Genomic DNA, 113501 nt, shown 5'->3' on the forward strand with positions numbered 1-113501 from the left:
ACCGGGCCGGATTCGGCGAAGGCCGCGCCGTCGGCTACCGACAGCACCCGCCCGGTCTCGGTGAATTCCGCAGCAGTACTGGCGAATCCGGCAGGGAACGTCGAGCCCAGGGGAACGCTATCCCCATTGTCGGCACGGGTGCCGCCACCGGACGCCGCGGGCGCGGCCGGGCCGGAGGCCGCTGGTTCGCGCTGCGACGGTGCCTCGATGCGGTCCGCCGCGGTCGCGGCGCGTAATTCGTCGACAGGGTCCCAGATCGGCCCTCGTACATCGGAGGCGGCGAGCGCCACCACCGCAGCCAGGTCGATATGTGCGGCAACGAGATCCGTCATGGCGTCGACCGCCGCCTGTGCCGCCGAGCCGTGCTCGACAGCGGGGATGAGGCCGAGATGCCGTGAGGGGACTACCAATTCGGCCATACGGGGTAGTGCGCCGAGCACCGGCAGCCCGACTCGGGCGCAGGCGTCCCGCAATACCTGCTCGTGACGCTCACTGCCGACCCGGTTGAGAATCACTCCGCCGAGCCGGATTCCGGTGTCGAAGGTGGCGAAGCCGTGCAGGAGGGCGGCCAGGCTCTGGCTGTGGCCGCGCGCGTCCACCACCAGGATCACCGGAGCGGACAGCATGCCGGCGATCTGGGCGGTCGAACCCTCCGCGACGGGCGCGGTGTTGTTGTCGTCGATGCGGCCGTCGAACAACCCCATGACACCCTCGACGACAGCGAGGTCGCAGTCGCGGCTGCCGTACTGGTACAGCGGCACCACACGTTCCGCGCCCACCAGCACCGGATCGAGGTTGCGACCGGGCCGACCGGCCGCCAGCCCGTGATAGCCGGGATCGATGTAGTCCGGCCCAACCTTGAACGGCGCCACGCGATGCCCAGCCCGCCGCAGCGCACCGATCAGACCGGTCGCAACCGTCGTCTTACCGCTACCCGACGCGGGTGCGGCAATCACCACGGCGGGCGTGCTCACAGCTCGACCTCACAACTCCACCGGCGGGGTGCGCACGTGGCCGGACTCGCCGCGGCCACACCGAATGCACGCGGCGGCATCACCATTCGATGCCCCGCTGGCCCTTACGGCCCGCGTCCATGGGGTGTTTCACCTTGGTCATATCGGTGACCAGATCCGCCACATCGATCAGCGCCTGCGGGGCGTCGCGGCCGGTGATCACCACATGCTGGTTGCCGGGACGGTTGCGCAGGGTGTCCACTACCTCGTCGATATCGACCCAACCCCACTTCAGGGGGTAGGTGAATTCGTCGAGCACGTAGAAGCGGTGCTGTTCGGCGGCGAGGCGGCGGGCGATCTCCTGCCAGCCCGCGAGCGCGGCGGCGGCATGGTCCTCATCGGAGCCGGATTTGCGGGTCCACGACCAGCCCTCGCCCATTTTGTGCCATTCCACCGCGCCGCCCGCACCGGTCTCCTCGTGCAGGCTGCCGAGGGTGCGGAAGGCGGCTTCCTCGCCGACCTTCCATTTGGCGCTCTTCACGAATTGGAAGACGGCGATATCGAAGCCCTGATTCCACGCCCGCAACGCCATCCCGAACGCGGCGGTCGACTTCCCCTTACCGGTGCCGGTATGCACCGCGAGCACCGCCTGATTGCGCCGCTGCCGCGTCGTCAATCCGTCATCGGGAATGCTCTCCGGCAGCGGAACACCCTTGGGCATCGAAACAAGCTCCTCTCAGGCGCGACCTTCCCCTGGCCACTCGCCCCCAACGGTGCCATATGCACCGGAGGCCGCTGCCGCCGGGCGCGACCCATCCACTGGGTTCAGCGTCGTCGGAGTGCCAGGGCGCAGGACCGGACCGGAAAGCCCCTGGACCGGCAGTACGCGGTGCGGGCTGGATCAGTGGACGGCATGCACGATCGTCGACACCAGCCGCCCGAGCCCACCGGCGACAAGCCGGAAGAGCCCGGGCCCAGCGACCTCGACCATGCCCACCACGGCCTCACCCGCGAGATCGGTACCGATACCGGCCGACTTGTCCCGACGCTGCGATTTCCGGTTCCGACGGCGAAAGATCCCCATACCTACTCGACGTACAGATTGAAGAATTGGTTCCCGCTGCAGACACCCCGACTCGAAGCCATGTATCCGACACGCCATTGCTCGCTGAAGATCTCATACCTATTCGACGGCAATTCGAAGGGGTCCGGGAGCATTGATATCCGGATCCGAGAAAATTATTGCAGCTCAGCAGCTTTCGTGAAGTACCGTCGTAGATCACGACAGGTGTGTGCAATAGCTGATGTAGGGGTCGGACGCCCTACTGGATGGCCGGTCTGCGGGCTATGCCCCTGCGGCGCGTGCGGCACGTCGGGACAGAGCGGCGAAGGCCGCACGCAATGAGTCCGGGCCGATGACTTCGATCTCGGTGTCGAAACGCGCCAGCGTCGCGGCGAGTGCGGCCCAGGACCAGGAACCGGTCAGCAGTCTGGTTCGGGCGGGGCCGAGTTCCTTGACGATTCCGTCGCCGACGAACGGGGCCACCCGCGCGACGGGGAGGTCGAGGACCACCTCACCGCGACAGGGCCAACTGTTCGCACCGTCGGAGCCTTTGAACCGGGCGGACACGAAGGCGGCGACGTCGCCGCCCGGCACCTGCCGGGGCGTGAAGCGCGGCCCGTTGGGGACGCGCAGCGTCATCCGATCGGCACGATAAATCCGCCAATCCCGCCGCTCGCGATCCCATCCGATCAGGAACCAGCGTCCACCCCGGACCACGAGGTGGTGCGGCTGCACCCGCCGCGCCGGCCGCAATCCGGGATCCTGCGGCCCCGACGCCGACCGGTAGTCGAAGCGCACCTCTTCAGCGGACCGGACGGCGGCACTCAACGCGAGCAGAACGGCGGTGTCGACCTGCGGATCGGCGCCGCGCCCGGCCGATTCGACCGCGGTCACGTCGAGGGCATCGACGCGCTGCCGCAGGCGGGACGGCAGGACCTGCCGCACGGTGGCCAAAGCGCGGGCGGCGGACTCTTCGATACCCGCTCCCGTCCCGACCGCGATCCGCAAGGCCACCGCGAGTGCGACCGCCTGTTCGTCATCGAACAGCAGCGGCGGCAGTTCGCTGCCCGCCTCGAGCCGATAACCACCCGTGGGTCCCTTGATCGCCTGGACGGGGTAACCGAGCTCGCGCAGCCGATCGACATCGCGGCGAACCGTGCGTTCACTCACAGCCAACCGCTGGGCGAGCAGCATTCCCGGCCAGTCACGGCGGACCTGCAGCAACGACAGCAGCGAGAGCAGGCGGCGGGAGGTCACCGTCGAAGACGCGGTCGGCATGCGAACCAGGCTGCCATAAATAGCGGACGTTCCCTGACCGGTACTGCTGACAGGGTGGCCTTGTCGCCGGAACCTCCGGCGGCGAAATCACTTCCGAAGGGACCCGATCACCATGTCGGTAAACGCTGTCGTCCACTTGAACTTCCGCGGTCAGGCCCGTGCGGCCCTGGAGTTCTACCAGTCGGTATTCGGCGGGCAGACCACCATCGCCACCTACGGCGATTTCGGGATGCCCGCCGAGTCGCCCGACGCCACCAAGGTGGTGTTCGGCGAGGTCATCGCCGATAACGGCTTCCGGGTCATGGCCTACGACGTGCCAGGTACGCACGCACCGGTCGCCTCGGGCGCGCCCACCACCCGCCGCGAGAACGGCACCACCCACACCACGGAACCATTCTTCTTCTCCGTCCGCGGCGAGACTGTCGAGGAGGTCGGCACGCTGTGGGAACGCCTCGCGGACGGGGCGAGCGTCATCGAGGAATTCGGCCCGGCGCAGTGGGCGCCCGGGTTCGGGATGCTGCGTGATCGCTTCGGCGTCACCTGGATCCTCGACGTCGCGGCCGCGTACGCCCGGGGATGAGACGCTATTCCCGCAGGCGGCGGATCCGTCATAGGCCAGGCAGGGGCACCTCAGGCGACGCGCACACCGGCGCGGACGATGCCCGCCACCGAATCACCGGTGAGCTCGCCCAGCTGTAGATACCCCGCCCGCAGGTCGCGGGCGAGCTCCCTGGCGAGGCCGAGGCGGATCATGCCGCGTTCGCAGTCGACGACCATGGCGGTGACGCCGTCGCCCGCGAGGAGGCGGGCGGCGGTGCGGGCGCGGGGGACGGGGTCGGTGCCGCCGGTGGCTCGGCCGTCGGTGAGCAGGACGACGAGGGGGCGGCGCTGGGGGTCGCGGACTCGTTCGCGGGCCAGGACTTCGCGGGCTTTCAGGAGTCCCCGGGCCAGCGGTGTCTTGCCGCCGGTGCGGATTCCGGCGAGGCGGCGGACGGCGATATCGACCGAGGAGGTGGGCGGGAGGACGAGTTCGGCGTCCTGGCCTCGGACGGTAATGACGGCGACCTTGTCGCGACGCTGGTAGGCGTCGCGGAGCAGGGCGACCACCGCGCCGGTGACGGCGGAGAGGCGGTCGCGGGCGGCCATGGAACCGGAGGCGTCGACCACGAAGACGACCAGATTGCCTTCGCGGCCTTCGCGATACGCGCCACGCAGGTCGTCGGACAGCAACTCCAAGGGGCCGGAGAGCCGACCACGCGAGCGCTGGTGCGGGATCGCGGCGAAGATGGTGCCGAGTAGGTGTAGGCCGCCGGTGGTTTCGGGAGTGGCGCGGACGACGCGGCCGTGCCGGGTGCGGGCGCGGGAGCGGCGTCCGGGTGCGCCCTCGCCGATACCGGGGACTTCCCAGCGCGGGGGCTTGGTCACCGACTGCGCGGGCAGGCTGGCGCTACCCTCGCGCGCGGCGGAACCACCGGGCGAGTTCGGTTCGCTACCAGGCGCATTCGCGTTTTCAGGCGCGGGTTCGTCGGAATCCTGATGCGGCGAATCGAAGCTCGGTGGGTCCACTTCAGGCGAATCCGGCCCGCCGCCAGGGGTATCCGGGCCGTCGGGCTGCCCGTCGGTGGATTCGTTCAGCGGTCCCGCAGTGTCATCGTGCGGGACCGCGTCGCTTTTCCCGAATTGTCACCACCGGCGTCGTCGAATTCCATTGTGTCGTCATCGGATTCGGGCCGGTCCGCCTGTTCGCCCGCCTGCCGCATGGCCTCGTCGAGCTGGTCCTCGCTGATTCCGGGCTCATCGAACGGATCGCGCCGTCGCCGATGCGGTAGCGCGAGTTCCGCGGCGATCCGCACATCGTCCTCGGTGACGACCCGGCTCCCCCGCCAGGCCGCATGCGCGGTCGCGGTGCGCGCCACCACCAGATCGGCGCGCATGCCGTCCACATCGAAAGACGCGCACAGCGCGGCGATTCGGCGCAATTCCACATTGTCGAGGGCGATATCGGCGAGCCGGTCGCGCGCCGCGAGAATCCGGTCGGCCACCTCGCGATCGTCCCCGGCGTACCGCGCCGCGAATCCCGCCGGATCCGCCTCGTAGTCCAGCCGTCGCCGCACGACGGCCATGCGCACATCCACATTCCGCGAGGCGACCACGTCGACGGTGAGCCCGAACCGGTCGAGCAGCTGCGGCCGCAGCTCCCCCTCCTCCGGGTTCATGGTCCCCACCAGTACGAACCGCGCCGGATGCGAATGCGACACCCCATCGCGCTCGATATGCACCCGCCCCATGGCCGCCGCGTCCAACAGCACGTCGACCAGATGGTCGTGCAGCAGATTCACTTCATCGACGTACAGCACCCCGTGATGCGCGGCGGCGAGGAGCCCCGGCCGAAACGCCTGCTCCCCATCGCGCAGCACCCGCTCCAAATCCAGCGACCCGACCACCCGGTCCTCGGTCGCCCCCACCGGCAACTCCACCAACCGCGCGGGCCGGGCCCCGCTCTCATCCACAATCGGCGGCAGCAACTGCGCCAGCGCCCGCACCACCGTCGACTTGGCGGTCCCCTTCTCCCCGCGCACCAGCACCCCACCGATACTCGGATGCACCGCACAGAGAATCAAGGCGAGCTGCAACCGTTCCTGCCCCACCACAGCGGAAAACGGGAACCCAGCCTCTTCCGCAACGGACGACCCGCCCACAAGGACGGATTCAGGATGCGCGGCCACACGGGAAACAGACACAACCCAACTCTATGCGCGCCACCCACGTCCCTCTCGCCGACCCCGGCCCGCCCGAGATTCAGCCACACCTCGCACCCACCCGAACCGGTCGGGGTGTGGCCGCCCCAACCGTCACCGAGCCTCGCCACCGCCGAATGCGAAACCGCGTCGACCAGGACCCGGTGGCGGGGTCGTTTCGCACAGTGCCGCCCCGAGTTCATGGTGATCGATCGACCAGGACGGATACGCTGCCGGTCGTGGGGAATGAGAATCCGGGTGCCGGACTCGCGTACTGGAACCCGTTGCCAGCTGCGCTCGAAGTCGAGTCGCAGTGGCGACGGAAGATCGTGCGCGAGCTGTCCATTGGCTCCGGCAGCTGGGCGGACAAGAGTTGGGCCACCGTGCCGGGGCCGTTCTATACCGGGATGACGGACACCTGTCTGACCGGCCCTGCCAACGCACGACACCTGGTCATGATGGGCCCCGACTACGGCGAGATCATCTACCGGCAGCCGACGACGCCTACCGACGTGCGCGACATGATGAACGCCGCGGCGGAGGATCCTTTCGGTGGCTACGCCTGCGACGGGGACGACCGCTGGACGCCCGAGACCGTCCGCGCCTGGTGGGCCGACCGCGCCCGAGTCCAGGAGTGGCTCGACCGCGAGCTCGCCACTCATACGCAGCCGCACCTCCGCCCCGAATATGACCCGCTGGACGAGCTTCCCGCACTGCTCGGCTATTCCGCAGACCTGCGTGGTCCACTCGAGCAGTACCTGCGCGGCTACCTGTTCTGGCTGCAGGAACGCCGTGAACCCCGCGACGGTGAACCGCTTCCCGCGCTCTGAGGCTTGCGGAAGCCCGGGGCCGCCTCACAGGTGCTGAACGCGGCGCCCGGATCGCAGCGGGTGCGCCGCCGACAGAACGCGTGCCCCGTGCACCAGGGCGCGAAACACGTAGCCCCGCACCCTTATCGGACGCGGGGCCAGGTGAAGTTCCGGTGCGAACGGACCGGATCAGCCGCGGCGCATCGGGATATGCGGGATACCGTCTTCGATGTACTCCGCGCCGTCGGGCTTGAAGCCGTGCTTGGTGTACATATCGACCAGGTAGGTCTGGGCGTTGAGACGCACTGTGGCCGAACCTGCTTCGGCCAGGGCCGCCTGCAGGACGCGGGTGGTGTAGCCGTGGCCCCGCGCCGGAACCGAAGTGCACAGGCGGCCGACGCGGAAGGACTTCACACCGTCGTTGTGCTCCTCGAGCAGGCGGAGGGTGCAGATGACCTCGCCCTCGTCATCGAGCCAGAAATGGCGGGTTTCCGGGAGCAGGTCGAGACCGTCGAGTTCCGGGTACGCGCATTTCTGTTCGACGACGAACACTTCGACCCGAAGTTTCAACAGCTTGTACAGGGTCTCGGTGTCCAGATCCTGGGCCCACGACCGTTTCAGAGCAACCGTTGACATCATCGAGTCTTGCTATCACACCAGAGCGTGCGATGCGACCCCACTGGCGGTCGGCGTGTTCGATTCGAGACGTAGCGCCTTATTGGACCAGTCCCACACCTCGCGGTACAGCGCCTGATTCTCCGACAGCCGGCTGCCGAGCGACGGCACCATTTCCTTGAGTTTCGGCTCCCACGAACCGAATTCGCCGGGGAAGCACTTCTTCATGACGTCCATCATGGCGCTCACACAGGTCGACGCACCCGGCGAAGCGCCGAGCAGACCGGCAATGGTGCCGTCCTCGGCCGCGACGACCGCGGTGCCGAGTTCGAGCACACCGCCCGCGCCCTTGCGGCGAATCACCTGCACGCGCTGACCGGCGATGATCAGATCCCAGTCCTTGCCGTCGGCGCGCGGGATGAACTCGTCCATGGCATCGACCCGACCGGCCTGCGACTTGGCCAGCTCGGAGACCAGGTACTTGACCAGACCCATCTCGGTCACACCCACACCGAGCATGGAGAACAGGTTGTTCGGCTTCACCGACTTGAACAGGTCGGTGTACTTGCCGTCCTTGAGGAACTTCGGCGTCCAGCCCGCGTACGGGCCGAACAGCAGCCCACGATCACCGTTGATGACGCGAGTGTCCAAGTGCGGCACCGACATCGGCGGCGCGCCGACCGAGGCCTGGCCGTACACCTTGGCCTCGTGCTGGGCGATCAGATCGGGGTTGGTGCAGCGCAGGAACAGGCCGCTCACCGGGAAACCACCGAAGCCGGCGATCTCCTTGATGCCCGCCTTCTGCAGTAGCGGCAGCGCCCCGCCACCCGCGCCGACGAAGACGAACTTGGCATTGATGACGCGGGTCTGACGGGTGCGGGTATTGCGCACCTTCACCAGCCAGGAGCCATCCGACTGCTTGGTCAGATTGCGGACCTCGTGCCCGAAGGCGATATCCGCACCGCTGGCACCCAGGTAGGCGAGCAGTTCCTTGGTGAGCTCACCGAAGTCGATATCGGTGCCGTAGTCGGTCCAGTTCAGCGCGACCGGCTCGGAGAAGTCGCGGCCCTTGGCCATGAGCGGCAGCCGCGTGCTGAACTCGGCGGCGTCGTCGATGAACTCCATACCCTCGAACAGCGGATGCTTCGCGAGCGCCGCGTGGCGCTTGCGCAGGTACTCCACGCCGTCCGCACCGTGGGTGAAGCTCACGTGCGGAATCGGGTTGATGAAGTTCGACGGCTCGGCGAGGATGCCGGATTCCACGGCGTACGACCAGAACTGGCGCGACACCTGGAAGCGCTCGTTGATATCGACGGCCTTGGTGATCTCCACGGAACCGTCGGCATTGCGCGGCGTGTAGTTCAGCTCGCACAGGGCTGAGTGGCCGGTACCCGCGTTGTTCCACGGGTCGGAGCTCTCGGCGGCGGCGGCATCGAGGCGCTCGAAGACAGTGATGGACCAGTCCGGCTGCACCTGGCGAAGCAGTGCGCCCAGGGTGGCACTCATAATGCCTGCACCGATGAGTACTACATCGGTTTTCTCAATCTTCGCAGCGTTCGGCACGGGTAGATCGACTTCCTTGTCAGTCCTGCGGCAACCTAGCGGCGCTTAGGTTACCGGTCGTTCACCTAAATTCGATTGTGCCCCTCCACACGCTCAGATCCCGAAACGGATACGCCGAATGTGAGCGATGCCTCGCGGGTGGACACCACGGGGGCGACGGATAGATTGGAGACGTGAGCTCCGATACGACCTCCGCCACCGCTACCTCCCCGAACTCCGATACCGGGTCCGGCTGGCAGCCGGATGTGCTGGGCATGGGTTACGAGCGGCTGACCATTCCGCTCGGCGCCGATCCGGATGGCCAGGGCGATGTCGAGGCGGTGCTGGTGCGGCATTCGCCCGACGAGGCGCCGACCGCGACCCATGCTGTGCTGTATGTCCACGGGTTTACCGACTACTTCTTCCAGAAACATCTGGCCGAGCACCTGGCCGGGCGCGGCTATCGCTTCTTCGCCCTCGACCTGCGTAAATGCGGGCGCGCGCTGCAGCCCGGGCAGACCGCGCACTATGTCAGCGAGCTGGCGCTCTACGACGCCGAGTTGAATCGGGCCCTGCGGGTCATTCGCGAGCAGACCGGCCTGCCGGTGCTGATCATGGCGCATTCGACCGGTGGGCTGATCACCTCGCTGTGGCTGAATCGGCTGAACCGCAACGGTGGCGTGCGTGCGCAGGGCATTACCGGATTGATGCTCAACAGCCCCTGGTTCGACCTGCAGGGACCCGCCTACTACCGGTCGGTCGGTACGGCGATCCTGCACGGTCTGGGCCGCGTCCGCGCCATGACGAAGATTCCGCTGCCCGAGTTCAGCACCTACGGAGACAGCCTGCACCACACCGTCTCCGGTGAATGGGATTACGACCTGGACTGGAAACCGTTGACCGGCTTCCCTGTTCACGCGGGGTGGCTGCGCGCCATCCGGCGTGGCCACGCCCGACTGCACCAGGGCCTCGATATCGGTGTCCCGGCGCTGATCCTGCGGTCGAAGGTGACCAAGTTCATGCGCAAGTACGGTCCGGCCGCCGATATCTCCGATGTGGTCCTCGATGTGCGCCAGATTCAGCGCTGGTCGGGCTGCCTGGGCACGCGCACCAATATCGTGCCGATCGAGGGCGCGCGCCACGACGTCTTCCTGTCCGCCGAGCGGCCTCGCGAGGAAGCCCTCGCGGAGCTCGATTCGTGGCTGGAGTGGCTGGCCAATTCACCAGAAGCTGGTGCGTAGCACGATCTCGGTGGCCAATTCGTGGTCGGCCTCGGCCGCCACATCGGCGACATCGACGGTGACCAGGCGGAATTCGCCGTAGACGTGGCGGCCGGAGGCCTCGGCGATCGGCCGGGGCAGCTCCTTGGTGGCCAGCAGGGTGGTGGGTATCTCCACCGCCGGGCAGGTCGGGTCGACGGCCGAACCGGTCGAGCCCGCGACGGCGGGATGGCCGCGACCGGCCACGACCAGGCTCATGAACCTACCGAATCCGCGCGCGGACAGCTGCCAGGCGAGATCCGCGCCGGTACCGCAGCCCACCAGGTTGGTGTAGGGCACCTGCAAGCTGTCGAGAATGCCGAGGACCGCCGCGGTGTCGAGTCCGTCCACCGATTCGACGGCAATGGTGCGCAGATCCGAATTGTGCAGTCGACCGCTCACACGGTCGTAGATATCGGCCGGGTCGCCCGCATTGGGCAGCAGCAGCACGCTGTGCCGGGATTGCGGTCCCCCGACTCGCACCGTCCACGTGGTGTCACCAACCGTGACCTGCCGAGTTTCCATGTGAATTGACGGTACACGCCGCTGGAAAGCCGCGACCGTGTGTCGCTGTGATTTTGCACCGAGATCAGCGGGTTGTTCGCAGCACCGGCAGGTCAGCCGGTGCGCCCGTGGTGATCAGGCTCTCCAAGGTGGCGAAGTCGAGATGCTTCTCCATGACATCGGCGAGCAGATCCAGTTGCGCGGAACGTACGCCTGCGACCGAAACATCTTCGGCGACAACGAAGTCCGACCGTCCCGCGTGAGTGGCGACCTCGCGCAGCCAGGTGCGGCGGAAAGCGTCGTTCTCCAGTACGCCGTGCAGATGGGTGCCCCAGATCGAGCCGCGCACACTGCCTTCCGGTGCGCCGTCGAGGTACAGCCATGGGGCGTCGGAGCTGTGGCGTACGCGACCATGATGAATCTCATAGCCGTCTACAGGGAGAGCGCTGGCGCCGCCCCGGCCACTGGAGCGGCGCAGCACCTTCGGGTTGTCGAATTCGATGTCGAGATCGAGAAGGCCCAGGCCCTCGACGATGCCCGCCGATGATTCGACGCGGTCGGTGATGGTGCGGGCGAGCATCTGATAGCCGCCGCAGATACCGAGAATCGGACCGGCGGTCCGCGCGCGAGCAGCCAGAGCGTCGGCAATTCCGGTGCGGCGCAACCACTCCAGGTCGCTGACGGTGGCTTTACTGCCGGGCAGTATGACCAGATCGGCTCCGGCCAGGCGGGCGGGATCATCAACCCAGCGCACGGAGACGCCCGGTTCGCAGGCCACGGCTTCGACATCGGTCGAGTTGGAGATGCGCGGCAGGCGGATGGCCGCGACCGTGAGCCATTCCCGACCGCGCGGCGGGAGCGAGCGGCCGACCGGGGCATCCGCGACGGTGCTCAGCGAATCCTCGGCGTCGATCCAGAGATCCTCGGCGAAGGGGATCACGCCGAGGGTGGGACGGCCGGTGAGTTCGGTCAGCTGGTCGATTCCGGGGCGCAGCAGGTCCACATCGCCACGGAACTTATTGATGATGTAGCCCGAGATGAGTTGCTGGTCTTCGGGTTCCAGAATGGCGACGGTGCCGAAGAGGTGGGCGAGTACGCCGCCGCGGTCGATATCGCCGACCAGCAGTACCGGCAGGTCGGCCGCGCGCGCCAGGCCCATATTCGCCAGATCGGTCGCGCGCAGGTTGATCTCGGCGGGCGAACCCGCGCCCTCACAGATCACCACATCGAATTCCGCACGCAGCGAGGCCAATTCATCGGCGACCACCTGCCGCAGATGTTGCCGATGCTGGAAATAGTCCTTCGCGCCGACGGTATCGACGGCGTGGCCGCGCACCACCAGCTGCGAGCGCCGGTCACTGCCCGGCTTGAGCAGCACCGGATTGAACCGCACGCTCGGCTCCAGCCCGCACGCCCGCGCCTGCAGGGCCTGTGCCCGGCCGATCTCCCCGCCATCGAGGGTTACGACCGAGTTATTGGACATGTTCTGCGCCTTGAAGGGCGCGACTTTCACACCCTGCCGGGCGAGCATGCGGCAAAGGCCAGCCACCACAACGCTTTTGCCGGCATCGGAGGTGGTGCCAGCGACGAGCAGTGCACCTTTCACGCCGCAATCCGCTCAGGACCCCGGCGCGCGCCGTCACACTCTTCGTCCCGGCGTGGGGCATCCCCCCCGTCATCCCGGCGTGCGCCGTCACCCTCGCCATCCCAGCGTGGGGCATCCCCCTCGCCATCCCGGCGTGTTGTTGGCCGGGATCCACATCCGCAGGCACCGGTACCCAGGGGAATGGATTCCGGCCAAAAGCACGCCGGAGTGACGGGGGCGGCGACGGGTGTAGTGACGGGGGCGGGTCGAATGACAGACGGGATGGCACCTACACCGCCCGCGGTTACGTGCGGAGCGCGGGCGGCTACGCGGGCACCGCTCACGGCAGGGTGAGGATCTCGGCCCCGTCCTCGTTGACCACGAGGGTGTGCTCGAACTGCGCGGTCCACTTGCGGTCCTTGGTGACCACGGTCCAGCCGTCGTCCCAGATCTCGTAGTCGATTCCGCCCAGATTGATCATGGGCTCGATGGTGAAGGTCATGCCGACCTCGATCTCGGCCTCGACGGCGGGCTGGTCGTAATGCAGGATCACCAAGCCGCTGTGGAAGGTGGGGCCGACGCCGTGGCCGGTGAAGTCGCGCACCACGCCGTAGCCGAAGCGATTGGCGTAGGCCTCGATGACGCGGCCGATCACATTGAGCGCGCGGCCCGGTCGCACCGCCTTGATGGCGCGCATGGTGGCCTCTTCGGTGCGCTCGACCAGCAGTCGCACCTCCTCGTCCACATCTCCGGCGAGGAAGGTGGCATTGGTATCGCCGTGTACGCCGTGGATGAAGGCGGTGACATCGATATTGACGATGTCGCCGTCCTCGATCACGGTCGAGTCCGGAATGCCGTGGCAGATGACCTCATTGAGCGAGGTGCAGCAGGACTTGGGAAAACCCTTGTAGCCCAGCGTCGATGGGTACGCACCGTGATCGAGCATGTACTCGTGGGCGATGGCGTCGAGCCGGTCGGTGGTAACGCCCGGGGCGACGGCCTTGCCCGCCTCCGCCAGGGCCTGCGCCGCGATCTTGCTGGCGATGCGCATCTTGTCGATGGTTTCCGGCGTCTGCACCCAGGGCTCGTTGCCCTCCTTGGCGGTCTTCTTCCAGACGTACTCCGGCCGCTCGATGGATTTCGGCACCTCGCGAATGGACGATTGGATGCCGGGAACGAGAGGTTTGCGGGTGCGCACTGACATGGATCAAGACTATCTGCCCGCAATGCGAGGTCCGCACCCGGAATACTTCCGGACCACGGTCCGTTTAGCCTTTTAGTTGACATGGGAACTACTGGAGAGGCGTGAGCCGTGGAACTGGGACTGACGACATTCGCCGAAATGATCGCCGTCGGGGATGCGCCCGCACCGAGCGCCGGCCAGCGGCTGTGCGAGGTGGTCGAGGAGGCCGTCGCCACCGAGCGGGCGGGTCTGGACGTGTACGGCGTCGGCGAACACCACCGCTCCGATTTCGCCGCCTCCTCCCCCGCCATGGTGCTGTCGGCCATTGCCGCGCGCACCGAGCGGATTCAATTGACCAGCGCGGTCACCGTGCTGAGCTCCGCAGACCCGGTCCGCACCTACCAGGACTTCGCGACCCTGGACCTGATCTCGAACGGTCGCGCCGAATTGATGGCCGGGCGCGGGTCGTTCATCGAATCCTTCCCGCTCTTCGGCTACGACCTCGCCGATTACGACGAACTGTTCACCGAGAAGTTGGCGCTGCTGCTGAAGATTCGCGAGGAGGGTCCGGTGAGCTGGTCCGGCCGGTTCCGCGCCCCGCTGACCGACGCCGTCATCTATCCGCGCACCGAACGCCCCCTACCGGTCTGGATCGCTGTCGGCGGTACTCCCGAATCCGTAGCCCGCGCCGGACTGCTCGGCCTGCCCCTGGCCATCGCCATCATCGGCGGCCAGCCCGCCCGCTTCAAGCCGCTGGTGGACCTCTACCACCGCGCCCTCGAAGAAGGCGGCCACGAGCAGCAGCCCGTCGCGGTCCACGCGCACGGCTATATCGCCGACACCGATTCCCAAGCGGTGAACGACTTCTACGCTCCCTACGCCGTGGCCATGAGCAATATCGGCCGCGAACGCGGCTGGGGCCCCATGACCCGCGAGCAATTCGACAGCCTGCGCTCGCAGAGCGGTTCACTCTTCGTCGGCACCCCCGACTATGTGGCCGAGAAGATCGCGAATGTCCGCGACACCCTCGGCTTGGACCGCTTCATGCTGCACACCAGCGTCGGCACCCTGCCGCACGAGAAGGTGCTGCGCAATATCGAACTGCTGGGCGAGAAGGTCGCTCCGCAGGTGCGGTGAATCGCGTTGCCGCGCCGGGATTCCCGTCACCGCGAGTGATCGCCCGGTCCGCAGCACCGTTGCGGATGACCTGTCGTCAGGCCTGCCGGGCTATGACTGCGGCGGATCCGCTTCCTTGCGCACGGTTACCGGAGACCCCGCGGCCGTCGGTTTCGCCTCTGCACTCGCCCGCTCATTCGCGAGCGCGCCGACCAGTTGTCGAGTGGCGTCCGCGCGCACCTGATCCTGCATGGCGCGGTCGTGAATACCGTCGACCAGATTGGTGATCAATGCGAAACGGGCGGTGGCGTCGTCGCGCACCGTCGCGGCGTCGCCCGGCGCGTGCCGGGTTGCCGACACCCGGCGGCCGACGAGCAGCGCTACCGCGCCGAGCGTGCCCCCGGCCAACCCGGTGAAGATCACTTCCGTTTGTGCCTCTTCGGCGAAGACGCCGAGCAGCACCGCGGCGGCGAAGACGACGGCCGCCAATCCGGCCAGGAGTTGGGAGACCAGGGCGGTGCGGCGCGAATCGCCATTCGCGACCCGACCTTTCGTTCGCAGTCCCGGCGACGAAAGTACGGCTCCGACAACGGGAACCGCCATCGCGGCAATGACCGCCAGCTCCACGTGAGGTGGATTCGCGGCAGCCGGTAGGGCGAGGACTACAAAACTCATGGCACAACCCTTCGATCAGACAGCGCCGCATGCAGCGTATGCGACGGGGCGCGGCGGGAAGCGGCATTCGGATGCGGGACCGCGGGCCCAACTGTGGGATGTGGTCGTGCCGGAGCCGCGCAGGTGCCTGCTGCGCAGTTGCCATCAGGTGCGACGCGGCCCCGCGGCCGCGTCGCACGCTCGCATCGAGAGACTCGCGGGCCGTCCGTGTGGTCAGCGCACCTGGACCGTGGTGGGTAGCGCGGCGAATCCGCGGTTGTTGGAGGAGTGGATGCGGTGAGCCCCGTCGGTGTCGATGTCGTAATCGGATACCGCCGTGACTATTTCGCGCAAGGCCACCCGCAGCTCCAACAGTGCCAGGTTCGAGCCGAGGCAGCGGTGGCGGCCACTGCCGAAGACCAGTGAGGCGCTGGTGTCGCGGTCCAAATCGAAGGTATCCGGATCGGCGAATACCTCCGGATCTCGGTTCGCCGAACCTGTGATCAGCAGAATCCGCTCTCCGGCAGGGATTTTCACGCCGTGCAGCTCGACCGGTTCGGTGCTGGTGCGCAGCGCGGTCTGGGTGGACGGGTCGTAGCGCATGGCCTCGGCGATCCAGTCGTCGATTCGGCCGTCGAAGGCCCGCTGTCGCTGTTCTGGGTGCTGCCAGGCCGCGTACCAGGCGTTGCCGAAGGTCAGCATGCTGGTCTCGATACCGGCGCCGATCAGCAGGATCAAAACGCCGACGATCTCCTCCGGCGTGAGCCGGTCGTCCCCCTCGGCCGCGTCGAGCAGCCCGGAGAGCAGATCGTCGGCGCGGACCCGGCTCCGCTCGATGGTCAGCTCGGTGTAGTAGCCGACGAGCTCCCCGATGGCCTGCATGGCCTCGGGCCGCAAATCGGCGGATTCGGAATCGGTGTACATGATTTCCATACCGAGTTTGCGGACCATATCGCGGTCAGCGGTGGGGACGCCGACCAGTTCGGAAATCACCTCGGTGGGGAACGGGCCCGCGAAATCGGCCATCAGGTCGAAACTTCCGCGTTCCAGCAACGGTTGCAGCAGCCCGTGGGCAATGGTGCGCAGCCGCGGAGCCAGGCCCTGCACGCGATGTGCCGTGAAGGCCTGCGCGACCAGACCGCGGACCCGGGTGTGCTTGGGCGGATCCATGGCGACGAAGGAGAAGAACCGCTCCGCCTGCGGCCCCCAGAACGCGGGCTCCATGCGTAACCCGTTCGCACTGGAGAAACGCTGTGAATCCCGCAGCACCGCCTGTACATCCGCATGACGCGACAGTGCCCAGAAGTCGTCGGTGTCGTTGCGGAAGACCGGTGCCTCGGTGCGCAACCTGGCGTAATACGGGTAGGGGTCCTCATGGACAGCGAAATCGTATGGGCTGTATTGCAACTGCATGGAGAAGCCTTCCCCGGACGGTGCGACTCACCATCGCGACCGGTGTAGAACAAGAACCGACATGCTGACCGTAGTCGAAAGGAATTGAGGCATTGATGAACTCGGAATCATCTGCCCAGATCGACGTCACCAAGCCGCATCCAGCGCGCCGTTACGACTACTGGCTAGGGGGCAGCGTCAACTACGAGGCGGATAGGGCCTCCGCGGATGCGGTGGCCGAAGCCTTTCCGACGATTCACCTGGCCGCGCTGGAGAACCGCAGCTTCCTGCGGCGGGTGGTGACCTACCTGGCCGCCGAGGCCGGGATCAGCCAGTTCCTCGATATCGGCGCCGGTCTGCCCACCGCGGGCAATGTGCATGAAATCGCCCAGGACATCACTCCGGCCGCACGGATCGTCTACGTCGACAACGATCCAATCGTGCTGGCTCACGCCCGCACCTTGCTCGACAGCTCCGCCCAGGGCGCCACCGCCTATCTCGACGCCGATGTCCGAGACCCCGAGCGCATCCTCACCCACCCGAACCTGCTTGCCACCCTGGATCTTTCCAAGCCGGTAGCCCTCATGCTCGTCGCCATCGTGCACTTCCTCACCGACGACGATCACCCCCACGACCTGGTCCGGCGGTTGTGCGATGCCTTGCCGCCCGGCAGCTACCTGGTGATGTCGCACGGCACCGACGACTACCTCGACATAGAGGATCGCGCGGAAACCAGCGCCGCCAACCAACGCAGCGGCGTTCCCTTCCAGCTTCGCTCCACCGCCGAATTCTCCCGCTTCTTCACCGGATTCGACCTCGTCGCCCCCGGAATCACCTCGGTGACCACCTGGCGCCCCGAAGGTTGGCGCCCGCATCCGCGCAAGGAGGCTGTCTCCATGCTGGGCGGCGTCGGCCGGATAGGAACCCGAGCTGTCGGATGAGTAGCACCACGGGGGCCGTTGGCGACCTCCGCACAGCTCGCGGCACTCCGAGGTTCGGCTATTCGCGCAGATTCGCCTCGAACGCGATGCGATCACCTCGGTACAGCGAGCGAACGCGTTCGATGGGTACGCCGTCGGGGTCGGCGCTGCGGCGGTGGAGCAGCAACATCGGTAGGGCCGTGGTGCATTCGAGCAGGGTTGCCTCGCGCGGGGAGGCGAGGACGGTTTCGATGCGTTCGATGGCCGCGGCGTAGACGACGCCGGTGGCTCGGACCGCCGCGTAGAGCGAGGTGGCGGGGTCATAGCTGTGGCGGAGGTCGGCGAAACGCTCCAGGGGGAGATAGGTGGTTTCGAGGCCGATGCGTTCGCCGTCGGCGAGCAGGACCCGTTCCAGGTGCATGACGGGGGTGCCGATCTCCAGGCCGAGGTCGCGGGCGGTGTCCTCGTCGGCGGGAATATCGGTCCAGTCGACGAGAACGCGGCCGGGGGTGCGACCGAAGCTGATCGCGCCTTCGGTATAGGAGCGCAGCGAGAGGGGTTGGACCATTTTGGGGCGGGAGACCACGGTGCCGCGCCCCTTGCGTCGAACTCGGCCCTCCACCAGGAGGTCTCGCAAGGCTTGGCGGACTGTTTCGCGGGCTACGCCGAAGCGAATGGCTAGATCGCGCTCCGAGGGAACCGGATCGCCCTCATTGAGGTCGGCGAGGATGGTGTCGATCTGCGTGCGCACCCGGTAGGCCTTGGGGAGTCGTGCACCGCCGTCCGGAAGTGTTGCCGGAGATGGGGGTTCACCGCGTGCGCGGGCCCGGGTCGAGCGGGCACCCGCCCCCGCCGCGTCGGTTGTCTCCATGATTCGAGAGTACACACGATTGGTCTATACCAATTGTTAACCCAGCGTTTGCGTACGAAACACTCATAGGTCTAGACCATTGGCCACCATGTGGGCATGCGATTGGTCATTATCGGCGGCGGGATCCTCGGGACCGCCCACGCCCTGGCCGCTATCGGGCGCGGCCATGCGGTGATTCACCTGGAACGCGAGGTCGAGGCGCGCGGTGCGACGGTCCGGAATTTCGGGCTGGTGTGGGTTTCGGGGCGCAGTGCCAATGAACTGGACATCACGCTGCGGTCGCGCCGACTGTGGGAGGAGATCGGCGGGAAGGTGCCCGGCGTCGGGTTCCGGGCCGCCGGGTCGCTCACCCTGGTGCGCACCGATCACGAACTCGCGGTGGCCGAGGCCGCCGTCCGGAACGCCTCCGAAGAGCGCGGGTTCGAGCTGCTCGACGCCGATCGGGTACGCGCGCTCAATCCGGCGCTGCGCGGCAAATTCCTCGGCGGACTGCACTGCTCGCGCGATGCCGCCGTGGAGTCACGACAGGCGCTCCCCGCGCTGCGCCGCTATATGGAGGCCACCGGTCGCTACCAGTTCTTCGCCGGAACCGAAGCGCGCACCATCGCCGGATCCACCGTGGTCGACGACCGCGGCCGCAGCCACGAGGGCGACCTCGTCCTGGTCTGCCCGGGCGCGGCCCACACCGGCCTCACCCGAGAACTGGTGGGCGACATCGGAGTTCGCAAGGTTCGCCTGCAAATGATGCAGACCGCACCGCTCGGCGAGGATCTCACCACCGCCATCGCCGACGGCGACAGCTTCCGCTACTACCCGGGCTTCGCGGGCCCGGAGCTCGATCGCCTCAATAGTGAACAGGCGCAATCGTTTGTCGCCGCACAGCACAAAATGCAGATGCTGTGTGTGCAGCGCCTGCACGGCGGCCTCACCATCGGCGACACCCACGAATACACCGAACCGTTCAACTTCGACGTGGACGAGGCGCCGTACGAGTACCTCACCGGCGTGGTGGAAGAACTGCTCGGCCGCAAACTCCCACAGGTGGTGCGGCGCTGGGCGGGCGTCTACAGCCAGTCCATCGACCCCGGCACCATCGTCACCCGCGCGCGAGCCGACGACCACGTCTGGGTGATCACCGGCCCCGGCGGCCGCGGTATGACCCTCGGCCCTGCCATCGGCGAAGAAACCGCCGACCTTCTGAATCTGTAAGGGAATCCCCATGTCCGATAAACAGATCGACCTCGCCGTCCTCGATATGGCGGGTACCACCGTGGCCGACGGCGGCCTGGTGCTGCGCGCTTTCGAAGCGGCCGCCACCGCCGCCGGAATCCCCGCCGAGGGCCTGGAGCGCGAGGCCGCCCGGCAGTACGTGGTCGACACCATGGGCCAGTCCAAGATTGTCGTCTTTCGCGCCCTGCTCGGCGACGAGGACAGGGCCCAGCACGCCAACCGCGCCTTCGAGGCCGCCTACGACGAGTTCGCCGCCACCGCCGCGGCCCCGATTCCCGGTGCGGCCGAGGCGATTACGGCCCTGCGCGCGGCGGGTATCAAGGTGGCGCTCACCACCGGTTTCAGCCGCGGCACCCAGGACAAGCTGCTGAAGGCGCTGGGTTGGGAGGATCTCGCCGATCTCACCCTGGCCCCGTCGGATGCCGGACGTGGGCGGCCCTACCCGGACATGGTGCTCACCGCACTGCTGCGGCTGGATATCGACGCCGTGGATCGTGTTGCGGTACTGGGCGATACGGCCAGCGATATCGCGACCGGCCTCGCCGCCGGGGCGCGCATCGTCGCGGGCACCCTGACCGGCGCGCACGACGAGGACCAGCTGCGCGCGGCCGGTGCCACCCACGTGGTGGCGTCGGTCACCGAATTCGCGCGAATCCTGTTGGCCGAACGCTCCGAAACCATCGAGCGCGCCTGAGACCCCGCCGTCGCGCCGCTCTGAGGGGGGCGCGCGGCGGCGGCCCCTTCCCATCCCTTCGATTCCTCTGTCCCGCGAACCGAAAGTTGCAGTCACCGTGCGTAAATCGAATACCCGCCTCGCACGCACCATCGCCCGTACGGCGCTCATTCTCACCTCCGCCACCGCCGTCGCCTTCAGCCTCACCGCGTGCGGCGGCACCGGCACCGATTCCGCCGACGGCAAGACGGTGACCGTCTATTCCGCCGATGGAGTCGGCGCCTGGTACAAGACCCAGTTCGAGAAGTTCAAGGAGCAGACCGGCATCGCGGTCAACCTGGTGGAAGCCGGTTCCGGCGAGGTCGTCAACCGGGTAGACAAGGAACAGTCCAACCCGCAGGCCGACGTCCTGGTCACCCTGCCGCCGTTCATGCAGAAGGCCGACAAGTCCGGTCTGCTCGAGCCCAGCGGGATCGATACCAGCGCTGTCGCCGCATCCGATAAGGATCCGAACGGCAAGTACGTCATGATGGCGGGCAATTACCTGTGCTTCATCGCCAATCCGTCGGTCAAGGTCGCGGGCACCACCTGGGACGATCTGCTGCGGCCGGAGTACAAGGGCAAGATCCAGTACTCCACCCCCGGCCAGGCCGGTGACGGCACCGCCGTCCTGATCCTGCTGCAGCAGCTCTACGGCAAGCAGGGCGCACTCGACTACCTGGCCAAGCTCCAGGAGAACAATGTCGGGCCGTCGTCCTCCACCGGCAAGCTGCAGGCCAAGGTGGACAAGGGTGAGCTGCTGATCGCCAATGGCGACATTCAGATGAATATGGCCAATATCAAGGAGACGGGCTCCAAGTTCACCGTCTTCTTCCCCGCGAACGCCGAGGGTAAGTCCAGCACCGTGCCGGTGCCGTACCTGATGGGCCTGGCCAAGGGCGCGCCGCACCAGGAAGCCGGTAAGCAGCTGATGGAGTTCCTGCTGTCCGCCGAGGCACAGCAGTCGCTGCCGGATTCCTTCGCTGTTCCGGCGCGCACGGAACTGCGCGGCGTCACCGCCACCGCCAGCGGCGGCATCAACCCGGCGATGCTCCTGCAGAACGTCGAGGTGCTGTACCCGGATTGGTCGGCGGTGCTCGAGGAACTCGACGCCGACCTTGCCGCCTACCAGCAGGCGACCGGCCAGTAGTAGTCCGCTCGACATCCGAGGAGCGCAATCATGACCAACGCGTTGACGACATCGACCGAGGCGGCCAGTACCGCCGTCGAACCGGCGATCGTGTTCGACAGAGTCGGTGTCACCTACGGTCGCGGCCGTAAAACCACTGTCGCACTGGCCGATTTCAACCTGCGCGTCGCCGCGGGGGAAACGGTTGCGCTGCTCGGGCCCAGCGGCTCCGGTAAGTCCACCGCGCTCAAGGCCCTGGCCGGATTCGTCCGGCCGACCATGGGCGTGGTGCGACTGTCGGGCCGCGACGTCACCAACCTGTCCCCCGCCAAGCGCGGCATCGGGGTGGTGGTGCAGTCCTACGCGCTGTTCCCGCATATGCGGGTGCGTGACAATGTGGCCTTCGGATTGAAGTCACATCACGTGCCGCGCAATGAGATCGCTGATCGCGTCACCGAGGCACTCGAAATGGTCGGTATGGCGGCCTACGCCGAGCGGCTGCCTCGCGAGCTGTCCGGCGGACAGCAGCAGCGGGTGGCGATCGCGCGAGCGCTGGCCATCCGCCCCAGGGTGCTGCTGCTCGACGAGCCTCTGGCAGCGCTGGACGCGCAGTTGCGGCAGTCCATGCTCGGCGAGCTACAGCAGCTGCGAAAAGCCCTGCCGGACACCGCCATGCTGTATGTCACCCATGACCAGGCCGAAGCGCTCGCACTCGCCGACCGGATCGCCGTGATGCGGGATGCCCGGCTGGTCGATATCGATACCGCCCGCAATCTCTGGCAGCGGCCGTCGACCGATTTCACCGCCGCCTTCATCGGCGGCGCGAACCTGCTGCCCTGCATCGTGAATCGGGTATCGGGTACGGCGGCGCTGGTCAGTGTCGGCGAGCACACGCTACGAGCGGAAGCGCCCGCACCCGGCGTGGGTCGTCCGGACTGGGTCGCGAATGCCGAAGCGCAACTGTGTGTTCGGCCGCATACCGTGGGCGTCTGCGCGCTGACCGAACGAGATGCCCTGCGCGGCACCGTGACCTCCGTCGTCTGGCGGGGTGCGTCAACCCGGCTGCACCTCGAGGTCGCCGGACTGCCGGGCGAAATCATCGCCGATGTGCCCGGTCACACGGAAATGGCGGTCGGCTCGTTCGTGGGTGTGCGCTTCCCCGATCCGGCCGGTGTACTCATTCCGCCGGGTATCGGAACCGAGTCCGCCGCAGCAGAATCCGAGGTCCGCGCATGAGCAGCTCGCCACTACCCAGACGTGCGCCCCGCAGAGGTGACGCGGGTGAGGTAGGCGACGAAGACCTCGTCTCACCGACCGAAGAACTATTGGGCCTACGATCACGAAGTCACCCCACTGCCTCCGTCATTCCGGCGTGTTCTTGGCCGGAATCCACACCCCACGGTAGTGGATCCCGGCCACAAGAATGCCGGGGGAACGGGGAGAATGCCGACACCACACCGTCGTACCGGAATGGTGGTGACAGTGGCGACGCCGTCCCTTCGTACTCGGTAGCCGCCCGCAGAACCGCCGGACCGGAGCCCTTCTCCGAACTCGGCGCTGCCCTCGGAGCCACCCGGAACCGGGGGCGGTCGTGACCGCGCTACTCGAATCCCCCTCGGCCCCTTCCGCCCCACGGTCCAATGAGCCTGCCCGCTCGTGGAAGCCGATTCTGTGGACCCTGCCGCCCGTCCTGATGGTGTTGTTCATCGCCGTCTACCCGATCACCCGGGTACTGCTGGAGTCGACCAAGACCGCGCAGGGTCGCGGTACCGAGACCTGGACCTCGGTACTGAGCGAGCAGTCTTTCCGAAACGCGCTGTGGCGCACCATCTCCATCGCGGTCAGCTCCACCCTCGGCTGTCTGGTGCTGGGCACCTTTCTCGCCATCGTGCTGGCCTTCGTACCGTTCCCGGGATCGGGGCTGGTGGGTCGGCTCATCGACACCGTGCTCACGTTGCCGTCGTTCCTGGTGACCCTGGCCTTCACCTTCCTCTACGGCACGGCGGGCGCGGTCAACGCGCTCATCGGTGAGATCACCGGCAGCGGGGAACCGGCGCTGAACTTCCTCACCACACCCACCGGCGTCATCCTCGCCGAGATCACCTTCTTCACCCCGTTCGTGGTGCGTCCGCTGCTCGCGGCCTTCGCACAACTGCCGCGCGAACAGCTCGATGTGGCCGCCAGCCTCGGTGGTTCGCCGTGGCGGGTATTGCGCCAGGTGGTCATGCCCGAGGCCTGGCCCGCGCTGGCCGCGGGCGGCAGCCTGGTACTGCTGTTGACGCTCAATGAATTCGGCATCGTGCTCTTCACCGGAGCCAAGGGCGTCATTACGCTGCCCGCCCTCATCTACACCCGCGGCATCGTCACCTTCGACCTGCCCGGCGCGGCAGTCCTGGCCACCGTGCAGGTCCTGCTGTCACTGACCCTGTACCTCGGCTACCGGCTGATCTTCGCCCGGCTCACCGGATCTCGGAAGGAGAGCTGACCATGCTGGTGTGGACCCGACGCGGCCGAGTCGCCGTCCTGGCTGTCTTCGCGCTGATTGTCACCGTGGTTTTCGTGGCTCCCATCGCCACCGTGCTGGCGGCCGGTCTCGCCGGCAGCTGGACCGGACCGCTGCCCTCGGACCTCGGCTTCGCCAATTTCGGCGAGGCACTCTCCGGTGAGCAGGCCGCCAGTCTCTCGGTGAGCCTGCAAACCGCGCTGCTCGCCGGAGCCCTCGCCCTCGTCCTCGGCACCTGGGCCGCACTCGCCGCCCGCGAAGCCCCCGAATGGGTCCGCCGCATGACCGACGCGGTCTTCCACGTCCCGGTAGCGGTCCCGTCGGTGGCCATCGGTCTCGGCGTACTCATCGCCTTCAACGAACGCCCGTTGCTCCTCGGCGGCACCAAATGGATTGTCATTCTGGCCCATACGGTGCTGGTGCTGGCCTACGCCTTCAGCGGCGTCTCCGCCGCCCTGGACCGCCTCGACCCCGGCTACCGGCAAGCCGCCGAATCCCTGGGCGCGGGCCCGATCCGCGTGCTCTGCCACATCACCCTGCCGCTCCTACTCCCCGCCCTCGGCGCCGCCGCGGGCCTGTCGGTCGCCCTCTCCATGGGTGAACTCGGCGCGACCATCATGGTCTACCCGGCCACCTGGAAAACCCTGCCGGTCAGCATTTTCGCCGCCACCGACCGCGGCGAGGTGTTCGATGCCGCCGCTAGTACAACCCTGCTGGTCTTGGTCACCCTGATCGCACTGGTCGTACTGGGACGGCTACGCGGTCGAGCGGCCCTGCGATGAGCCGCCACGAATTCCACGGTCGCCGGCCGCTTCTTCCACCTAGTCTGACTTCATGGGCGCCATGAGCATCTCCCTGCCGGATTCACTGAAGACCTTCGTCGAGCAGCGAGTCGCCGAGCGCGGATACGGCACCAGTAGTGAGTACGTTCGTGAGTTGATCCGTAGAGACCACGACCGGGTTGGCCTCCGGAATCTGATCGTGGAAGGGGCCACGTCACCCCCTGCGGCACCGGCGAACGACTCCTACTTCGACGACTTGCGCGAGCGCGTTCGCAGGCGGCAGGAAGAGTAGAACTGTCCTTTCAGCGTGTAGCCAGGGCTATCGTCGTACCGCACTAGCCTACAAAATAGACACCTCGTGCGTTAAAAAGGACCTTCTGAGCGTCTTTTTTGTCGTTAAGTATGGTATTTTTGATGCATGAGTAGCGCTTCAGATGCCCGCGTGAGGCTCGCCGAACTGGCCGAGTCGCAATGGGGCCTGCTCACTACCGCTCAGGCCGCCGCTATCGGGGTCGATACCAAGCAACTCCAGCGTCTCACCGACCAAGCCATGTTGTCCCGGCTCCGCTACGGCGTCTACCGGCTGGCCGGGGTTCCTGATTCGCCGACGGAGCCGATCCGGGCGGAATGGCTCGCGCTCGAGCCCGCCCGCACCGCCGGCGACCGGATCGGCGACAACGCGCCCCTCGGGGTTGTCTCGCACCGCTCCGCGGCCGACCTGCACGGCCTCGGCGACCTCGATGCCGACTACATCGAATTCACCGTGCCGACCCGACGCGGCACGCGCAACCCCGATGTCCGCTTCCATCGTGGCGTATTGACAGCAGTGGAGTGGATGCTGGTCGACGGGCTGCCCGTCACCACGCCCGTGCGCACTATCGCCGACCTTGCCGCCGCCCGCACCGATGGCGGACACCTGGCCTCGGTCGTCCGTGACGCCTTGCTGAACAACACCCCCGTCGACGAGATCGCCACCGCGCTGCGACCCTACGCCCACCGCTACGGCGCACCCGTCGACAACGGCTCAGCGCTGGTCACCCACTTCATCACCCAGGCCGGGGTGCCCGAGTCCTCCCTAGCGTTGACCGCGCCCTCCCTCGAACCCCTCCTCGCGGCGTCCCGTGCGACCAATCAGGCCCTCAACCAGCTCGTCCACGGCCAACGCAGCACTCGCTTCACCACATCGCTGACCTCGCTCCCCGCCACCGACGCCGCAGTGGCGGCGCTACGCAACCAACTCGCTGGCGCGGTCCCCACCGAGCAGGTGACCGAGGCCATTCGCCAGGCTTTGGCCCCGCTCGCCGATACTCCGCAATGGCGAGACGCGGTGGCGCGCATCCGCACCCAGATCCAGCAATCAGCGGATCCGCACCAATTCCCGAACGCCGCAGCGGCGCGCGAGTGGGCGAGAAAGCTACTACTCGAGGGCCTCACGGAGGCCCTGCTCGACACCGCGGTACAAACCCCAACGCCGGGCTAGCGCGCGCTGACCCCAGTCCCAGCTTCCGAGCGGCCCAATACTTCCCCGCAGCCGACCATGGAGGCTGATCAGTCGATCTCGTGGCGGTTGGCGACGCAGACAGCGACGATCCGGCCTACACGGTCGCGAACGTAAATATTGACCGGACACGGCGGGACTCGGTCGTGTTCCTCGGAGCCGAAATTGCCGCGCCGATCCGTGACGGGTCCATCGGCGGTTCCCTGCTGCACGTGCGGTCATGGAACCGCGACGACGGAACACCGGCAACAGCCCAACCGGTCGAGGAGGGGCGGGAGCGCTGCGCGTACACCACCCTCATTGTCGTACCGTCGGCGCTGCTGATGGTGTGCACCCCACGGCAATACGACAAGGAGCCGACGACCGTCGTCGGATACGTGTCCGAAACTGGCTGAGCGGCACCGTTCATCGGAGGGAACCACCCCGCCGATCCGCACCTCCGCCAAGGGCGTGCGAGTTCTCCCTGACCTCACCGTCAACTTGCGGACGCTAGTAGCCGCGTCAAGTGGCCTGGGCGCGATAAGTCCGCGAACCCACTCCGGTGCCGCCCTGCCCCAGGCCTTGCCTCACGATTCGCGGTGCCCCGTTCGCTTTCCAGGCGGGAAACAATCGCGGCAACAGTCCAGGCTTCGCCGCTGTGGTTGTCGGCGGCCGAGGCGAGGGCGGAAGCGAGGAAGGTCAAGGCAGCGCCGGTAGCTAGGCCGAGAAGGTAGAGCACCCAGGATGCGGTCATGGTGGCCTCCGGTCCTACTGCACCGGCGCGGTGTGGGTGCTGACGGCTGACTCGACGGGATTCACGAAATCGCCGTCGGCGTCGAGAGATTCGACGCCATCGAGGATGGAGTCGAGGATGTCCGCGCCGTCCAGAGTCGCGCGGAAGCAGCGCTTCCGGGCGCTGTCGACTACGGCGTACAGGACTGTGGCGTAGATGTGTGAGCGGGGCGCGGTCAGGCGCAGCCCTCGCTGTTCGGCGCTACGCAGGGCTGTGTCGATGGTTTCGATGACGTCCTGGAGGACATGGATCTCGATCTGCTGGAGGTCGTCTTCGTCGCTGGTGATCATGGATTCCGCTCCGAGGTATCCGAGTTCCGGTGATGCGTATGCGCCCGGCGGGTGCGTACACAGCGTGGGCCAGGGCTGTGCCCCGTGCGCGACGGAGCGTCAACCTGCGGAGATTCCTCCAAAACCCCTGAAGGCGTTGTGCAAAAACAGATATAATCGGCGCATTCTGCAACAAGCAGTGGCACCGAAGCGCAACCCGAGGGGGAGGTATGACCGGTGTCGACGATTGGGAGCACACGGGCAGCACCTTGCCGCGGCGTCAACTCGGGCGGTTCCTGAAGGAAGCGCGCGAGGGAGTCGGGCTCACCCTGGAACGCGCAGCGGCGCTTATGGAGTGGAACAAATCCACCCTCAGTCGTATGGAACGCGGACTCACCGAGAAGGTCAGAATCCGCGACGTACTAGCGCTTTGCGAGAATTACGGCCTCGATGAGGAGAAGTCCGCGGCAGCAAGAGAGTTGGCGGAACAGGCCCCAGGCCGTACCTGGTGGCGAAGCTACAGCGACGTGATCGCGGCCAAGTTCAACACCTATGTCGGGCTCGAGGCAGGCGCGAGTGAATTGGCGATCTTCCAACCGCTGATCGTTCCGGGACTGCTCCAAACCGCGGACTACGCCAGAACTCTGGATAGACAGTACTTTCGAGACGATTCGGATGAGGATCTGGAACGACGCGTCGCGCTCCGGATACAGCGTCAGCACCTCGTCGCGCGTCAGAGGCAGCCAGTTCGCCTATCGGTCGTGCTGCACGAGTCCGTGTTGCGGACCACCGTCGGCGGGCCACGCATCATGGCGGCACAGCTGCGACGCATCGCGGACCTGAGTACCCGTGACAATGTCGGAGTTCGAATCCTGCCTTTCCGTGCGGGATTCCCCACCGGGAGCGTGGTGTCGCAGTTCATCGTCATGACGTTCCCCAACGACGGCAAGATAAAGCCGGTAGAACCGACGATAGTGTTCGCGGAGAGCTTCGCTGGAGACGTCTACCTGGAAGAGCGGAATGATGTACACCGCTGTCAGCAGGCATTCCATACGCTTCTGGCCGCGACGCTGGATGACCGACCCAGCCGAGACCTGATGAGAGAGTTAGCAAGAGACTATGACAGTGAGCGATGACCTAACTGGCGCGCGCTGGTTCAAATCCAGTTACAGCTCCGCAGGAAGTGAATGCGTCGAGATCGCCTTCATACCCAGTGGAGTCGGTGTTCGCGACACTAAGAACCCGACCGGCCCAGCGCTGGTATTCACCCCAGGAGAGTGGGACGCGTTCTCAGCAGGTGTGAAGGACGGCGAATTCGACCGGCCCACAGGCTGATTCCCGCTCACCAGTCGTCAGGGGCGAGGATCCGCGACCTACCGCGGTGATAAAAGTCCTCATCGTCGTCCAGTTCCGGCGCTGCCACGACTGTCGGCAGTGATCGTTGGGGTGCGTCGCCGATCTGCTCGACGAGGTCGGTGAGACGGGGATCCGCCTCGACATCACGGATGAGGTGTTCCACCTCGGCCTGGGCTTGGGCGCGGGCACGGTTGATCAGATCGGCGATCAGCGGGCCGAGTTCGCTACCACCGGGGAAGCTGTACTCGTCGACACGCACGGAGGCAACACGGCCGTTGGCTTGGACATCGACGACCACACCCCGCTCTTGCAGGACAGCGTGACCGGAGTTCATGGCACCGGCAAGCCGACCCATCCTCGTACTCAATGGCTCGGGGGTACCCGGTTGGGGCGAATTCATATGACTCCTACCAAGTGCGGTTTCAGCCTAGGGACTGCTCGGGTCACCAACCGGGGTACGACGGGAGGGTCTCAGGTGGCGAATCCTCGATAATCCGTTCGGAGATCGTGGATGGAATACCGGGATAAACAGCATTCTCCCACGCGGCACATTTTCCATAAAGCTCGTCGAGATTTTCTTCGAACGGATCGTTGAAGGATGTCTCGAACTGAACCTGCCAGCCGGTGAACACGTCTTCTGTTGGCGCAGACCATTCACTCGTATCCGACAGCCCTCGAGGATTGCCGGTGGCGTCTGCCTCGAGAGTAAGGGAGGGCGCTAAAGGGGTTTCACTGAGTCGCTGGAGTGGGACGGGGAGACCTCCGCCAGGCTTGAGCAAGTGCCTGACGTATTTTCCATCGGATCCGGTGTCCGCAGTTCCGGACTGCTGCGCGCAGACATAGCCGCTCAACTGCTTGCCGTCATCGACGGTTGCCACGATGTGGTACCTGAATGTGCCCACAATCGGATCAACTAGGGCATAACGCATTTCACGCGTTTCGTCGTCATCGTCGGTACCCGGCGGAGAAATTATGTTTCGCGCCTGGGAAGTGAGCGCTGCTTTGAATCCCGGATACGCGGCTGACAACCCGAATTTATCGGTGATCAATATCGACTCGGTCGCAGCACGGATCAACGTAGCCTGCCACCCCTCGAGCTCGATGCCGGGCTCAGCCGACCACACGACGGTAGCCTGCCGAATCGGCTCCGGTACGACGTAGTGATCCGGCTCCGGGGGAGAGATAGTCGATGGTGAGTTATCGGTACCCGCACTGCATGCAGTGAGGAGGCCATTAACGTACGGCCAGGTGTTGACGTGGTCAACGCCTGTTCCGAGGCATTTTATCTGCCGATCAGGTGGGTGATCCAACCACCGGGGTGTGATTGTTGGCCAACTGCAGGCACCGCACGACGCCGCCGTCGCCGTCGCCGTTGCGTCTTCCGCAAATACATGCCCGGCACTTAAATTTAGATGAGGTTCAGCGCGAGGGCGATGGTGCCGAGTGTCGCCAGGATCGAGGTCGCGCCGACGTGCATTCCGATCGACAGCCGGATGTCCTTGTTCCGCCAAGCGAACCAGAAACCCGGGAACGTGAAGATCACCCGCGACACGAACCCCCACGGCGACCAGAAGTGGTACAGCGAGAACAAGACCGTGCTGAGCACCGGCGCCCAGCCGCCCAGGTGGGCGATTCGAGGCAGCAGGAAACCGCGGAAGTACAGCTCCTCGATGAGCGGGAGGGAGATTCCGGTCAGCGGCAGGCATATCACCATCGTGGTGAGTGTGATCGAGTGCGAGTATCCGTTGAGGTATGTGTTGTTGCCGCTGCCGCCTGGGTTCGCGTACGGGACCCAGGTGAAGAAGTTCTCGAAGAAGAAGGTGTTCACCGGTGTCGTCGCGAACCCCAGCACCACCATCCACACGATGAGCCCGATGACCATCGCCACCAGCTTTCCCCGCGGGACCGGTTTGTCGGTGTAGTGCAACACGCCGCGCAGCGAGAAGCGGCCGTTGTGCTGGCGGCCCAGCCACAGCAGCCCCAACTGGACCGGTACCAGAACCACGCACAGGGCGATCGCCCAGCCCGCGAAGGTCGGATAACCGATGGCCTCGACGAATGGTTCACCGATGAGCAGGTAGACGGCGACGATCAGGGCGCCGGGGACAAGATGCAATGCGACCGACAGCGGCAGGGAGTGGCGGCCGCCCAGCAGCCGGGCGACGATTCCGTTCGGTCGAGTGTCTTCACAGGCGCGCATGACAAGGGGTACCTCGAACTGTTCGTGAATGGGTGCGTGAAATGAATCGGAAAGTGCCCACCCAGCCGGGTAGAACTCGGCGGACAGAACATTGATGAGATTCTCGGCCAGGTTGCTGAAGTCACCATTCGCGTTCGTGACGATGGTCTGCCCGACCGTCTAGGGTGCCGAATCCCCAGGTCCAGCCGCTGAGCGGTGTCCGTGGGCAACTGCCGGGGCTGGTGCGGCTGGCCCGGGTTTGCTGCCGCTGGTGCTGGTGTGGGCGGAGCCGGGGTGTGTCAGGCGGTGGTGGCGTGCCGGATGATGATGTTGCCGTACGAGTTGTGTGCGTACACGTGCACGGTGTCCTCGTTTCCCTGTGGCCGGTCGACCGGTTGTATCAGGTTCTGCACGGTCCCGTACTGGGTGTTTGTTTCCACCCGTGCCGCGGTGCCCGCGCGGATACCTACCTCCAGCTCGCCCATGGATGTCTCGAGCCGGAGCTCGCCGCGCGAGGCTTCGCCGATGCGGATGTTGCCTTTGACGGTTTTCGCGGTCACCGAACCAAGCGGGCGCTCGACGGTGATGTCACCGGCCGATATCTCCAGGTCGCACTCGCCGAGTTCACCGGCACCCAGCAGCCGCCCCAGACTGGTGGTGGCTTTGAGCCGGGAGCCGGTGGGTACCTCGATGGTCACCTCGATCGACGGGTCGCCGGCGAACGGGGTGTAGGACCGCCAATCCCTCGGCGTTTTCACAGTCAGGGTGCCGGCGACGAAATCGATCCGGGTCTGCTCGGCAGCGCGCACGCTGTCCTTCTTCGATACATCCGCCGGCCGGACCTCGACGACGGTATCGGCACGGTCCGAGGCGATCACCGTGACGCCACCGGAAAGCACGTCGACGGTGATGGCGATCGGCTCCGGGGTCTGGAATGTGGGCATGGCTGTACTCCTTCAGTGGGAGAAATGGGATTCGGTGTGAATCGGGGCGGTGGGGTCAGCAGACCCAGCCGGTGAGCTGCTGGATCCCGATGCGAGCCCGGGCAGTTGGACGTTGGCGGAGATCTTCTCGGTCAGTTCGAGCTTGGTCCGGGGATATCGATGCCGGCGGAGCGGAGCTTGGTCTCGAACAGCACCGACAGCCGGGTCGCGGCCGGTGTCTGATCTGCGCCGTACTGGCGGATAAGCGTGTATCGGGTTGCGGCCTCGGTGCGGGCTTGCAGACCGGTCACGGTCTTCAGCAGTGCGGGGTTGGCGAGGAAGTGGTCGGCCGCCGCGGTGGCGAGTTCCTCGATGCGGGGGTCATCCGGTTCCCAGGCCGTGGCCTCCCCGACGCGCTTGTACAAGGCGACCAGCCGGGTGTCTTCAAGGGCGTGCTCGACATGGGTGAGGTAGTCGTCGAAGCTCTCCGGGACCAGTGCCCTGGCCAGCACCAGGCCCTCCCGGTAGGTCGCCACGTCGTCCGCGGTGAAGCCGAGGCCGGGTATCCGCTCCAGCAGTGCCACAGCACGGTCGGGCAGCAGCGCCCGGTCGCCGTCGGCGAGCCGGTACAGCGTGTCGCGCCGGGCGATAAGCTCCTCGATCCGTTCGGTGAGCTGCCGCTCGACGTCGGCGAGCGCGATGGTGAACAGTGCGGTGTCGGCGTCGAGCAGGGGCCCGATTTCGGCCAGCGGCACCCCGGCGGCGGCCAGGGTCCGGACCTGCACCAGCCGCAACAACTCGGCCGACCCGTACCGCCGGTAACCGGAGCTGTCGCGTTCCGGTTCCACTACCAGGCCGAGCTTGTGGTAATGCCGCACCGTCTTCACCGTGACGCCGACGAAGGCCGCCGCCTGCCCGATCGTGACACCGTTCATCATCTGCTCAGCCAACCTCGCGACCGAGAGCGGCGGCAAGCTCGCGAACCGCGCCGGCGACGGCGGGGGAGTCCTTGGCCAGGATCTTTTCGTGGTTGCTGGTGACCCTCGCGCTCACCGTCAGGTTCGGGTTCCGAACCAGCAGCGGCTCGATGGTCGTGCGCGCCTGGTCCATCTCACCACCCGCGTCGCCCGTGTGGTCGCCCGAGGCGACCACGTACCGGACCGGAACGGTCAGACCCTCGAGGATCGGGACGAGGGCGGCGTGCAGCATGTGGCCCTCGATGTTGATCTCGGCGTGCTGGTCGGCGGACATCCGCGCGGCCAGGCCCAGCGGGGCAATCAGCGGCAGCACGAACCGCGCCCGACGGAACAGTTTGCGGATCCGTTCGTGGCCGGCCGCGTCGGTCCAGCCCATCGGGAACGGGCCGTCGACCCCGACCACGCCCGCAACCCGGTCCGGGTTCCGGTCGCCCCAGTGCACCCCCAGCAGCGCACCGTAGGACCAGCCCACCAGAAGCGGCCGCTCCACCCCCCTGGCTTTCAGGACGGCGTCGAGATCCCGGACGGTGGCCTCGAAGGAGTAGTCCGCCGACCGCTTCGATTTGCCGCGGGCCCGCTCGTCGTAGCTGATGTGCCGGTAGCCGGGGCCAAGGTCGGCGATGACCTGCTTCCAGTGCTTCTGGCTGGCGTAGGAACCGTTCAGATAGACCACGGGGATACCTGTCCCGCCGGTGTCGGTGACGGCCAACGCGGTGTCTTCCACCGGCAGCATGCCGGTCCAGGCCGAGTTGTTCGAGTTGCTCGAGTGCGAAGAAGTAGTCATGCGATGAGCATGCACCTTGACCTCAGGTCAAGGTCAAGCGTACGAACTCCCACGGTTCGCTACCCAGACCACCCACCAAGCCACGACCCCAACCGGACAGTTCATTCCCTAGTACTCCAGCGGTAGATCGTGATCATGCTGCCGGGTCCAGTGGTGGTCGATTGCGGTGAGTGAGGGTGTGACACTGACCGGAATGGCAGCGGCCACAGTGTGATTCGGTTGAGTTTGTGAATGAAACAACTGAATCCATCTGCCCGACCTCGGTCAGTACTTCGGGCGGGATGTCGCCGTCCTTGCCGACCTGTTCTCCGAGCTCTTGGCCTTCGGTGCCGCCGACCTTGGCCTCGGCGGTCTCCGGCAGCTGCCCGAACCCCTCGGTAATGCCAGTGGCGACGACGTGCGCGGCCTCCCCGGCGGCGGCCAAAGCCAACCGCAGTGATGCCGCGTAGTCGTTGGCCTCCCTCTGCAACACCGCCATCCGAATCACCCCGTTGTTCTGATCGGACAGCGCGTCCGCCAACTGAGCCAGCGACAGTGTCACCCCACCGTGTTCACCCCACAGATAACCACTGGTGGTGATCGTCCGCACCAGCGTGGTGACGGCCTGTTGGGCGAAGCTCAACCCTTCCGTGCCGTTGGTGATCGCGGTCCCGGCCGCCGCGATCGCCCCGACGATCATGCCGCCGTCGTTACCGATGTCGGTGCCGCGCTCGCGCAGCGCGGTGCCGAACTTGCCGATCACGAAGTCCGCTGAGCTTCCAACATTGGTGGTGACGGTATCGACTTCGGTCTTGAACTTGGTTGCCTGCTGGGTCAGAAAGCTGCCCTGCGCCGCCAGTCCGCCGACATCCCAGGACAGCACCTGCGACACGGTCGGAATCGGAACCTCACTCATCGACCGCCGATCACCTGCGCGAACTTATCGGCGGACAGCTTCTCCGCCGTCGTCATGGTCGCCCGCCCGTTGTCGGTGCGTACAGCCAGCACCCGCACCCGTTCGGCGGTCGAATCCATCGCCGTATCGGCCTTCGTCACACCGGTCAGGTACGCCGAGTGGATCGCCGTCCCCGGAATCAACGTTGTCAACGTCAACAGTGTTTGAGCCATCATGTCGCTCGCGTGGATCCCCGCCAGTGTGTCCGCCGACGAGTTGAGCGAGGTGATCAACGACTGGGTGCGCTCCGGATCGAGAAAGATCTCTTCGCTCACCACTTACCCCCTGAAATCACGCGACACCGCTCACCGCCCGACACTGTGTACACGGAGTGAAATGCAGACGCTCCTGGCCGCGCGACACCGCCTGGACACTCTGCTAGCGACTCGGCGCATCCGAGCGATCGTGGTCGTGAAGTCATTTGACAGCCCCCTGCCGCAATTCGAAGTCCGACAGAACTTTACGACACGTGGCCGCGCGCCGCCGACGAGCCGGAGCCGCCACCGCACGGCGAGATGATCTCGGGCAGCATGGGGCGCATGAAAACAGCACGTTCGGCTATAGCTCTGTCCGCGTTGTGTCTCGCGGCGATCGTGGTGGGGGGCTGCTCGAAGAATGAGGCCACGCCGTCGGTCGCCTCGACGACAACGTCCTCCGCTACCGCGACCACCACCGCGTCGACCACGACACCCGTACCGGACGTGGCGCCAGTACACGTGGACGACCCACTGAACGTGACGTGCGCGCAGTTCACGAAGTTGGACAAGGGATCCCAGTTGACCGTGATTCTGGCGATCTTCGGCGACGATCCCGCGAAGAACAACGACCGAGTACGCCTGGCGAGCGCGTTGTGCATGTCGAGTTTCGTGCAGGACAAGACCGTCCAGGATGCCCTACCGCAACCGTGACCATGTTCGATCTGACGCGGGAGCGGGTAGGGCAGGCACGCGTGACGCCTGCCCTACCCGCGTACAGCCGCAGTTGGCCGACGCTGCCGGCCCTCAGTTTGTCCACGAGAGGCGATTCAGCTGGGTGGGTCGACGGCCACGGCCGCGCGAACCGCTTTGCCGTGCAGTGCGTCCGCCCCCTCGATCAGTCCATCGGCCACGAGGTATGCCTCCGCCATGCGGACTGCGGTTTCCCGCAGTCCGCCGAGCGTCGTGATGAGTGTTGACATCACCCTGAAAGCAGAGCTACTCCGTAAGTTTCGGATGTCCGGTACCGGCGTAGACGATCCACGCCGTGCGCTCTGTGTCATCGATGAGATACCAGATGCGGCCCCCGCTCGTCACCTCGTACTGCCAGCGTTCCAGTGCGTTTCCCTTCCATAGCGCCGATCCGAGCACTCCTTTGAGCCGGTGATGGCGATCCGGGTTCGTCACCGATCTGGGATCCGCACGGATCGCATCGAACGCTCTGCGTAAGTTGGCCGCGGCCTGTTTGGCGAGCTGCTCCCATCCAGCCACCGCTTCCGTTGTGGCGAAACGAATTTCGAACTCCGTACCTACCGATGGCGGCGCGGCGCGATCCCCTCGTTTCGGACTCACTCACCACCTCCGGGTTCGTCGGGTACCGGAACCGGACCCAGATCGCCTTCGGGTCCCCGGGTGAGCATCTCCAATAACGCGGGATCAGCGTGGATTTCAGCGGTGTGACGCCACTGCGTGAGCAGCGTCGCGAAGGGAGCCAGGTTCTCCAATGCGGCCGCACCCTGTGCCACCTCGACGAGTTCGCTGACGAACCGGTCGACATCGGTATCGGGCAGGAAGGTTACCCAGGGCAACGCGTCGGGCAGCACATCTCGCACCGCATCGCTTCCGAGTCGCCTGACCAACCCCGCGAGCATGCGCGAGGTGAAGTCGACAACCGCGCCCTCGGCATCGAGCTGCTCCACCCGCATGAGCGCCAAATCGCCCGCATCACGCCGACGAAGCCGCAGCGCGCGCACTCGATCGAGGCGTCCGGCAGTGACCCCGGGCTTGTGTAGGAGTTCACTGAAGGGGACCACATCGTAGGCTGCGCTCATAACATCCACACTACCTTGGATGTCAATCACGCTGACCATGACCGAACCGAGGCACTCTCGTACGCCCGGGGACGAACGCCGCATCGATCGAGCGGGCTGGAGGGACAGCCGATCCGAGGCGAACTTCACCACTGACGGGTGTGAGTCCCGGCCAAAGCAAGCCGGGATGACGAGTTTCGGGGACCTACGGGTCGAGGTCGGCCGCGGCCGCGCGAACCGCTGTACCGTGCAGCGCATCCGCTTCCTCGATCAGTCCCCCCGCCACGAGATACGCCTCCGCCATGCGGACTGCAGTTTCCCGCAGTCCGCGCAGCGTCGTGGTGAGTTCGGCGGCCTTCCCCTCGAATCCGCGCCGCAGTTGGCGCGCCGAATCGAAACCGCCGAAGCCGGTGAGGGATTGGAGTTCGGTGGAGCGGGCTAGCTGGGGGTCGAGGGCCGCCGCGAAGCGCAGGAAGGTTGCGGCGCACTTGCGGGCGAGGTCGCCGTCCATTCGGAAGGTGCCATCAGCGGCTTGTGTGTACAGCTGTTCGGCTGTTGGATCGCCCACGCTCACAATCGAACTCCATTCACGATCGGCCGGAGCCATTCGAAAACAAACAGAATGGTGAGTTGGTTTTACGAAATTGTCAGGCGGGCGTGCCGCGCCAGTCGACCACGCGGCACGCCGGGCGGGGCGCCCCGTTGCGCCCGCCGTCTATTGGCGGGCGACGTCTACGGTTCGAGCGAGCTACTGGTCGGATAGCGCAACTCGGTTGACGTCACCGCAGGCGACACAATGGCTCGGTGGCAATACATCAATTGTGTCAATGCATTTGAGTCATTGCTCCGGTAAACGGCGTCGGCCTCCGGCCACGTCGAATACGAGATCAGTGTAACCGTCCACGAGTTCGGCGAGGTGATACCAGTGTTTATGGGTATTGTCGCTGGCAGCGCCCTCGTGATCGATGACCTGGTTCGCTTCCACCCAACTCCGGGCCATGCGATCCACCACCGCTCCCAGACTCTCGGTGTGCAGGGCGGCGCCGTTGCGATGCTGCGGCAGTTCCTGTTCCACCCAATCATTGATATCGTCAACGAGTTCACCACGCCGACAGTCGATCTCGGTCATCAGCAGCGGATCGGCTCCGCGAGCGCGGCGTTCGTGCAGTTCCGCGAGCGCATGCGCGGACCGGAGCAGCACTCGGTCCTGGAAACGCCTGCCCTGGAAGGCACAGAGCAATTGCGGGGCAGTCGGCAGCACACCGGCTATCGACATGGTCATTGCTGCTCCCCTAACGTTCCCGACAAGATCTCTAATCGCACCAACATGATTGGTCTCCGGATTTCAGCTATAACCGGTCAGCGGATCGGCGTACTAGAAGTCGAACTAGAACTAGGCTAGCTGGATCATGCTCTTACAAATGCAAGAACGCAATACTGCGTTCTAACTAGTGCGCTAAGCGAAAGGGTTGTCATGGCAGGCAAGCGCACCGTGTTGACCGTTCGTTTGCGCAGACTCGCAGCCATGCTGCAGGAACTGCGCGAACACTCGGGCCTCAGCAAGGAAGAGGTCAGCGGTAAGACCGGAATCAACGTGACTACTCTCTACCGCATCGAGACCGCCCAGGCGCGTCCGCAACGCCGCACGCTGACAGCCATGTTGGATCTCTACGGCATCGGCGAGCCCCAGCGTTCAGACGCCTTGCAGCTGCTGACGGATGCGCTCAAACCCGGCATGGCGCGGCCCTTCGAGGCCGCCGTGGGCGAGGTGTACGGCGCGTACATCAACTTCGAAGCCGAAGCCCTCTCGGCCCGGTTCTTCCAGGCCAGCTACATTCCCGGACTGCTACAGACCGAGGCGTACGCCGACGCGATCATGCAGACGAATATGCCGAAGCTCTCCGACGATGTGCGCGGCCAACGCGTCCAGGCCCGGGTCGAGCGCGCCAAGGTGCTCACCAAGGAGGAGCCGCTCGAACTCTGGGTGGTGCTGGACGAGTGCGTGATCCGGCGCATGGTCGGTGGCCCGGCGGTAATGATCGAGCAGTTGCAGCGACTGCTGGACGAGGCCGACCGGCGCAATGTCATCCTGCAGCTGCTGCCCTTCGACGCGGGCGCCCACCCGGGCATGGCGGGTTCGTTCGTACTGCTGGACTTCCGCAATCCCATCGACCCGGAACTGGTGTACGTCGAAGGCATCGCCAGCGACGAGATCATCGAGGGACATAACGAGATTCGGCGCTACGGCGTCATGTTCGATCAGCTGCGCGCGGTGGCGCTGAGCCCGAGGAACTCCGAGGAAATGATCTTGCAAACCATTGCCGAGCTGCGGGCTTCCCTGACCTGAGCAATAACCCTGGGGTGCGCATACCCCCACCCTCGGAGAGGTGATCCCCCGCACTGAGGTTGCTGTCGGATCGAACCAGAAGCGACGACTCTGGGATACATCCCGAACAGCAACACAGATCACCACTTCCGAGGATGATACTCATGTGCAAGCCGATCGAATCGTCTGCCACTCTTGTCGCACTCCGGCCGAGCGCGGCAGAACCGCTTGCTGCTCAGAACGATCCTGCCGCCATTGCGACGGCCACCGCCGACTGCGAGCTGAGCTATGCCGAACTGGATCGCTGGTCGAACCGTATGGCGCGCATGCTGCTGCGGCTCGGGGCCCACCCCGGCGCCCGGGTCGCCATTGTGGGGACCCCGCAGCTCGAGGCTATGGTCGCCCGCTCGGCCATTGCCAAAACCGGCGCTACCCCGGCCCCGCTCGGTTCCACCGACACCATAGCGCGCGCCGATTTCGTAGTGACCACCAAGGAAGGCCGCGAGCGGTTGCCCCAGATCCTCCGGGCCGACACCGCCACTCGCTGGCTGGTACTGGACGAGCGTTCCACGCTGGTGCAGTACCTGACCGGCTCCGACGCGCCGATTACCGACGCGGAACGACAGACGGCGCGGATGGCGAGCTGACCCGCCGTCAATCTCCAGCACGCAGGACTGTTCATGCTTCCGAGCTCAACCGCCGCCCTGTCCCCCGCCGCCACCGGATCCGATGCCGCGTTTCCGCTCTCCTCCGCGCAACGCGGCATCTGGTTCGCCCAGCACCTCGCCGGGGACACCCCCGTCTCGATTGCCCAGTATGTCGAATTCGTCGGTGCGGTGGATATTCACCTGCTGGCGGAGGCGGCTCGGCAGGCCGGACGGGAGTTCGGCACCGGCTATCTGCGATTGATCGAGATCGACGACGTGCCGTATCAGGTCGTCGATACGGCACTCGACGATCCCATCGAGACGATCGACCTGCGCGCCGCACCCGATCCGGAGGCCGCGGCACACGACTGGATGCACGCCGAGTACACCGCGCCGCTGGATCCGCTGCGCGACCGGCTGTGCACGGTCGCCATGCTGCGCGTGAGCGAGGACCGCTGGTTCTGGTATTCGCGCTTCCACCACATCGCCCTCGACGGCGTGGGCGCGCTGACCATGCTCGGGCGCACCTCCGAGATCTACAATGCGGCCGTCAATGGTCGCGAGATTCCGGCGAGCAAGGCCGAGCATCTGCGCGGAATCGTGGAAGCCGATGCGGCATACCGTAATTCGGAACGGCTGCAGGCCGATCGGGAGTACTGGCGCGAACATCTCGCCGGAATGGCCGAACCCGTGCAGTTGGGCCGACACAGCGGTGCGGTGGACGCACATCCGCGGCTGCTGAGCCGGTCGCTGCCGGCAGAGACGGCCGCGCGGCTGGCCACGATGGCCACGCAACTGTCATCGAGTGCCGCGCCCCTGATCGTCGCCGCCTTCGCGGCCTTCCTGAACGCCATGACGGGTGCGCCGGAGATCGTCCTGAGCCTGCCGGTTTCGGGCCGCACCACCGCCGTCCTGCGCCGCTCCGGCGGCATGATGGCCAATGTGGTGCCGCTGCGCCTGCGGCAGACACCGACGCTGACCGTGGGTGATCTGGTGCGCGCCACCCAGGGTGAGCTCACGGCGGCGCTGCGACGGCAGCGCTACCGCCAAGAGGATATTGTCCGAGACCTGGGCTGGTCCATGGACGAGGTCGGCTCATTCGGGCCGACCGTGAATCTCATGCTGGTCGACAGCCGAATTCGACTCGGTGGCGTGACCGGTCGGCTCCATGTGCTGACCTCCGGGCTCATCGAGGATCTGTTCGTCAATGTCTATCCCGGCGTGGGCGGCGAGAGCACCCATATCGATTTCCAGGCCAATCCGAACCGTTACGGCGAGGAGGAATTGGCCGCACTGCACGAGCGATTCCTGCGGTTCCTGCACGCGTTCCTGGGCGCGGGGCCGCAGGGACGGCTGGCGGCGCTGGCCGTGCTGGCGGACGAGGAGCGGGATATCACTCCGGCGCGTGGCCGATCCGGAGCCCGGGTGCGCACCCTGCCCGAGATTCTCGATGCCGGAGCGGCGAAGAACCCCGCGGCCATGGCCATTCGCGGGCGTGGCACCGTCCTCAGCTATCGGGATACGGGTGACTACGTCCATCGGCTGGCCCGGGTGCTGATCGCCGCCGGCGCGGGGCCCGAACGCACCGTGGCGCTATCGATTCCCCGTTCGGTGGAGTCGGTACTCGCCATGTGCGCGGTGGCACGGACGGGTGCCGCGTTCGTACCCGTCGATCCGGATTACCCCACCGACCGCATCGAGCACATGATCACCGATAGCGGCGTGGTTGTCGGCGTCACCGTGGCCGCCGCGCGCCCGGCGCTGCCGGACCGGGTGCGGTGGCTGGTCCTCGACACCCCGGACACCGAGAACGCCCTCGACGCGAGCGATCCCGCTCCGATAACCGATGCGGACCGGCGCGCGCCGGTGCGCGCCGACCAGCTCGCGTATCTGATCTATACCTCCGGTTCCACCGGTCTGCCCAAGGGCGTCGGGGTGACCCACCGGGGGCTGTCGAATCTGGTGACCGGATCCGGGGCGGCCTTCGGGGTCGGTGTGGACGCGGTGATGGCACACGCGGTATCGCCGAGCTTCGATATCTCCGTGGAGGAACTCCTCGTGGCCTTCGGGGCGGGTGCGACCGTGGCCGTGGTGCCGCCCGCCGCCTACGCGGGCGAGGACCTGGCCAGAGTGCTGCGTTCACTCGAGGTCACGCACCTGAATGTGACTCCGGCGGTGGCCGGTTCACTCGATCCCCGCACCCTGCCCCGCTTGCGCACCGTGGTGGTCGGCGGTGAGGCCTGCCCGCCCGAACTGGCCGCACGCTGGGCCGGACGCTGCGTCCTGAACGGCTACGGCCCCACCGAGACCACCGTCACCGCAACTCTGAGTTCAGCACTCGTACCCGGTGATCCGATCGATATCGGCAGACCCGCGCGCGGGGTGACGGCTGTCGTCCTGGATCCGTGGCTGCGGCCGGTGCCGCACGGGGTCACCGGCGAGCTGTACCTCGGCGGGCCGGGCCTGGCGCGCGGCTACCACCAGCGCATCGGGCTCACCGCGGGACGTTTCGTGGCCAATCCGTTCGCTGCGGGCGAGCGCATGTACCGCACCGGCGATCTGGTGCGCTGGCGGCGCGGGAGGGGCGGAAAGCACCTGGAATACGTCGGGCGCGGCGACACCCAGGTGAAGGTGCGCGGGTTCCGGATCGAACTCGGCGAGGTGGATGCGGCGATATCGCGGCATCCCGGGGTCGAGATGGCGATCACCGTCGGCGCGACCACACCGGCCGGGGCAACCGCACTGGTGACCTATGTACTCGCGGCGACGGGTTCGGCCGTCGATCCGGAGGCAGTGAAAGCGACCGTCGCACAGCACCTTCCCGCCTACATGGTGCCATCGGCCGTGCTGGTTCTGGATACGCTGCCGCTCACTCCGGCGGGCAAGGTGGACCGACGGGCCCTGCCCACACCGGATTTCGGCACCCGCCTCCGCACCGGGCGGGCACCCGCCACCCCGCAGGAGAAGACGCTGGCGGCGGTCTTCGCCGATGTCCTGGGCCACGACGAGATCGGCGCGGACGACAACTTCTTCGCCCTCGGCGGCGACAGCATTGTCGCCATTCAATTGGTGGCCCGGGCCAAGACGGCCGGACTCGGACTGCGGGCGCGAGATGTGTTCGAGCACAAGACGGTCGCCGGGCTGGCCGCTGTGGCGACCGAGGTGACCGCACCGCAGGTGCGTGAACTGCCCGGTGGTGGCAGCGGTTCGGTGCCGCTCACCCCGATCGTGTACGACATGCTCGAACAGGGCGATACCTGGCCGCGCTTCGCGCAGGCCGTCCTCATCGATCTGCCCGCCGATATCGACCGGGCCGCGCTGGTGACGGCGGTGCAGGCGCTGCTGGATCGACATGACCTGTTGCGCAGCACGCTCGCTCGCCGCATCCCGAAGGCCGAAGCGGGTTCCGCGGCCCCGGCTCCCTCGACCGCCCCGGCTGACTCTGCCACCCCGGCCGCCGAGTGGGAGTGGCTGGTCAGCGCGCCCGGACTGGTGGAAGCGGCGGCGCTGATCGACACGGTCACCCTCGCGGCGGACGCCGACGGCGAGGCCGAATTGCAACGCGCCGCCGATCTGCTCGACCCTGCCGCCGGAATGGTGGCCCGATTCGTACTCATGGAACGCGAGGAGGCCGCACCACGGCTGTGGGTGGTCCTGCATCACCTGGTCGTGGACGGGGTTTCCTGGCGCATTCTCCTGCCGGACCTGGCGATCGCATGGTCGGGCGGCACCCTGCCGCAGGTCGGCACCTCCTTCCGGCGCTGGGCGCACGGGCAGGTGGAACAGGCCGCCGCACGGACGACAGAACTGCCGGTGTGGCAGCGCATGCTGGCCACGCCCGATCCGAACATCGGCATTCGCGACCTCGACCCGGACGTCGATACCGCGGAAACCATGGCGCGGGTGAGCACCAGCATCGACGCCGAGACAGCGTCCGCCGCACTGGAACTCATACCCGCACGCTTCCACTGCGGAGCCGACGACGCCCTGCTGGCCGCGCTCGCCCTGGCGACGGCGCACTGGCGCGGTCACAGCGAAGCCCGGTTCACCCTCGAGGGACACGGGCGCGAGGACAGCGTGCTGCCCGGCGCGGATCTCTCCCGCACCGTGGGGTGGTTCACCAGTGTGTATCCGGTGGCGCTCGACCTCACCGGAATCGATCTCGATGAGGCCATCGACGGCGGTCCGGCGGCCGGTGCGGTCTTGAAGGCGGTCAAGGAACAGCTGCGGGCCATTCCCGATAAGGGTGTGGGCTTCGGCATGCTGCGCTATCTGAATCCGGACACGGCCGCCGCACTGGCCGATGCCCCCACTCCGAAGGTGAGCTTCAACTACCTCGGACGTACCGGTGCTGGTACCGAAGGCCCCTGGCTGCCACGCCGTTTCGCCGCCACCCAGGACGACCGCGCACCCCTGGCGGCGGTCGTCGATATCAATGCCCTGCACACCGATACCGGACTCGAGGTGACGTGGGCCTACGCCTCGCGCATCCTCTCCGAGGTTCAGGTGCGGGAACTGGCGGGGCTGTGGGCGCGGGCATTGACCGCCCTGACCGCCCACGCCCGGCGGGACGGTTCCGGTGGGCACACCCCGTCGGATTTCGCGCTGGTGGCGGTGTCCGGGTCGCAGATCGAGGAGTGGGAGCGCGAATACCCCAAGCTCAGCGATGTGTGGCCGCTGTCCCCGCTGCAATACGGGCTGCTCTTCCACGCCCGCTACGACAGTGACACGGCCGACGGTTACACGGTCCAGACCAAGCTGTCCCTGGCCGGTCGGGTCGACGCCACCGTCTTGCGCACGTCCGCACAGGCACTACTGGACAGGCACGACGGGCTGCGCGCGGCCTTCACCGAAACATCCGACGGACCATGGCAATTGGTGCTCGGCGGCGCCGAGATCGCCTGGCACGAGGTCGATCTCACCCACTTCGCGAATACCGCCGAGCGGCAGCGGGAACTGGAACGCCTGATTGCCGTGGACGCGGGCACCCGCTTCGACCTCGCCCGGCCGCCACTGTTGCGCTTCAGCCTGATTCGCACCGGTACCGAGGCGTACACGCTGCTCATGACCAACCACCACCTCATCCTCGACGGCTGGTCCACACCCCTGCTGGTGCGGGAACTGCTCGCCGGATACCTCGCGGCCGTCACCGGACAGACCATCACCCTGCCGCCGGTGCACTCCTATCGCGAATTCCTGGCCTGGCTCGATGACCGCGACGACGCCGCCGCACTCGGCGCGTGGACCGAGGCCCTCGCCGGAGTGGACGGGCCGACCCGCGCCGTTCCCACCCTCGCGGATATCTCCTCCACCGAATCCGGCATGGTGACAAAGGATTTCAGCGCCGACGCGCTGTCGCGCCTGGAAACCACCGCGCGCGGCGCGGACGCGACGGTCAATACCGCCGTCCAAGCGGCGTGGGGGCTGCTGCTGTCCATGCTCACCGGCCGCACCGATGTGGTGTTCGGCGGCACCGTCTCCGGGCGACCGCCGCAACTGGGTGGGGTCGAGGAAATGATCGGCCTGTTCATCAATACCCTGCCGGTGCGGGTACGGCTCGACCCCGCCGAAAGGGTTGCCGGACTGCTGACCCGGATGCAGACCGAACAGACTCGGCTGCTGGATCATCAACATATCGGGCTGGCCGCCATCCATCAGGCCGTCGGGATGCCCGAATTATTCGACACCCTCACCGTTTTCGAGTCCTACCCACTCGACCGGGAAGCTCTCTCGCAGGCACTGGATATCGCGGGCATGCGCATTCTCGACGTCGCCGGTACGGACGCCACCCCATACCCGTTGAATCTCATGGTGATTCCGCAGCGCGGAGACGATGGCTCGGAATCGCTGTGCATCGCCGTGAAGTTCATGTCCGACCACCTGTCCGAGGCGGCGGCCCGGCAACTACTCGACCGCTTCGTACTCCTGTTGGAACAGCTGGCCGACTACCCGGACCGCCGGATCGCGCACGTGCAGCACTGCGACCCGACCGAACGGCGCGCACTGCTGCCGGTGCGCGGCGGCGACCCCGTACCCATGCGCACCCTGCCCGATATCCTCGCCGGAGGCGCGCGCATCGACCCGGACGCCATCGCGGTGAGCGCGGGGCATCTGACCATGACCTACCGGGATCTCGACGCCTGGTCCAACCGGTTCGCGCGGGTACTGCTGCGCCGGGGCGTCGGCCGGGAAGTGTTCGTGGTGCTGGCCCTGACCCGCTCGGTGGAATCGGTGGTGGCGGTGTGGGCGCTCGCCAAAACCGGCGCGGCCTTCCTGCCGCTGGACCCCAACTATCCGGTGGAGCGCATCGAACATATTCTCACCGATTCGCGCGCACCCATCGGCGTCACCGTCTGCGAGGTCGGTGACACCCTGCCCGGCACCATCGACTGGCTGCTGCTCGACGACCTCAACACCATTCGCCGGGTGATGACCGTCTCCGACGCGCCTATTACCGATGCCGAGCGCGGTGGACCCATCACGCTCGGACAGACCGCGTACCTGATCTACACCTCCGGCTCCACCGGCAAGCCCAAGGCGGTGCTGCTCAGCCACCGCGGGCTGGCGAATCTCGTTGCCACCCAGCAGCACTCACTCGATCTCGACGAGACCGCGAGCGCCCTGCAGGTGGCCTCCCCCAGCTTCGACGCCTCTGTCCACGAATTGCTCATGGCGCACGGCATGGGCGGCCGCCTGGTGCTGTCCCCACCGGACGTCTACGGCGGCAGCGCCCTGGAGGAACTGCTGCGTACCGAGCGGGTGACGCACGCCGTGATCACGCCCTCGGTACTGGCCACCATGAGCCCGCGCGATCTGCCCGACCTGCGGTGCCTGTCGGTGGCGGGCGAGGCCGTCGGATCCGAGGTAGTGGCGGCCTGGTCGGCGAACCGACGCATGGTGAACCTGTACGGCCCCACCGAATTCAGCATCTGGGCGACCGGGCCTGGGGAACTGCGCGCCGGGGAAATGATCACCATCGGCGCACCCGTGCTGGGAGCCGGAGCCATGGTGCTCGACACCTGGCTGCGCCCGGTCCCGCTCGGTATCACCGGCGAACTCTACCTGGCGGGACCGCAGCTGGCGCGCGGTTACTTCAATCGATTCGCACTGACCGCGGCCCGTTTCGTCGCCAATCCCTATGGTGCGCCAGGTGTTCGGATGTACCGCACCGGCGACATGGTGCGCTGGGTGGAGGTCAAGGGTGCCGACGGGGTGGCGCTGGAGCTGGAATACCTGGGGCGCAGTGACTTCCAGGTCAAGATTCGCGGTTTGCGGATCGAACTCGGTGAGATCGACGCGGTACTGGCCGCCGACGACCAGGTGGAATACGCGGCCACGGTGGGACTGCCGGGGCCTAGCGGCGAAACCGTACTCATCTCCTATGTGGTGAGCACGGCGGCGGTTCGGCACCACCTCGATACCGAGGACCTGCGCACGCGGGTGGCGGCGGCGCTGCCCGGCTATATGGTGCCCAGCTACCTCATCGAACTCGACGAGGTGCCGCTGACCCCCGTCGGCAAGCTGGATCGAAATGCACTGCCGGAACCGGATTTCAGTGTTCTGCAGCAGCGTTACCTCGCACCGCGCACCCCGGTGGAAGCCGCGGTGGCCGAGGTCTTCGCGGAGGTCCTCGGCTCCGATCGGGTCGGTATCGACCGATCCTTCTTCGAACTCGGCGGCAATTCGCTCAGCGCCACCAAGGTGGTGGCGCGGGTCAATGCTGCGCTCGGATCCACTGTCGCCCTGCGTGATCTGTTCGACGCGCCCACCGTGGCGCAGCTGTCCACCCGCATTGTCCCGGCCGACCGCACCACACCGGGGCGACCGGCGCCGGCACCGCGAATCCGGCCCGATCGGGTGCCCCTGTCACCGGCGCAACAGCGCATGTGGGTGCTCAATCGCCTCGACCCCGACTCGGCGGCCTACAACATCATCGCGCCGCTCCGGCTCACGGGCGCACTCGACGTGGACGCGCTGCGCGGGGCCGTGCGGGATGTGGTGACCCGGCACGAAACACTGCGCACCATCTACCCGGCCGACGCCGAGGGGCCGCGCCAGGTGGTAATGGGCGTCGATTCCACCGTGCCCGAGTTGCGGGTGATCGAGTCCGAAGACGGTGCGCCACTGCGTAGCCGAATGGCGGAGCTCGCCGGAACCGGTTTCGATCTCACCCGGGAATCACCCTTGCGGGTGGGGCTGTACCGAATCTCGGCGACCGCACATGTCGTGGTGCTCGTGGTCCACCACATCAGCGCGGACGGGGCATCCATGGCTCCGCTCGCCACCGATCTGATGGCGGCGTATCTGGCGCGCGCCTCCGGTACCGACTTCGCGCTATCGCCACTGCGAGTCCAGTACGCCGATTACGCCATCTGGCAGCGCGAACTGCTGGGCGACGAATCCGACCCGCACTCTCTTGCCGCCCAACAGATCAGCTTCTGGCGGGAACGACTCGCCGGGGTGCCCAACGTGCTCGAACTGCCCGCCGACCGGCCGCGCCCGGCGGTGCAGTCCATGCGCAGCGCCGATCTGCCGTTCGCACTCGACGCCGAAACCCATGCCGCACTCACGGCATTGGCGGCCGCGACCGACACCAGCCTGTTCATGGTCCTGCACGCCACCCTCGCGGTCCTGCTCGGGCGGCTGGCCGGAACCTCGGATGTGGTGATCGGCACCGCCGTCGCCGGGCGCGGCGACGAGGCCCTCGATGACATTGTCGGGATGTTCGTCAATACCCTGGCACTGCGCACGAATGTCGATCCCGGCAGCGTATTCCGCGAATTCCTCACCGACGTGCGTAGCACCGATCTCGATGCCTTCGCTCACGCGCAGGTGCCGTTCGAGCGCCTCGTCCAGGTACTCGAACCCGCCCGCTCCACCGCGCACTCACCGATTTTCCAGGTATCGCTGTCACTGCAGAACTTCACCGCACCGGTGCTGGAGTTCCCGAATCTGCGGGTAGAGGTCGAACCCGTCGACCGTGACGTCTCGCAGTTCGATCTCACCCTCGACCTGCGCGAACAGGTGTCGGGCAGCGCACCGGCCGGGGTCGACGGTGTGCTCACCTATGCCACCGACCTGTTCGACGAAGCCACCGCCGCGCGGCTGGCCACCCGCTGGCGACGCATCCTCGCCGCGATTGTCGCGGACCCCGATATCCGGCTCGCGGATATCGATCTGCTCGACGACACCGAACGAGCCGCGCTGGTACCGGTGCCCGGACCGCATTCCACCGCGACCATGACCCTGGCGGAGGTTTTCGCGGCCACTGCCGCCGCGTACCCCGATCGCCCGGCCACTATCGTCGACGGCCGGACCCGTACCTACGCCGAACTCGATGCCGATTCGGACCTGCTCGCCGACCGGCTCGCCGAGCGCGGAATCGGCCCGGAAAGAATTGTCGCCCTGGCGCTCTCCCGTGGCGTGGAGCTGCTCACCGCCATCTGGGCGGTGGCAAAAACCGGCGCGGCCTTCCTGCCGATAGACCCCCGCCATCCCCTCGACCGCATCGAACATATGCTGGCCGACTCCGGCGCGGCCCTCGGCCTCACCACCACCGAGCAGCGACCGCTGCTGCCCGACGCCACCACCTGGCTGCTGCTGGATACCCCGGTGGACTGGTCCGCCGATGGCGGTGGGCGGGTGTGGTCCGCGCATCCGGACCATCCGGCCTGGCTCATCTACACCTCCGGATCGACCGGCACCCCCAAGGGCGTCTCGGTATCCCACCGCGGCATCGCCGACCTGGTCGCGGCCCAGCGGGAATTGCTCGGCCTGGATGAGGACGCGCGGGTTCTTCAGGTCGCCTCACCGAGTTTCGACGCCTCCGCCTTCGAGGCACTGATGGCCTTCGGATTCGGTGCGGCCGCCGTGGTGGCGCCGCCGGAGACCTTCGGCGGGGCGGCGCTCACCGATCTCATAGCGGGGCAGCAGGTCACCCACCTGGTCATCACACCGTCGGCGCTGGCCACCATGGATCCGGCGGCGGTATCGAGCGTACGGGTACTGGCGGTCGCGGGTGAGGCCATCAGCGCGGAACTGGTCGAACGCTGGTCACCCGGACGCACGCTGATCAACCTGTACGGACCGACCGAATTCACCATCTGGGCAACGGCTTCCGAACCGCTGCGGGCCGATGCCCCGGTCACCATCGGCGGCCCGATCCGCGGAGCCGGCGCACTGGTCCTCGACGAGCGGCTGCGGCCGGTTCCGAGGGGCGTCGCCGGAGAACTGTATCTGGCGGGGCGGGCGCTGGCTCGGGGCTATCACGCGCGCCCCGCGCTCACCGCCGCGCGGTTCGTGGCCGATCCCTATGGCGCGCCCGGAGATCGGCTGTATCGCACCGGGGATCTGGTGCGCTGGGTCGGGGCGCTCGCCGACCCGCGCCTGGAGTATTTGGGCCGCACCGACTTCCAGGTGAAGGTCCGCGGTCAGCGCATCGAACTCGGTGAGATAGACGCCGTACTCGGGCGGGCCGACGACGTCGAATTCGCGGTGACACTGGGTGTTCCAGGGCCCGGCGGAGCCACCGCGCTCGCCGCGTATATTCTGCCGACGCCCGGCGTCGATTTCGACCTGGCGGCGCTGCGCGCCCATGCGGCCGACTCGCTGCCGGGCTATATGGTGCCGTCCGCCTTTGTCCTGCTCGACCGGGTCCCGCTCAATGCCGTCGGCAAACTCGATCGAAAGGCACTGCCGGAACCGGTATTCCAGGCCGATACCGAATACCGCGCCCCCGGCACTCCCAGCGAGGCGGCCCTCGCCGAGATCGTCGCCGAACTGCTCGGCCGCGACCGGGTGGGTGTCCACGATTCCTTCTTCGCGCTCGGCGGCGACAGCATTCTGGCCATTCAATTGGTATCGCGTGCCCGGCTGCGCGGACTGGAACTGTCCCCACTGCAGGTCTTCGAACATCGCACCGTCGCCGCCCTGGCCGCGCTGGCCGATGCCGCCGAGGAAGCGATCGTGCTGGAGGAGCTGCCCGGTGGCGGTGTCGGCGATATGCCGCTCCCCCCGATCGTGCGGTGGATGACTCAGCGCGGCGGCGACTTCCGCCGCTTCGCGCAAACCGCCGTGCTGGAGCTGCCGAGCGGCATTACCCGCGAACAACTCGTCGCCACCGTCGCCGCCGTCGTGGACCGCCACGACATGCTGCGGGCGCGACTGATCCCGGAGGACGGCGACTGGCGGTTGCTGACGGGCGAGCCCGGCACCGTCGAGGTGGACGCGCTCGTGCACCGCATCGAATTCAGCGCCGATGCCGATACCGTCGAACTGCGCGAATACGCGGTCACCGAGGTCGATTCGGCGCTCGACCGCCTCGATCCGGCACGCGGTATCGGACTGCAACTGGTCTGGTTCGATCCCGTCGGTCCGGGCTCCCGAGCCGGACGCCTCATCGTGGTGGCCCACCATCTCGTCATCGACGGCGTCTCCTGGCGCATTCTGATTCCGGATCTGATGGCCGCCTGGGCACAGGTCTCGGCCGGTGCGACGCCCGTGCTGTCCGAGCCGGGTACCTCCATGCGTCGGTGGGCGCACGCGCTCACCGCGGAAGCCCATCGCGATGGGCGGGTCGCCGAACTCGACTACTGGCGCGATATCGCCGACACCCCCGACCCACCCATCGGTACCCGTGAACTCGATCCGGCCGTGGATCGCGTCGCGGCTACGAGAATGGTCGATATCGAAGTGCCGGAAGCGGTTACCACCGCTCTGCTGACCACACTGCCCGCCCTGTTCGATGGCGGTATCGAGGATGCTCTCCTCGCCGCGCTCGGACTCGCCGTCCTGCGCTGGCGGCCGACCACGGAACCCGCCGTACTCATTCGGATGGAGGGACACGGACGCCAGCAGGAGATCGTGCCGGGTGCGGATCTGTCTCGCACCGTCGGCTGGTTCACCAGCGTGTACCCGATCCGACTCGGTCTGCCCGAGATCGATATCGACGACGCCCTCGGTGGCGGTGCCGCCATGGGTTCGGCCATTCGTACGGTCAAGCACCAGTTGCTCGCGGTACCCGATAAGGGCATGGGCTTCGGCATGCTGCGTTACCTCAATCCCGAGACAGCACACCAACTCCCGGCGCGGATCCCCGGCCGCATCGGCTTCAACTATCTCGGCCGCTACGCCGCCGCGGATATTCCCGCCGGATTGGAAGGGATCGGCTGGCTGCCCACCGACGAATTCGGCGACCTGCACGCCACCGAACACCCCGATGTGCCGGTTACCGCCGAGCTCGAAATCAATGCGGTGGTCATGGGCGACCGCATGCGGGCGAGCTTCTCCTATCCCGAAACCCTCCTCGACACCGACGCGGTGACCACCTTGGCGCGGCTGTGGACCGACGCACTCACGGCAGCGGCGGCATTCGCCGACACCCCGGCGGCCCACGAAGCCGCCGACGCGGAGACCCGCCATCTCGCCGAACTGGCGGCAATCACCGAATCGGCTGCCGCCCAGTCTGATTCGACACCAGGTCTCGGGTTGGACATTGTCCTTCCCATCCGGCCCGACGGCACCGAATCCGCCCTGTTCTGCATCCACCCGTCCTCCGGCATTGCCTGGACCTACCTCGGCCTCGCCGACGCCCTGAAATCCGGCCGCCCCATCTACGGCCTGCAAGCCCCCGATCTGTCCGGCGGAGCCGCTGCCCGCAGTATCGACGAGTTCGCCGGGCGCTATGTCCACGAAATCCGTCGCCTGCAACCCGAGGGTCCGTACCACCTCCTCGGCTGGTCCTTCGGCGGTTTGATCGCCCACGCCGTCGCCACCCGCCTCGAAGCCGCAGGAGCCGAACTCGGCGTGCTCGCCCTACTCGATGCCGATACTGCCGATATCGACGGCGACAGTATCGAGAAGCTCAGTGCCGGAACCTTTATCGCCACCTTCGGCCACGCCTTCGGGATGACCGACATCCCGGCCGACAGCACCGCACAGGAGGCAGCCGACCTCATTCGCGAGCGGATGGGCGGCGTATCGCTCGTGGACGCGGGCACCCTGCAGCGCATGGCGGACTCCTACAACTCCGCCGCCCGTACCCGCACCGGTTACCGGCGCCCCGTATTCCACGGCGACGCACTGTATTTCAATGCCACCGTGGACTCCTCGGAGATCTTCGGTCCCGACGGCTGGCGACCCTACATCACCGGAGATATCACCACCCACGATATCGATGTCACCCATGACGAACTGACCGCACCACACGCGTTGGCGGCCATCGCCCGCGTCCTCGACCACCATTTGGGAGGCAGGCCATGAGTATCGACGGCGATACGATCGGCGGCGGTGTCGTCGTCGACGGCGTCGAGAAATCCTTCGGCGCGGTGAAAGCGTTGCGCGGCATCGACTTCAAGGCCGCACCCGGAGAAGTACTCGGCATCCTCGGGCCCAATGGCGCGGGTAAGACGACGACCGTGAATATTCTGTCCACCCTCATCGCCCCCGACGCCGGCCGGGCCACGGTCGCCGGACACGATGTGGTCGCCGACGCGGCGGCGGTGCGGCGGTCCATCATGCTCACCGGACAGTTCGCGGCGCTCGATGATGCCCTGACCGGCTACGAGAACCTGGTCATGTTCGGGCGGCTCATGGGTTTGCGCAAACGCGCCGCCCGCGCCCGCGCGGCCGAACTCCTCGACGAATTCGACCTCGACGCCGCCGCCAAACGCCGGGTCGGCACCTATTCCGGCGGTATGCGCCGCCGCATCGATATCGCCTGCGGACTCGTCGTGCGGCCCGAGGTGGTCTTCCTCGACGAACCCACCACCGGCCTGGATCCCCGTAGCCGCCAAGGGGTGTGGGATCTCGTCGGCGGCTTCCGCAAACACGGCATCACCACCCTGCTCACCACCCAGTATCTGGAGGAGGCCGACGCCCTCTGTGATCGCATTATTGTCATCGACCACGGCGTCGTCATAGCCGACGGCACCGCCGATCAACTCAAATCCCGTACCGGCGGCAGCTATTGCGAAATCGTGCCACTACGCCTCGAGGACCTCCCCGCCATCGTCAATGCCCTCGGCTCACTGGTACCCGACGCCAATCGCCTGGCGCTGACCGGTGATTCGGACCGCCTCGCCATTCCGGCGCCCGACGGCGCGAAATCCCTCGCCGAGGCGCTGCGCCGACTCGATACCGCCGGAATAGAACTCGTCGATATCGCGCTGCGCCGTCCGTCCCTCGACGACGTATTCCTCAATCTCACCGGACATCTCGCCGATGGGCAGGACCCGTCGTGACCGCCGCCGTCTGGTTGACCAATATCCGCGCCACGCCCTCCACCGTGCAGCAGTGGTGGGTGCTGAGTGTCCGGCTCATCGTGCCCGCCATCAAGAGCGGCGACATCCTCAATATGGTGTTCGCACCGATTGTGTTCACCGCCAGCTTCTACATTCCGCTCAATCGCATAATGACGTTCGCCGGCACGGGATTCAGTAGCTACGCCCAATTCATGGCACCCATCGTCATGTTGCAGGCGGCCTCGTTCGCGGCCATCTCCGCCGCCTTCCGCGCCGCCACCGACGCGGTATCCGGACTCGATAAACGCTTCGACGCCATGCCGATGAATCCCCTGGTACCCACCGCAGCACGGATGTCCGGCAATATCTTCCGGCTGCTCGTCGCCCTGACCGCCGCGCTGATCGCCACCCATGCCATCGGCTTCCGATTCCGTCTCGACGCCCTGCACACCCTCGGCTTCATCGCGCTCGCCCTGCTCATCGGCATTGCCTTCTGCCTCGGGGCCGACGTCATCGGTTCCATGTCGAAGAGTCCCGAAGCCACCACCCAGCTGCTGGTACTGCCGCCGCTCATTCTCGGCATGCTCTCCACCGGATTGGCACCGGCCGGCCAATTCCCGCAGTGGGTACAGGGTTTCGTCCGCAATCAACCGGTCTCACAATTCGCGTACGGGCTGCGCGCCCTCGCCGGGGATACCCGGGGCAATGCCGGCGCGGTCACCTGGTCGGTCATGACGCCACCGCTGCTGTGGATCGTGGCCATTATCGCGGTGTCGATCCTGCTGACCATACGTATCAACCGGAGGAAGGGCTGACATGAGCATCTCCATGCCCGAGCCCACGGTCGTCCGCGAATCCGAGACCTCACCGATCGCCCTGGTGCGCCACACCTGGATTCAGGTGCAGCGGCTGCTGCTGCGCTGGGTACGCGATCCGGTCACGCTGCTGGAAACCCTGATCATCCCGTGCCTGCTGCTGCTCATGCTCGATATCGTGGTGGGCAGCCCCATCCAGAAGTTCACCGGCAGCGACGCCCTCTACGGCTCGGTACCGATGGTGGCACTGGTGGGCGCACTCTCGGGCTGTATCGCCAGCGGGGTCATGCTGGGCCGCGAACGCGCCGCGGGCCTGCTGGCGCGCTTCTGGGTGCTGCCCGTCCACCGGGGCTCCGGCCTGGCCGCCCGCATCATCGCCGAGGGCTGTCGCATCTTCGGCGGCACCGTGGTGATCATCGGCTTCGGCATGCTGCTCGGCTTCCGCTTCCAGCAGGGGCCGCTGGCCACCATCGTCTTCTTCCTGCTGCCGGTGCTGTTCGGGTTGTCCTTCGCCACCCTGGTCATCGCCGTCGCCGTCTTCACCGCCAGCTCCGGGCTGGTGGAGGCCATCACCATCGTCACGTCACTGCTCATGTTCTTCAGCACCGGATTCGTTCCCCTGCTCGCCTATCCGGAGTGGATCCAGCCCATCGTGCGCAACCAGCCCATGTCGGTGGCCGTCGACACCATGCGCGCCCTGTCGCAGGGCGGGCCACTGGCGCATCCGCTCACCCTCACCCTCATGTGGTCGCTCGGCGCCATCGTGGTCTTCGCCATCCCCGCCGCCATCGGCTACCGCCGCGCCAGCCGCCGCTGAACGCAGACGGAGACCGGCAAATACCCCAATCCAGACCCCTTACCCGAATAACTCCGGACCGGGCGCGTCGAGAGCGCTCCACGACCGCCCATGCGCACTATGCTGGCCGCCGTGCTCGACTCCCAGCCTGCCGCCGCGCCCCATCCCGATATCGCCCACCTCGCCCCACTCCTGGGCACCTGGCGCGGCAGTGGACACGGTGAGTATCCGACCATCCCGTCGTTCGACTATCTGGAGGAAGTGCACTTCGGTCATGTCGGCCGCCCCTTCCTCACCTACCGGCAGCGCACCCGCGCCGCCGACGGCAGTCGCCCCATGCACGCCGAAACCGGCTACCTGCGCCCCAATGGCCCCGACCGCATCGAATTGATCCTGGCCCACCCGACCGGTATCACCGAGATCTGCGAGGGCAGCCTGGTCGCCGACGGCGCGGCCCTGCGCATCGAACTCGACTCCACCACCATCGGTCGCAGCAGCAGCGCCAAATCGGTGACCGCGCTGGGTCGCTCGATCGCGCTGTCGGGTGACACCCTCGACTACACCCTGCGGATGGCCGCGGTCGATCAGCCCCTGCAGCACCATCTGGCGGCAACCCTGCGTCGCGAGAACTGAACGCGACGTTTCGGACAGAAGAATTCTCGAACTTTTCGAAAACCGACTTTTACGTATGTGACCTGCATCACCGCGTCGCGAGGGGTGTGCAGGGGCGCACTCCTGGGTTGTGCGGTGAATCAGCGCGCTCTAACGTTTGTTTCGGCGGCAAACAGTCAGCCAAGTCTCATAGCAGTTCCGGTTTACCGAAACAGACCGTTCGGGTCCCCACACTCGCTCCACATAGGGAGTTGGTTATGCAGCGTTCGGCCCTTCTGCTGGTTGCCACGGCCGGGATAATCCTGGCCGGTACCGGAGCCACCGAACTTCTCGGTGATGAATCCGGCCCACCCCCCGCCATGCGGAACCTCTCCCAACAGCAGCAACACTATGTGATCCAATCCGACAGCGGCGCGCTCCAGCCCGCCGCGTGCGTGAAGCTCGCCTCCGGCCGCTACGGCATTCAGACATCGGACCGTGGGATCCTGCCGACCTCGGGTACCCGCCGCTGACCCTCGCGGACGTCAGTAACCCGCAGGAAGCGCGGTCAGCATTTCCCTGGTGACCGCCACCGCATTGTCCGAACTACCGGCCTTCACGAGCAGGGTGGCGAACGCCATATCCCCGCGATAGCCGATGAACCACGAGTGCGAACCACCCTCCACCTCGGCCTCGCCCGTCTTGCCGTAGACCTCGCCCATATCGGCGATCCGTTCCGCGGTACCTCCCAGCACCACCTTGCGCATCATCATGCGCAGACCGTCGATCACCTCGGAGTCGGCGGCCGGGCGCTGCCCGTCGACGGTGGTGTTGTGACCGGAGATCAGATACGGCACGGGGGCCGCGCCGTTCGCGATGGTCGCCGCGACCAAGGCCATACCGAACGGACTGACCACCACCTTGCCCTGACCGATACCGTCCTCCGCGCGCTGCACCGCCGTCTTGGACTCCGGGACCTGGCCCGACACCGTGGGCAGTCCGGCCACCGTGTAATCCGGGCCGATACCCAGCTGCGCCGCGGCCAGATGCAGGGCGTCGGAGGGCAATTGGCTGGAGATCTTGGCGAAGGCGGTATTGCAGGAACGCTCATAGGCGGTGGCCAGGGGGACATCGCCGACGGTGAAGAGGTTGTAGTTGGGAATGGTGCGCTCACCAATGGTGATTCGGCTCGGGCAGGGCACCACGGTATCCGGGGTGGCGATACCCGCGTTCATGGCGGCGGCGGCGGTGATCGTTTTGAAGGTCGAGCCGGGCGGATACAGACCGGAGGTGGCCACCGGGCCGTCCCGGTCGGCCGCCCTGTTCTGCGCCACCGCCAGGATCGCACCGGTGGACGGTTGCAGCACCACCGTCATGGCCTGCTCGGGGCGCGCGTCCACCGCGCGCTGGGCGGCATTCTGCACGTGGCGGTCCAGACTCAGCGAAAACGACGGGGCCGGTTCCGGTTCCACCTCGTGCAGTACCGCGATATCGGCGCCATTGGAGTTCTGAGTGACCACCCGCCACCCGGCGCGACCGTCCACCTCGTCGATAATGGTCTTGCGCACCTGAGTGAGCAGATCGGGCGCGAAATCGCGGTCGGTGGACACCATGTCCCACTCGCTCGACACCGTGACACCGGGCAGGCCCAGCAAATCGCCGCCGACCTGGTTGTACTCCCATTCGGTGAGGATCTCGACCGGATACGCGCCGCCGTCGGCCTTGCGGGCGGCGGCCAGCAGCGCCGTGCCGGTGAGCTTCGGGGTGATCGGATTCAGCGCGGTGGCAATCGCATTCGCGACATAGGTCGGGTCGGCGGCCTTGGCGACGGTGAACACCACGCGGTGCACGGTGCCGGGCACCAGCACATCGCTGCCGGAGCGTTCGTTGACGCGGGCGCGCGGGGCGGGGGTGGCGCGCAGTTCGAGGGTCTGGGTATCACCGAGGCGCGGATGGATATCGGACGCGGTCCAGCGCACCGTCCAACGGCCCTCGCTGCGACCCATCTGCAACTGGCCCCGGTAGGTCCAGACGCGCTCCTTCGGCAATCGCCAGGAGTAGGTGTAGTCGACGGTAGCGGTATCGCCGGTGACCCGGGTATCGCCGGAACGCACGTCGAGACCCTCGGCCTGGAGCTGCTGCCAGGCGGAAGTCAGTGCGGTGCTTGCCCTCTCGGGCAGGTTGGTGATATTGGCGGCGGCTTCCAGGTCACGGCCGGCGAACGCGTCGAAGAAGGCCTCGGCGACGAGCGCGGGGCGCTGCGGGCCCGAGGAGCAGCCGACTGCGGCAATCGTGACCGCGGCGGCGAAAAGCAAGGTCAGTATGCGCGTTGACATCGGGACCGATGCTAGGGGCAACTTCCCGCAAACCAGCGGGGACACACTGCACCGGAACGGATTTCGGTGCTACATCGCGACTAATCGACCAAAACTGTCGCGAATGTTGCGATTTGCCGGAATCCGACCTTCGCGTAGGCGCGACGCGCGACATCGTTATAGGAATTCACGTACAGGCTCGCGGTCCGTCCCGACGCCACCACAGCATTCGCCACCGCCGCCGTACCCGCCGTGCCCAATCCCGCGCTACGCCGTTCCGGATGTACCCATACGCCCTGGATCTGGCCGGTGCGCCGGGACAGCGAACCCACCTCGGCCTTGTACACGACCACGCCCTCGTCGAAACGTGCCCAGGCGCGGCCGGATTCGATGAGCGCGGACACGCGACGACGGTAGCTGCGGCCACCGTCACCCGCGCGCGGGTCGACGCCGATCTCCTCGGTGAACATGGCGATGGCGGCGGCCAGGTAGGGCTCCAGCTCCTCCGGACGCACCCGGCGCACCCGCAGATCGGGTGCGGCGGCGGCGGCGGTGCGTTCGAGCGCCAACAGCGGTTGTTCGGGACGCAATTCGCGCGCCGGACCCCAGTGGTCGGCGAGCAGTTCCCACAGCGGTAGCGCGAGTTCGCGGCGACCCACCACCGATGAGCACACCCGCGGACCCCGGGCGGCGCGTTGGGCGAACGCCCGCAGATCATCATGGGTACCGCGCAACGGCACCAGATTCGCGCCGGAGAAACACAATGACGCGTCCGGGCCGCCACGGCTCCACAGTTCCCCGTAGCTGCCGCGTCCGTCCAGACCGTATTCCTGGAGGCGGGCGGCCACCATGCAGCTCGCCACCGGATCGGTGTCGAGCACGCGCAATACCTGCGTCAGATCGCGGTTCGCGAGTTGACGTGCGCCAGAAATCTTGGTCCGACGGGTCGGCTCCAGCACAGTCCGCACGTTCACAGCCTGCCACGACTTCTGAAAATGTGCCGGGCGTATGCGGAAAGGCGCAGTGTCCACCCGGATTCACTCGGAGCGGACCCGGGTACACACCGTCGCTGCGCGAACGTGCTCAGCTGACGTTTACCACCGGCTCGCCCGCACCGGCCTGTTCGCCCATCTCCTCGGCCAAGCGCATGGCCTCCTCGATGAGGGTTTCGACGATGAGGTGCTCGGGAACGGTCTTGATGACCTCACCCTTGACGAAGATCTGGCCCTTGCCATTACCGGAGGCCACACCCAGATCGGCCTCGCGGGCCTCACCCGGACCATTGACGACACAGCCCATGACGGCGACGCGCAGCGGCACCTCCATACCCTCGAGTCCGGCGCTGACGGCGTCGGCGAGCGTGTAGACGTCCACCTGGGCGCGGCCACACGAGGGGCAGGAAACGATTTCGAGCTTGCGGGGGCGCAGGTTCAGCGACTGCAGGATCTGGTTGCCGACCTTCACCTCCTCCACCGGGGGCGCGGACAACGAGACCCGGATGGTGTCGCCGATGCCCGCCGATAGCAGAGCGCCGAAGGCGGTCGCGGATTTGATGGTGCCCTGGAAGGCCGGTCCGGCCTCGGTGACGCCGAGATGCAGCGGGTAGTCACAGGCGGCGGCGAGCTGGCGGTAGGCCTCCACCATGATCACCGGGTCATTGTGCTTGACCGAGATCTTGATATCGCCGAAGCCGTGCTCCTCGAACAGGCTCGCCTCCCACAGGGCCGACTCGACGAGGGCCTCGGGGGTGGCCTTGCCGTACTTGGCCATCATGCGCTTATCGAGCGAACCGGCGTTCACACCGATGCGGATGGGGATACCGGCGGCACCGGCGGCCTTGGCGACTTCGCCGACGCGGCCGTCGAACTCCTTGATATTGCCGGGATTCACGCGCACCGCGGCACAGCCCGCGTCGATGGCGGCGAAGATATAGCGGGGCTGGAAGTGGATATCGGCGATAACCGGGATCGGCGACTTCTTGGCGATGGTGGCCAGGGCGTCGGCGTCTTCCTGTCGCGGACACGCCACGCGCACGATGTCGCAGCCGGATGCGGTGAGTTCCGCGATCTGCTGCAACGTGGCGTTGACGTCGTGGGTTTTGGTGGTGGTCATGGACTGCACCGAGACGGGGGAATCGCTTCCGACCCCAACCTTGCCCACCATCAGTTGGCGGGTCTTGCGCCGGGGTGCGAGGACGGCCGCCGGTGCGGGCGGCATCCCCAATGCGATGGCACTGCTCACGATCGCCTGCCTACTTTCGTCTTGTCCTCACCCGTTCCGGTCTCGAGTCTATCGACGCTCGAGTACCGACCGCTCTGTGACAGCGGCGACAAGGCTACGCCGCCTGGTCACCGCCCGGTGAATCGAGTGAGCCGAATCGAGTGAGCCCTACGATTGGTATTCGTTTCAGAGGCCGGGAAGGTATAGGGGCAAGAAGTTGAAGGTTGGAATTCCTGATTCGTGGCCGAGTACCCCGGAGCAGGCCATTGCCCTCCAGGACCGCCTCCGCCCGCTGGTCCGCACGGAAAATCCCGCCCCGCCCCGGTTCCGTACGGTGGCGGGCCTCGACTCCGCCTATGACGACGACGGCAATGTCGCGGCGGTGGTGGTCGTCCTCGATGCCACCACCCTCGAAACAGTCGGTACCGCCACCGCCCGCGGCACCACCGACTTTCCGTATGTCCCCGGCCTACTGGCCTTCCGGGAGCTGCCCACCACCCTGCGGGCCCTCGAATCCCTCACCACCACACCGGATCTGCTGATCTGCGACAGTCAGGGCCTGGCCCACCCGCGCCGCTTCGGCTTCGCGTGCCATGTGGGCCTGCTCACCGATATCCCCACCTTCGGTGTGGCGAAGAACGCCTGGGGCGATTACGCCGAACCCGGCCGGGAACGCGGCTCGTCCAGCGAGATCACTATCGACGGCGAGCCGGTGGGCCGCGCCCTGCGCACCCGCACCGACGTCAAACCGGTCTTCGTCTCCGTGGGGCACCGGATCGACCTGGAAACCGCGTGCGCGCAGGTCCTGTCGCTGACCCCGGAATTTCGGCAGCCGGAAACCACGCGCCGCGCCGACCGGCTGTGCCGTGACCTGCTGCGCGAGAATTCGGCTAGGGGAACAGATTGACCGGGTTGACGATATCGGCGGCGAGGGTCAGCAGCATGTACGCGCCGCCGACGACCACCACCACGTAGGTGGCGGGCATGAGTTTCAGGTAGTCGACCGGGGCTCCGTCGGGCAGGCCCTTGCGGTTGCGGAAGAGGTTGCGCAGTTTCTCGTAGATGACCACGGCGATGTGGCCGCCGTCGAGTGGGAGCAGGGGCAGCAGGTTGAAGATGCCCAGGAAGAAGTTCAGGCTGGCCAGGACCAGGATGAACAGACCCCAGAGGCCGCGTTCCGCGGTTTCGCCGCCGATGCGGCTGGCGCCGTAGACGGAGACGGGGGTTTCGGGGTCGCGTTCACCGTCCCCCCATACGGCATCCCAGAGGGCCGAGACCTTGGCGGGCATTTGCGCCAGGGATTCGACGGTGCGGACGCCCAGCTCGCCGGTGAAGGAGGCCGCCGCCGGGAGGGCGGCGGGGAAGCTGTATTCGACCGGCGGGCCCGAACTGTCCTGGCCGACACCGATTTTGGCGACCGTCTTGGGCTGGCCGCCCTTTTCCGGGTAGACCGTCGTCAGTTCCGGGGTGATGGGGACCGTCAGGGTCTCGCCGTCCCGCTCGACCGTGTAGGTGAACGGGCCGGTCTGCTTTTCGGTCTCTTCCTTGAATTCGACCCAGCTGTCGACGGGAGTGCCGTTGACGGCGGTCACCAGGTCGCCGCGTTGCAGCCCGGCGCGCTGGGCGGGGCCGTCACCGGTGCAGTCCTGATATGTCTTATCGGGGTTCTCGGTGCGCACGCAGCTCATCGACCCCAGCTGCGTCTCCGGCGGCTGCGTCAGATGCGGCAGTCCCCAACCGACCGCGAGGATCACAATGAGGATGTAGCCGAGCAGGAAGTTCATCGCGATGCCGCCGGACATGACGAACAGACGCTTCCAGGTGGCCTGCCGGTACATGGCCCGGTCCAGATCCTCCGGCGCGATCTCGTCGAGGGCGGTCATACCCGCGATATCGCAGAAACCGCCCAGTGGCAGCGCTTTCAGACCGTATTCGGTCTCGCCGCGGCGAAACGAGAACACACTCGGGCCGAAACCCACGAAGTACCGGCGCACCTTCATCCCGGTGGCCTGCGCGGCCCACATATGGCCGCATTCGTGCAGCGCGACCGACAAGGTGATGCCGAGGGCGAACAGCGCGAACCCGATCGCGTAAACCATGCTGGTTTCGAACCCTCCTAGCTAGCCGCGCACGAATGTGCGGGCGCACTCACGCGCCCACGTATCCGCCGCGAGCACCTCGTCCAAAGTACTGGGTTCCCCGGCCCACCGGTCGGCGGACTCCACCACCCGGGCCACCGTGCGCACGATGTCCGGGAAACGAATCACGCCGTCGAGGAATGCCTGTACGGCGACTTCATTGGCGGCGTTGTAGACCGCCGTCACACATCCACCCGTCGTACCCGCCTGGCGCGCCAGTTCGACGGCCGGGAACACCGTATTGTCCACGGGCTCGAACGTCCACGTCGAGGCGGTCGAGAAATCGCAGGCCGCCGCCGCGCCCGGCACCCGATCCGGCCAACCCAGCGCGAGCGCGATGGGCAGCTTCATATCGGGTGGACTGGCCTGGGCGAGAGTCGAGCCGTCGGTGAAGGTGACCATGGAATGCACAATGGACTGCGGATGCACGGTCACGTCGATGCGGTCGTAGGGGATGCCGAAGAGCAGATGCGTCTCGATGAGCTCCAGGCCCTTGTTCACCAGGCTGGCCGAGTTGAGGGTGTTCATCGGTCCCATGGACCAGGTCGGATGGGTCTTGGCCGCATCGGGATTCACCGATTCGAGCATGTCGGCGGTCCAGCCGCGGAACGGACCCCCGGAGGCGGTGAGCACCAGCCGATCCACCTCCTCGGCACGGCCGCCGCGCAAGCACTGCGCGAGCGCGGAATGCTCCGAATCCACCGGCACGATCTGGCCGGGCGCGGCGGCGCGAGTCACCAGGGAGCCGCCCGCGACGAGAGATTCCTTATTGGCCAGCGCCAGTCGCCGCCCGGATTCGAGGGTGGCGAGGGTCGGCTCCAGCCCGAGCGAGCCGACCAGTGCGTTGAGCACCACATCGGCGTCGGTGCGCCGCACCAGCTCGGTCGCGGCATGCGGACCGGCAAGCGCCACACCGAGTTTCGCGGCCGCCGCCGCATCGGCAACGGCCACATTGCGGGTACCGGTCTCGGCGATCTGGCGGGCCAGCAGTTCGGTATTGCCGCCGCGCGCGGCCAGACCAACCACTTCGAAACGATCGGGGTTGGCCGCGATGACCTCGAGGGCCTGGGTGCCAATGGAACCGGTGCTGCCCAGCAGCAGAACTTTCACAACGTCGGACACGCGCCCATTGTCTCCTGACTCGATTTCCCATACCCCACGCCGCCACCCTGCTGGCTACGACGACCGGTCGTATGCCACCATATTGACCAGCAATCGTATCGAGCCATGAAGGAGCGAAAGTGGCCACGGAACTGGAACCCGCCCACAGCGCCGGGGTCGTCACCAAGGTCGATCCGGCCGAGGTTCCTTCCGCCGCTTGGGGTTGGAGCGGCGAGTCGAAGCGCACCTTCCGCATTGCCGGTTGGTTCGTCGTCGTCGCCCTGCTGGCGATGATCATCGGCAATCACAGCGGCAAGATCGAGGACATCTACCTGGTGGGATTCGCCGCGCTGCTCGCGGGCATCCTGGTGCGCGATTCGGTGCTGGCGCGTAAGCCGCGCTAGTTTCTCGAGCATAGCGAAGCGGGCCGGATCACCACTGGTGATCCGGCCCGCTTCGCTGTGCAGAGCCCGAGAGTGGTTGAGCCTGAGAATTACTGGTTCTCGGGGGCGTTGATGCGGTTGTGGAAACCGATGGCCACGATGATCGCGGCGGGCACACCGGTCAGCACCAGACCAGCGGCGGCACCCAGCGGGATACCGATGGCCGCGCCGGCGAGGCAGCCGGCGATACCGGTCGCGCCGCCCAGGTCCAGCACCGGAATGCCCAGCACCAGGCCGCCGATGCCGCCGATGGCGCAACCCGCGCCGCCGCCGACGATGGTGCCGACCAGGGTGCCGATGGCGGTGATGATGCCGAACTGAGTGGCGGCCGCCGAAACGGCGTCATCGAAGGCTTCCTGCTTCACGACCGGCTTGACGGCGATCGGACGCGCGTCGGCCGGGTTCTTGCTCGGGGTCAGGGTGGCACGCAGCCCGTCGACGGCCGCGTTGATCGGGTACTCGACGTCATTGAGCGAGTAGCTCAGCGGGAACGCGGTCACGATATTGCCGAGGTCGTCGCGCACCGCGAACTGACCGTTGTCGGTGGTCAACGAGCCGGCGGTGGTCTCCAGCACGATGGACTCACCCTCGAGGTGGGTGTTCCAGCCAATGCTGGGGGCGACCTGGTTGACGCCCTGGTTGATGCCGTCGATCAGGGACGGGATCACGCCCGGAGCGGGGGCCGGAGCCGGCTGCGCGTAAGAGGTGCCGGTGGCGATTCCGAGAGCCGCGATGACCAGAGCCGAGGTGGCGGCGATTTTCTTGAGCTTCATATGCGTGCGTCGCTTTCGAACAACGGTGCGCGCTACCAACTTCTGGAGCACGGGGCCTCGGTGAGCACCCATGGTCAAGTGTCCAGAAGATTGTTGCTGAGATGTAACTTAGAAAGCCATAAGCGTTAGGAAAGTATCAAGAAGAACAGACTTCAGGTACGAAACGCTTTGAGATGGACAGGCTTTCAGTCCCTACGGGGACGACTATGATCCGCACCACAAATAATCCGAAACTGGACATTTGCGGCGTGGCTCACAGGATATAAATGCAGCTAGCGGCCTCGGCGACGCGGGTTCTTCTGCCCCGAGGCACGGCTTCGCCCACCCGTGTCGCGCTTGCCGACACCGGTTCGGGCACCACCGCGCTCAGGCTTCTTCACCTTGGACTTTTTCGGCTGCTCAACGGTTGCCGCACGTCCGGAGGGTGAACGGGAGCTGCGCTCGGTCCGCCCGCGCACGATTCCGACGAACTCCTCGGTGATATCGGAGGTCGAGTCCACCGGCCAAGCCAGGGCCACCTCGGTCTCGGGCATATCGGTCACCGTCCGGTAGACGGTGTCCTTGCGGTGATGCAGCCGGGCTATGGAATGCGGCACGATGGCCACCCCGACATTGGCGGCCACCAGTTCGATGGCGTCGACCGCGCCATCCAGATCCGAGGTGTCCTGAATCCGCTCATCGGCCAGCTCCGCGGTACTCACCTGGTCGAAGACCGAGATGGGGTGATCCTTCGGGACCACGACGACCGGCACCTCGCGATAGAGCGGAATGGCGTGCATCCCGTCACGGTTGATGGGTAAGCGGACGAAGCACATATCGACGCGTCCATCGCGCAGCGCGGCGTCCTGCTCCCCCTGCGCGACGCCGACCAGTTCCAGTGGCCGCTCGGGAAACCGCTCCCGCCACTTGCGTTCCCACTTGGTCGGGGTGACGCCGGGGACGAACCCGACCCGCAGCACGGGAGCGTCGGATGGCGCGTGGTCACTCATTCCCGAAAGCGTATTGCACCGCCGGGAAAGCTCGGGCAACCCGGCCCGATAGGCTTACTCGGTGAGCCCGGACCAGAAATCGCAGACCATGAAGCCGCTGACAGCGGCCACCAAGCTCGGCATCTACCTCCCCGCGACCCCGGAGGAGTTCCGCAGCAACCCGATTTCACGCGCTCAGCTCGAGGAACTCCGCACCAATCCCCCGCAGTGGCTGATCGACCTGCGCAGCACCGGCCCGTTCCCACGCGATATCACCGCCAAGAAGCTCGGCATCACCAATAGCGGCCTGTCCCGCGCCGAGATCTCCGACGCGCTCACCGCCGCCGAAATCGCCGAACTGATCGCCGACCCGCCGGAGTGGCTCATCCGCGAACGCAAGAACGCCGCCGATGTCCGCGCCGAAGAGGCCCGGGTCAAGGCGCAGCGCGAGGAACGGCGCCTCGCCTCCAACCGCCCGGCCAAGAATCGTTTCTGACTGCCTCCCAGCGCGCGTTTTCGGCCACGGCATGATGTGCTGAGCCGGATACAGTAGGCGCCGTCCGCGGCGCGACCGCGGTGAGGAGACAACGATGTCGGACCTGACGCACGCCGAAAAGACCGCGCGATGACCTCGCAGCAGTCCGTATTCATCAGCGGGGCCGCCGCCGGAATCGGCCGGGCCATCGCCGAACGCTTCGCGGCGGGCGGCTGGCTGGTGGGCCGATACGATATCGACGAGGCCGCGGTGCGGGCCGCCGGATCCGGTCCCGCCGGGCGGCTGGATGTCACCGACCCCGCGTCATGGACCCGGTCCCTGACCGAATTCCACAATGCCGCAGGACGATTGGACGTTCTGGTCAACAATGCGGGCATCCTGACCTCCGGTTCCTTCACCGGCATCCCCCTGGCCCGACACCACCAGATCATCGACGTGAACGTCAACGGCCTACTGAGCGGCTGCCATCTGGCCTTCGATCACCTGAGGAACACCCCCGGCGCCCAGGTGATCAACCTCTGCTCCGCCTCGGCGTTCTACGGCCAACCCGGTCTGGTGTCCTACGCCGCCAGCAAGTCGGCGGTAGCCAGCATCACCGAGGGGCTGGACCTGGAATGGCGGACCCACGGCATAACCGTTCGCGATATCCAGCCGTCCTTCGTCTCCACCGCCATGGCCCGAGCCGCCGGCGAGGCAGGAGCTTTGGCCCGCCTCGGCGTGCACCTCACCCCGGAGGACATCGCCGAGGCGGTCTGGCGCACCGCCCACCGCCGACCCGGCAGAGTTCACATTCCCGTCGGCCCGCACGCCCGCATTCTGGGTCCGGCCACCCGACTGGCCCCCGCCCGCCTGGCACGAGCCGCCGCGGCGTTCATCGCCAGGGCCTGACGCCGCACCCCTTCAGCGGCCGAGCGGCGCCGGACAGGGTCAGCCGCCCGGCGGGCCGAGATACTGGCCGGGATGTTGCTGCGGGTACGCGCCGGGGTACTGGGGGTAGCCACCAGGGTACTGCGGGTAGCTGGGTGCGGGCTTGAAGTACGCGCCCGATCGCCCATTCCAGAGCAGGACTACGGCACCGAGGCCGACCGCCCACACCAGGAAGTTGATGGCGGTGGTGATTGCCGTGTCCCCGGCTCCGGGTAGGAAGAGAGCGACCACGGCGAACAGCATGGAGACCGTGTACAGGCCGAAGAAGACGGTGGCGGTGATTCGCGCCCAATTCTTGCCGGCCCGGTTGGCAAAGGCCATCCACAGCCACAGTCCGACCGAGATCAAGGTGACCACGACCCCGCCTGCGAACGAGGCGGTAATGATGGTGTCGAGCTGGTCGTCGGTCAAGGCACCGTCGGAGGTCCGCAGTGTGTCTTCTCGCACTGTCGCCAGCTGTGTCAAGCCGAACAGCAGGCCGAGGACGGTGAGCACCGCACCGGCCAGCATCAGGTAGAAGGCATTCATCACCGGTGGCGGTGGCGCCGACGGGACGGGTGCGGGCGCACCCGAATAGGGCTGCGGCGCACCGGGATACGGCTGGTACGTACCCTGGTGGATGGCCGGGTCCTGGTACTGCGGCGGCGACGCCTGGTACGGCGACTGATATTGCGGCTGCTGGTACGGCGACTGGTACTGCGGCGGCGGCTGGTACGGCTGCGGCGGCTGGTACGGCTGCGGCGACGGCTCGTACTGCGACGGCTCGTACGGCTGCGGTGGTTGCTGCTGCTGCGACTCGTACGCCTGCGGCGGTTGCTGCTGCTGCGGCTGGTACGGCGACTGCGACTGCGGCGGTTCGTTGGTCATGGCGCTCCCCCTCGACGTTGATCTCGGTGGAGCATATCGGCCGGGCACAGGTCGGCGTGCGGGAGCAATCTTCCGGCATCTAGTATGCAAGTTGTGTCCAAGACGTATTCGAGCGCTGAGCGGGCCTACCTGGAAGTCAAAGAGCGCATTCTGGGCGGGGTGCTGCCGGGCGGTGAGCTGGTCAGTGAGAACGAGATCGCGGGCGAACTCGGAATGTCGCGGACACCGGTGCGGGAGGCGTTCCTGCGGCTCGAGACCGAGGGGTGGATGCGGCTGTATCCGAAGCGCGGCGCACTGGTGGTACCCGTACCACCGAACGAGGCCGAGGATGTGGCGCATGCGCGGTATGTGGTGGAGACAGCCGCGGTGCGGGCGCTGGCGGTGAGTGATCGAGCCGGGCTCATGGCGGAGCTACGCGCTTCACTGCAGCGGCAGCGAGCGCTCGCCGAGGTACCGGATTTCGATGAATTCGCCGTGGTGGACGCCGATTTCCATCGTGCGTACGTGGTGGCGGCGGGGAATCCATTGCTGACGGGTTTCTACGACTCACTGCGTGAGCGGCAGCGGCGGATGAACAGTGCGGCGCTGCGGCACGGTGGAATCGATACCGGCCGGATTATCGAACAGCACCAGCGACTGGCGGATCTGATCGAGGCCGGGGACCCGGACCGCTTCGCGAGCGGGCTGGCAGCTCATCTGACCCAGGTGCACGGTGTCGCCCTGCGGGGTCTGTGATGGCCACACTGACAACCGTCGAACACCACCCGGCACGCACGTCCACCCGCGCCTGGTGGTCCGTCGCGGCCACCATATTCGCGATCGCCTGGGGCGGAAACGAGTTCACGCCGCTGCTGGTGATGTACAAACAGGACGGACTACCGCTCACCACGGTGGATCTTCTGCTGTTCGAGTACGTCTTGGGCATCGTGCCCGCACTCCTGATCGGCGGCCCGCTGTCGGACCGCTACGGCCGCCGCCCGCTCATGCGCCCCGCTCCCCTGGTCGCCGCGGCCGGATCGCTGCTGCTGGCCTTCGGATCCGATTCCGTGCCAATGCTTTCCGCGGGCCGGGTATTGAGCGGTGTAGCCCTCGGACTGGCCATGGCCGTCGGCAGCAGCTGGCTCAAGGAACTCTCACAGCCACCGTTCGCATCCGAAACCGCCGCGGGCACCGGGGCGCGCCGGTCGGCGATGAGCCTGACCGGTGGATTCGCGGTGGGAGCCGGTGTCGCTGGCGTGCTGGCGCAATGGGCTCCGCTGCCGGAAACGCTGACCTATCTGATCAATGCGGCGCTCTGTGTCGCCGCGGCGGCCTGGCTGGCACGCATCCCGGAAACCGCGGCACCCCAGCCGAATCCGACACGCCTGGTGGACGACCTGAAGGTTCCGGCCGCCGGGCATCGGCGTTTCCGCTTCATCGCGCTACCCATCGCCCTGTGGCTGTTCACTTCCTCCGCAACGGCATACGCCATCATGCCCACCCTCATGATGCCCCGCGTACACAGCGCGCCCATCGCGTTCTCGGCCCTGATCACGGTGATCATGCTGGGTTGCGGCTTCGCCATCCAATCGGTCGCCCGTCGGATCGACCGGCCCGGCACCATTCGCGGCGCGGTCCTCGCCCTGGTCCTGATCGCCTGCGGAATGGGTTCGGCCGCACTGAATTCCAGCATCCTCACGCTGTGGGCGACGATCGCCACCGCGGTCCTGCTCGGTGCGGGCTTCGGCATCGGCATGGTCGCCGGGCTCCAGGAAATCGAACGGATCGCCCGCCCCGGCGATCTCGCGGGTCTGACCGCTGTCTTCTACTCGGTTTCCTATCTGGGTTTCGGTGTCCCCGCCCTGATGGCCACCCTGCACATTGCCGGAATCGGCTATCCGGCAATGTTCACCGTCGCGGCGCTGCTGGCGGCGAGCAGCCTGGCTCTGCTCGCGCACGGTCGCCGCGGCTGACACCTCCGAACTCGTCAGTCGGACGCGACCAATGCGACGGCACGACGCGCGATGGCACCGCCGAGCTCCGCGGTTGTGGCGGTACCACCGAGGTCCGGTGTGCGGATCTGCCCGTCGCGCAGGACATCGCACACCGCACGATCCACCGCGGTAGCCGCGGCATGCTCACCGAGATGATCGAGTAGCATGGCTCCGGCGAGGATCTGTGCGACCGGATTGGCGATACCCTGTCCGGCGATATCGGGGGCGCTGCCGTGCACCGCCTCGAACATCGACGGCACCGTGCGGTCGGGGTTGATATTGCCGGAGGGGGCGAGGCCGAGCCCGCCGGTCACGGCCGCGGCGAGGTCGGACAGGATGTCGCCGAACAGATTCGACCCGACGATCACATCCAGCCGATCGGGGTGCAGCACGATTTCGGCGGCCAGCGCGTCCACATGCATCTCCCGGGTGGACACCTGCGGATATTCCTTGGCAATGCGCTCGAATACGCTGTCCCAATACGGCATCGAGTGCAGCAGCCCATTCGATTTGGTGGCCGAGCACAGGCGGCCGCCGCGTTCGGCGGCGCGTTCGAAGGCGTACCGAATGATGCGTTCACAGCCCACCCGCGTGAATACCGACTCCTGCAGGACGAATTCGTCCGGACGGCCGGGGTTGTGCATTCCGCCTATGGCGGAATACTCACCCTCCGAATTCTCTCGCACGATCAGGATGTCCAGATCCTCGGCGGTGCGGTCGCGCAGCGCCGATTCGGTGCCGGGCAGCAGCCGGACCGGACGCAGGTTCACGTACTGGCCGAAGGCCCGACGCAGCGGAATGAGCAACCCCCACAACGACACATGGTCGGGGACGCCCGGAAATCCGACCGCGCCGAGCAGGATCGCATCGCATCCGGCCAGCTGTTCGGGAGCGTCGGCGGGCATCATCGCGCCGGTGCGCAGGTAGTTCTCGCACGACCAGTCGAATTCTGTCCATTCGATCCCGGGCACCACCGCATCGAGCACTGCGACCGCCTCGGCGGTCACATCGACGCCGATACCGTCGCCGGGAATCGTCGCGATTCGGTAGGTCTGTTTCACAGTCGCACTCCGATGTACTTGGTTTCCAGGAACTCGTCGATACCGGTGCTGCCGCCTTCGCGACCCAGCCCGGATTCCTTCACACCGCCGAACGGTGCGGCGGGATTGGACACCACACCCTGATTCAGTCCCACCATGCCGGTTTCCAGCGCCTCGCACACCCGTAATCCGCGCCGCAGATTCTCGGTGAAGACGTAGCCCACCAATCCGAACGGCGTGTCATTGGCCCGCACGACGACCTCGGCCTCGGTATCGAAGGTGCCGATTGCCGCGACCGGTCCGAAGATTTCGGTGTGGCACATCTCCGCGTCGTCGGGCACACCGGTGAGCACGGTCGCGGGATAGAAGTTCCCCGGGCCGTCCACCGCCGTGCCGCCGGTGCGCACGGTGGCACCCCGGCGAACAGCATCGGCGACCAGGCTCGTCACCTTCGCCACGGCGGCGGCGTCGATGAGCGGTCCGACGACCACGTCGGGCTCGGTGCCCCGGCCCATCGGCAGGGCCGCCATGCGGGCGGTGAACCGCGCGGCGAATTCGTCGGCGATACCGTGCTGCACGAGGATTCGGTTCGCGGCGGTGCAGGCCTGCCCGATATTGCGCATCTTCGCCGCGAGCGCGCCCTCGACGGCCTCATCGAGATCGGCGTCGTCGAACACGATGAACGGCGCATTGCCACCGAGCTCCATCGAGGTGCGCATGACGGTCCGCGCGCACTGTTCGAGCAGTTGTTTGCCGACCGCGGTGGAACCGGTGAACGACAGTTTGCGCGAGCGGCTGTCCAGAATGAGCGGCGTCATCACCGCGCCCGGTGCCGAGGTGGTGATCACATTCACGACCCCGGCGGGGACACCGACCCGATCCAGGATGTCGGCCAGCGCCAGCGTCGACAATGGCGTCTGCGCAGCGGGTTTCACCACACAGGTGCACCCGGCGGCCAGTGCCGGGCCGATCTTGCGGGTGGCCATGGCGAGGGGGAAGTTCCACGGTGTGATGAGCAGACTCGGGCCGACCGGCTGCCTGGTCACCAGAAAGCGTGATCCGCCCGCCGGTGCCGGTAGATACCCGCCGTCGAGGCGGACCGCCTCCTCGGCGAACCAGCGGAAGAACTCTGCCGCATAGGCGATCTCGCCACGCGCCTCGGCGAGCGGCTTACCCATTTCCAGGGTCATGACGAGCGCGAGGCGTTCGGTGTCGGCGAGCAGCGCCCGGTGGGCGTTCATGAGGATGTCGCCGCGCTGCCGCGGCGGTGTCCGCGCCCACTGCGCCTGTGCCCGGTCGGCCGCGGCCAGGGCATCGAGCCCGGCGGTGGGATCGGCGTCGGCCACTTCGCACAGCAGCTGTCCGGTCGACGGATCGGTGACCGCCAGCGTGTCGGCTGTGGTCCGCCACTGCCCGGCGATGAAAAGGCCGGTCGGCACGGTATCTATCGCGGCGCGTTCGGCTGCGGTCAGGATGGTCTCGGTGATCATGGCGCGGACTCCTTTTCGTCCTGGCACGGCCGCGGGCATTGCCGCGAGCCCAGCGACCATGTTATGCATATTGTCAACAATCCGACAATATGCGAATCTGCGCGGCGCGCACTCACGCGCCCGAGAGGCGGACCACCATGACCGAGTTGTCCCCCGTCCTCAAACAAGCCACCCCCGTGACCGTCGATCACGGCTCCGGCTGCTACCTCTACGGCACCGATGGCCGCCGCTACCTCGACTTCACCGCCGGGATCGGCGTCACCAGCACCGGCCACTGCCATCCACATGTGGTGGCGGCGGCCCAGGCCCAGGTCGCCAGCCTGATCCACGGCCAATACACCACCGTGATGCATCGGCCGATGCTCGAACTCATCGAACGGCTCGGCGCGGTCCTGCCCGAGGGCCTGGACACGCTGTTCTTCGCCAATTCCGGCAGCGAGGCGATCGAGGCCGCGCTGCGCCTGGCCCGCCAGGCCACCGGACGGCCGAATGTCATTGTCTTCCACGGCGGATTCCACGGCCGCACCGTCGCGGCGGCCACCATGACGACCTCGGGCACCCGATTCTCCGCCGGGTTCAGCCCGCTGATGTCCGGGGTCCACGTGGCACCGTTCCCCACCGCGTACCGGTACGGCTGGACCGAAGAGGAGGCCACCGCGTTCGCGCTGCGCGAGCTCGACTATCTCTTCGCCACCATCACCTCCCCCGCGGAGACCGCGGCGTTCGTGGTGGAGCCGATGCTGGGCGAGGGCGGCTATATTCCAGGCAACACCGGGTTCTTCCGCGGCCTGCGCGAACGTGCGGACCGGCACGGCATTCTGCTCATTGTCGATGAGATCCAGACCGGCTTCGGCCGCACCGGAAAGTTCTTCGGCCACCAGCACTTCGGATTCCGCCCCGATATCATCACCATTGCGAAAGGCCTGGCCAGCGGGTTCCCGCTGTCGGGCATCGCGGCGTCGCGCGAGCTCATGGCCCAGGCGTGGCCGGGATCGCAGGGCGGGACCTACGGCGGCAATGCCGTGGCCTGTGCCGCCGCGGTCGCCACCCTCGAGGTGATCGAATCGGAGGGGTTGGTGGACAACGCCGCCGCGCGCGGTGCGCGATTGCTCAGCGGCCTGCGCGACAGCGCCACCAAGCCCATCGGTGACGTACGCGGTCTCGGACTCCTCGCGGGTGCCGAGTTCACCACCGCGACAGGCGAACCCGATTCCGCGACCGCCGCCGCGGCGCAACGGCTCGCGGTCGAGAAGGGGCTGCTGCTGCTCACCTGCGGTGCGCATATGAATGTGGTGCGCATGATCCCGCCGCTGATTGTGACCGATACTCAGATCGACGATGCGCTCGCGATCTGGTCGGCGGTTCTCGCCGAACTGTGAACCAGGAAGGGCAGGACCGATGGCTCGCTACATCACCATCACGCTGACCAAGGCAGGCGTGACCTGCCGGGCCCGACTACTCGACGCGGAGGCCCCGCGAACATGTGACGCGGTGTGGGACGCGCTGCCGCAGGAGGGCGACGCGTTCCACGCCAAATACGCCCGCAATGAGGTGTACACGCTGGTGCCGCGCCTTGTCGCGGCCCCGCGCCGAGAGAATCCGACCGTCACCCCCATCCCCGGCGATGTCTGCCTCTTCGATTTCGAACCGTGGGAGATCGGCAATCCGGCCTACGGTTACGAACCCGGTTCGGCGGCGCACCACAACCAGGGGGCAACCGATCTGGCCCTCTTCTACGGCCGCAACAATCTGCTCATCAATGGCGATCTGGGCTGGGTGCCGGGCAATGTCTTCGCGACCATCGAAGACGGCCTGACCGACCTCGCCACCGCCTGCAACACCTTGTGGTTGCACGGCGTCCAGGGCGAGACCCTGGCGTTCGCCCGCGAGTAGGCCCGCGCCCGGTATCGCGCCCCCGCTCCGTCATTCCGGCGTGCGCCGCGACACCCTCCGTCATTCCGGCCAAAACATGCCGGGATGACGGAGCGCGCCGATAGCGCGCATGCGGACTCGGCCAGTCGGTGGCGAGCGGCTTCACGGCTTCGACCGCTGTCATCGCCGCCACGCCAACGACTCCGGACATACCGAGGTTGCCCGCGCGATGTCGGCGCCCCGTCATCCGGCAGGCTTCGCCGGCACGACAGGGCGGCGCGGCGACATCACGGCAGCAAACGCCGCAATCGGCCGTATCGGGCGGCAGCTACCCGGCCAGCACGTACTCGGCGTAGCGCGCGACGGCGAGCACCAGATCATCGGAGTGCCGCGGCCCGACGATCTGCAGGCCGACCGGCAGCCCGGCGCGGGTGGTGCCCACCGGAATACTGATCGCGGGCTGCTGGGTGAGGTTGAACGGGTAGGTGAACGGTGTCCACTGCGCCCAGCTGTCCAGGCCGCTGCCCGGCGGTACATCGTGGCCTGCCTCGAATGCGGTGATCGGCATCGTGGGGGTGATCAGAACGTCGTAGGTGGTGTGGAAGGCGCCCATCCGGATACCGAGCTGCGCGGCCACATCGCGAGCCTTCAGATAGTCGACGGCACCGACGGATTCACCCCGCTCCCAGACGGCACCCAGTCCAGGGTCCACCTGTTCGCGCGCGCCGTCCGGGAAGTTCGACAGCATGGTCGCCGCGCCGACGGCCCACAGCAGTTCGAACGCCTCGAGTGGATCGGTGAAGCCCGGATCGGCCGCGGTGACCCGCAATTCGGCCTCGGCCAACTGTCGCACCGCCGTTTCCACGATCTCGGCGACCTCCGGATCGACCTCGGCGTAGCCGAGGTTCGCCGAATAGGCGACGGTGAGTCCGCGCACCTCTCGCCCAAGCTGGCCACGGAAGGTCGTCAGCGTCGGCGGCAGCGCCGTCGGATCGCGCGGGTCGGGCAATGACAGGATATCCATCAACAGCGCCGCGTCCTCGACCGTCCGGGTCATCGGTCCCGCGTGCGCCAGTGGACCGAACGGGCTCGCCGGATACAGCGGGATCCTGCCGTGCGTCGGCTTGAAGCCCACAATGCCGCAGAAAGCCGCCGGAATGCGGATGCTGCCGCCGCCATCGGTGCCGACCGAGACCGGACCCATACCCGCTGCCACCGCGGCGGCGCTGCCACCGGACGAGCCGCCCGCCGTGGTCGCCGGATCGACCGGATTGCGGGTGATACCCGTCAGCGGGCTGTCGGTGACGGCCTTCCAGGCGATCTCGGGCGTTGTCGTCTTCCCGAGGAACACCATGCCGTCCTCGCGCAACCGCGCCGCGACCGGACTGTCCACCTGCCAGGGGCCAGCCGGATCGACCGATGTGGACCCGCGCCGCGTGGGCCAGCCCTCGGTCAGGAAGATGTCCTTGATCGAAATCGGGACACCGTCGAGTAGCCCACGGGTGTAGCCGGAATGCCAGCGTGACTCGGATTCCTTGGCCTGCACCAGCGCTCGATCGGGATCGACCAGGCAGAAGGCGTTCAGCGCACCGTCGCGGGCCGTAATGGCCGCGAGTACCGCTTCGGTCGCCTCGACCGGTGAGAGGGCGCCTGCGGTGTAGGCCGTAACCAGTTCGACGGCGGTCATAGCGGCCGGTTGTGTCGCACTGTTGATGTCGGGGTAGCTCATAGCTGGCTCTCCTTCAGCCGGGCACGTACCCCAGCTCCTTGTCGACCACATTGTTCAACGGCCGGCCGGCGATCCAATTGTCGAAGTTCTCGGTGAAAGCGGTGACGACCGCGGTTCGCCACCCGATGAAATCCCCGGAATTGTGTGGGGTGATACGTACGTTCGGCAGATCCCACAGTGGGTGCTCAGCCGGGAGCGGCTCCGGATTCACCACATCGAGTGCCGCTCCGGAGATCGATCCTGTCGTGAGCGCGGCGATAAGGTCGTCGGTCACAACGAGTTCCCCGCGGCCGACGTTGATAAACCTCGCGTGCGGCTTCATTGCGGCAAATGCTCTGGCGTCGAACATTTTCCGGGTCTGTGCCGTCAGCGGCGCGACGGCCACCACATAGTCGGCGGCGGGCAGTTCGGCATACAGATCCGCACCGACCGCGCCGAAATCCGGATCGGATGTCCGGGCGCGCCGACCCACCGCGCGCACCGTCATACCGGCCGCCCGCAGCAATCGCGCCACGCTGCGGCCGATCGGACCGGTCCCGACAATCAAGACGGAGGCCCCCGCGATCCGCTCAGATTCGCGATGATGCCACTCGTGTCGTTGCTGAAGTCGCAGCGATCCCGCCAGATCCTTGGCGAAACCGAGGATCTGCCCCAGTACGTATTCCGCTATGGCGGTGTCGAATACCCCGCGCGTATTGGTGACCACCACCTCGCTGGCCCGCAGTTCCGGAAACATTGCCGGATCCACTCCGGTCGAGCCCATATGTAGCCAGCGCAGCCGATCGGCCGCCGGCCAGGCGGCGGGTATCGCGCGGGTCAGGAAGTCATAGACGAACAGCGCATCGGCGCCGCGCAAGGCGTCTGCCAATCCGGCTGCTTCGGTATAGCGCACAGTGGCTCGACGTGCCACGGGGGCCATGAGATCCGCCCCCGGCACATTGTCACTGTGCAGGACGACAATATTGGGGCCCGCTTCCACGTTGACACACTAAGATCGCATCGTATGATTGTCAACAATCCGATCGTGTTCGGAGGTTTACCCGGCTGAGCGCGAGAGGGGCCGCTGTGGAACTCAGCTTTCCCGATATAGAAGGCCCCGTCGCACAGCGGGGTATCGGGGTTATCGCACCGTTCGACCTAGCGCTGGAACGAGAACTCTGGCGGTGGGCTCCGCTGGACGTCAGCCTGCACCTGGCCCGCACTCCCTATGAACCGGTCCCGGTGTCGCTGACAATGGCCGAACTGGTGTCCAATCCCGCGCACTTGACTGCGGCGACCCGCGACGTGCTGCACGTGGAGCCCGAGGTGGTTGCCTATCTGTGCACCTCGGGCAGTTTCATCAAGGGCCTGGCGTACGAGAGGTCATTGCGCGACACCATCTGCGCGGCCGGTGCGCGCGATGCCGTCACCACCTCCGGTGCGCTCGTGGAGGCGATTCGGCATCTGGATATCACCAGGGTTTCGGTGCTCACCCCCTACGACGAGATCCTCACGAACAAGCTGCGTGATTTCCTGGCCGAGGCGGGCTGCACCGTAATCCGTTCCGACCACCTCGGTTTGGGCGGCGGTATCTGGAAGGTCAATTACCGCACCATCGCCGAACGCATTGTCGGGGCCGATGACCCCGACGCCCAGGCAATTTTCGTCAGCTGCACCAATCTCCCGACCTATGACGTCATCGAACCGCTCGAAAAGGCGCTCGGTAAGCCCGTGCTCACCGCCAACCAGCTCACCATGTGGGCGTGCCTGGGTCGGATGAAGTTGCCGATGATGGGTCCGGGAAAGTGGCTACTCAACGTTTTCTGATCGGAAGTACAGCATGCAGGCACCCACCGTCGGTTTCATCTATCCCGATCACGCGGCCGAGGACGACTACCCGCTGGCCGCGGCGGTCCTCGGCGCGCGACTTCCGGTGGCGCACATCTACGGGACCGATCTGCACGCCATTCCCGAACTGCTCGATCTGGGCAGCCCGGACAAGCTGCGGCACGGTGCCGAACTGCTCGCGCCACACCGGCCGGATGCGGTGGTATGGGCCTGCACCTCGGGCAGTTTCGTCTACGGACCGCGGGGGGCACGCGACCAGGTACGGGCACTGTCGGAGGTCGCGGGCGTACCGGCGTCCAGCACCGGCCTGGCCTTCGTCGCGGCGGCGCAGGCGCTCGGCGTACGCCGGGTCGCCATCGCCGCCAGCTACCCCGACGAGGTGGCGCGGCTGTTCGTGGAGTTCCTGGCCGACGCCGGGATCGAGGTGGTCTCGCTGTCGAGCGCGGGGATCGACACCGCCGCCGAGGTGGGCACGCTGACCGCAGCGCAGGTGCGCGAATTGGCGGTGACCAACGATCATCCGCAGGCGCAGGCACTGCTGATTCCGGATACCGCCATGCACACCCTCGGCGTACTCCCGGAATTGGAGTCCGCCCTCGGCAAGCCGGTACTGACCGCCAACCAGGTCACTATCTGGGAAGGACTGCGCCTGGCCGGCCACACCGCGGCCAGCGCGACCCTCGGCACCCTCTTCTCGGAAAGGCACGTACATGTCGGTCGTTGAGTTCGAGCCGGTGAACCGGCAGTCGACCGCGGAAATGATCGCGGACCGACTACGGGAGGCGATCATGCGGGGCGCAGTCGCGCCCGGCGACCAACTCGGCGAGGCCGATCTCGCGGCGCGATTCGGGGTATCGCGCGGTCCGGTCCGGGAGGCGATGCAGCGATTGGTCTCCGAGGGGCTGCTGCACAGCATCCGCAATCGCGGCATCTTCGTCATCGACCTGGCCTTCGACGATGTGGTCGATATCTATCGGGCCCGGACCGCCATCGAGACCGGGGCCCTCGCGCTCATTCTCGACGGCCGCCGGGAAATCGCCTATGCCGCGCTCGGTCCCAGCGTCACCGATATGTGCGAGCGCGCCGAAAACGGCGATGCCGTCGGGGTTTCCGATGCCGACCAGGCGTTCCACGAGGCCCTGGTCGACAGCGCGGGCAGCCCGCGCCTGGTGCGCGCGGCTCGCACCCTGCTGATCGAAACCCGAATGTGCCTGGGGGCCTTGCAGACCACCTATCCGGACCTGCGCGAGCAGGCTCGCGAGCACGTCGAGCTGCGCGAAGCGATCGGGGCCGGACCGATTCTCCGGGCCCGCACCCTGCTGGCCGAGCATATGGACGATGCCGTGCAGCGGCTGACGAGAGGTAAGTCCGCGAACTGAGAGTCATCCAACCGACCGTCCGCTACGAATACCCGCTAATCCGTTGTATTCGACTAGCAGAGGAAGGACAAGGACAACGATGATTCCGCAGTTCATCAACCAGATTGTCGGTATGGTCTCGACCCTCATGACGACACTTCTGATCCCGTAGTACCAGCGCATCGAGTCCCCGGGGCGTCGGAGCCCCGGGGACTCCGCGCTTATTTCGCACCGGGTTCCGCGACCACCAGCCGACAGGCTCCGTCCTCACACGACCGGCGCAGCCGACCCCGCGAGATGGTCTGGAGCAATCCGATCGCCCAGCAGGTCGGGCAGCCACGCAGGGCGAGGAGGCCGACCGGTAGCAGCAGCAGACTCACGAACCCGACCACCGGCATGAGCGCGAACGAACCGAGCAGAGCGCCGAATCCGATTGCGCCGCGGGCCACATGGCGCGGGACCGAGGAACTGGCGAAGTCATTGCTCATTCTCGGCCTCCGGCCTCGGCTCCCGCAGACTCAGCTGTATCGCGGCCCGCGCCCGATGCAGTCGCGACTTCATCGCCGCCGCACTCAGTCCCAGTAGGTCCGCGACCATCCGTCCGCTGTAGCCCTGCACATCCCGCATGATCAGCACTCGCCGCTGCTCCTCCGGTAATGCCGCGATGGCCGCCGCCACCCGCTCGGCCTCCAGCCGATGCATCACCTGCTCCTCCGCCGAGGCGATCGTCGAGTCGGGAATCGCCTCCGCCCGTCGAGTCCGCAACCGCAGCTGCCGCAGACATTCATTGCGCACAATCCGAAACATCCACGACGCCAACGCCCCCGACGCCCGCAAGGTGCCGATCTTCCGATACAGAATGATCAGCGCCTCCTGCGCCGCATCCTCGGCATCCTCCGGCGACGCGCACAGCGAGTAGGCGAACCGCCGCACATGCGGATGCGAGCCGGACACCAGCATGACGGTCGACTCGAAATCCCCCTCCCGTGCCGCGGCAACGAGCCGCTCGTCGGGCCACCGCACCTCAACCACGGGATCGGCTCCACTTCCGCAATACCGTGACACTGCAGGCACCGACCAGCAGGACCCCGACAACAACCGCGGCAATGATCACCACAAACCTCCCGATCTCGTGCCGACCGTATTGCCGACACAAGTATGAGAGATGCGGGCCCGCGCAAAGGATTCACGGCGATCTCACGAGCGCGAATCGCGCGAACCCACTTCCTGAGGCATTCAGCCTTCGGCGGCCAACTGCCCGCAGGCGGCGGCGATTTCCTGGCCGCGGGTATCGCGGACGCCATGCGCAACGGATATACAGCTCCGCCGACCACGTTCACCACACGCTTGGGGAACGTGGTCCGCGGGCGTGGAGCAGCGTGAGGCCCAAACTATCGATGCAATCGCAATGAATCAGTCCCGCGGCCGATAATTACGGAAGAAGGCGCGGACGTCGTCGAGCAGCAGGTCCGGGGCCTCCATGGCGGCGAAATGCCCGCCGCGGTCGTATTCGGTCCAGGACACGATGTTGTTGGAGCGCTCGTCGTAGCCGCGGATCGCGACATCCTGAATGGTGAACTGCGCGACCGCCGTCGGGACCGTGGCGGGTTCGGGCAACCCCCAGCCGGCACCGGAATGCGCATCCTCGTAGTACGCCGCTGCCGACGATCCGGCGGTCTGGGTAAACCAGTAGATACTTGCCTGGGTGAGCAACATGTCCCGGCCGACCGCCTCGTGCGGGAGCTGGTCGAGATTGGTGAAATCGTTGTACTTGTCCACAATCCAAGCCAGCTGCCCGATCGGTGAATCGGTGAGTGCGTAGGCGAGTGTCTGCGGGCGAGTGGACTGGATGGCCAGATACCCTCCGGCCTCCTGCATGAATTCGTTCATCCGGGTAATCCGCGCCTGCTCGGTCTCGGTGAGTGCGGCGATCTCCTCGTCGGACAGCTGCGGATAGGACAGGCCGCCGTTGACATGCAGGCCGATCATATGTTCGGAATCGATCAGGCCGAGTTCCCGGCAGATACCAGCACCCACGTCACCGCCCTGGGCGCCATAGTAGTCATAGCCGAGTCGCGCCATCAGCTCGGCGAACGCCGCCGCGATACGCCGCGGTGACCAACCCGGTTCGGTTGTGGGTCCGGAAAATCCGAAGCCCGGGATGGAGGGCACCACGATATGGAAGGCGTCGGCCGGGTCGCCACCGTGACGCACCGGATCGGTCAGCGGGCCGACGAGGCCCGCGAACTCGACGACCGACCCGGGCCACCCGTGCACCAGCAGCAACGGCACCGCGCCCGGTTCGGGGGAACGGATGTGCAGGAAGTGCATGCTCTGACCGTCGATATCGGTGGTGTACTGCGGGAAGGCATTGAGCTTCGCCTCCTGCGCCCGCCAGTCGAAGCCGTCGCGCCAGTAGTCGGCCAACTCCCGCAGATAGGCCAGGGGTACGCCGCGGCTCCACCCGAGTTCCGGAATCTCCTGGGGCCAACGGGTTTTGCCCAATCGGTCGGCGAGATCGTCCAACGCGGTCTGCGGAATATCGATCAGGAGCGGTCGGATCGTTGCTGTTCGAGTCATACGGACGATCCTCCTTGTCCCACAACCTGATACCCAGAGGTCGAGTGTTCCCCGGTCAGGCAATCCTGGGTCTGGCAGTGCCAGGATCCGATCCTGACTAGGGTGGTCCGGTATGGACCGCTGGGCTGAATTGGGTGCGTTTCTGAAGTCGCGGCGGGCGGGCTTGTCGCCGGAAGACGTGGGAGTGCGCCCCGTTGGGAACCGGCGCCGGGTCTCCGGGCTACGTCGGGAAGAACTGGCACCGCTGGCCCGAATCGGGGTGGACTACTACACGCGGCTCGAGCAGGGGCGCGTCCAAGGAGTATCAGCCGAGGTGCTGGAGGCGGTGTTCGACGCGCTGCGGCTGAGCCCGGACGAACGTGAGTACGCCCGCAACCTCGCCGGTCCGGCGCGGACCATACCGCTGGGCCCACGCACGGTTCGTCCCGCGCTACAGCATCTCCTGGATTCGACACCGGACACGCCCGCCTACGTGATCGGGCCGCTGGCCGATGTCATTGCCTGGAACCAGCTCGCCTGCGCGATGTTCACCGATTTCGCTGCCATGGCGATCAAGGATCGGAACTGGTCTCATTTCCTATTCGTCGACGAGCACATGCAGGCGCTGTTCGACGATCCCATGATCGGCCGCCGAGAGAATGTGGCCTTCCTGCGGCTGCAACTGAGCAGACACCCCGGCGATCCCGACATCACCCGATTAGTGGAGCGAATGCTGGCCCGCAGCCCAATTTTCCGGGAGATCTGGGCGACCTATGATGTCGCCGACAAGGCGCACAACGACTTTCTGTTCCACCATCCAGTCGTCGGTGATCTAACGCTGGCGTTCCAGGCGGCGAGACTGCCGAACGACCCTGGGCAAATGCTCATCACCTACACCGCCGAACCCGATACCGCGTCCGCGGCCGCGCTGCATAAGCTCCGCCGCGGCGAGCCGCCCACCGACGCATACCGTTCCGCCTGACACCGCGCGCTGGACAGCAATCCGTGTCCTTCGTCGCGGATATGACTATCTGTCGACTCAGCCTTCGGCGGCGAGTTGCCCGCAGGCGGCGGCGATTTCCTGGCCGCGGGTATCGCGGACGGTGCAGGGGACGCCCTGTTCGTTGACGCGGCGAACGAACTCGCGCTCAACGGGTTTCGGGCTGGCATCCCATTTGCTGCCCGGGGTCGGGTTCAGCGGGATGACGTTGACGTGGACGCGGGAGCCGAGGGCCTTGTGCAGCTTCTTGCCGAGCAGGTCCGCGCGCCAGGGCTGGTCATTGATATCGCGGATCAACGCGTATTCGATGGAGACGCGGCGGCCGGACTTGTCGGCGTAATACCGTGCGGCGTCGAGGACTTCGGCGACCGACCAGCGGTTGTTCACCGGGACCAGGGTGTCGCGGAGTTCGTCGTCGGGGGTATGCAGGGAGACGGCGAGGGTGACCGAGAGATCCTCATCGGCCAGCTTGCGGATAGCGGGGGCCAGGCCGACCGTCGAGACGACGACATTGCGCTGGGAGATACCGAGGCCGTCGGGGGCCGGAGAGGTGATGCGGCGGACCGCGTTCACCACACGCTTGTAATTGGCGAGCGGTTCGCCCGTGCCCCCCGTTTTACAAACACGCTGACCAGCAGAAATCGCCAATAATGCGCCACACATCAGTCGAGACGCCGACGAACTTCCGCCGCGAAGCCTGAAACTCCTGAGCGGTCCAGTACGTCAAGAAGACCCTCAATGTGCTTGGGCGGCCGCTTGTGCTCGGCCACTTGCTTGCGCAACAGTCGGATCACATGCCCCGGGGCCAGGTCCAACACATCCAGAAGAAGCGCATCTGGATGCAGCAACTCCGGAAACCCCTCGCCGATAGGCCTGACCTTGAAGTCTTTCAGGTTGAAGGTTAGAAGCACATCCGCGTTGCCCTGTAACGCTGCCGCCAGGACGTGCCGGTCCTTAGGATGGTTTTCCATTCTGTCGACCAGCCCCTCATACCCCGTGACCATCGCGTCGGGAAAGAATCCCTCAAGGGTGCCGACCAGGCGAGCAACATTCGCCAACGCACACTCGTCACCACCGTGCCGCGCCGCGAGATTCCGTCTGAGCTCCTCGAGGATCTCGGCGGACCAAAGCGGCTGGATGAGATCGGCTTCTGCAAGGCGCAGAAAGCAATCTCGCAGATGAGCCGGGTACAAAACGCAGGTGTCAAGGAGGACTCGCTGCATCAGTCGTGCCGGCTCAGTGGTTCTGACGGAACATCGTCATAGAGTCCCAGATCTTCGGAAATCCTGGTCAACTCAGAGAGCCCAGCAGCCCGTTCGGCACGACGATACTCTCGAAAAGCCAATACGTCGGCGAGACGAACACGACGATGCCGACCAGGACGGGTAAACGGGATTTCCGCTGCATCCAGCAGCTTCACGAAGGTAGGCCTGCTCATTCCCAGCAGTTCGGCCGCTTCCTGGGTCGTCAGCGTCGTGTGCAAAGGCGCGACGGTCACCGCCTTCCCCTCCGCGAGGGCCACGGCCAACAGGCGAAGACCTTCGAAAACCTCGGCAGGCAATGCCACCACCTCGCCCTCGGCCGACCGCAAAATGGTCACTTCGACAGGCGAGGCCATCGAGTCGAGGAAGCGCCGCACCTCCGCGAGCTGGTCCGGGTGCTCAGGCAAGAGTGTGCGCTCATTCAACGTCTCGGTCACTGTGCCTCCTCCATAGACATCTATCATGCCCCACTTTCGAATAAATCGAAAGTGGGGCATCGCGGCCGCGCCGACCGGCGTCCGGACACCGCAGTGATCCGGACTTAGTCTGTGGCGATCTTCGACGCGCTGGCGGCGAACGTAGTTGCCAACGTCGAAATTGTTGCGGCCGTCGCTGATTCCACCCCGGAGTCCGACCCCGAACCGCCAGACAAGTTCTGGCATGAGCACACTCGAATCCTGCTCACCGAGGTCCGCCCCGATACCGACGCCGACCTGCTGGCGACGCTGCTGCTCAACACACTGTCAGGAAGCCCCGTGCTGCGCCTGATTCGAGACGGGCATGGAACCCGCTATATCGACAGCGTCCGCACACTTATCACCTCGGTGATAAGTGCAGGCGCAGCCTCAACTCATCCCTCGGCGGCGAGTTGACCGCAGGCAGCAGCGATTTCCTGGCCGCGGGTGTCGCGGACCGTACACGGCACACCCTGTTCGTTGACGCGCCGAACGAATTCGCGCTCAACAGGTTTCGGGGCGGCGTCCCACTTGCTGCCCGGGGTCGGTTCAACGGGATGACGTTCACGTGCACACGGGAGCCGAGAGCCTTGTGCAGCTTCTTGCCGAGCATGTCCGCGCGCCATGGTTGATCGTTGATGTCGCGGATCAGGGCGTATTCGATCGATACCCGGCGGCCGGACTTGTCGGCGTAATACCTTGCGGCATCGAGGACTTCAGCGACCGACCAGCGATTGTTCACCGGCACCAACGTGTCGCGGAGTTCATCGTCGGGGATGTGCAGCGAGACCGCGAGGGTGACCGAGAGATCCTCATCGGCCAGCTTGCGGATAGCGGGGGCCAAGCCCACGGTGGAGACGACGACATTGCGCTGGGAGATACCGAAACCGTCGGGGCGGGTGAGGTGATGCGGCGGACGGCGGCGACTACCCGCTTGTAGTTGGCGAGGGGTTCACCCATGCCCACCGTCTTACAAACGCCGCGACCAGCGGATATAGGAGAGTCCCGAGGTTCGGCGGTAGTCTGGGCAGAGAACAAGCAGAGGAGGAGCAATGACGGACGATGGGCGTGACCAGCGCAGATACAGCAAGCCCGTCGTAATGCCAGAGGACCTGCACCTACTCACCGGTCCTACCAGCGGCGTCGTCCACCTCCCGAAACACCTCGATTGGTCAGGCCACGCCGACTACGACCTGGACCGCCCCGGACGAATCGTCGACCTTTACCGCACCGTTATCAACGAAGCGGCCACACCGGACGACCTCCACACCTATCTCGACGGCTCGGTGCTCAGACGTCTCTGGTCCTACATGTGGCTTCCCCCTCAGACCAGGCGGGCCTGGGAGAATCGTTTCGCCGAACTCGCCCAACTCAGCCGACTGGCATCGGCGTAGGTCCGGATGGAACCGCGCCACCGCAGACTCGCCGAAATCGCGCTGGCCGTAGCGGGCGATCAGGGATTCGCTCTCGCCGGCGGCTACGCGCTGCGAGCCCACGGCATGGGCAACCGCCCCAAGTGGCGACCTAGATCTCTTCACCGACTGGCACCGACGGGCGGACTTCCCAGGGGCAGTAGACGCCGTCGTCGCGGAGCTGGAACTACACGGCTACGACGTCACAGCCGCCATGAGCAATGAGACCTTCGCGCGTCTGCTGGTCTTGTCCGCGGACGGAGGTCCAGACAAGTTGGAGATGTCGGCGGACTGGCGTGCACATCCTCCGGTACTCCTCGAAATCGGTCCGGTGCTGCATCCCGATGACGCTGTGGCGAACAAGATGTGCGCGCTCTTCGGACGTGCACTCCCACGAGACTTTCTCGACATCGATGCCGCATTCACCAGTGGCCGATACGGCCACGACAGATTGCTCGAACTCGCGAAGAACGCCGACGACGGCTTCGAACCGAGGATGTTCGCCGACGCGCTCGGAGCGCTCACCCAAATCACCGATGACGCATTTGCCGAATACGGTGTTCCGCCAGAGGACGTCGACGCCATGCGTAAGCGATTTGCAGATTGGCGAAGGGAACTTCTCGCCACCTCCTGACCCGCCGTGAGGCCGATAACATGGCAATCGGTAGGCCGCGAGACCTCACAGTTCGCCGCACTACAGGGCGCTGACTTGCGCATGCCCCAATTCTTTCTCCAAGCTGGCCGCCACGGTGCTGACCGGACCCATCGTTCGCCTGCGCCGGTTGCTCATCGGCGAGGCCGAGCGATTCCCCGAACTGGCCGCGGAACACTTCGCCTTCCTCGTCATGGGCGCCTCGCTGAACCGCGCCCTGTTCGAGGCGACGACGCCATACGCCCCGGAGGGCATCGAGAAACGCGCGCACGCAGGCATAGACACATTCCTCCGCGCCTACCGATAACGAAACAAGTCTCGTCCCGGTGCATTACCGCGCGTCCGCTTACGCGGCGGGAAGGGAATCCATGCCGACGATGGCATCTCCCGCCTTCCGGTGGGAGATGCCGTCCATTTGAGGCATCGCTGGGTTGGGCCTACTCGCCCGGCGCATCAAGGAACGGTTCGATGATCGGGAGCAGTAGGTCGGCGCGGTAGAGGATGTCGTAGTGCGTTGTGCCCGGGACGATTTCCAGTGTGGCTGCCGCGGTGTCGCTCGTCGCGTCGGCTGTTCCGCTGCCGAGCAGGTTGATCAGGTCGACGGCGTGCGGGCGTTCGACGATATCGGATTCGGCGATTACGACGAGCGTGGGTGCGGTGATCGCGGCGACTTCCGTTGTCCAGTCGAAGTCCCGGGTGAGCAGTTGCTTCGTCTTGGCGGCGAAAACGGGCCAGTCTCCGGGTCGTGGCGCGGTCCGGGTGTAGGCCTCGTGCATCGGTGTTCCGATCATGGCGGTGGGGTCGATGCTCGCCATTCCGGTCCGACCCTCGGCAGTCCACCCGTCGAACCGGTAGGCAGCGGAGTTGATGACCAGCTTATTCACCACGTCCGGATTTCGGCTGCCGAGTTGGAGCGCGACACCGCCGCCCAGCGAGTACCCGAGGACGTCGACCTTTTCCAGTTCCAGGTGGTCGATCAGACCGGCGACGTCATCGGCCATCTGCTCGAAGCTCAGTGGGCGATCGATGTCGGCGGTGTGGCCGTGTGCCTGTAGGTCGACCGTGATGACCTTTCTGTTCTTGGTCAGTTCGGGTAGGAGCGCACTGAAGGAGGTCTCGGCATTGCCGAGCCCGCCGTGGAGCAGGACCAGAGGTTGGCCGGTGCCGTGGATTTCGTAGTAGAGCTGGAGACCGTTGACCGCGGCATAGCGGCCTTTGCCGTCCCCGCTGACCGTATCGGTGATGGATTCTTGACTCGCGGTGGCAGTGTCCGCAGTGTCGTCGTCGTCGGTGGCGCATCCGGTGATGAGCATCGCGGACAGAGCGACTGCGGTGATGACGTGCAACGGCTTGTTGATCTTCATCGGTCCTCTTCTGATCGGCTCGAAAGCCTGCTGTCAGGCTCTTACCAACGCATCGAATGGGCCCCGGCAGGATCGACACCGCCATAAAAGACATTGGAGTGTCCTGCGTCACATCGCTGTGGCGACCGTTGGAGCCCATGTGACGCAGGACACGCCGATAGTGTTGCGGGGGGTGTCGATCTGGCGGGGACCCGTTCGATGCGTAGGTAAGGGCCGGAGGCGGTCCGCACCGAAACCGAGAAGTAAGGACACCGCAATGCGATTCATGATGACCCTAACGATGGACCCGGCCACCGCGCCGACGGGCGGCCCCAGCCCTCAGATGATGGAGGACATGGGCAAGCTGATCGAGGAGATGGCCAAGGCCGGCGTGCTGTTGGATACCGGTGGCCTGCAGGACATTACCGAGGGCACCCGGATTGAGCTGTCGGGTGGTAAGCAGACAGTGATCGACGGGCCCTTCATCGAGGCGAAAGAGGTGGTCGGCGGATACGCCATCATCCAGGCGAAGTCGAAAGAAGAGGCGCTCGAATGGGCCTCTCGATTCCTGGCCACCCACGGCGAGGAGTGGGACATAACCTCGGAGATCCGTCAGATTCAAGAGCCCCCGGCCTGACCGGTCAAGGCCCAGAGGCGGTAGCGGAGCGTAACCACGCAGGGCCTCCGGGCAGGCCCAATCAACACAGCTGAGCCCCACGTGACCCTCGCCGGGCGGGCGCATTGTGCCCGCCCGGCAGCGGCAGTAAGGATCGCATCGTGACCGACGAGCCCACCCGACGTGCCATCGACGCGGTATGGCGGATCGAGTCGCCGAGACTCATCGCCGGGCTCACCCGCATGGTCCGCGATATCGGAACCGCCGAAGAACTCGCGCAGGACGCTTTGGTCGCCGCAATGGAACAGTGGCCGGACGCGGGTGTGCCGCGTAATCCGGGCGCGTGGCTGATGCTCACAGCGAAACGTCGCGCGATCGACCTGCTGCGCCGCAATGAGACCTACGCACGCAAGCTGCAGATCGTCGGCCACGAACTGGAAACCGAGCAGCGCATCCAGGACACCGTGCCCGGCGGGGTCGACCCGGCCCGTGCCATCGAAGACGACCTGCTGCGAATGGTTTTCACCGCTTGCCACCCGGCACTGTCCCGCGAGGCTCGCGTCGCCATCACCCTCCGGCTACTCGGCGGACTCACAACCGACGAGATCGCTCGCGCGTTCCTGGTCCCGGAGTCCACCGTGGCCCAACGCATAGTTCGTGCCAAACGCACCATCGCCACGAAACAGATCCCCTACGAAGTCCCACACGGAGCGGAGCTCGCCGAGCGGTTGACCTCGGTGCTCGAGGTCGTTTATCTGATCTTCAACGAAGGTTATGCCGCCACCAGCGGAGCGGATTGGATGCGGCTGGACCTGTGCGAGGACGCGTTACGGCTCGGTCGAGTAATTGCGGGCCTGATGCCGGACGAACCCGAGGTGCACGGCCTGGTCGCGCTGCTGGAATTGCAGGCGTCCCGGTCGCGCGCGCGCACCGGATCGGCCAACACCCCCATCATGCTCCTCGACCAGGATCGGTCCCGGTGGGATCAACTGCTCATTCATCGCGGCCTGGCCGCTCTGGCCCGATCCGGTGCATTGAGCCGGGCCCGCGGCGTTGCCGCGGGCCCCTACGCGCTGCAGGCAGGGATCGCGGCCACCCACGCTATGGCCCGCACACCGGAGAAGACCGATTGGATACGCATCGCAGGACTGTATGCGGTCCTCGCCAACCGGGCCCCGTCCCCAGTGGTCGAACTCAATCGGGCGGTTGCCGTCGCCATGGCCTACGGGCCGGCCGCCGGCCTGGAACTGGCCGACACGCTCGCCGCCAGCGGAGCGCTGAACGGCTACCACCTGCTGCCCAGCGTCCGCGGGCACCTGCTCGCCGAACTCGGCCGCAACGCCGAGGCTCGCACCGAGCTCGAACAGGCTGCCGCACTCACCGGCAACGGCGCGGAACGGGCACTACTCCTCGAACGCGCCACGGCAGTCGACCCGAACAGTTGACGCGCGCGGCTCGAAGATGGAAGAGTCCCGCGGCTGGTTCACGAAACGCTATTCCTCGGCCGCGAGCTGGCCACACGCCGCGGCGACGTAATCCGTTGCACCGCAGCAAGAACCCGCCGGAAGTTGGCTAATGGTTCACCCATGCCCCCCGTTTTACAAACCCCGCGACCTGCATAAATGCGCATCTTGGTCGATGAGGGATCGGGGCCCGACAGTGGCCAGTCGACCGTTGTCGTGCTCAACCGAAGCGAAGAACTGATATCCGGCTGCCATCAGCGACTGCACCAAACCTTCGGCTTGGGTGTCATCAGCAACCGCGGCTGCGATGTCGATGTCTTGAGTGAATCGGGGATTCGACCGGGCAGACACGGCGAACCCGCCAACTACTGCCCATCGACATCCACGATTGTCGAGATCAGAAGCAGCCCTTCGGAGAGCAGCCTCGAGCGGGTTCACGCGAACCTGGCCGAAGGACGGCCTCGCCCTTCGCCGAGTGGTTCATACGGTCGCGACAGCAACCAACGGTCAATGGCAGTGTCGATGAACGACTCGTCCGTCTCGGGATACGCGCGGCGAAACCGTGCACGCTGCATTCCCAAGCCGAACTCGAACATGTCGATTGCGAGCCGGAGACGTTCCGCAGGCGAGTCTTCGTCCATGGCAAGCAGCCTACCGTTTAGCCTCGATCCACGGATGTGGTCTTGGTTGGTCAGACGGTGGCCGAGCGTGGGGGTGCGTAACCGATCGTGGTGTCCGACAACATGAGCCACGCTTCGGACCAGGGCCAGTGCCGCGGTAGGTGGAGGATAGGTCGGCGTTGGGGGCAGGCCAGGCGTGCGGGAACGTTGACGAGTTTGCGGCGCAGGGTGGCCGCGCGGGCTTTGCCGTGCGGGCCGCCGGCGAGGATCGCGGTGGCGCGCAACAGGTTGAGTGGAGTCATCGCTGCTGTCCTCCTGGGCACGAACGTGCTTCACGAACTGGCTTGATGTCCAGATCTTCTTGTCCGCCAATAGCTCCCGCAATACCGGCAGCTGAGCGGCACGGTAGTCGGGAACGACGACGTGGGCTGCGGTCGGCGGCTTCGCGGCGATCATGAAGGGGTCGACCTGGTCTTTGACGTCGACCTCCAACTTCCGGCCAGCAACGTGAACCAGCAAATCGATTGCGTCGAGACCCGCCCACATGCCGACCTGCACGTCCTCGATCTTCTGAAGGTCCCGTTCGAGTGCCAGTTCGGAGATGCCCGGTACCGTGATGTGGCGCCAGACCGACAGTTCCAGGCAAACGGATCCTTCTGTCACGATAGCGTCGGGGCTGCGGTGTGATTCTGTGAACGACGACAGGAGTGGCTGTCCCTCAGGACTCGTCGGGTCCGCGAGCCGGAACCGCGCATCGTGATGACGGAAGTCGCAGCTCACCATTGGGGGACGGACTCTCATCGGCCAGCGACAGACTGGACAACGGCCACCAATATCCGGAGCCGCCGCCCGGCCAGACGCGCTCCGGTCCGATCGGGCCGTACTTGGCGACGTTTCGAGCACCCACCTTGTTCCTGAGTTCGATTAACTTCCGGCCGTCTCCGGCGGGGTACTCGATGAGGAACCGGCGCGTTGCCTCGTAGGCGCGCTGGTCAGCGCTCGCGACGAGACCGCTGTAGACCGCCCTCTCGACTTGCTCTTGTCGCTGCCAAGTCCAACTCGGCAGCCAATTCTGTGATGGGTCGGCGCTATTCGGGAAGAGTCCCTCGGCGTACTCGCACGCGATGTCGACAGCGGCGTCACTCAGGCTTGCCGTCTGCGTCGAGCAGCACCACGTCGCTGACGGGACTACTCGGCCCCACAAGCGCCGAAAGCGGTTGGTACAGCTTCTCGATCAACATCGCCAGGGTGAACGACGTGTCCGCCGGACCGAACACCTTCATTACGACTCCCGTCATTCGGGAGATTTCTGGCCATGCCTCCGTACGGTTCTCGCGCTGAGATCATGCCACTGCGGCGCGAAGGGCGCAGAGGTAACCAGACGAACCGTCTGGTGATCAGACTGGAATTCGTGCATGCGCTGGACGATAGCGATACCCACTGACAGGTTCCCGTGATCCAGCGGTGCGCACCGCGCCCGCAGCACCTATTGCCAAGCGGGGACACTCCAGAGCGCTATCCCTTCATCGAGTAGCAATGCACTGCGACGACTCGTCTGCGTTAGCAGACCTGGCTACGTATCGGCGAACAGCGTCTTCTCAAGTCGCGCTACTGAATCCACGTGTATTCGCATTGCTGGGTCCATTACCCAGCAATGCTGGGTATACCGCTGAAACCCCAATGATTCCCAGGTCCGCTCTACCTTCGCCAACTCTTCCGCGAAGCGCGGATGCTCGGCCAGACCAGTACGATCGTCCCACTCCTTGAACAGCTCGATCGGGAAAGGATGCGTCGCCACGACACCAGCGGACTCAGCGAAGATCCGAAGAATACGACTAATGAGCAGACGACCGACTCCGCCACGACCTCGCCACGTCTCCGCCATGTAGACCCGGTCGATCAGGACGGCTGCGGAGTGCATGCCTTCGATGATCTCAGCGAGGTCAGGATGGAAGTGATTGTCGCCGCCGAACAGAGGTGCGAAATGTGAGTAGTCCTGGGACATGCCATCAAGGAGGTCATCGATGCGGCTCTCGACGATGTACGGATCGACCAGCAGACCGTGCATCGTCAGCACCGTCCATTGCTTCTCGCGATCGCCACGTTCGTCAGTGTGGACTACCGAGAGGCCAAGCGGAGCGTCATCAGCTGGGCTCTTGTCGTCGGAACTGACGGTGTACGTGGCAGTCCCAGTCCAGCGCATCAGCCCTGGGTCGTTGTAATGGCCGACCACGGGTGCGGAGATGTTGACGTTCACCGCGAAGGATGCCCAATCGATCTGACCTTGTGGCGTCATGGCGCAATCCTATTGATCTGCAAACAAACTGGCACGTGTAAATGCGGGAAGACGATGCCGAAAGAATGCCGCCGATGCTGGCCGGATCATCCGGTCTCGTCCAGCTACGGCAAATCGCGGAGCGTCGAACGGCCACAGGCGCTTGTGGCTATATCTCAGTGACCTGGTCGAGCAAATCAGCCCTCCGCGGCGAGTTGTCCGCAAGCCGCGGCGATCTCCTGACCACGGGTGTCGCGGACCGTGCAGGGCACGCCCTGTTCGTTCACGCGGCCGACGAATTCGCGTTCGACCGGCTTGGGAGCGGCGTCCCATTTGCTGCCGGGGGTGGGGTTGAGCGGTATGACGTTGACGTGCACTCGGGAACCCAATGCCTTGTGCAGTTTCTTGCCGAGCATGTCCGCACGCCAGGGCTGGTCGTTAACATCCCGGATGAGGGCGTACTCGATGGAGACGCGGCGGCCCGACTTGTCGGCGTAATACCTTGCGGCGTCCAGAACTTCGGCGACCGGCCAGCGATTGTTGACCGGCACCAATGTGTCTCGCAGCTCGTCGTCCGGAGTGTGCAGGGAGACAGCCAAAGTCACCGAGAGGTCTTCGTCCGCGAGCTTACGAATAGCCGGGGCCAGGCCGACAGTCGAGACGACGACGTTGCGCTGGGAGATGCCGAAACCATCCGGTGAAGGCGACGTAATGCGCCGGACAGCTGACACTACTCGACGATAGTTCGCCAGCGGCTCGCCGATCACGACCGTCTTACAAGTCGATGACCTGCGCATATTCAGAAGGAGTCAAACACTATACAGATGCCAGATAGTATCGCTTGCGATAGTATCTCATCCAGTAGTATCCATCGAGCTTTGGAGGCGCGCCTTGGTCGACTTCATCGGACGGCAACATGAGCTGGACACACTTGCGGCCGCACTGGCCGGGGTACGGACGGAAATCAGAACGGCAAGGCCGGGACGTTGCCTGATCCTGCGCGGACGACGCAGGATCGGGAAGTCCGCCTTGGTGGAGGAGTTCGTGGACCGGAACCAGGTACCCAACGTCTTTCACACCAGTGAGATCGGCTTCGGCACGGATCCACTCACCGAGTTCGTCGATGCCGTGCGCAGTTCGTCGCTTCCTGACGCCGAAATCTTCTCCGATGCCCTCCCCGGCAACTGGACCGCAGCGCTGCGCCAGCTCTCCGGCATTTTGCCCGACGATCAGCCGAGTGTAGTCGTGCTCGACGAAGTGCCGTACCTCATGGATCCAGCCGGCGCATTCGAAAGCGTTCTGCAACGAGCGTGGGACCGCGAACTCTCACGTAAGCCGGTACTCCTGATCCTCATCGGTTCCGATCTCGCCATGATGCAAGCTCTCACCTCATATGGACGGCCCTTCCATCAACGCGGCACCGAAATGCGTCTGGGACCACTCAATCCAGCCGACGTAGCGACGATGACCGGTCTGGAACCAGCGGCTGCCTTCGACGCGGCACTGGTGACGGGAGGGCTACCCGTCATCGCAGCACGCTGGCCAGCAGGTGAAGATGTCCGGGCATTTCTTGCCCGAGAACTGGCCGACCCGGTGAGCCCCTTGGTCGTTTCCGCGCAACTGTCGCTGGCCGCCGAATTTCCGGACCAAACCCAAGCCCGGCAGGTGTTGGCGGCAATCGGCAGCGGTGAGCGCACCTTCACCAATATCGCCAGAGCAGCCGGCGGCATCGCGCACTCGACACTGACACGGGCTACCGAACTGCTGACCACCAAGGGCATCGTCGCGGCTGAGTTGCCGATCAGCCTCACACCATCCAAGGAACGCCGCTACCGGATCACCGACCCATATCTGCGCTTCTGGCTGACCTTCCTCGGTCCCCATCTCACCGAATTGGACCGTATGCGCCCCGACCTCACCCTCGAACGAATTCACCGCGGATGGACGAGTTGGCGAGGCCGTGCCGTGGAACCACTGGTCCGAGAATCACTTGCGCGTCTACTCCCCGCGCACGGCATCCCGGCATGCCCCGCGATCGGCGGCTACTGGACCCGTAGCAATGACGTGGAAATCGACATCGTCGGCGCGGACCGCGAACCTGTCGCGCACGAACTGGCATTCCTCGGATCCATCAAGTGGCTCGAAAACTCACCCTTCGACAACCACGACCTGACCGCCCTCCAGCGCCACCGCCACCGCATCACCGACGAACCGATTCCACTCGTCGCCGTCACCCGTTCCGGAGTCACTACCGAGCACCTCGACGCCGCATTCACCCCGGCGGATCTCCTCGAAGCGTGGCGGCTTCGGCGGTGACCAATCGAGTTGATTCGGAGAAAACGTCACGGGTGTCAAGCTGGAAAAAATCTTCGAACCGTTCGAAGTTCCGCCACCACGTCGACGGCCGACAGCCACGCGAAAGTAGCTCGGTGGCAGGCAGCACGCCGGACGAAGGCCTGCATTCTGCTCGGACGGAAGTCAGCCCTCGGCGGCGAGTTGGCCGCAGGCGGCGGCGATTTCTTGGCCTCGGGTGTCGCGGACGGTGCAGGGGACGCCCTGTTCGTTGACGCGGCGGACGAAGAAGATCCGGCACGAGTAGAAGATCACCGGCAGGCTCAACAGCAGACCGCCCACCTCGATAACCGCGGTCACGTGCGACTCGGGGCCCTGCTGCTGGCCGTTGGAGTAACCGGTCACGGCACCCGCCTCCTCATTGGAACCTGCAGTCGATTGCATTCCGTTGTGCGCGTTTGTTATTGAGAACCGAGGGCACCAACTTGCAGCGAACGCCGAACGCCAGCTCTTCACCGACCAGCATTCGCGCCGCGACCGCAACCCGGAAGAGAAGCCGGCCCCGATTTCGCGGGCCACAATCCCCTATCAACCGGTGGACCGGACGCCAGACCCGGCATCCAGCGAGCGCCTATTCGCACCTCAGTCAGCACCCTGGAGAACACCGTAGCTCGGCAGCATTGATGGCCTCTCGGGTGTCGGCCAGTTCGACAGGCGGGAGGTCAATCGGATGGTGGGCAAACGCGTTGTCCTCGAGCCTCGTCACGCTCAGCCCTGCCGTGTCGCAGAGCCCACTGAGCCAGTCCTGCGTTTGCAACAGCAGAGCCGACGACTCGGTTCCCTTATCGATCAGTTGGTGCCGGTCGAAGCATTCGGACAGGCTGCGGAATGCATCCGCTCGCTCCGGCGCCGAATGCCGTTCCGCCTCGAGAGCTGTCATGTCCACCTGGTCATCCAAGTTTGTCCAAGTCCAGCCCGGCCAACGCTCGGCAATCTCTTGCATGGCGCTGGAGCTTCCCCCGATCGCCCACAGCGAGCCGGCTTTCCGCACGGGGTCGAGCTGAACCCCGTTCCACAGCATGGCGGGAATGCGGTTCGCCACCTTCCGACCGGCGATGGCCTCGATCAGCGCGGGGCCCTGTTCCAACAGGTTTTCGAGATCGACCGGGGGCGTATACAGGCATCTGGGACGTCGAGCACGACCATGCACCGCGGCCATCGACCGTCGCAGTAGTCGATCAAGTCCCGCTCCCTGAATCCCGCCCATTGAATGCACCAGTCCGGCCAGGTGATCCACATGGTCTCGAATACAGCGAATCTCAGCGCGTCGTCGGCGCACGTCGCCGAAAACCAAAGCAGTGTCTTGTTGTCAACGTCGATCACCGCTGCCGCTTCCAGGTCGAACACCCAACCATCAACTCGGTTCTGTGCAGTGGCGAAACGTAGCGCCGACCGCGGCCCCGGCAGGAGATCCAGGTGCAGCGACTCGGCACCCCAGTGGGTGTAGTACTTCTGCTGCTGCCCCTCTTCGATAGCGATTATCTCGGCACGTGACCCCATGCCAGCCACCATAGCGACCAACTATGATGCGAGGCAGGCGAATTTATCCTTCGGCGGCGAGTTGCCCGCAGGCGGCGGCGATTTCCTGGCCGCGGGTGTCGCGCACAGTGCACGGCACACCCTGGTCGTTGACGCTTCAGCCACCGGCCAGCGATTATTAACCGGCACCAGCGTATCCCGCAGCTCATCATCCGGAGTATGCAGCGACACAGCCAAAGTCACCGACAAACCGTTGTGCGCCAGCTTCCGGATCGCCGGTGCCAGACCCACCGTCGACACCACCACATTCCGCTGCGAAATCCCGAACCCCCCGAACATTCGCTGGCGATGAAAGTGCGGGCAGCCAGAGCGGTACGCGACGCTGCCGACATTCGGATCCTGCTCGATCATCTCGACTTGCGCGGAGTCGATCAGGTGGTCTCGTTGGTATCCAACTATTTTCCGGATGAACCACTGTCGGACCGCTCGCGCATGATGCTCGAGGACATCATCGCCGAACGCGCCTCATCACCTAGGCGGGAAGCGTCCCCCAATGGTTCTGGTCGTTCGCACATCAGTTGCCGGCGGATAATCCGTCGGCCGCGGCGCGCAGGTCACTCAGAAGCAGCGGCAACACAGCTTCTTCGTGCAAGTCCTTACCGAAAGCTGCCCTGGCCTCCACCAAATTGACTCCCGATTCCACACCAATCCCGAAATATGTTGCGTAGGTGGCAGTGTCGAATCGCCATGGACTTGCGTGGCGCGCGGCCGACTGGACCGCGGACACGATCATGAACCCTGTCGGATCGATATCAGCGCGGACTCGAACCTCGGTGCGCGACTCGTCGATTCCGGCTATCAGGTCGAGTGCCGCGAGGGCCGGGACACCATCGGTGCAGACCAAGGGCGGACACCGCGGGCCGAGTTCGTCCGCGGCCGCCTCCACGATCGTCGGGTTCTCGCAGACGAAGAGCCGGGCCGGGACCGGGTCGAACCGCCACGATCCGAGGAGGTCTCGCAACGTTAGCCAGGTCGGCACCCCACGTCGGTGGCCCGCAGTGAAATCCAGTGGCACGTTGAGTGTGAGCACGCGGGAGGAGACGGTATCGCACCGTATGCCCGCCGATGCCCAGGCCGCCCGCCACTCCCTGCCCGGCCTGTTCGGGCGCGGCAGACCGGTGCTGGCCGCGATCAGTCGGGCAACGGTTCGCCCAAGATCGGTGGAGTAGTCGAGTCCGTGCGCGCCCCCGGTTGCCTCGGCCGCGAGTTGGGCGAGACGCAATCCTGGTCCATCCCACGGCAGCCGCGGCCACACAAGAGCTATCTGCCGGGCTATTTCCGCCGCCGCGCCAGACCCCAAGCGGGGCGCCCTGGGGCTGGCCAACCACCCGTCCCCCACGTGCTCGGCAATCCCCACGGCGCACAGGATTCGTAGGGAACTCCGCCGCTCCTCTTCTGCTGCGATATGTTCGACCGCCTGCGCTTCCCGGCGAACTGTCAGCTTCCGTCCGTCGAAGAGCTCGACGAATTGCCGTACGGTCAAACCGTGCTCGGCAAGGGCGCGGCCGAGCGCACGTAAAGTCACCGCCTTGTTGCTGACTTCCCAACCGGTGCCGAGCAATCGGGCTACCTGGGTGCGCTGTTCGGGCGTCAAACTCACGCTCAGCGAACCGCTTTCCAGTCCCCCGCCACGCGACACACGTCTACGAATGGCATCGAGAACCGCGGCGGGCCCCGATGTGCCCGCCCACGCGCGCAGCCCGTCCGGCAGGGTCGGTTCATCCATCGGAGAACCCGAACAACCCCTCGCTCAGTTCGGCCCGCGACTCGACAACGCCGAGTCTATCGACATCGATGCTGGTCAGCCTGCCGCCGCACCACAGGTAGGGCAGCACATCCACGCCTGGCAGGTGCCGTTCTCGAGCGAGGTCGTACACCGCGACCGCGGGAACGGTGTCGTAGTTGCACCATTCGTCGTGCGCGGTGAGCATGATGTCGAGTTCGAAGTCGACCGTGAGGCCCATGAACGAAGCCTTCACCTGGGCGTCGACCCCGGTCATCGCCTCGTCGAGCCACACCCAGCGCGGGGCGTGCGCTGCTGCCGCGTCATAGGCGACCACGGCGGCGGCGAACAACGGCTGCGACAGCAGCACAACCTTCTCACCGCCGGACTTCGCACCGTGCTTGGCCGCGTCGAACAGCGTGAATTTGCTCGTTGCCCCGGCCCGATATTGCAAGGTGATTTTGAGCCAGCCGCGATAGTCCAGCGCACGGGTGAGCTGCTGCTTCCAGTCAGCCGCGCCTTCGGCGGTGGCCTCGGCGCGGGCTTGGTCGATCTTGCGGGCCAGGAACTGACGCACCATTTCCTGCCGATCACTCGACAGTTCGTGGTAACCCTTGCCCAGCGCCCCCACCACCGATGCCGCGTCGGGGTCGGCGGGATCAGCACCCCACTCCACCTTCACCGCATGGCCCTGCCTGGTCGGATGAGCCGCGAGATGGTTATTGATGTTGGCGAAGGTGCGGGTGGTGTAGTCGAGTCGTTCCTTCAGATGTTCGATGAAGGTCGATCCGAGCAGTGTGGCCAAAACCCGCTGCTGTTCCTCGTCGTAGCCGTCGCGCTGCTGGCTGACTCGCTCCGCCAACGTGTCGGCCGCGGCGGGTGGCAACTGGAATCCAAGGGTGGCGTCGGTGTGGATCTCCACCCTGGGCAAGGTGTCCTCGTCGTCGAGCACCCGTGCGTCCTGCTGCGGCAGTAGGGATTGGCGCAATTCTTCCAGTTTTTGCAGGCAAAGCCGCCACGCCCGTTCGGCATCGGCCTGCTCGGCTTTGACATTGACCTCCCGGCGGATCGCCGTCGCGAGTTCACGTGCCGACTGCACGTTCTGACGTTGCGGTGGATCGAGCGAGAGCGGGTGAGTGAGTCCGCTGTCGACCGCCTCCCAGAGTGCGGTCATCGCGGCGTCGCGCTGGCGCTCCGCATCAGCGCGACTCGCTTCGTGATTGTTCAGGGTCTGCTCTGCGACCGCGCACGCGGTTCGGGCGTTGCCCCGCTGATCGGTGAGCCGATCCAGCTCGGATTCCAGTGTCTCGATGCGCTTTTCGATCGTTTCCTTGCGCGCGATCTGCTGCTGTTGATCCTCGCCCAACGCTGACCGCGCGGTATCGAGCTGCACCTGAACTCGCCGTTGATCGGTCTCCAGATCGACGAGATCGACTTCGGCCTGTTGGCGGGCCTTTTCGCGATCCTGGTGGACACCTACCGCAGTGTCGAGCGCTTCCTCGGCCATGACGAGTTTGTCGAGCGCGCTGCCGAACCGCTCGAGATAGGTACGGAAATCCGTCAGCGCTCGCTGCTGTGCATCGAGGTCGGTCAAGGCGAATCGGTGGGTGCTCGCATACTCGGCGAAATGAGCGCGGGCCTCGTCACGGCGGGTGAGATCGGCACCGTGTGCGCGCTCGGCGACGTCGAGTTCGGCCGTCCGTGCAAGCAGGGCGCGGCCGCGATCGGCCCACCGAACTACAGCCGCGGCCAGCTCGCGCTCGCCTGTCGTCGGCAATGCCTTTTCCTCGGTCACCAAGCGCGACAACGCGGCTCGCGCGATGCCGAGTTGCCGGTCGATATCAGCGACGTGGCTTTCGACCTCGACTTGTTCTGCTTCCAATGTCGCGATCAAGCGTACGCGGGCAGCCTCGCGCGCCGCAGTACCGAGATAAGCCGCCGGTCCGGCTGCCTCCGCGCGTCCTGCCAGTCCCCCGACTCGCCAACTTCCGTCCGCGGCAAGCCAATCTCGATCGTCGAGATCGTCAGCGAAACCGCCTTCGCGCCAGCCGAACTGCCCGAGGATACGCGCGGCGGTCTCGACGCTGACACCACCAGCCTCCACCGGCTCCAGGATGGCCAGCAGAGTGTGCGCACCGCGCTCATCACCACGGGAGTGACTCACCGCCAGATCAGCAACTCCGAAATCGACTGAGCCATCCGGTGATACCCATGCATCGAGCAAACCCGACCCAGCCAGTGCGGCTTCCACCGTGGCGAGCGCGGCGTCGTCGACGCCTGCCATCGGATTCACCAGACGCCACAGCGGAGCACCCGCGCGCTCGGACAACTCCGGTCGAGTCCGTCGCCGCCACAGCGTGGGCGACGGTGGCGCACCGTCGGTCTCGGCACGAACAGTCGCCAAGCGCTCAGCGATCTCGGCCAGGCGCGCCGACAGCGGCTGCCGCTGCAGCCTCAAGCTCTCTGCCTGCCGGGTCCAACCCTCCCGGCGCTGGGTCACATGTGCTCGCATCGCGTCGACCACCGACGCGTGCTCAGGCACCGAACCGGTGTCATCGATCTCGGTCATGCCCGCGATCAGGTCGCACCACGAGCCGACGAGCGAGATGTCACCGGTGGACATCTCGGCGTTGGCCGCCCACCCGCGGACCTGATCTTCGAGCAACTGCGCCGCCACCTGAACGGTCGCCAACGCTTGGTCCTGGCCCGCTCGCGCCGTGTCGACGGACTCGGCGGCGAGTTCGACCTTCTGTCCGGAACGTTCCGCCGCCTTGGCTTCCTTCGAATACGTGGCATCGAGGGTTCGCAGATGCTCGAAACGCTCAGTGCGCGACTGGAGTTCACCGGCCAGGGCATCGACATCACGGTCGGGCAAATACCGGGCGACGGCGATGGCGAGGCCGGCAGGTTCGCTTGCCTCGGTGATCGCCTCAGCTGTGGTACGAACCGCACCGCCCGCCCGCTCGGAGTTCGCTTGCGCCTGCGCGACCGTGGTAGCCGCCTTCGACTCGGAAGCACGCTCTCGATCAACATGTTTCGCCGCATGAATAACCTGTGCTTTCACACCGCTCAACGCCTGACCCAGGCTGTCGATCCGCCCCGCCGCCGCGACAGCATCCTGGTAGGAATGCGATTCCAGCAACTCTCGCAGTGCGGTATTGCTGTCGCTGTAGTCGCGCTTGGTCGTGCCCAGTTCCGTCTCGGATCGCGCCAACAGCTCCCCGGCATCGGCCAGTTGCTGCTCAGCGGCCTTCTTGGCAGCAGTCGTCTTATCCAAACTGGTGGTCGCACTGGCCATTTCATCAGACCGCCGACGCATCACCACCCGAGCCCACGGCTGCCAACCAAGTCGGACGAACTGCGCGATGGCCCGTGCGGCATCCTCGGTGCGCTGCATCGCCAATCGTAACTGCTCGAGATGTTCCCAACCGTCCGCGAGCTGATCCACCTCATGTGTAGCCAAGGGCGGCAACGCATCTCGCAGTGTCATGGCCAAACTGGCGGGATTGAGCCGCTCCCCCAGTTTGGGCTTGCGCAGTTGTTTGAGCAATTCGGTGAGGTTGTCGTAGGACTCGGGCGAAAGCCCGAACAGTTCATCGGCGAGCCGAGCACGGTAGGCGGCAGCGCTGGTGGGTACAACGACACCTTCGATCTTCTTGAGGTCTTTGTGCTCCACCGCCCGACCCGCGTCCAGTAAGCGAAAGTCTTGGCCGAGGCGACGTTTGGTCACGAAATGCCAGGTGGTGACGTTGGCCGAGCCGGTTCCCGCACGCGCGGACGCACCGAGTCCGCAGGTGAAGTACTCCGCCGATCCGTCCAGAGTCATGCGCCCGAATTCCACCCAGGCATAACCGAGTCCAGCGTCGGCCGGGGCACGCGGATCGTCGCCGTCGCCGGTGGGCAGGAGGTTGAATCGCATGGTGCGGTGTTGAGAGCCGAAGGGGTCGAGCACCGAGGGCGCTATCTCGCCACGCAACAGCAGCAATGTCGTCAATTCCAACACTTTGGTCTTGCCCGCGCCGTTGCCACCGCGCAGCACCAATCTGCCGTCCGCAAACCAGAATTCGGCGTCGTCGTACTCCCACAGGTTGGCGATTCCCACCCGCAGCGGTTGCCACCGGGACCGGCCCGGAGTCGGCAACCCGCCGTCAAGTGCCGCACGCAGCCACTCGGGACCGAACTGGCCCACCCCGGTGTCGGGCTGGTCCATAGTTTCGGTCATGGGGCAGGCTCCTCGATGCGTACGGTCACCGCGATGACCTCAGGATCACGATAACGTGCGGCGATGGGGGTCAGCTGCCACAGTCCAGGGTGCAGACCCGGTCGCAGCAGGTCGAGAGCGCGGAGTAGTTCCAGCGCTCGGTCACGGCGTAGCGTTTCGGTGGCGATCTCGGCGGTGACCGACTTGGGATGCCGGTGCGCGACCTCGGAGACGGCGGCAACCAGATCGGACTCGGTGACCACGCCCATCTCGTCACGGCAACGATACAACTCGTCGAGTATCAGCAAACTCGCGAAGTCGACCGCGCGCATGCGGGGGAATGCCAAGTCGGTGTGGGCTTCCTCGGCCGCGATCAGCGCCAGCCCCTCGGCGCGCTGCTCGATCGTCCAGCCTGTCATCTCGGTGCACCATGAGACGATGCGCGATCGCTGCCTGATCAGGTAGGCCCGCTCGGGTTCGGTCAAGTCGCTATACAGGCATACCGGCAACTCGATGAGTCGGCGCATCACGGTGAACCGTTCCGCGTCGTCACCGAATGTCGGACCACGTTGGCCAAGCGCGGCCGCGAGCGAGGCCGGATCGACCATGCGTAGCAACATCTCTCGCTGCACCGCATAGGTTGCGCCGACTTTGTCCGAGCGGCGCGCCCAGTTGTCCTGCTGGTCGCCACCGGCTGCCCCGAGAGGCGCCAACGCGCCCGTCGAAGCCAGCAAACGCACCGACTCGGCGAATATCTTTCGCTCCGCGTACCTATCTGGTTCGTAGGCAGAAACACCGGTGTCCTCGCGTGCGGAGAGCACCCGCACCCGGTCGGACAAGTCCTGTGTGGTGGTGACATCCTCGGCATCCTCAGCCGCTGCGGCGGCCAGCAACGCGAGGACCAACATTCGCCGGGGCGGGGTGGTCACCCGCCGTGGTGCGATCACGGTGTCGCCGAGGGGCAGCCGAAACAGCCGGGCCGCCGTATCGGTGATCACCAATCGGTACCCGAGACGGGTGCGGAACCAGCTGACCAGTTCGGGCCGATGTCGAGGATCGCGTACCAAACCGAATAGTTCCCGGTCACGACGACGGTCCACCACCGGACTCGCCAGCAACCCGACGAAGGCGCGGCGTCGGTCTTCTTCGTCTCTGTTCGTACTCACACCACTATTCCCCGGCGGCCAGCTTTGTCGGGTCTAGCACGAAATGCCAATTGCGCGTGACGAATTGACCTTGCGCGGCCGTCAGCGCAGTGGTCGTCGCGTCTTCGGGCGCGGTCAGGGTCACCCGCCACCGCCCATCCTCGGTCACCGCGCTGCGCGTGGATTCACCGCCCCGCACTCGGGCGATCGCCAGATACTCCAGCAGCAGTTGGAGTTCGGGTTCGGTGAGCGCGGCCCACTCCGACATCGCGGTACCCGAGCGCGCACGCAAGGTCACCTCGGCCGACCGCCGCTGCGCCAGCGCCGCTGCTCTAGACCTGCGGGCCGCTTCCCTGCCTACCGAGTTGTCTATCGCCTTGGTGCGTTTGCCGACCGCCGCGCGGTGTCCGTGCTCACGGAACCGCGCGGTGATCGGGGCCGCATCGGCGTCAGCCCAGGCAAGAGTGTGTTCGTCCGCGCTTTCTGCGGCAATCAGCAAGTGCCTTGCCCCGAAAACACCGACGGCCGTATCCCACATTTGCCACGCGGTGTCGTCGTCGGGGGCGCGTTCAATCGCCCGCACCAGGTCGAGGAGTTCGCCGCGACGGGTGAGCGCGCCGCCGGTATCCATCAAAATGTGCATATTCCGAGCCCACGGCGCCACCAGGTCGCGCAACTGTCGGCGCAGCCGACGTGCTTGCCCATCGGCCCCCGCGAACCAGCCGCCCAACGCGTCCCAGGTACGCACCCACCGCTGCGTCTGATTCTCGACGATCGTCTCCGACGCATCCTGCGCGAGCGCGCCCCGGACGCACGCCCGCCACACTGATTCGGTGAGCTGAGGTTCAAGCTCGGTGATCACCTGCGCGACCGCGGGAGTGTAGATGTCGACCTGTTCGCCCCACATCCCCACATAGGACTGCAAGGTGAGCCACAGGATCTCTTGCTTATCCGGGTCGGGGCCACCAGAGAGCGCGTGCGCCAGACTGCGCTGCCACGACCGTGCCGCCACCGCCATACCATGGTGTAGCGCGATGATCTGCTGATATTCCGAGGCCGCGGCAGGGAACCGACGCTCGTCGATCGCGGTGGCGAATTCGCGAAGACGGTCGTGGATCGCGCGCGGCGCCAAGGTCAGGTCTGCGGCAGCGTCTTCGTCGGCAGCGAGTTCGAGTGTCCAGAAGGTGTGCAGTCGGGCTGCGGTGGGGGTGAGCTGAAACCGGTCACGGCGCCGCAGAAAGTCCTCACCGGTGCGCGCGGGCTCCTGCCATCGAGTAAGCACTGCCCACCGCACCAAACTGTCCAGCCGAGCGTCGAGCACGAACGCGTCCTCGTGCATGAGCCGGTCGGCTACGTCCGACCCGGTCTTGGCACTCACCCACGCCCGAAGTTTCAGTGCGATGTCGTCGTAGGACATGCCGGTGAGGCTCGTGTCCTGCGCCTCGACCATCACATCGACAATCGCCCGATATTGCGCCGCGAACCGTGACACCAGATAGGCAGGAACAAGTTCCTGTCCCGGCAGGTGGGCCGCCCACGGGTCAGCCCCTGCCGACTCGACCAGCTCGTCCCCGTCCCTCACCGCGTCAACGATACGAATCTGGCCCGACGTGGCGCCGCCGGGGTGGTCGCAGTCTCCCAGCGGGATAGGAACTATCCTTCGGCGGCGAGTTGCCCGCAAGCCGCGGCGATCTCCTGACCGCGCGTATCACGCACCGTTTCTTCCCCAACATATCCGCACGCCACGGCTGATCATTGACGTCACGGATGAGGGCATACTCGATCGATACTCGACGACCGGACTTGTCCGCGTAATACCGTGCCGCGTCGAGGACCTCGGCGACAGGCCATCGGTTGTTCACCGGCACCAGCGTATCCCGCAGCTCATCATCCGGAGTATGCAGCGACACAGCCAAAGTCACCGATAGGCCGGTATCCGCCAACTTCCGGATCGCCGGCGCCAACCCCACTGTCGATACCACCACATTCCGCTGCGAAATCCCGAACCCATCCGGCGACGGCGACGTAATCCGTTGCACCGCAGCAAGAACCCGCTTGAAGTTCGCTAACGGCTCGCCCATACCGACCCTTTTACAAATCACTGACCAGCACATACGCGAAAACGAGGGAACGAACACCGCCCCGGAAGCAGTCTCTCTGTGTAAGTCGAACGTGTACGGCTGGAGCCCGAGGGCGCAACGCGAGCCTCGACGTGCCACAGCGTGGTACGGTGTGGGTATGCCAGTCCCTGAAGTGCCGCAGCCGACCGAGGTCAGCGTGCGTCAATTCGTCAACGACTCCGGTGCCGTCACCCGCGGCCTGCGGGAAGGCAGACAATATGTCCTCACCATCAACGGCGAACCACTGGCCGAAGTAAGGCCCATCAGACGGCGTCGCTTCGTGCCGACCGGGCAGGCCCAGGCGATGTTCGCCGCCGCGCCCGCACTCGACTACGACGCGCTGCGCGACGACCTGGACGCAGCCGTAGACGGCGAGCTCTCCGACGACCCGCTGGAAGGAACCGGGCTGTGACTCGTCAAGCCAGGGGTGTTCTCGACACCAGCATCGTCGCGGCCTTCGCCCTGTTCGATCCGGCCGAGCTTCCTGTCGAGTCCGCCATCACCGCAGTCACCCTGGGCGAGCTCTCGCGTGGGCCGTACGCCACCGATGATCCGGGCAGACGCGCCCGACGGATCGCCGTACTGCAGCACGCCGAAGCCACATTCGGCGACGCGCTCCCCTATGACAGCGAGGCCGCACGACTGTTCGGGTTGATCTGCGCCTCGGTCTACGCAATCGGCCGACAACCGCGCCGACGGACGGCCGACCTCATGATCGCAGCGACCGCGGCGCGAAACGGATTGCCGCTGTACACCACCAATCCCAAAGACTTCGCCGGCCTCGAGTCCCACGTCATGATCGTCCCGGTTACCCGCCCAGAGGGGGCTACCGGGTGATATTGGGATCCGCGAGTCGCCTGAGGAAGGCCGGCCGACGAGCGTGCCGTTCACGCAGGTTCGCCACACGACAAGCGAATTCGTTTGTGTACCCGTCGCGTTCGGCCAGCTCACGCAGATCGGCCAACAGCTCGGCGGCTTCATCGTAGGAACGGCCCCTGCCGGTTTCGACCAGCGCCTCCACTCGGCCCCAAACAGCCTCCCCCTCTGTGGTCAAACGGCGCAGGCGACGTTCCCGCTCGCGGAGGTGTTCAGCCTCTTGCCGAGCGAGTTCACGGTCCCGTTCCGCAGCCTGGACGCGTTCCCGTTCGGCTCGGTGGCGTGCCGCACCGTCGAGCAGATCCGTGACCGTGCGAGTGCCCGCCATCGCCGGTTGTGCAGCACCGCCGCGATAGCGGCGCAGCAACTCCGCCCGCACCGCCGTGGACTCACCGAGCGCCACCCGCAACAGCAGCCCATCCTTGTCCGCGATATCCAGACTGGAGATCCAAGCGGCCACCGCACTCGGATCGTCGGTAGTGGCAGCCAGATTCGGACTCGCCCGCGCCGCGACCTCGAGCACATCCGGGTCCACCCGCAGGAATTCGGCCAGCGCCAGCTGCGGAGCGGTCAGCGCGCGCAGGCCGGGCGGCACCGGCGGCCCGAGCTGCTCATCGTGGTCGCGGTCGAAAGCATCCTCATCGCGCTCCCAGGTGCCGTATCCGGCCAGCCAGGCCAGATATAGCGCGCGCAGATCACCGCTCGCCAACTCGGAACGCACGCCGATCAGCACCGACAGCGAATCCTCCGCGGATTCCTCCCAGTCGCCGTCGTACTCGTCGCTGGTCATATCGATGAGCAGATGCTCCCCCACCGTCCACGCCGTCACGTAGTCGCCGACGCAATACTGGTCGACGACATCCAGGCCGAGTGCCGTGCGCGGCAACTTGAACAGGAAACGGTGCGTGCCCCAAGTGGTCACATACAGGTGCGCATCGTAGTAGCGCTCCACCATGCGGACGGGATCGCCTTTGAAGTTCCCCCAGTGGTATTCGTTGACGAAGCGCGTCGCGGTGATCCGCGCCCGGGTCGACAGCTCGCGCACCTGCGCCTGCTGAGATTCGGTCAGCGGCCGGTCAACCGCGACGAATTCGTAGTACTGGTATTCGCTCAATGCCGTTCCTCGGGCCCCGCGGAGTCGAATGGCACAGCGCGGAAACCGGATTCGTCACCCAGGTGGAAGTACAAGCGTCCGCGTAGAATTCCGTCTTCGGCCACGACCGCCCAGCCACGCCCACTCGCCGGGTCGCACTCGTCGTTTCCCTCCCAGCTGAAACCGACACCGTCACGACCATCGTGTTGCTCCGGGCGACAATCCATACCGCCGTTCACCGCGATGATCGCGAACTTCCCTGTGCCGTTCGCGTAGAACTCGATGTACCCGGGACCGCACAGATCGATCGCGTCGCGGTCCCAGTTGTCCATCTCCACGATCCGCCAGCGACCGAGCACAGCCTCTGGAAGCCGGGTGCGTTTCCTAGGTGCCATCGCGAAGAAGGCTACTGCGAGCCGAGCCTTCGATCCAGGGCTATGCCTCGGCGGCAAGCTGGCCGCAGGCGGCGGCGATTTCCTGGCCTCGGGTGTCACGGACCGTGCACGGCACACCCTGCGCCTCGACCCGGCGAACGAACTCGCGCTCAATAGGTTTCGGAGAAGCGTCCCACTTGCTGCCCGGGGTCGGATTGAGCGGGATCAAGTTCACATGGACGCGGGAGCCGAGTGCCTTATGGAGCTTCTTGCCGAGCATATCGGCGCGCCAGGGCTGGTCGTTGATATCGCGGATCAAGGCGTACTCGATGGACACGCGACGACCGGTTTTGTCCGCGTAATAGTGCGCGGCATCCAGGACTTCAGCCACCGGCCAGCGATTATTGACCGGCACCAACGTATCCCGCAGCTCATCATCCGGAGTATGCAGCGACACAGCCAAAGTCACCGACAAACCCGTGTCCGCCAGCTTCCGGATCGCCGGTGCCAGACCCACCGTCGACACCACCACATTCCGCTGTGAAATCCCGAACCCATCCGGCGACGGCGACGTAATCCGTTGTACCGCAGCCAAAACCCGCTTGAAGTTCGCTAATGGTTCCCCCATGCCCCCCGTTTTACAAACTCGCTGACCAGCTGAAATCGAGGAATCGCGCCGATCATCTTGCATTATGTCGCCATCGACATACACTGGATTCGTGGGTGACCTCTTCACCGTCGAACTTGAGCCTGAGGTGCGGGACTGGCTCCAAGCTCTGCCAGCCAAACACTTCCTCAAGATCGACGAATACGTCGGACTCCTTGCCGAGCAAGCCGAGACCCTCGGCGAGCCTTACTCCCGATATCTCGGCGACGGTGTCCGTGAGCTGCGCCCAACCTTGGACGGCGCCCGTATCCGCATCACCTACTGGCTCGCACCGGACCGGAGCGCAGTTTTGGTGACCGTGTTTCGCAAGACACGGATGCGTGAAGACGCCGAGGTGAAACGGGCGAAGTTCGCGCAGCAGATCTGTCAGATCGAACACGAACCCGCCCATCAGGAGTTCATCCGCACGATCGAGAAGGGAGAATTGGACCGGTGAGCCACACACGCTGGAAGACCCTCCGGGAACGCAAACTCACCGAGGGCTACACCGAACCGACCGAGGTCGCTGAGACCCGGCGCGAAATCCAGCTCTCCATGACGCTGGCCAAAGCCGTCTACGACCGTCGCGTAGAACTCAGACTCACCCAAGCCGACCTCGCCGAACGCGCCGGACTGACCCAAGCGAAGATCTCGCGCATCGAAGGCTCGGACACCGTCCCCACCCTGCCCCTGCTCGCCAAACTCGCCGACGCTCTGGACGCAACACTCAACATCGCACTCGACTCCGACGACACCCGCGTCAGCTTCACCAGCCACCACACCGACGCTGCCTGAGGCTGACCGAACCGGATAGTCACTACGGCGTGAGGACCACCATTCCGCGGTGCTCCCGAGCCTCGATGAGCCGATGAGCCTCGGCGGCATGCTCCAGGGGAAGAGTCGTGTCGACCAGAGGGACGAGGCGGCCACTGGCGGCGAAATCGATAGCCTGGCGGCGAGTTTCGGCAAGTCGGGCATGGAAAGCCAGGCCACCGCACCCCGTCAGGGTCAAACCCCGAGACATGAGGTCCATCGCGGTGACAGCGGCGGGTAAACCACTGAGCATGCCGTAGTGCACCATTCGCCCGCGCAGCGGTGTCATCAGGTCCAGTAGGCCCGTTGCCGACTCACCACCGATCGATTCGAAAACAACGTCTACGGTGCGCTCGCCGAGATGCTCCGACAGCCGCCGCTGCCAATCCGGGTCGGTTGAATCCACGACATGCTGCGCACCGAGCTTCCGGGCCTGCTCCTGCTTCGTTCGCCCAGCCGTACCCAGAACCAAAGCACCTGCCTGCGCAGCCAATTACCCCTCCAATAAATTGACTATCAGTCCAGTTGGTCTGCCGCTAACATATGGACCGCCAGTCAAGTTGTCAACGGGAGGTGCGGTGCACGACGAGGAACCCCGGATCCGAGCCGACGCCGCACGCAACCGGCGAGCCATCCTGGACGCCACGGCCGGGCTACTGGCCGAGTTCGGCTATGAGCACGTCACCATGGATCGCGTGGCCTCGGCGGCTGGCGTCGGCAAGGGCACGATCTTCCATCGCTTCGGCAGCCGCGCGGGCTTGTTGCACGCGCTGGCACTTGACGACGCGAACGCATTACGCCACGGCGTCAGCTCCGGACCACCACCGCTCGGCCCAGGCGCTCCTGCCGAAAAACGCTTGTTCGCATTCTTCGACGCACTGGCGGCGAACGTAGTTGCCAACGTCGAACTTGTTGCGGCCGTGTCTGATTCCACCCCGGAGTCCGACGCCGAACCGCTGCACAAGTTCTGGCATGAGCACACTCGAATCCTGCTCACCGAGGTCCGCCCCGATACCGACACCGACCTGCTGGCGACGCTGCTGCTCAACACACTGTCAGGAAGCCCCGTGCTGCGCCTGATTCGAGACGGGCATGGAACCCGCTACATCGACAGCGTCCGCACACTCATCACCTCGATGATACGTGCAGGCGCAACCTCAACTCATCCCTCCGCGGCGAGCTGACCGCAGGCAGCGGCGATCTCCTGGCCGCGGGTGTCACGCACCGTGCACGGCACACCCTGGTCGTTGACGGGGCGAACGAATTCGCGCTAAACAGGTTTCGGAGCCGCGTCCCCCTTGCTGCCCGGGGTCGGAGACATCACGTGGCTAAACGTCGCTAGGCGGTTTCGGCATGTCTGCCAGCAGTTCAGCCAGATCACGGTCCCGATTGAATCCCCGCTCAGCAATCAACCGAACCGCCTCGGCAGCGTCTGCCATGTCCCTCGTGGTCGCAACCGCAGCTAAGTTCCTGAGATCCGCGCTGTCCTGAGGACGGCTCTCATCATCGCGGGCAAGCAGCTTCAATGCAATGAGGTGCCCGGTACGAGCGACCGGCACAACCAGCCCCGGGAAGATCTCGAGTGACTCCGCAGCCTGAACAATCTCTGGCTCGATGCCTGAACTGGCAAACAGCAGGTCCACGACCACCGAGACTCCGTCGATACGCCGTTTGAGTCGAACAGTCGCCAGCCTCCCACTATCGTGTTCAACCGACGCGAAGAACTGGTATCCGGTTGCCATCAGCGACTGCACCAAAGCCTCCGCTTGACTGTCGTCGACAACTGCGGCAGCGATGTCGACATCCTGTGTGAATCGCGGCTCCGATCGAGCGGACACCGCGAACCCGCCGACAATTGCCCATTGAAATCCGCGCTGGTCGAGATCGGAAGCAGCCTTTCGCAGAGCGGCTTCGAGTGGGTTCACGCGAACCTGGCCGCAGGTCGGCCCCGCCCTTTGCCGAGCGGCTCGTAAGGTCGCGCCAGCAACCACTCGTCAACCGCTGCATCGATCACCGACTCATCCGCGTCCGGATGCAAACGACGAAGTCGGGCACGCTTCATCCCCAAGCCGAACTCGAACATCGCGATCGCGAGCCGCAGTCGTTCCGCGGGTGAGTCTTCGTCCATGGCCAAAGACTACCGCCGTTCGCCGGAACCCTGCCCCACCTCACAAGTCCCGCTGACTTCCACACCGGCCGGGCGTCCGGCATTGACCAGCCAACCCAGGCTGGAACAAACTGCGTTGGTCTTGCACGACTTGGCAATACGCTGAGATACAGGCTCGATCCGCGAATCTTCGATGGAGGCCGATACATGAACCGCCACAGTGGCATAAGGCGACCTTCAACCGGTAGACGTTTCGTTCTGTTCATTGCCACCTGGTTCAAGGACCATCCGAACGGAACCAACGAAGAGTGCCGTTGTGACGCGGAGAAGAACTTCGACGAAGTCACCGTCGAGAAGGTCGAGCACGCCCTCGATTCCATTCACTCTGCGCTAGCAGCGGGAAGAGGGATACCGGTCGGCGTGTACAGGCCCTATACGCAGGAGTCTCAGAACGAGCATTCGCCAGCGATTGCCCAGATGCCCCGAGAACCCTGCCCCTCATGCGACGTCATTCCTGACTACGCTGGTCACTGTCGGTGTGGGTGAGAAGGGCTACCTGTCGTCGGCACTAGCCTTCGGCGGCGAGTTGCCCGCAGGCGGCAACGAACTCCTAACCGCGGGTGTCGCGGACGGTGCAGGGGACGCCCTGTTCGTTGACGCGGCGAACGAATTCGCGCTCAACGGGTTTGGTAGCCGCGCTCGAACAACACGGATACGTCGTCGAAACCGCAATGACCGCAGAAACATTCGCACGACTGCTCGTGTCAGCACCCAACGAACCTGGCAGCGAACCGGATAAGTTGGAGATGTCGGCCGACTGGCGGGCGCATCCTCCGGTGCTGCTCGATATCGGACCGGTGCTGCACCCCGATGATGCCGTCGCCAACAAGATGTGCGCACTCTTCGGTCGGGCGCTCCCCAGAGATTTCCTCGATGTCGACGCCGCGATCACCAGCGGACGATACAGCCGCGATCAACTGCTCGAGCTTGCCAAGAACTCCGATGACGGCTTCGACCCGCACATGTTCGCCGATGCAATCGGCGCACTGAGCCAAATCACCGACGATGCCTTCACCGAGTACGACATTCCATCGGAAGTCATCACGGCCATGCGCCAGCAATTCGCCGAATGGCGCAGAAGACTCCAGGCTCGGTAGCTCGCCGGCCGCCGCATCGGTGGAACTGAGCTCATTCGATGGCGGTCAGCTCGAGTTCAACCGGGGTGACGATACCCAGATCGTGGCAACCCGGTTCCGCCCACTGCGCAACGTCGTCCCGGAACCTGGCTCCGAACTCTTCGTCGTCGGCGTCATAGTTGGCCACGCGGCCCGCGGCAATGGCCAGGCCCAGGCCGCTGATGCGGACCGC

112 protein-coding genes and 11 pseudogenes (1 of these 123 running past the window's edge) are annotated in these 113501 nt (G+C 66.0%); 50 read left to right on the forward strand and 73 right to left on the reverse strand.

The annotated features are described in order from the left end of the window. From NU1_RS22625 to NU1_RS22640, 4 genes are all read right to left on the reverse strand, one after another. Positions 1–974, reverse strand: a 974-nt coding sequence (locus NU1_RS22625) for a cobyrinic acid a,c-diamide synthase CobB (RefSeq protein WP_157552839.1), incomplete at its 3' end; no start/stop codon positions are given. Between the two features lie 79 nt (positions 975–1053). After that, positions 1054–1674 (reverse strand): cob(I)yrinic acid a,c-diamide adenosyltransferase, encoded by a 621-nt coding sequence (cobO, locus tag NU1_RS22630; protein ID WP_067523861.1) that lies wholly within the window; start codon positions 1672–1674, stop codon positions 1054–1056. Positions 1675–1854: 180 nt separating this feature from the next. Next, a complete protein-coding gene (locus tag NU1_RS22635) occupies positions 1855–2037 on the reverse strand; it encodes a hypothetical protein (protein ID WP_067523862.1) in 183 nt (60 codons plus the stop codon). 261 nt (positions 2038–2298) lie between these two features. Next, positions 2299–3294, reverse strand: coding sequence for a helix-turn-helix transcriptional regulator (locus NU1_RS22640; protein WP_067523866.1), 996 nt, complete (start codon positions 3292–3294; stop codon positions 2299–2301). 112 nt (positions 3295–3406) lie between these two features. On the opposite strand from NU1_RS22640, the gene NU1_RS22645 reads away from it, so the two are divergent. Continuing rightward, positions 3407–3874, forward strand: coding sequence for a VOC family protein (locus tag NU1_RS22645; protein ID WP_067523870.1), 468 nt, complete (start codon positions 3407–3409; stop codon positions 3872–3874). A 50-nt stretch (positions 3875–3924) separates the two neighbouring features. Here NU1_RS22645 and NU1_RS22650 read toward each other — a convergent pair. Next, positions 3925–5993, reverse strand: a pseudogene (locus NU1_RS22650) (magnesium chelatase subunit D family protein). Between the two features lie 278 nt (positions 5994–6271). On the opposite strand from NU1_RS22650, the gene NU1_RS42830 reads away from it, so the two are divergent. Then, positions 6272–6862 carry a ferredoxin gene (locus tag NU1_RS42830; protein ID WP_212761804.1) on the forward strand — a complete coding sequence of 197 codons (591 nt, stop codon included), beginning with the start codon at positions 6272–6274 and terminating at the stop codon, positions 6860–6862. A gap of 168 nt (positions 6863–7030) precedes the next feature. Here NU1_RS42830 and NU1_RS22660 read toward each other — a convergent pair whose 3' ends face one another. Continuing rightward, positions 7031–7480 (reverse strand): GNAT family N-acetyltransferase, encoded by a 450-nt coding sequence (locus NU1_RS22660; RefSeq protein WP_067523872.1) that lies wholly within the window; start codon positions 7478–7480, stop codon positions 7031–7033. 12 nt (positions 7481–7492) lie between these two features. Next, entirely contained in the window at positions 7493–9019 is a 1527-nt protein-coding gene (gene mqo / locus NU1_RS22665) for a malate dehydrogenase (quinone) (RefSeq protein ID WP_170264273.1), read from the reverse strand. 254 nt (positions 9020–9273) lie between these two features. Here mqo and NU1_RS22670 point away from each other — a divergent pair, with 254 nt between their 5' ends. Beyond that, positions 9274–10239: an alpha/beta hydrolase gene (locus tag NU1_RS22670; protein ID WP_067524195.1), complete on the forward strand. Its 966-nt coding sequence runs from the start codon at positions 9274–9276 to the stop codon at positions 10237–10239. Here NU1_RS22670 and NU1_RS22675 read toward each other — a convergent pair. From NU1_RS22675 to map, 3 genes are all read right to left on the reverse strand, one after another. Next, positions 10219–10782, reverse strand: a complete 564-nt coding sequence (locus NU1_RS22675) for a hypothetical protein (RefSeq protein WP_067523874.1) — start codon at positions 10780–10782, stop codon at positions 10219–10221. The genes NU1_RS22670 and NU1_RS22675 overlap by 21 nt on opposite strands. Before the next feature lie 64 nt (positions 10783–10846). Beyond that, positions 10847–12367: a cobyric acid synthase gene (locus NU1_RS22680; protein ID WP_067523876.1), complete on the reverse strand. Its 1521-nt coding sequence runs from the start codon at positions 12365–12367 to the stop codon at positions 10847–10849. A gap of 319 nt (positions 12368–12686) precedes the next feature. Beyond that, positions 12687–13550 carry a type I methionyl aminopeptidase gene (gene map / locus NU1_RS22685; RefSeq protein WP_067523878.1) on the reverse strand — a complete coding sequence of 288 codons (864 nt, stop codon included), beginning with the start codon at positions 13548–13550 and terminating at the stop codon, positions 12687–12689. 108 nt (positions 13551–13658) lie between these two features. Here map and NU1_RS22690 point away from each other — a divergent pair, with 108 nt between their 5' ends. Further along, complete coding sequence (locus NU1_RS22690; RefSeq protein WP_067523882.1) at positions 13659–14666, forward strand: LLM class flavin-dependent oxidoreductase; 1008 nt, start codon at positions 13659–13661, stop codon at positions 14664–14666. 90 nt (positions 14667–14756) lie between these two features. On the opposite strand, the gene NU1_RS22695 is transcribed toward NU1_RS22690, so the two are convergent. Continuing rightward, positions 14757–15320, reverse strand: coding sequence for a hypothetical protein (locus tag NU1_RS22695; RefSeq protein WP_157552842.1), 564 nt, complete (start codon positions 15318–15320; stop codon positions 14757–14759). 213 nt (positions 15321–15533) lie between these two features. Beyond that, positions 15534–16712: a cytochrome P450 gene (locus tag NU1_RS22700; protein WP_067523886.1), complete on the reverse strand. Its 1179-nt coding sequence runs from the start codon at positions 16710–16712 to the stop codon at positions 15534–15536. Positions 16713–16807: 95 nt separating this feature from the next. Between NU1_RS22700 and NU1_RS22705 the strand changes: the two genes are divergently transcribed. Then, on the forward strand, positions 16808–17632 hold the full coding sequence (locus tag NU1_RS22705; protein WP_067523888.1) for an SAM-dependent methyltransferase: 825 nt from the start codon (positions 16808–16810) through the stop codon (positions 17630–17632). 58 nt (positions 17633–17690) lie between these two features. On the opposite strand, the gene NU1_RS22710 is transcribed toward NU1_RS22705, so the two are convergent. Continuing rightward, on the reverse strand, positions 17691–18482 hold the full coding sequence (locus NU1_RS22710) for a GntR family transcriptional regulator (protein ID WP_084521717.1): 792 nt from the start codon (positions 18480–18482) through the stop codon (positions 17691–17693). Between the two features lie 96 nt (positions 18483–18578). Here NU1_RS22710 and NU1_RS22715 point away from each other — a divergent pair, with 96 nt between their 5' ends. The 9 genes from NU1_RS22715 (at position 18579) to NU1_RS22755 (ending at position 26731) form a co-directional block, all read left to right on the forward strand. Continuing rightward, a complete protein-coding gene (locus NU1_RS22715; RefSeq protein ID WP_067524199.1) occupies positions 18579–19691 on the forward strand; it encodes a TIGR03364 family FAD-dependent oxidoreductase in 1113 nt (370 codons plus the stop codon). A gap of 10 nt (positions 19692–19701) precedes the next feature. Next, complete coding sequence (locus NU1_RS22720) at positions 19702–20406, forward strand: phosphonatase-like hydrolase (RefSeq protein WP_067523891.1); 705 nt, start codon at positions 19702–19704, stop codon at positions 20404–20406. A 97-nt stretch (positions 20407–20503) separates the two neighbouring features. After that, a complete protein-coding gene (locus NU1_RS22725) occupies positions 20504–21574 on the forward strand; it encodes a 2-aminoethylphosphonate ABC transporter substrate-binding protein (RefSeq protein WP_067523894.1) in 1071 nt (356 codons plus the stop codon). 30 nt (positions 21575–21604) lie between these two features. Beyond that, complete coding sequence (locus NU1_RS22730; RefSeq protein WP_067523896.1) at positions 21605–22789, forward strand: ABC transporter ATP-binding protein; 1185 nt, start codon at positions 21605–21607, stop codon at positions 22787–22789. 355 nt (positions 22790–23144) lie between these two features. Beyond that, entirely contained in the window at positions 23145–24038 is an 894-nt protein-coding gene (locus tag NU1_RS22735) for a 2-aminoethylphosphonate ABC transporter permease subunit (RefSeq protein WP_067523898.1), read from the forward strand. Positions 24039–24040: 2 nt separating this feature from the next. Beyond that, positions 24041–24838 (forward strand): ABC transporter permease, encoded by a 798-nt coding sequence (locus NU1_RS22740; RefSeq protein WP_067523900.1) that lies wholly within the window; start codon positions 24041–24043, stop codon positions 24836–24838. 52 nt (positions 24839–24890) lie between these two features. Beyond that, positions 24891–25130 (forward strand): type II toxin-antitoxin system ParD family antitoxin, encoded by a 240-nt coding sequence (locus NU1_RS22745; protein ID WP_067523901.1) that lies wholly within the window; start codon positions 24891–24893, stop codon positions 25128–25130. Positions 25131–25256: 126 nt separating this feature from the next. Next, entirely contained in the window at positions 25257–26318 is a 1062-nt protein-coding gene (locus NU1_RS22750) for a type IV toxin-antitoxin system AbiEi family antitoxin domain-containing protein (RefSeq protein WP_084521718.1), read from the forward strand. Positions 26319–26482: 164 nt separating this feature from the next. Next, entirely contained in the window at positions 26483–26731 is a 249-nt protein-coding gene (locus tag NU1_RS22755; protein ID WP_157552845.1) for a hypothetical protein, read from the forward strand. Between the two features lie 352 nt (positions 26732–27083). On the opposite strand, the gene NU1_RS22760 is transcribed toward NU1_RS22755, so the two are convergent. After that, a complete protein-coding gene (locus NU1_RS22760) occupies positions 27084–27398 on the reverse strand; it encodes a hypothetical protein (protein WP_067523906.1) in 315 nt (104 codons plus the stop codon). Positions 27399–27607: 209 nt separating this feature from the next. Between NU1_RS22760 and NU1_RS22765 the strand changes: the two genes are divergently transcribed. Next, positions 27608–28513, forward strand: coding sequence for a helix-turn-helix domain-containing protein (locus tag NU1_RS22765; RefSeq protein ID WP_067523910.1), 906 nt, complete (start codon positions 27608–27610; stop codon positions 28511–28513). Continuing rightward, on the forward strand, positions 28497–28712 hold the full coding sequence (locus tag NU1_RS40565) for a DUF397 domain-containing protein (protein WP_212761803.1): 216 nt from the start codon (positions 28497–28499) through the stop codon (positions 28710–28712). The genes NU1_RS22765 and NU1_RS40565 overlap by 17 nt, the downstream gene beginning before the upstream one ends. A gap of 7 nt (positions 28713–28719) precedes the next feature. Here NU1_RS40565 and NU1_RS22770 read toward each other — a convergent pair whose 3' ends face one another. The 9 genes from NU1_RS22770 to NU1_RS22810 all read right to left on the reverse strand — a co-directional run bounded on the left by NU1_RS22770 (position 28720) and on the right by NU1_RS22810 (position 35296). Next, a complete protein-coding gene (locus tag NU1_RS22770; protein WP_157552848.1) occupies positions 28720–29133 on the reverse strand; it encodes a hypothetical protein in 414 nt (137 codons plus the stop codon). A gap of 43 nt (positions 29134–29176) precedes the next feature. Further along, the gene (locus tag NU1_RS22775; RefSeq protein ID WP_067523915.1) at positions 29177–29857 is read right to left on the reverse strand and encodes a hypothetical protein; all 681 of its coding nucleotides are present in this window, start codon (positions 29855–29857) and stop codon (positions 29177–29179) included. A 284-nt stretch (positions 29858–30141) separates the two neighbouring features. After that, positions 30142–30933 carry a CPBP family intramembrane glutamic endopeptidase gene (locus NU1_RS22780; protein ID WP_067523917.1) on the reverse strand — a complete coding sequence of 264 codons (792 nt, stop codon included), beginning with the start codon at positions 30931–30933 and terminating at the stop codon, positions 30142–30144. A gap of 278 nt (positions 30934–31211) precedes the next feature. Next, on the reverse strand, positions 31212–31856 hold the full coding sequence (locus NU1_RS22785) for a DUF4097 family beta strand repeat-containing protein (protein ID WP_067523918.1): 645 nt from the start codon (positions 31854–31856) through the stop codon (positions 31212–31214). Between the two features lie 131 nt (positions 31857–31987). Further along, positions 31988–32773, reverse strand: coding sequence for a MerR family transcriptional regulator (locus tag NU1_RS22790; RefSeq protein WP_067523920.1), 786 nt, complete (start codon positions 32771–32773; stop codon positions 31988–31990). A 4-nt stretch (positions 32774–32777) separates the two neighbouring features. Continuing rightward, entirely contained in the window at positions 32778–33545 is a 768-nt protein-coding gene (locus tag NU1_RS22795) for an alpha/beta fold hydrolase (protein ID WP_084521720.1), read from the reverse strand. A 184-nt stretch (positions 33546–33729) separates the two neighbouring features. Further along, a complete protein-coding gene (locus NU1_RS22800) occupies positions 33730–34491 on the reverse strand; it encodes a hypothetical protein (protein ID WP_067523922.1) in 762 nt (253 codons plus the stop codon). Continuing rightward, a complete protein-coding gene (locus tag NU1_RS22805) occupies positions 34488–34805 on the reverse strand; it encodes a hypothetical protein (RefSeq protein ID WP_157552851.1) in 318 nt (105 codons plus the stop codon). Before NU1_RS22805 ends, NU1_RS22800 begins: the two co-directional genes overlap by 4 nt. 185 nt (positions 34806–34990) lie before the next feature. Continuing rightward, positions 34991–35296, reverse strand: a complete 306-nt coding sequence (locus NU1_RS22810) for a hypothetical protein (protein ID WP_157552854.1) — start codon at positions 35294–35296, stop codon at positions 34991–34993. Between the two features lie 10 nt (positions 35297–35306). On the opposite strand from NU1_RS22810, the gene NU1_RS43835 reads away from it, so the two are divergent. Beyond that, a complete protein-coding gene (locus tag NU1_RS43835) occupies positions 35307–35438 on the forward strand; it encodes a hypothetical protein (protein ID WP_281221263.1) in 132 nt (43 codons plus the stop codon). 116 nt (positions 35439–35554) lie between these two features. Here the strand turns inward: NU1_RS43835 and NU1_RS41680 are convergent, their stop codons facing one another. The 5 genes from NU1_RS41680 to NU1_RS22835 all read right to left on the reverse strand — a co-directional run bounded on the left by NU1_RS41680 (position 35555) and on the right by NU1_RS22835 (position 37733). Continuing rightward, positions 35555–35707 (reverse strand): hypothetical protein, encoded by a 153-nt coding sequence (locus NU1_RS41680; RefSeq protein WP_157552857.1) that lies wholly within the window; start codon positions 35705–35707, stop codon positions 35555–35557. A 16-nt stretch (positions 35708–35723) separates the two neighbouring features. Continuing rightward, entirely contained in the window at positions 35724–36077 is a 354-nt protein-coding gene (locus tag NU1_RS22820; RefSeq protein ID WP_067523932.1) for a hypothetical protein, read from the reverse strand. Next, complete coding sequence (locus NU1_RS22825) at positions 36074–36556, reverse strand: hypothetical protein (protein WP_067524203.1); 483 nt, start codon at positions 36554–36556, stop codon at positions 36074–36076. Before NU1_RS22825 ends, NU1_RS22820 begins: the two co-directional genes overlap by 4 nt. 184 nt (positions 36557–36740) lie before the next feature. Further along, entirely contained in the window at positions 36741–37109 is a 369-nt protein-coding gene (locus tag NU1_RS22830) for a hypothetical protein (protein ID WP_067524205.1), read from the reverse strand. 264 nt (positions 37110–37373) lie between these two features. Continuing rightward, positions 37374–37733 carry a DUF4254 domain-containing protein gene (locus tag NU1_RS22835; RefSeq protein ID WP_067524207.1) on the reverse strand — a complete coding sequence of 120 codons (360 nt, stop codon included), beginning with the start codon at positions 37731–37733 and terminating at the stop codon, positions 37374–37376. A gap of 327 nt (positions 37734–38060) precedes the next feature. On the opposite strand from NU1_RS22835, the gene NU1_RS22840 reads away from it, so the two are divergent. The 8 genes from NU1_RS22840 (at position 38061) to NU1_RS22875 (ending at position 56483) form a co-directional block, all read left to right on the forward strand. Continuing rightward, positions 38061–38882 (forward strand): helix-turn-helix domain-containing protein, encoded by an 822-nt coding sequence (locus NU1_RS22840; protein ID WP_245720257.1) that lies wholly within the window; start codon positions 38061–38063, stop codon positions 38880–38882. Between the two features lie 143 nt (positions 38883–39025). After that, the gene (locus NU1_RS22845) at positions 39026–39508 is read left to right on the forward strand and encodes an AMP-binding protein (RefSeq protein WP_067524209.1); all 483 of its coding nucleotides are present in this window, start codon (positions 39026–39028) and stop codon (positions 39506–39508) included. Between the two features lie 33 nt (positions 39509–39541). Beyond that, positions 39542–52768, forward strand: coding sequence for a non-ribosomal peptide synthetase (locus tag NU1_RS22850; protein ID WP_067523938.1), 13227 nt, complete (start codon positions 39542–39544; stop codon positions 52766–52768). Beyond that, positions 52765–53748, forward strand: coding sequence for a daunorubicin/doxorubicin resistance ABC transporter ATP-binding protein DrrA (locus NU1_RS22855; RefSeq protein WP_067523941.1), 984 nt, complete (start codon positions 52765–52767; stop codon positions 53746–53748). The genes NU1_RS22850 and NU1_RS22855 overlap by 4 nt, the downstream gene beginning before the upstream one ends. Next, entirely contained in the window at positions 53745–54563 is an 819-nt protein-coding gene (locus NU1_RS22860) for an ABC transporter permease (RefSeq protein WP_067523946.1), read from the forward strand. Before NU1_RS22855 ends, NU1_RS22860 begins: the two co-directional genes overlap by 4 nt. Before the next feature lies 1 nt (position 54564). Continuing rightward, entirely contained in the window at positions 54565–55380 is an 816-nt protein-coding gene (locus NU1_RS22865; protein ID WP_067523952.1) for an ABC transporter permease, read from the forward strand. 90 nt (positions 55381–55470) lie between these two features. Then, a complete protein-coding gene (locus tag NU1_RS22870) occupies positions 55471–55992 on the forward strand; it encodes a peroxynitrite isomerase (RefSeq protein WP_245720258.1) in 522 nt (173 codons plus the stop codon). Positions 55993–56228: 236 nt separating this feature from the next. Then, a complete protein-coding gene (locus NU1_RS22875; protein WP_067523954.1) occupies positions 56229–56483 on the forward strand; it encodes a hypothetical protein in 255 nt (84 codons plus the stop codon). 12 nt (positions 56484–56495) lie between these two features. Here the strand turns inward: NU1_RS22875 and NU1_RS22880 are convergent, their stop codons facing one another. From NU1_RS22880 to ispG, 3 genes are all read right to left on the reverse strand, one after another. Then, a complete protein-coding gene (locus tag NU1_RS22880) occupies positions 56496–58286 on the reverse strand; it encodes a penicillin-binding transpeptidase domain-containing protein (RefSeq protein ID WP_067523956.1) in 1791 nt (596 codons plus the stop codon). 80 nt (positions 58287–58366) lie between these two features. Next, positions 58367–59233: a GNAT family N-acetyltransferase gene (locus NU1_RS22885; protein ID WP_245720259.1), complete on the reverse strand. Its 867-nt coding sequence runs from the start codon at positions 59231–59233 to the stop codon at positions 58367–58369. A 115-nt stretch (positions 59234–59348) separates the two neighbouring features. Next, positions 59349–60482 carry a flavodoxin-dependent (E)-4-hydroxy-3-methylbut-2-enyl-diphosphate synthase gene (ispG, locus tag NU1_RS22890; RefSeq protein ID WP_212761857.1) on the reverse strand — a complete coding sequence of 378 codons (1134 nt, stop codon included), beginning with the start codon at positions 60480–60482 and terminating at the stop codon, positions 59349–59351. 220 nt (positions 60483–60702) lie between these two features. On the opposite strand from ispG, the gene NU1_RS22895 reads away from it, so the two are divergent. Beyond that, positions 60703–61392 carry an endonuclease V gene (locus NU1_RS22895; RefSeq protein WP_067523960.1) on the forward strand — a complete coding sequence of 230 codons (690 nt, stop codon included), beginning with the start codon at positions 60703–60705 and terminating at the stop codon, positions 61390–61392. On the opposite strand, the gene NU1_RS22900 is transcribed toward NU1_RS22895, so the two are convergent. Beyond that, positions 61376–62584 (reverse strand): M50 family metallopeptidase, encoded by a 1209-nt coding sequence (locus NU1_RS22900; RefSeq protein ID WP_067523961.1) that lies wholly within the window; start codon positions 62582–62584, stop codon positions 61376–61378. The two genes, NU1_RS22895 and NU1_RS22900, sit on opposite strands and share 17 nt — an antisense overlap. A 21-nt stretch (positions 62585–62605) precedes the next feature. Further along, positions 62606–63745 carry a 1-deoxy-D-xylulose-5-phosphate reductoisomerase gene (gene dxr, locus NU1_RS22905; RefSeq protein WP_067523966.1) on the reverse strand — a complete coding sequence of 380 codons (1140 nt, stop codon included), beginning with the start codon at positions 63743–63745 and terminating at the stop codon, positions 62606–62608. Positions 63746–63864: 119 nt separating this feature from the next. Here dxr and NU1_RS22910 point away from each other — a divergent pair, with 119 nt between their 5' ends. Continuing rightward, positions 63865–64128, forward strand: a complete 264-nt coding sequence (locus tag NU1_RS22910; RefSeq protein WP_067523967.1) for a DUF2631 domain-containing protein — start codon at positions 63865–63867, stop codon at positions 64126–64128. An 89-nt stretch (positions 64129–64217) separates the two neighbouring features. Here NU1_RS22910 and NU1_RS22915 read toward each other — a convergent pair whose 3' ends face one another. Together NU1_RS22915 and NU1_RS22920 are read right to left on the reverse strand one after the other, a co-directional pair. Beyond that, positions 64218–64940, reverse strand: a complete 723-nt coding sequence (locus tag NU1_RS22915) for a DUF8020 domain-containing protein (RefSeq protein WP_067523968.1) — start codon at positions 64938–64940, stop codon at positions 64218–64220. 272 nt (positions 64941–65212) lie between these two features. Next, positions 65213–65929, reverse strand: coding sequence for a LysR family substrate-binding domain-containing protein (locus NU1_RS22920; protein WP_067523969.1), 717 nt, complete (start codon positions 65927–65929; stop codon positions 65213–65215). Positions 65930–65990: 61 nt separating this feature from the next. Between NU1_RS22920 and NU1_RS22925 the strand changes: the two genes are divergently transcribed. Beyond that, positions 65991–66404, forward strand: coding sequence for a DUF5997 family protein (locus tag NU1_RS22925; RefSeq protein WP_067523971.1), 414 nt, complete (start codon positions 65991–65993; stop codon positions 66402–66404). Between the two features lie 129 nt (positions 66405–66533). Beyond that, a complete protein-coding gene (locus NU1_RS22930) occupies positions 66534–67292 on the forward strand; it encodes an SDR family oxidoreductase (RefSeq protein WP_067523973.1) in 759 nt (252 codons plus the stop codon). Between the two features lie 39 nt (positions 67293–67331). Here the strand turns inward: NU1_RS22930 and NU1_RS22935 are convergent, their stop codons facing one another. Further along, positions 67332–68198, reverse strand: a complete 867-nt coding sequence (locus NU1_RS22935) for a hypothetical protein (protein WP_067523975.1) — start codon at positions 68196–68198, stop codon at positions 67332–67334. A 93-nt stretch (positions 68199–68291) separates the two neighbouring features. On the opposite strand from NU1_RS22935, the gene NU1_RS22940 reads away from it, so the two are divergent. After that, entirely contained in the window at positions 68292–68933 is a 642-nt protein-coding gene (locus NU1_RS22940; RefSeq protein ID WP_067523977.1) for a GntR family transcriptional regulator, read from the forward strand. Then, positions 68933–70150 carry an MFS transporter gene (locus tag NU1_RS22945; RefSeq protein WP_067523979.1) on the forward strand — a complete coding sequence of 406 codons (1218 nt, stop codon included), beginning with the start codon at positions 68933–68935 and terminating at the stop codon, positions 70148–70150. Before NU1_RS22940 ends, NU1_RS22945 begins: the two co-directional genes overlap by 1 nt. 14 nt (positions 70151–70164) lie before the next feature. On the opposite strand, the gene NU1_RS22950 is transcribed toward NU1_RS22945, so the two are convergent. Together NU1_RS22950 and NU1_RS22955 are read right to left on the reverse strand one after the other, a co-directional pair. After that, complete coding sequence (locus NU1_RS22950) at positions 70165–71232, reverse strand: tartrate dehydrogenase (protein WP_067523980.1); 1068 nt, start codon at positions 71230–71232, stop codon at positions 70165–70167. Further along, complete coding sequence (locus tag NU1_RS22955; protein ID WP_067523982.1) at positions 71229–72701, reverse strand: NAD-dependent succinate-semialdehyde dehydrogenase; 1473 nt, start codon at positions 72699–72701, stop codon at positions 71229–71231. The genes NU1_RS22950 and NU1_RS22955 overlap by 4 nt, the downstream gene beginning before the upstream one ends. Before the next feature lie 137 nt (positions 72702–72838). On the opposite strand from NU1_RS22955, the gene NU1_RS22960 reads away from it, so the two are divergent. After that, the gene (locus NU1_RS22960; RefSeq protein WP_067524215.1) at positions 72839–74080 is read left to right on the forward strand and encodes an aspartate aminotransferase family protein; all 1242 of its coding nucleotides are present in this window, start codon (positions 72839–72841) and stop codon (positions 74078–74080) included. A 19-nt stretch (positions 74081–74099) separates the two neighbouring features. Next, positions 74100–74594: a DUF3830 family protein gene (locus tag NU1_RS22965; RefSeq protein ID WP_067523984.1), complete on the forward strand. Its 495-nt coding sequence runs from the start codon at positions 74100–74102 to the stop codon at positions 74592–74594. 307 nt (positions 74595–74901) lie between these two features. Here the strand turns inward: NU1_RS22965 and NU1_RS22970 are convergent, their stop codons facing one another. Then, positions 74902–76302 carry an amidase gene (locus tag NU1_RS22970; protein WP_084521723.1) on the reverse strand — a complete coding sequence of 467 codons (1401 nt, stop codon included), beginning with the start codon at positions 76300–76302 and terminating at the stop codon, positions 74902–74904. A 13-nt stretch (positions 76303–76315) separates the two neighbouring features. Beyond that, positions 76316–77221, reverse strand: a complete 906-nt coding sequence (locus NU1_RS22975; RefSeq protein ID WP_067524217.1) for a D-2-hydroxyacid dehydrogenase — start codon at positions 77219–77221, stop codon at positions 76316–76318. A gap of 146 nt (positions 77222–77367) precedes the next feature. Here NU1_RS22975 and NU1_RS22980 point away from each other — a divergent pair, with 146 nt between their 5' ends. Genes NU1_RS22980 through NU1_RS22990 form a run of 3 tightly spaced genes read left to right on the forward strand, consistent with a single transcriptional unit; the run spans position 77368 to position 79508 of the window. Continuing rightward, the gene (locus NU1_RS22980) at positions 77368–78108 is read left to right on the forward strand and encodes a maleate cis-trans isomerase family protein (RefSeq protein ID WP_067523989.1); all 741 of its coding nucleotides are present in this window, start codon (positions 77368–77370) and stop codon (positions 78106–78108) included. A gap of 13 nt (positions 78109–78121) precedes the next feature. Further along, positions 78122–78853 carry a maleate cis-trans isomerase family protein gene (locus NU1_RS22985; protein ID WP_067523991.1) on the forward strand — a complete coding sequence of 244 codons (732 nt, stop codon included), beginning with the start codon at positions 78122–78124 and terminating at the stop codon, positions 78851–78853. After that, positions 78840–79508 (forward strand): GntR family transcriptional regulator, encoded by a 669-nt coding sequence (locus NU1_RS22990; RefSeq protein ID WP_067523992.1) that lies wholly within the window; start codon positions 78840–78842, stop codon positions 79506–79508. Before NU1_RS22985 ends, NU1_RS22990 begins: the two co-directional genes overlap by 14 nt. 200 nt (positions 79509–79708) lie before the next feature. On the opposite strand, the gene NU1_RS22995 is transcribed toward NU1_RS22990, so the two are convergent. The 3 genes from NU1_RS22995 to NU1_RS23005 form a co-directional block, all read right to left on the reverse strand. Continuing rightward, positions 79709–79975 carry a hypothetical protein gene (locus tag NU1_RS22995; protein ID WP_067523994.1) on the reverse strand — a complete coding sequence of 89 codons (267 nt, stop codon included), beginning with the start codon at positions 79973–79975 and terminating at the stop codon, positions 79709–79711. Next, positions 79965–80519 carry an RNA polymerase sigma factor gene (locus NU1_RS23000; protein WP_067523996.1) on the reverse strand — a complete coding sequence of 185 codons (555 nt, stop codon included), beginning with the start codon at positions 80517–80519 and terminating at the stop codon, positions 79965–79967. Before NU1_RS23000 ends, NU1_RS22995 begins: the two co-directional genes overlap by 11 nt. Positions 80520–80900: 381 nt before the next feature. Next, on the reverse strand, positions 80901–82067 hold the full coding sequence (locus NU1_RS23005) for an epoxide hydrolase family protein (protein WP_067523998.1): 1167 nt from the start codon (positions 82065–82067) through the stop codon (positions 80901–80903). Between the two features lie 112 nt (positions 82068–82179). Here NU1_RS23005 and NU1_RS23010 point away from each other — a divergent pair, with 112 nt between their 5' ends. Next, complete coding sequence (locus NU1_RS23010; protein ID WP_067524000.1) at positions 82180–83028, forward strand: helix-turn-helix transcriptional regulator; 849 nt, start codon at positions 82180–82182, stop codon at positions 83026–83028. 57 nt (positions 83029–83085) lie between these two features. On the opposite strand, the pseudogene NU1_RS23015 reads toward NU1_RS23010, so the two are convergent. The 3 genes and pseudogenes from NU1_RS23015 to NU1_RS23025 all read right to left on the reverse strand — a co-directional run. Then, a pseudogene (locus NU1_RS23015) lies at positions 83086–83655 on the reverse strand (radical SAM protein); the annotation flags it as partial. A gap of 53 nt (positions 83656–83708) precedes the next feature. Then, the gene (locus NU1_RS23020; RefSeq protein ID WP_067524001.1) at positions 83709–84269 is read right to left on the reverse strand and encodes a PIN domain-containing protein; all 561 of its coding nucleotides are present in this window, start codon (positions 84267–84269) and stop codon (positions 83709–83711) included. Beyond that, on the reverse strand, positions 84269–84745 hold the full coding sequence (locus tag NU1_RS23025; protein WP_245720260.1) for an excisionase family DNA-binding protein: 477 nt from the start codon (positions 84743–84745) through the stop codon (positions 84269–84271). Before NU1_RS23025 ends, NU1_RS23020 begins: the two co-directional genes overlap by 1 nt. A gap of 111 nt (positions 84746–84856) precedes the next feature. Here NU1_RS23025 and NU1_RS23030 point away from each other — a divergent pair, with 111 nt between their 5' ends. Then, complete coding sequence (locus NU1_RS23030; RefSeq protein WP_067524005.1) at positions 84857–85180, forward strand: hypothetical protein; 324 nt, start codon at positions 84857–84859, stop codon at positions 85178–85180. Here NU1_RS23030 and NU1_RS40570 read toward each other — a convergent pair. Next, positions 85159–85729, reverse strand: a pseudogene (locus NU1_RS40570) (radical SAM protein); the annotation flags it as partial. The gene NU1_RS23030 and the pseudogene NU1_RS40570 sit on opposite strands and share 22 nt — an antisense overlap. Before the next feature lie 86 nt (positions 85730–85815). On the opposite strand from NU1_RS40570, the gene NU1_RS23040 reads away from it, so the two are divergent. From NU1_RS23040 to NU1_RS23050, 3 genes are all read left to right on the forward strand, one after another. Continuing rightward, positions 85816–86157 carry a hypothetical protein gene (locus tag NU1_RS23040; protein ID WP_212761802.1) on the forward strand — a complete coding sequence of 114 codons (342 nt, stop codon included), beginning with the start codon at positions 85816–85818 and terminating at the stop codon, positions 86155–86157. A 58-nt stretch (positions 86158–86215) separates the two neighbouring features. Next, positions 86216–86809, forward strand: coding sequence for a nucleotidyl transferase AbiEii/AbiGii toxin family protein (locus tag NU1_RS40575; protein ID WP_218027852.1), 594 nt, complete (start codon positions 86216–86218; stop codon positions 86807–86809). 115 nt (positions 86810–86924) lie between these two features. Next, complete coding sequence (locus tag NU1_RS23050; protein ID WP_067524011.1) at positions 86925–87134, forward strand: TetR/AcrR family transcriptional regulator C-terminal domain-containing protein; 210 nt, start codon at positions 86925–86927, stop codon at positions 87132–87134. A gap of 130 nt (positions 87135–87264) precedes the next feature. Here NU1_RS23050 and NU1_RS23055 read toward each other — a convergent pair whose 3' ends face one another. Then, positions 87265–88191 (reverse strand): alpha/beta fold hydrolase, encoded by a 927-nt coding sequence (locus NU1_RS23055; protein ID WP_212761801.1) that lies wholly within the window; start codon positions 88189–88191, stop codon positions 87265–87267. Positions 88192–88447: 256 nt separating this feature from the next. Here NU1_RS23055 and NU1_RS23060 point away from each other — a divergent pair, with 256 nt between their 5' ends. After that, positions 88448–88807, forward strand: a complete 360-nt coding sequence (locus NU1_RS23060; protein WP_067524013.1) for a YciI family protein — start codon at positions 88448–88450, stop codon at positions 88805–88807. Positions 88808–88947: 140 nt separating this feature from the next. Continuing rightward, the gene (locus NU1_RS23065; protein WP_067524015.1) at positions 88948–90231 is read left to right on the forward strand and encodes an RNA polymerase sigma factor; all 1284 of its coding nucleotides are present in this window, start codon (positions 88948–88950) and stop codon (positions 90229–90231) included. Between the two features lie 452 nt (positions 90232–90683). Here the strand turns inward: NU1_RS23065 and NU1_RS40580 are convergent, their stop codons facing one another. The 7 genes and pseudogenes from NU1_RS40580 to NU1_RS23085 all read right to left on the reverse strand — a co-directional run. Then, complete coding sequence (locus NU1_RS40580) at positions 90684–90890, reverse strand: hypothetical protein (protein ID WP_084521725.1); 207 nt, start codon at positions 90888–90890, stop codon at positions 90684–90686. 50 nt (positions 90891–90940) lie between these two features. Then, positions 90941–91159: pseudogene (locus NU1_RS42320) on the reverse strand (IS1380 family transposase); the annotation flags it as partial. A gap of 37 nt (positions 91160–91196) precedes the next feature. Further along, positions 91197–91670 (reverse strand): annotated as a pseudogene (locus NU1_RS43840) (restriction endonuclease-related protein); the annotation flags it as partial. Next, on the reverse strand, positions 91588–91776 hold the full coding sequence (locus NU1_RS43395; protein ID WP_157552860.1) for a hypothetical protein: 189 nt from the start codon (positions 91774–91776) through the stop codon (positions 91588–91590). The pseudogene NU1_RS43840 and the gene NU1_RS43395, both read right to left, overlap by 83 nt. Before the next feature lie 232 nt (positions 91777–92008). Further along, positions 92009–92152 carry a hypothetical protein gene (locus tag NU1_RS41690; protein WP_157552863.1) on the reverse strand — a complete coding sequence of 48 codons (144 nt, stop codon included), beginning with the start codon at positions 92150–92152 and terminating at the stop codon, positions 92009–92011. A gap of 290 nt (positions 92153–92442) precedes the next feature. Then, positions 92443–93165 (reverse strand): hypothetical protein, encoded by a 723-nt coding sequence (locus NU1_RS23080; RefSeq protein WP_157552866.1) that lies wholly within the window; start codon positions 93163–93165, stop codon positions 92443–92445. A gap of 176 nt (positions 93166–93341) precedes the next feature. Beyond that, positions 93342–93908 (reverse strand): annotated as a pseudogene (locus tag NU1_RS23085) (radical SAM protein); the annotation flags it as partial. A 127-nt stretch (positions 93909–94035) separates the two neighbouring features. On the opposite strand from NU1_RS23085, the gene NU1_RS23090 reads away from it, so the two are divergent. Continuing rightward, positions 94036–95460: an ATP-binding protein gene (locus NU1_RS23090; RefSeq protein ID WP_067524023.1), complete on the forward strand. Its 1425-nt coding sequence runs from the start codon at positions 94036–94038 to the stop codon at positions 95458–95460. 162 nt (positions 95461–95622) lie between these two features. Here the strand turns inward: NU1_RS23090 and NU1_RS23095 are convergent, their stop codons facing one another. The 9 genes and pseudogenes from NU1_RS23095 to NU1_RS40595 all read right to left on the reverse strand — a co-directional run. Next, positions 95623–95841: a hypothetical protein gene (locus NU1_RS23095; RefSeq protein WP_067524024.1), complete on the reverse strand. Its 219-nt coding sequence runs from the start codon at positions 95839–95841 to the stop codon at positions 95623–95625. A gap of 241 nt (positions 95842–96082) precedes the next feature. Further along, positions 96083–96583 carry a hypothetical protein gene (locus tag NU1_RS23100; RefSeq protein WP_067524026.1) on the reverse strand — a complete coding sequence of 167 codons (501 nt, stop codon included), beginning with the start codon at positions 96581–96583 and terminating at the stop codon, positions 96083–96085. Beyond that, positions 96562–97008: a hypothetical protein gene (locus tag NU1_RS23105; protein ID WP_084521727.1), complete on the reverse strand. Its 447-nt coding sequence runs from the start codon at positions 97006–97008 to the stop codon at positions 96562–96564. The genes NU1_RS23100 and NU1_RS23105 overlap by 22 nt, the downstream gene beginning before the upstream one ends. Positions 97009–97039: 31 nt before the next feature. Further along, positions 97040–97305: pseudogene (locus NU1_RS23110) on the reverse strand (hypothetical protein); the annotation flags it as partial. 244 nt (positions 97306–97549) lie between these two features. Continuing rightward, positions 97550–98761: a DUF2399 domain-containing protein gene (locus NU1_RS23115; protein ID WP_084521728.1), complete on the reverse strand. Its 1212-nt coding sequence runs from the start codon at positions 98759–98761 to the stop codon at positions 97550–97552. Then, complete coding sequence (locus NU1_RS23120) at positions 98754–102980, reverse strand: TIGR02680 family protein (protein ID WP_067524031.1); 4227 nt, start codon at positions 102978–102980, stop codon at positions 98754–98756. Before NU1_RS23120 ends, NU1_RS23115 begins: the two co-directional genes overlap by 8 nt. Further along, on the reverse strand, positions 102977–104125 hold the full coding sequence (locus tag NU1_RS23125) for a DUF2398 family protein (RefSeq protein ID WP_067524033.1): 1149 nt from the start codon (positions 104123–104125) through the stop codon (positions 102977–102979). The genes NU1_RS23120 and NU1_RS23125 overlap by 4 nt, the downstream gene beginning before the upstream one ends. 4 nt (positions 104126–104129) lie before the next feature. After that, positions 104130–105686 carry a DUF2397 domain-containing protein gene (locus NU1_RS23130; RefSeq protein ID WP_067524036.1) on the reverse strand — a complete coding sequence of 519 codons (1557 nt, stop codon included), beginning with the start codon at positions 105684–105686 and terminating at the stop codon, positions 104130–104132. 71 nt (positions 105687–105757) lie between these two features. Next, positions 105758–106191, reverse strand: a pseudogene (locus tag NU1_RS40595) (radical SAM protein); the annotation flags it as partial. Positions 106192–106342: 151 nt separating this feature from the next. On the opposite strand from NU1_RS40595, the gene NU1_RS23135 reads away from it, so the two are divergent. Both NU1_RS23135 and NU1_RS23140 read left to right on the forward strand, forming a co-directional pair. Then, positions 106343–106636, forward strand: a complete 294-nt coding sequence (locus tag NU1_RS23135) for a hypothetical protein (RefSeq protein ID WP_067524038.1) — start codon at positions 106343–106345, stop codon at positions 106634–106636. After that, positions 106633–107061, forward strand: coding sequence for a type II toxin-antitoxin system VapC family toxin (locus tag NU1_RS23140; protein WP_067524040.1), 429 nt, complete (start codon positions 106633–106635; stop codon positions 107059–107061). Before NU1_RS23135 ends, NU1_RS23140 begins: the two co-directional genes overlap by 4 nt. On the opposite strand, the gene NU1_RS23145 is transcribed toward NU1_RS23140, so the two are convergent. From NU1_RS23145 to NU1_RS23155, 3 genes and pseudogenes are all read right to left on the reverse strand, one after another. Then, positions 107051–108214, reverse strand: coding sequence for a hypothetical protein (locus NU1_RS23145; RefSeq protein ID WP_067524042.1), 1164 nt, complete (start codon positions 108212–108214; stop codon positions 107051–107053). The two genes, NU1_RS23140 and NU1_RS23145, sit on opposite strands and share 11 nt — an antisense overlap. Beyond that, positions 108211–108588: a hypothetical protein gene (locus NU1_RS23150; protein ID WP_212761800.1), complete on the reverse strand. Its 378-nt coding sequence runs from the start codon at positions 108586–108588 to the stop codon at positions 108211–108213. Before NU1_RS23150 ends, NU1_RS23145 begins: the two co-directional genes overlap by 4 nt. Positions 108589–108628: 40 nt before the next feature. Beyond that, positions 108629–109198: pseudogene (locus NU1_RS23155) on the reverse strand (radical SAM protein); the annotation flags it as partial. A gap of 88 nt (positions 109199–109286) precedes the next feature. Here NU1_RS23155 and NU1_RS23160 point away from each other — a divergent pair. Both NU1_RS23160 and NU1_RS23165 read left to right on the forward strand, forming a co-directional pair. Further along, positions 109287–109670 (forward strand): type II toxin-antitoxin system RelE/ParE family toxin, encoded by a 384-nt coding sequence (locus tag NU1_RS23160; RefSeq protein WP_067524044.1) that lies wholly within the window; start codon positions 109287–109289, stop codon positions 109668–109670. Continuing rightward, entirely contained in the window at positions 109667–110008 is a 342-nt protein-coding gene (locus tag NU1_RS23165; RefSeq protein ID WP_067524046.1) for a helix-turn-helix domain-containing protein, read from the forward strand. The genes NU1_RS23160 and NU1_RS23165 overlap by 4 nt, the downstream gene beginning before the upstream one ends. 22 nt (positions 110009–110030) lie before the next feature. On the opposite strand, the gene NU1_RS23170 is transcribed toward NU1_RS23165, so the two are convergent. Continuing rightward, the gene (locus NU1_RS23170) at positions 110031–110519 is read right to left on the reverse strand and encodes a quinone oxidoreductase family protein (protein ID WP_067524048.1); all 489 of its coding nucleotides are present in this window, start codon (positions 110517–110519) and stop codon (positions 110031–110033) included. Positions 110520–110604: 85 nt separating this feature from the next. Between NU1_RS23170 and NU1_RS23175 the strand changes: the two genes are divergently transcribed. Beyond that, positions 110605–111210 (forward strand): TetR/AcrR family transcriptional regulator, encoded by a 606-nt coding sequence (locus NU1_RS23175; protein ID WP_067524050.1) that lies wholly within the window; start codon positions 110605–110607, stop codon positions 111208–111210. On the opposite strand, the pseudogene NU1_RS41695 reads toward NU1_RS23175, so the two are convergent. The 4 genes and pseudogenes from NU1_RS41695 to NU1_RS44325 form a co-directional block, all read right to left on the reverse strand. After that, positions 111189–111347, reverse strand: a pseudogene (locus NU1_RS41695) (23S rRNA (adenine(2503)-C(2))-methyltransferase RlmN); the annotation flags it as partial. The gene NU1_RS23175 and the pseudogene NU1_RS41695 overlap by 22 nt on opposite strands. Before the next feature lie 7 nt (positions 111348–111354). After that, on the reverse strand, positions 111355–111951 hold the full coding sequence (locus NU1_RS23180; protein ID WP_067524052.1) for a nucleotidyl transferase AbiEii/AbiGii toxin family protein: 597 nt from the start codon (positions 111949–111951) through the stop codon (positions 111355–111357). Next, positions 111948–112154, reverse strand: coding sequence for a hypothetical protein (locus NU1_RS23185; RefSeq protein WP_067524054.1), 207 nt, complete (start codon positions 112152–112154; stop codon positions 111948–111950). The genes NU1_RS23180 and NU1_RS23185 overlap by 4 nt, the downstream gene beginning before the upstream one ends. Positions 112155–112743: 589 nt before the next feature. Continuing rightward, positions 112744–112890 (reverse strand): annotated as a pseudogene (locus NU1_RS44325) (23S rRNA (adenine(2503)-C(2))-methyltransferase RlmN); the annotation flags it as partial. A 49-nt stretch (positions 112891–112939) separates the two neighbouring features. Between NU1_RS44325 and NU1_RS23190 the strand changes: the two are divergent. Continuing rightward, positions 112940–113290, forward strand: a complete 351-nt coding sequence (locus tag NU1_RS23190) for a nucleotidyl transferase AbiEii/AbiGii toxin family protein (protein WP_067524227.1) — start codon at positions 112940–112942, stop codon at positions 113288–113290. Between the two features lie 31 nt (positions 113291–113321). Here the strand turns inward: NU1_RS23190 and NU1_RS23195 are convergent, their stop codons facing one another. Continuing rightward, positions 113322–113501 carry the 3' portion of a hypothetical protein gene (locus tag NU1_RS23195; RefSeq protein WP_157552875.1) on the reverse strand. Its footprint extends 171 nt past the window's final position, so only the last 180 of its 351 coding nucleotides appear in the window; the start codon falls outside the window, past its right edge; its stop codon occupies positions 113322–113324.

This window comes from Nocardia uniformis NBRC 13702, from assembly GCF_001613345.1.
GTDB classification, from domain to species: Bacteria; Actinomycetota; Actinomycetes; order Mycobacteriales; family Mycobacteriaceae; genus Nocardia; species Nocardia uniformis.

What these genes read in the sequence shown, in the direction of transcription:
- NU1_RS22760 (WP_067523906.1), bottom strand. Translation starts at nt 27,398, where the DNA reads ATGATCACCAGCGACGAAGACGACCTCCAGCAGATCGAGATCCATGTC.
- NU1_RS22730 (WP_067523896.1), top strand. Translation starts at nt 21,605, where the DNA reads ATGACCAACGCGTTGACGACATCGACCGAGGCGGCCAGTACCGCCGTC.
- NU1_RS22960 (WP_067524215.1), top strand. Translation starts at nt 72,839, where the DNA reads ATGACCGAGTTGTCCCCCGTCCTCAAACAAGCCACCCCCGTGACCGTC.
- NU1_RS22660 (WP_067523872.1), bottom strand. Translation starts at nt 7,480, where the DNA reads ATGATGTCAACGGTTGCTCTGAAACGGTCGTGGGCCCAGGATCTGGAC.
- NU1_RS22985 (WP_067523991.1), top strand. Translation starts at nt 78,122, where the DNA reads ATGCAGGCACCCACCGTCGGTTTCATCTATCCCGATCACGCGGCCGAG.
- NU1_RS22970 (WP_084521723.1), bottom strand. Translation starts at nt 76,302, where the DNA reads ATGAGCTACCCCGACATCAACAGTGCGACACAACCGGCCGCTATGACC.
- NU1_RS23020 (WP_067524001.1), bottom strand. Translation starts at nt 84,269, where the DNA reads ATGCAGCGAGTCCTCCTTGACACCTGCGTTTTGTACCCGGCTCATCTG.
- NU1_RS22770 (WP_157552848.1), bottom strand. Translation starts at nt 29,133, where the DNA reads ATGAATTCGCCCCAACCGGGTACCCCCGAGCCATTGAGTACGAGGATG.
- NU1_RS22765 (WP_067523910.1), top strand. Translation starts at nt 27,608, where the DNA reads ATGACCGGTGTCGACGATTGGGAGCACACGGGCAGCACCTTGCCGCGG.
- NU1_RS22870 (WP_245720258.1), top strand. Translation starts at nt 55,471, where the DNA reads ATGCGCACTATGCTGGCCGCCGTGCTCGACTCCCAGCCTGCCGCCGCG.
- NU1_RS22965 (WP_067523984.1), top strand. Translation starts at nt 74,100, where the DNA reads ATGGCTCGCTACATCACCATCACGCTGACCAAGGCAGGCGTGACCTGC.
- NU1_RS22675 (WP_067523874.1), bottom strand. Translation starts at nt 10,782, where the DNA reads ATGGAAACTCGGCAGGTCACGGTTGGTGACACCACGTGGACGGTGCGA.
- NU1_RS22995 (WP_067523994.1), bottom strand. Translation starts at nt 79,975, where the DNA reads ATGAGCAATGACTTCGCCAGTTCCTCGGTCCCGCGCCATGTGGCCCGC.
- NU1_RS22670 (WP_067524195.1), top strand. Translation starts at nt 9,274, where the DNA reads ATGGGTTACGAGCGGCTGACCATTCCGCTCGGCGCCGATCCGGATGGC.
- NU1_RS22920 (WP_067523969.1), bottom strand. Translation starts at nt 65,929, where the DNA reads ATGAGTGACCACGCGCCATCCGACGCTCCCGTGCTGCGGGTCGGGTTC.
- NU1_RS23010 (WP_067524000.1), top strand. Translation starts at nt 82,180, where the DNA reads ATGGACCGCTGGGCTGAATTGGGTGCGTTTCTGAAGTCGCGGCGGGCG.
- NU1_RS22850 (WP_067523938.1), top strand. Translation starts at nt 39,542, where the DNA reads ATGCTTCCGAGCTCAACCGCCGCCCTGTCCCCCGCCGCCACCGGATCC.
- NU1_RS22750 (WP_084521718.1), top strand. Translation starts at nt 25,257, where the DNA reads ATGAGTAGCGCTTCAGATGCCCGCGTGAGGCTCGCCGAACTGGCCGAG.
- NU1_RS23185 (WP_067524054.1), bottom strand. Translation starts at nt 112,154, where the DNA reads ATGGACGAAGACTCACCCGCGGAACGACTGCGGCTCGCGATCGCGATG.
- NU1_RS41690 (WP_157552863.1), bottom strand. Translation starts at nt 92,152, where the DNA reads ATGAAGGTGTTCGGTCCGGCGGACACGTCGTTCACCCTGGCGATGTTG.
- NU1_RS23135 (WP_067524038.1), top strand. Translation starts at nt 106,343, where the DNA reads ATGCCAGTCCCTGAAGTGCCGCAGCCGACCGAGGTCAGCGTGCGTCAA.
- NU1_RS22935 (WP_067523975.1), bottom strand. Translation starts at nt 68,198, where the DNA reads ATGACCAACGAACCGCCGCAGTCGCAGTCGCCGTACCAGCCGCAGCAG.
- NU1_RS22945 (WP_067523979.1), top strand. Translation starts at nt 68,933, where the DNA reads ATGGCCACACTGACAACCGTCGAACACCACCCGGCACGCACGTCCACC.
- NU1_RS22710 (WP_084521717.1), bottom strand. Translation starts at nt 18,482, where the DNA reads ATGGAGACAACCGACGCGGCGGGGGCGGGTGCCCGCTCGACCCGGGCC.
- NU1_RS22800 (WP_067523922.1), bottom strand. Translation starts at nt 34,491, where the DNA reads ATGAGTGAGGTTCCGATTCCGACCGTGTCGCAGGTGCTGTCCTGGGAT.
- NU1_RS22785 (WP_067523918.1), bottom strand. Translation starts at nt 31,856, where the DNA reads ATGCCCACATTCCAGACCCCGGAGCCGATCGCCATCACCGTCGACGTG.
- NU1_RS22865 (WP_067523952.1), top strand. Translation starts at nt 54,565, where the DNA reads ATGAGCATCTCCATGCCCGAGCCCACGGTCGTCCGCGAATCCGAGACC.
- NU1_RS22875 (WP_067523954.1), top strand. Translation starts at nt 56,229, where the DNA reads ATGCAGCGTTCGGCCCTTCTGCTGGTTGCCACGGCCGGGATAATCCTG.
- NU1_RS22975 (WP_067524217.1), bottom strand. Translation starts at nt 77,221, where the DNA reads ATGGCCCCCGTGGCACGTCGAGCCACTGTGCGCTATACCGAAGCAGCC.
- NU1_RS22790 (WP_067523920.1), bottom strand. Translation starts at nt 32,773, where the DNA reads ATGATGAACGGTGTCACGATCGGGCAGGCGGCGGCCTTCGTCGGCGTC.
- NU1_RS22635 (WP_067523862.1), bottom strand. Translation starts at nt 2,037, where the DNA reads ATGGGGATCTTTCGCCGTCGGAACCGGAAATCGCAGCGTCGGGACAAG.
- NU1_RS22700 (WP_067523886.1), bottom strand. Translation starts at nt 16,712, where the DNA reads ATGCAGTTGCAATACAGCCCATACGATTTCGCTGTCCATGAGGACCCC.
- NU1_RS23115 (WP_084521728.1), bottom strand. Translation starts at nt 98,761, where the DNA reads ATGGATGAACCGACCCTGCCGGACGGGCTGCGCGCGTGGGCGGGCACA.
- NU1_RS23005 (WP_067523998.1), bottom strand. Translation starts at nt 82,067, where the DNA reads ATGACTCGAACAGCAACGATCCGACCGCTCCTGATCGATATTCCGCAG.
- NU1_RS23120 (WP_067524031.1), bottom strand. Translation starts at nt 102,980, where the DNA reads ATGACCGAAACTATGGACCAGCCCGACACCGGGGTGGGCCAGTTCGGT.
- NU1_RS22740 (WP_067523900.1), top strand. Translation starts at nt 24,041, where the DNA reads ATGCTGGTGTGGACCCGACGCGGCCGAGTCGCCGTCCTGGCTGTCTTC.
- NU1_RS23080 (WP_157552866.1), bottom strand. Translation starts at nt 93,165, where the DNA reads ATGACGCCACAAGGTCAGATCGATTGGGCATCCTTCGCGGTGAACGTC.
- NU1_RS23040 (WP_212761802.1), top strand. Translation starts at nt 85,816, where the DNA reads ATGACGGACGATGGGCGTGACCAGCGCAGATACAGCAAGCCCGTCGTA.
- NU1_RS22880 (WP_067523956.1), bottom strand. Translation starts at nt 58,286, where the DNA reads ATGTCAACGCGCATACTGACCTTGCTTTTCGCCGCCGCGGTCACGATT.
- NU1_RS23055 (WP_212761801.1), bottom strand. Translation starts at nt 88,191, where the DNA reads ATGAAGATCAACAAGCCGTTGCACGTCATCACCGCAGTCGCTCTGTCC.
- NU1_RS22990 (WP_067523992.1), top strand. Translation starts at nt 78,840, where the DNA reads ATGTCGGTCGTTGAGTTCGAGCCGGTGAACCGGCAGTCGACCGCGGAA.
- NU1_RS40580 (WP_084521725.1), bottom strand. Translation starts at nt 90,890, where the DNA reads ATGGACGAAGACTCGCCTGCGGAACGTCTCCGGCTCGCAATCGACATG.
- NU1_RS22695 (WP_157552842.1), bottom strand. Translation starts at nt 15,320, where the DNA reads ATGAGTTTTGTAGTCCTCGCCCTACCGGCTGCCGCGAATCCACCTCAC.
- ispG (WP_212761857.1), bottom strand. Translation starts at nt 60,482, where the DNA reads ATGCCGCCCGCACCGGCGGCCGTCCTCGCACCCCGGCGCAAGACCCGC.
- NU1_RS22900 (WP_067523961.1), bottom strand. Translation starts at nt 62,584, where the DNA reads ATGGTTTACGCGATCGGGTTCGCGCTGTTCGCCCTCGGCATCACCTTG.
- NU1_RS23105 (WP_084521727.1), bottom strand. Translation starts at nt 97,008, where the DNA reads ATGGTGGCTGGCATGGGGTCACGTGCCGAGATAATCGCTATCGAAGAG.
- NU1_RS22645 (WP_067523870.1), top strand. Translation starts at nt 3,407, where the DNA reads ATGTCGGTAAACGCTGTCGTCCACTTGAACTTCCGCGGTCAGGCCCGT.
- NU1_RS22915 (WP_067523968.1), bottom strand. Translation starts at nt 64,940, where the DNA reads ATGAAGCTCAAGAAAATCGCCGCCACCTCGGCTCTGGTCATCGCGGCT.
- NU1_RS22855 (WP_067523941.1), top strand. Translation starts at nt 52,765, where the DNA reads ATGAGTATCGACGGCGATACGATCGGCGGCGGTGTCGTCGTCGACGGC.
- cobO (WP_067523861.1), bottom strand. Translation starts at nt 1,674, where the DNA reads ATGCCCAAGGGTGTTCCGCTGCCGGAGAGCATTCCCGATGACGGATTG.
- NU1_RS22955 (WP_067523982.1), bottom strand. Translation starts at nt 72,701, where the DNA reads ATGATCACCGAGACCATCCTGACCGCAGCCGAACGCGCCGCGATAGAT.
- NU1_RS22780 (WP_067523917.1), bottom strand. Translation starts at nt 30,933, where the DNA reads ATGCGCGCCTGTGAAGACACTCGACCGAACGGAATCGTCGCCCGGCTG.
- NU1_RS22825 (WP_067524203.1), bottom strand. Translation starts at nt 36,556, where the DNA reads ATGAGCGCAGCCTACGATGTGGTCCCCTTCAGTGAACTCCTACACAAG.
- NU1_RS23190 (WP_067524227.1), top strand. Translation starts at nt 112,940, where the DNA reads ATGTCGGCCGACTGGCGGGCGCATCCTCCGGTGCTGCTCGATATCGGA.
- NU1_RS22930 (WP_067523973.1), top strand. Translation starts at nt 66,534, where the DNA reads ATGACCTCGCAGCAGTCCGTATTCATCAGCGGGGCCGCCGCCGGAATC.
- NU1_RS22640 (WP_067523866.1), bottom strand. Translation starts at nt 3,294, where the DNA reads ATGCCGACCGCGTCTTCGACGGTGACCTCCCGCCGCCTGCTCTCGCTG.
- NU1_RS41680 (WP_157552857.1), bottom strand. Translation starts at nt 35,707, where the DNA reads ATGTCAACACTCATCACGACGCTCGGCGGACTGCGGGAAACCGCAGTC.
- NU1_RS22715 (WP_067524199.1), top strand. Translation starts at nt 18,579, where the DNA reads ATGCGATTGGTCATTATCGGCGGCGGGATCCTCGGGACCGCCCACGCC.
- NU1_RS22840 (WP_245720257.1), top strand. Translation starts at nt 38,061, where the DNA reads ATGCTGCAGGAACTGCGCGAACACTCGGGCCTCAGCAAGGAAGAGGTC.
- NU1_RS22705 (WP_067523888.1), top strand. Translation starts at nt 16,808, where the DNA reads ATGAACTCGGAATCATCTGCCCAGATCGACGTCACCAAGCCGCATCCA.
- NU1_RS23150 (WP_212761800.1), bottom strand. Translation starts at nt 108,588, where the DNA reads ATGGCACCTAGGAAACGCACCCGGCTTCCAGAGGCTGTGCTCGGTCGC.
- NU1_RS22845 (WP_067524209.1), top strand. Translation starts at nt 39,026, where the DNA reads ATGTGCAAGCCGATCGAATCGTCTGCCACTCTTGTCGCACTCCGGCCG.
- map (WP_067523878.1), bottom strand. Translation starts at nt 13,550, where the DNA reads ATGTCAGTGCGCACCCGCAAACCTCTCGTTCCCGGCATCCAATCGTCC.
- NU1_RS22745 (WP_067523901.1), top strand. Translation starts at nt 24,891, where the DNA reads ATGGGCGCCATGAGCATCTCCCTGCCGGATTCACTGAAGACCTTCGTC.
- NU1_RS23060 (WP_067524013.1), top strand. Translation starts at nt 88,448, where the DNA reads ATGCGATTCATGATGACCCTAACGATGGACCCGGCCACCGCGCCGACG.
- NU1_RS40565 (WP_212761803.1), top strand. Translation starts at nt 28,497, where the DNA reads ATGACAGTGAGCGATGACCTAACTGGCGCGCGCTGGTTCAAATCCAGT.
- NU1_RS22720 (WP_067523891.1), top strand. Translation starts at nt 19,702, where the DNA reads ATGTCCGATAAACAGATCGACCTCGCCGTCCTCGATATGGCGGGTACC.
- NU1_RS22795 (WP_084521720.1), bottom strand. Translation starts at nt 33,545, where the DNA reads ATGCTGCCGGTGGAAGACACCGCGTTGGCCGTCACCGACACCGGCGGG.